Origin of the sequence: Yersinia rohdei ATCC 43380, assembly GCF_000173775.1 — a bacterium.
Lineage (GTDB): Bacteria > Pseudomonadota > Gammaproteobacteria > Enterobacterales > Enterobacteriaceae > Yersinia > Yersinia rohdei.
On record NZ_ACCD01000006.1, the window covers coordinates 57,672 to 153,239 of the forward strand.

Below are 95,568 nucleotides of genomic sequence, written 5' to 3' on the forward strand. Positions count from 1 at the left end.
CATTAATCCAAAAGTTGACCGGCAATCCGATGGCCAGCCCCGAAGTGCTAGGAATCAGCTCTGGTGCTTCTTTCGGCGTAGTGATAATGATGTTTATCGTGCCCGGCAATGCGTTAGCATGGTTATTACCCGCAGGAAGTTTGGGGGCAGCCATCACTTTATTGCTGATTTTGGTCGTAGCAGGACGCGGAGGTTTTTCTCCCGGCAGGATGTTACTCGCAGGGATTGCCCTGAGCACGGCTTTTACCACGGTCATTACGATGTTATTGGCCAGTGGTGATCCTCGGATGCGCGGTTTACTGGCATGGATTTCAGGTTCGACCTATGCCGTTGATGGCTCACAGGCCCTGAGTACCGGTTTAATTGCTTTAGTATTGATTGCATTAGCGCCGCTGTGCCGCCGCTGGTTAATGATTCTGCCCTTGGGCAGTGTCACGGCCAGAGCATTAGGTATGGCGCTGGCACCTAGCCGGTTAGCTATTTTGCTATTAGCCGCGACAATGACAGCAGCGGCAACATTAACAGTTGGGCCTTTAAGTTTTGTTGGGCTGATGGCTCCACATATGGCCCGTATGTTAGGTTTTCGTCGTGCCCTTCCACAACTGTTTATCGCGGCTATTTTAGGCGGTTTATTGATGGTATTCGCAGATTGGTGCGGCCGAATGTTGTTATTCCCCAATCAGATCCCTGCGGGTTTATTGGCAACCTTCATTGGTGCCCCGTACTTTGTTTATTTATTGCGCAAGCAAGGGCGGTAAATTTTATTGAGAGCAACTCTCCACCCAGCTTGTGTGAGGTGGAGAGTTGGCTACTTATCAAAATTATTTTATTCAAATGTAGTAAGATAAAAATCACAAAAGTGAAAATATAAATCTGCTTATTATAATTATTGATTAATTTAAATTAACCTCTGATGTATAAAAATCATTGCCCCTCAATACTTATATGATAATGTAAAAATAACCAATAAATCCCTGCCAGGATACTATTTAATTGATATTCCTGTTTGATTGTTTGTTGGCTTTTGTTTCTCTATTAATAATTGAATTATTATTACTTATTAAATATCTAACCAATTCGTTAATTAATAATTATATTATAGGTGAAGAATATGACGGACTTAAACTATGAAAATAATGGTATAAAATCACATCGCATTGATATTAAATCAGTAATTGAGATTTCCACCGTCTGTGGTTTATTACTGTTAGCTTTTGAAATATTGTTTAATAGCAATATATTAACAGATTTTCAAACTCTTTTTTCAGATGCTATACAGCCTGCAATACATCACGTAATCCATTATTGCCCAGTTGAAGTTAGCATGCCCAGCATACCTATGGGGCCAAACTGGAATGGCAGTGGGGGAGATAACGTTCAACTTATTGAAGCATCCGAATTACTCCATAAGATTAATAGGCAGTAAATTTATCCTGCATAATATCAGTAAGAATGATTTTATTTTTAACCATCCCCTTATTCCGGAGATGGTTAATATCTTTATATATTACAGCTTTTATTTATATTACAGTTTTGCGAAGCATCGACGAGCAGCATCCACAGTTTTCTGAATATCTTCTTTACTGTGTGCCACTGACATAAAGCCCGCTTCGAAAGCAGAAGGTGCCAGATAAACACCTTCTTCCAACATCAAGTGGAAGAAGTGCTTGAAGCGTTCAACATCACAATTCATCACATCCTGATAGCAGGTTACAGTTTTGGCATCTGTAAAGAAGATGCCAAACATACCGCCGACATGATTAACCACCAGTGGAATATTTTCAGCTTTTGCAGCATGCAGCAGACCATTGGCCAGAGAGTCGGTCAATTCTGTCAGGGTTTCATGGATACCGACTTGAGCGACTTCAGTCAGACAGGCAAAACCCGCCGCCATCGCAATAGGGTTACCAGACAGCGTACCGGCCTGATATACCGGGCCTGTCGGTGCCAGAGCATCCATTACATCGCGACGCCCACCAAAGGCACCAACTGGCATTCCGCCACCGATGATTTTACCCAGGCATGTTAGGTCAGGGATGACATTATAATAATCTTGCGCACCAGCCAGCGCTACGCGAAAACCGGTCATGACCTCATCAATAATCAGCAGTGCGCCAAATTCGTCACACAATGCGCGCAGACCTGGTAGAAACTCTGGCAATGGTGGTACGCAATTCATGTTACCGGCGACGGGTTCGACGATGATACAGGCGACGTCTTGCGGATATTGTTCAAACGCGTCGCGCACCGAGGCCAGGTCGTTATAGGTACAGGTTAGGGTATGTTTAGCAAAATCTGCCGGTACACCTGGCGAATTGGGTTGACCAAGTGTTAGAGCGCCGGAGCCAGCTTTAACCAGTAAACAGTCGGCATGACCATGATAGCAGCCTTCAAACTTGATGATTTTATCACGGCCAGTGAAGCCTCTCGCCAGACGAATGGCACTCATGGTCGCTTCAGTACCGGAGTTGACCATCCTTACCATGTCCATGGTTGGCACTAAATTTGTGACCAACTCCGCCATTTTGACTTCCATCTCTGTCGGAGCACCAAAGCTCAGACCGCGTTCAACCGCTTCTATCACCGCCTGACGGATAGCCGGATGATTATGGCCCAAGACCATTGGCCCCCAAGAGCCGACATAATCAATATAGGCCTTACCATCCACATCAAACAAATAAGCGCCATCAGCACGTTCAATAAATAGTGGGATGCCACCGACACCAGTGAATGCACGCACCGGAGAGTTAACTCCACCTGGGATCAACTGTTTTGCCTGGGCATACAGACTTGCGGATTTACTCATAAACGGGCTCCTGAATTGGGCTTGGCGACATTAGTGTTGATAACATCGGCCTTGGCAACAAACGATATTGCAGGGTAATAAACAATGTCGCTTGGTAATAAAGAATGCTGCTTATTCTAGAGAACTGGCTGTGGTTATCAAATGATTGGATAGATTTAACTGTTATCTTGCGCAGCGCGCCGCAAATCAAGGCTATCGTCACTCACGAAAGCGCGGTGTTTATGAGCGGGACAGCAGGCCTACATCACCAGCTTTAAGCCATTTGGATCCCTTCACTGATGGGTGCCCCGGCAGTTCACTCGGTGACGACTCTTTCGGAGCATTTCTCTTTCTAATCAACTTTGTCAGCAGTCTGTATTTTATCGACTTTTATGCAGGCATATTATAGCGGTGTAGTCTAAAATCAGACCATTAGGATATTTGTATTACTTATTCTTTAACTAATAAGCATATAAACCATGACTGACTCAACACAAGATATACCTACCGAAGGCGTTTCTGAAATTAAGCGCGGGCGTTTTATCCATGCATTGGTTAACCGTGATACCACTCCCTTAGTTATTCTTATCATGGCTGCGGTCGTTGGGGCGGTGACGGGGCTGCTAGGGGTTGCATTTGATCGTGGTGTCGATTGGATTACACAGCAAAGGTTAGAAAACTTGGCCAAAGTTGCAGACTCTGCGGTGTTGGTCTGGCTACTGGCTTTTACTATGTCGGCGTTATTGGCAATGGTCGGGTACTTTTTGGTTCGCCGTTTTGCTCCTGAAGCCGGAGGTTCAGGGATACCTGAGATAGAAGGTGCGATGGAGGAGATGCGGCCGGTTCGCTGGTGGCGGGTTATTCCAGTTAAGTTTATTGGCGGCCTGGGTACACTTGGGGCTGGCATGGTGTTGGGGCGCGAAGGGCCAATGGTGCAAATGGGGGGCAATACTGGGCGGATGATAGTCGATATATTCCGCCTACGTAGCCCAGAAGCACGCCATTCATTATTGGCAACCGGGGCCGCTGCGGGGTTATCTGCGGCGTTTAATGCTCCACTTGCTGGGATTTTGTTTGTCATCGAAGAGATGCGCTCGCAGTTTCGTTACAGCCTGGTATCCATCAAAGCGGTATTTTTGGGGGTTATTACCTCAACTATTGTTTACCGTTATTTTAATGGTGAGCGTGCGATTATTGATTTGGGTAAGCTCGGTGATGCTCCGCTAAATACTTTATGGCTCTATTTATTGCTGGGTATTATTTTTGGTGCTATTGGGGTGATATTCAATGCGCTGATATTTCGTACACAAGACATATTTATGCGCATTCACGGCGGTGACTGGCGCAAGCTGGTTTTGATTGGCGGCCTGCTGGGGGGGATGTGTGGCTTATTAGCATTGATTCATGGCGAAGCCGTGGGTGGCGGTTTTTCATTAATTCCTATTGCGGCAGCCGGTAATTACAGTATTGGCATGTTGCTGTTTATTTTTATTGCCAGAGTCATTACCACTTTACTGTGTTTTGGTTCTGGTGCTCCGGGCGGGATATTTGCCCCAATGTTGGCTTTGGGTACCATTTTGGGAACCGCTTTCGGCCTATCTTGTGCTCACTTTTTCCCTGAATACAGTATTGACGCTGGGACTTTTGCAATTGCGGGAATGGGGGCGTTATTTGCCGCCTCGGTACGTGCACCTTTGACGGGGATCGTATTGGTGCTGGAAATGACTGATAATTATCAACTCATTTTACCAATGATTGTGACTTGTTTAGGTGCAACCTTGATAGCGCAATTTATGGGAGGCCAGCCCTTATATGCCGCTATTTTAGCTCGTACTTTGGAAAAACAAGAACATGCAGCCGCAGAGGCCGCAGCGCAACAAGTTGTGGTTGAAAGTCCCCCTCAAACAGGTAAATAATATATAACATTAGCCCGCAATACTTGAATGAATTACTCAGGTATTGGATAATTGAAGCATAGACTGGGCGTCTTAAAGTTTATTGAGTACAGATCAGGCTGCCATTGTAGTAACCTGCAACTCGAACACCGGTTGGGAGTGATGAGTATGAGCGATGAAACAGTACTGCCCCTGCAATTTACTGAGGCAGCGGCAAAAAAAGTTAAACTGCTGATTTCTGATGAGGAAAATCCAAATCTGAAGCTGCGGGTTTACATTACCGGTGGCGGATGCAGCGGGTTTCAGTATGGCTTTACTTTTGATGATCAGATCAACGATGGTGATATGACCATTGAAAAGCAAGGTGTTGAACTGGTTGTTGATCCCATGAGTCTGCAATATCTGGTTGGCGGAGCTGTGGACTACACCGAAGGGTTGGAAGGTTCGCGCTTTATCGTGACTAACCCGAATGCGAAAAGTACCTGTGGGTGTGGTTCTTCTTTCAGTATTTGATCTGACCATAAACAGGCCACAAAAAAACCGCAACCCTTTGGGACGCGGTTTTTTGTTATTACGGGCTATAACTCTTCCACACTATCAGCGGTATTTATAAGGTGTTTAAAAAACGCCACTGTTTGTGCTGGTGTTTTAATGCTCTATTTCAAATGTGGGTAGTTTTAAACGCCAGCGGATAGCGGCCAGCCGGATACCTAAGGTTATTACCATCCCCAGCATCATTGCTTGCTGCAACGGCATCCCAAAAGTATAGAACGCGGTAGCATGGACAATGCCGCCAATGATACAGGCCGTCGCATAAATTTCAGTACGCAGGATCATGGGGATCTCGCGGGCTAAAACATCGCGGATAATCCCACCGCCAACACCGGTTATAACCCCCATACAAATAGCGACCAGTGGGCTTGCTCCGGCCGCGAAGGCTTTATTTACCCCGATCCCCACAAACACAGCCAGGCCAATGGCATCCAGCACGGGTAAGATCCATTTAGGTGTTCGCCGTGGCTGTCGTACCAGCAAGATAGTTGCCAGGCAGGTCACCATCGCCACCACCAAGTCAGTAGGATCTTTTACCCAAAATACGGGGCCATTAGCTAAGGCCATATCGCGTATTGTGCCCCCTCCGACAGCGGTCACCACCCCCAAAACCAGTACACCAAAGGGGTCCATACGCAGCTTCCCCGCTAGCAATACACCAGAAATAGCAAATACCGCAGTACCTAAAATATCCAGCCAATAAACCAGCATTAATGTGACTCCGTCACTGGAGAAGGGAAACTGGCCATTTGTTGGCACAGCTGTTTTGCGGCGAGCAGAATACGGGGGCCAGCACGATTAAACCAGTCCTCATTAAGTGTAATCACCGGTGCTGTAAGCTGAGGCCGCCAAAAGGCATTGATATTATCTGCCTGAGCTTCATCACCACTGACGACAATTACCTGAGGTTGGCGAACCATCACTTGTTCACGGCTGACTTGTGGCCAGGGAACCCGGCTACTCGCAAAAATATTTTCACCACCACACAAGGAGATTATTTCACTCTGTAACGTATGCCCGGAACTGGTAAACAGGGGTTGAGTACCAAATTGCAGAAAGACCCGTAATGGCTGAGTGCGGGCATGGCGACTGCGTAATTCAGCGACCTGCTGACGCAATTGCTCGGCAGCCTGATGTGCTTGTTCAGGGTGTGGGCTGTATTGGGCCAGTTTATCCAGATCACCTGCAATCTGATCAATATTCACCGGATCAGAATAAAAGATCGGAATACCAAAGGATGCCAGTTGATCCAGTGGGCGTTGTGGATTTCCCCCGCGCCAGGCAAGGATCAAATCAGGTTTTAATGCCAAAATACGTTCTACATTCACCCCTTGCCAGGAGGCCACATGTTCAAGTTTTTTAGCTTCTTCCGGATAGTCTGAGTAAGCACTTACTGCAATCAACTTATCGCCCAATCCCGCTGCATAGGCCAGTTCTGTCGTACTGGGTGATAAGCTAATAATCCGTTCTGCCGCCAGAGCTTGAGGTATAAATGAGCCACATATAATCAGGCCAAGCAACAATATCATTATTGCCTGAAACCGGAAAATTGCTGCTCGCGGCAAGAGGATAAGGCTGAGCCGCACCATTAGCCGTGTTTCGCCAACTTGGTTAACATGGCTTCAATCATCAGTGTTGATTGTTTTGCCGCGACCACCAGGAATTCCTCAAAGCTCAGGTGAGACTCTTGATCTGCAACATCTGAAATAGCACGCACGACCACGAAAGGTGTTTTGAATAGATGGCAAACATGCCCGATAGCGGCCGCTTCCATTTCAACTGCCGCAACTGCCGGGAAGGTTTCACGGATCCGGGCCAAAGGAGCGGCACCATTAATAAAAGCATCTCCGCTGCAAATCAGGCCGCGCACTGCATTTAAATTCAATGCTTTGATGCAGCTTTCAGCCAGTTCAATCAGTTTGGTATCAGCAATAAAAGCCGCCGGACAACCCGCCATTTGCCCTGGTTGATAGCCAAAAGCGGTAACATCAGCATCGTGATAGCGAACTTCATCTGAAACCACGATATCGCCGACTTTCAGGTTAGAGGCCAAGCCGCCCGCAGAACCGGTGTTGATAACAAAATCAGGTTGGCAATGTTCTAGCAACAGGGTGGTTCCCACAGCGGCAGAGACTTTACCGATGCCAGATTTTAGCAAGGCCACATCCACTCCATTGAGCTGGCCGGTGTAAATTTCACATCCCGCGCGTGTGAAGGTTTGGCGATTTGCAATTTTGTCACGCAACAATGTTACTTCTTCTTCCATTGCACCAATAATGCCTACTTTCATGTGGATACCTGCTGAGTTTAAAGAGTGGATTAATCTGTCATTATCGGCGCACAGTTTATCAGGTAAGTGAGATACTCGGGTAGTTCACCAACGATAATGCGCAATGTGCCGCAGTTCGCACGTAATCAATTGCATCTTTTACTGAGAGTGGGTATCACTATTTATCCCTTTAGTATTGGCAGTTGCACCGACGACTTTGGGGATACTCTTAAATACTCAGGGGGTAATATGTCCGGGATCGACTTTAAGCAGAAAATCAGTGTTCAGCGGCCATTTGGCAAACCCAGTTCAGCTGAAGATGAGTATGATATTACTCGGGTATTTGAAAGTGATCGCGGCCGAATTGTTAACTCGGCAGCTATTCGGCGTTTACAGCAAAAAACACAAGTATTTCCATTAGAGCGAAATGCTGCGGTTCGCAGCCGGCTCACTCATTCGCTGGAAGTTCAACAGGTTGGCCGCCATATCGCAAAAGAGGTTTTGAATAGATTTAAGCAGGATAAAAAAATCACAGCCTATGGGCTGGATAAACTGCTGGATCCTTTTGAAAGTATTGTGGAAATGGCCTGTCTGATGCATGACATAGGTAACCCGCCTTTTGGTCATTTTGGCGAATCAGCAATCAATAACTGGTTTACCAAGCAATTGGATCCCAATGGAGGAGGCTCAGAACCGCGCGGCGGGGATCTTTGCCAGGTCAAGGTGCTAAGGTTGCGGGAAGGGGAAAACGAGCTCAATATTTTGCGCAGTAAAATCCGCCAAGACCTGAGCCAGTTTGAGGGAAATGCGCAAGCTATTCGCCTGGTTTATACTTTATTAAAGTTGAATCTGACCTACGCGCAGGTAGCGTGCATTCTGAAATATACCAAACCGGCTTATTGGTCAGGGGATATTCCGCCGTCTCGTCACTATTTGATGAAAAAGCCAGGTTTTTACCTTGCTGAAGAAGACTATGTTAAAGAGCTACGCCGTGAGCTCAATATAGGGGAATTTAATCGTTTCCCTCTGACATATATTATGGAAGCTGCGGATGATATTTCATATTGTCTGGCAGATTTAGAAGATGCAGTTGAAAAAAATATCTTCAGTGTTGAACAACTTTATGACCACATGATGCAAGAGTGGGGTGATGTTGCACATGGTGATTTATTTGATAAAGTTGTTGGTGGTGCATTTCGTCAATTAGGTCGGGGGCAAGGCCGACGTAGTTCAGAGGATCAGTTCTTCATGTATTTGCGGGTGAATACCGTGGGTAAATTGGTTCCTCATGCTGCGCAACGTTTTATTGAAAACCTGCCAGCAGTATTTTCTGGTTCATTTAATCAATCATTATTAGAAGATTCCAGCCCGGCATGTAAATTATTGCAAATTTTTAAAAATGTAGCAGTAAAACACGTTTTTAATTATCCGGAAGTAGAACAGCTTGAATTACAAGGATATAGAGTTATTAGTGGGTTACTTGATATTTATAGCCCGCTATTAGTGATGCCACAAACTGCCTTTACACAATTGGTCGCGGAAGACAGTCATCGCCAGTACCCAATTGAGACTCGGTTGTTCCATAAATTATCGACTAAACATCGTTTGGCTTATGTCGAGTCCAGTGAGCGGTTACGCAATTTATCGCCAGAACAACATGAGATATATGAATATTATTATCGCGCTCGCTTAATTCAGGATTATATCAGTGGTATGACAGACCTTTATGCTTACGATGAATATCGGCGTTTAATGGCTGCGGAATAGTATACAAGAAAAATAATTTGTCCGTTTAATTAACTATAGATTTGTAAAGACGGACAATATTTTTTACTTTTCCTTTTATTGGTTATCTGAACTTCATCCCCCATATTTAATCTTACTAAGCAAGACGACTATATCCTTATGACTTGAATTTGCAGTGGTGTTTGCTGTTCATACTCACCCGAATCACTAAGATGAGTTAGATAATCGGGGTTTATATGCAATGCCAGCGGCAATACCAATTACTTTGGGGTAGGTCTGTTATATACCATTCATTGATTCATTATTATTAGTATAGCGAGAGCCAAAATACATGAAAAAAACAACTTTAGTATTAAGTGCATTGGCATTGAGCATCGGTTTAGCCATGGGGCCGGTTTCTTCTGCCATTGCGGCAGAGACAGCCTCTTCCAGCAGCCAGCAGCTCCCTAGCCTGGCGCCAATGCTAGAGAAAGTGATGCCTTCGGTTGTGAGTATCAATGTGGAGGGGAGCACCCAAGTAAGTAATGCCGGTGCTCGCGGTGTACCACCACAGTTCCAGCAGTTCTTTGGTGATGATTCGCCATTCTGCCAGGATGGTTCTCCATTCCAGGGGTCACCAATGTGCCAAGGTGGGCCAAATAGCGGCGGTGGAGCACCAAGTAAACAAGATTTTCGCGCGCTGGGTTCAGGGGTCATTATTGATGCCGCTAAAGGTTATGTCGTGACCAATAACCATGTGGTGGATAATGCAGACAAAATCAGTGTCAAACTGAGTGATGGTCGTAGCTATGATGCGAAAGTCATTGGTAAAGACCCACGTACTGATATCGCGCTGTTGCAGTTGAAAGACGCAAAAAATCTGACTGCAATTAAAATTGCCGATTCCGATCAACTGCGCGTTGGGGATTATACCGTCGCTATCGGTAACCCATATGGCTTGGGTGAAACCGTGACATCCGGCATCGTCTCTGCCTTGGGCCGTAGCGGCTTAAATGTGGAAAATTACGAAAACTTTATCCAGACTGACGCGGCAATTAACCGTGGTAACTCTGGTGGTGCTTTGATCAACCTCAATGGTGAATTGATCGGCATTAACACGGCTATTCTGGCACCAGATGGCGGCAACATCGGGATAGGCTTTGCCATCCCAAGTAACATGGTGAAAAACCTGACATCACAAATGGTCGAGTTTGGCCAGGTTAAACGCGGTGAACTGGGCATCATGGGCACAGAGCTGAACTCTGAGCTGGCAAAAGCCATGAACGTAGATGCACAAAAAGGGGCCTTTATCAGTCAGGTACTGCCAAAATCTGCTGCGGCTAAGGCGGGGATCAAGGCGGGTGATGTGATTGTCAGCATGAATGGCAAAGCGATTAACAGTTTTGCAGGGTTCCGCGCTGAGATTGGTACTCTGCCAGTGGGCAGCAAAATGACCTTGGGTCTGCTGCGTGATGGCAAACCGGTCAATGTAGAAGTGACATTAGAGCAGAGCAACCAGACTCAAGTTGATTCCGGTAATCTTTATACGGGTATCGAAGGCGCTGAATTGAGCAACTCTGACGCCAATGGTAAGAAAGGCGTAAAAGTTGATAACGTGAAACCGGGTACTGCGGCTGCACGTATCGGCCTGAAAAAAGGCGATATTATCATGGGGATTAACCAACAACCCGTTCAGAACTTGGGTGAGTTGCGTAAAATCCTCGATAGCAAACCATCAGTATTGGCGTTGAACATTCAGCGTGGTGATACTTCACTTTACTTACTGATGCAGTAACCGGTATTGAAATAGCGGCTGCTATTTATCCAGTACTTAGCTAAATACAGTCACAAAGGGCACAGTTGATTTTCGCTGTGCCCTTTTTATTTTCACTTTTCCCGCTAAATAGCGCAGAAATCAGGCGGCATCTAAATAGCTTCTGGCGGCATAGCGAACATTTTCCATCTCATCTAACAGCTCGAGCCACTCTGGTTGTAATTCTTGTAAATCTATTTGTTGACGTAATTGCTGTTCAATTGTCATGCACAGCTGTTTTAATCGGGGCACGCCGCTACATGCACAACTGCCATGAAATTTATGAATCAGATTCAGAATATCTTCGTCAGCGGTACCGGCCAAAATAGCCTGCACCCGGGTTGTGACTTGTGGCATAAACTCCAGCAACATCGTTAACAGGTCTTTGGCGAGTGTCTCTTTATTGGCCGCTTGTCTAACCGCCAGTGGCCAATCTATTGCCCCTTCATATTCAGATTGCGTAATGGTTTTTATGTCGGCTTCTTTTTTAGCTTGCGGGGCGCAATCAGGTTGATAGCGCGAAAGTGCCTGTATTAGCCGGGCCTCATCGATAGGTTTTGCCAAGTAATCTGCCATACCTAATTTTAATAATTGTTCTTGCTGCCCCCTGACGGCGTGAGCCGTGACGGCAATAATAGGAGTATCTTGATGATGCGACATCTGATGAATAACTTCACTGGCACGGATACCGTCGATTTCCGGCATTTGGATATCCATTAAAATGATTTCCAATGTATTTTCACGGGCATAGGCAATGGCTTTAGCCCCGCTGTCGCACAACACGGTTTCTTCGACCAATTCTTCAAGCAGAGTGCCAATTAATTTCAGGTTAGCCGGGTTATCATCAACGGCCATCACTTTGAAAGGTAATTTAGGGAGTTTTCGTGGCGGCTCTGCTGCCGGTAACACGCAATTCGCTTCTTCATAAGACAGCAAAGGAATCAATCGGTTAGACGATATTGGTTTAATCATGCAGGCTTTGGCACCAATTTGTTTCAGTTGCTCTGCTTCTATCTGCGATTGACTCGGTAGAGCCAGAATCACCCGCTCTGAAATTTTCATTGCAGTGAGCAGTTTATCCTGATGAACCGCCATATTATTGCGGTATGGGATAGGTACGCCAACCAGCAGAAAATCATAATGTTGCTTTGGCAACTGAGCTAACGTAAGGCTGTGTGTTACTTGTAACGGCGTGCAACTAAGGATATCTAATGTTGCTCTTGCCGCTGTGGCATTGCGCTCAATATATGCCAGCGATTTCCCTTCCAGATGTGACATATCCGGGCGACGGGAGAGAATGGCTTCGTTGAGTTCCAGTGTCAGATGGAACTTGAAGGTTGAGCCGCGATTCACCTGGCTGTAGAAGCTGATATCGCCCCCCATTTCTTTGACCAATCTTTCGGTAATCACCAGCCCAAGCCCGGTTCCGCCGTGACGACGCGAGATGCTGGCATCAGCTTGGCGAAACGCCTGGAACAATTGCGTCTGCTGGGATTCAGAGATCCCAATGCCGGTATCATGAATCTCCACTACCAAAGTGACTTGCTCGGCGGTTTTGGCTTGCACCGCGACTAAAATATCAATATTGCCTTGTTCGGTGAATTTAATCGCATTTCCCAGCAAGTTCGTGATTATTTGCTGCAAACGCATGGCATCCCCAATCACTTGCTCCGGCACATCTTGATTCACATGCAGTGTCAGTTCCAAACCTTTTTCATGGGCAGTATGCGCCAGCAAAATCACCACCTCATCCAGTGCACCTCGCAGTGGGAAAGGAATATGCTCAAGAATCAGTTTTTCGGCTTCGAGTTTGGAAAAATCCAGTACGTCATTAATAATACACAATAAATTATTGGCGGAGCGCTGGATGGTTTGCAGATAATCAGTTTGGGGGGGGGTCAGTGACGTTTTCAGCGTTTGGCGGGTAAAGCCAATCACTCCATTTAGTGGGGTGCGCAGCTCATGAGACATATTAGCCAAAAACTCAGATTTAATTCGTGCGGCTTCCTGTGCCCGTTTTTTTGCTAACCCCAACTCGACGTTTTGGATCTCCATCTGTTCCAGCGTTTCGCGCAAATCTGATGTGGCCTGGTCGATATTTTGCTGCATTTCTTCATGGTAGGCCGCCAATGACATTGCCATTGAATTGATGCCGTTTTTCAGGATGTTTAATTCACCGAGCATATGCCCTTCAACACGGCTATCTAATTGCCCACGGCGAATGCGGTCAACAGCATTTACCATGTTACGGATAGGGCCGGTGACATCACGCATCAGGCGATAAGCAAACAAAATAGCCACACACATGCAAAACAGCAGCAGCAGGGTCGAAATAAAGATTTCTTTATATTGTTGCAAGCGGACTGATTGTAAATCCAAATCCATGGCGATGTAGCCCAAGGGCCGGTTGGTAATGTCCGAATCGGAGACTCTGTCACCGGACAGATTGGATTCTGAAATAATCGGCATTCGTAGAATCAGGGAATCGCCGCGATAGGACAGCATCAGGGAATTGGGAATCGGTTCGCCCTTGGGTAACCTTAATTGTGAGGAATTGTAATTATAGTTAGAAGTGACAAAAAGCTTATTATCTGTGTCGAAAACCGAAATAGACCGAACAATATTCGAGTGTCTGCGATGAAGAAGATTAATCAACTGGCGCACAGTATCACGGTTACGAAAGGTCATTCCGTACTCACTGGCAACGGCCAGCGGTTCTATAATATTGCTGCCCGCATTAACTAATTGTTTTTGCAGTTCATTATAGCGGTTTACCATAAAGGAAGTACTGAGTAACAGCCCTAGAAGCAGCGTGGGGGCCAAGATTAAAATCATCATGCGCGCGCGAAGACTGTATTTGGTCATGGTATTCCAATGTGGGAGAATTAGCAGCTTACGAAACCGATGCTTGAATAATCAATATGGCACAATTCTACTCTCCAAACCGGCGTGTGACGACCAAACAAACCATTACTGTGACCGTAAACTCCCTTGACCCTTTTGGACAAGGGGTTGCGCGCCACCAAGGTAAAGCTATCTTTATCCCTGGTGCTTTGCCGGGAGAACAAGTTGAAATCGAGCTGGTAGAGCAAAAGCGCCAGTATAGCCGCGGGAAACTTAAACATTTGCTGAACCGATGCGGCGAAAGGGTGAAACCTCCTTGCCCTCACTTTGGAATTTGTGGAGGCTGTCAGCAGCAACATGCCAGTAGCCAGCTACAACAAGGTAGCAAAGCCGATTCACTCCAGCGGTTAATGGTGCGCGAAACCGGGGGCTGCCCGACGTTAGCGCCGGTCATTTGTGGGCCAGAATATGGTTACCGGCGGCGGGCGAGGTTGGGGTTGTTTTATCAGCCGAAGCAGCATCGACTGCAAATGGGTTTTCATCAAACCGAATCCCACGACTTAGTCAGCATCACCCGTTGCCCGGTTCTACGGCCTGAGTTGGAGCGCCTGTTACAGCCGCTTTATCAGTGTTTATCAACCCTGCAAGCCGTTCGTCGTTTAGGGCATGTAGAGCTGGTATTGGCCGATAATGGGCCGTTGCTGGTTTTGCGTCACCTTGATACCCTTAAAGAGGTAGATCGTGCGGCACTGATTGAGTTTGCAACACGAGAGCAAGTTGCGGTCTATTTGGCTGGCGACAGTGACAATTTAGAAAAACTCTTTGGCGAGGAACCCTATTACCAAATTGAGGGTCTACGCTTAGCGTTTCATCCGCGAGATTTTATTCAAGTCAATGATGCCGTTAACCAGCAAATGGTGGCTCAGGCTATTGAGTGGCTGGATGTACAGCCCGATGAGCGGGTACTGGATTTGTTCTGCGGCATGGGCAATTTTACCTTGCCGCTGGCAAAGTTAGCGCGGGAAGTGGTTGGCGTGGAAGGAGTTGCGGCGCTGGTAGCGAATGGGCAGTATAATGCCCGTAGCAATACATTGCCCAATGTGTCATTTTTCCATGAAAACTTGGAATCCGATATCAGCTGCCAACCTTGGGCGGCGCAAGGATTCGATAAAGTATTATTAGACCCCGCGCGCGCTGGCGCAAGCGGGGTTATGTCACATATAGTCAAGCTGGCGCCAAAGCGGGTGGTGTATGTTTCATGTAATCCCACCACGCTGGCACGAGATAGTCAGGTGTTATTAGCCGCCGGTTACCGTCTTGCTCAGGTGCGAATGTTGGATATGTTCCCCCACACCGGGCATCTTGAATCTATGGCGCTGTTCATGCAGGAGCCAGGGGTCGCAAAGTAGGGAGAAGTTATGGTTGCGGTACGAAGTGCACATTTGAATCCGGCGGGCGAGTTTGCTCTCGACGATTGGATAGCCAGTTTGGGGCTTGCCAATCCTCAGTCATGTGAGCGATTAGCTGAAACCTGGCAATACTGTGAGCAACAGACGCAAAACCATCCCGATGCCTCTTTGTTGCTGTGGCGCGGCCTTGAAATGGTTGAAATTCTTTCCACTCTGAGCATGGATAATGACAGTATGCGCGCGGCGCTGCTGTTCCCGCTGGTGGATGCCAATGTGGTAGATGAAGCCACATTGACCGAAGAATTCGGCAAAAGCATCACTTATCTGGTGCACGGCGTGCGCGATATGGATGCTATCCGCCAGTTGAAAGCCACTACCAATGATTCAATGAGCTCCGAGCAGGTGGATAATGTCCGCCGGATGCTCCTGGCAATGGTGGAAGATTTCCGCTGTGTGGTCATCAAACTGGCAGAGCGCATTGCCCATCTGCGGGAAGTCAAAGACGCCCCGGAAGATGAACGTGTGCTGGCGGCCAAAGAGTGTTCCAATATTTATGCGCCATTGGCCAACCGACTGGGTATCGGCCAGATTAAGTGGGAACTGGAAGACTTCTGTTTCCGTTATCTGCATCCTGATGAATATAAACAAATCGCCAAGTTGCTCCATGAGCGGCGCATCGATCGCGAACAGTTTATCGACGATTTTGTTGCAACATTACGCCAGGCGATGGCGGATGAGGGTATCAAAGCCGACATTTATGGCCGCCCCAAGCATATCTACAGCATCTGGCGCAAAATGCAGAAAAAGTCGCTGGCTTTTGATGAGCTGTTTGATGTGCGCGCGGTGCGGGTGGTCGTGGAGCGCTTACAAGATTGTTATGCCGCGTTGGGGATTGTTCATACGCATTTCCGTCATTTGCCTGATGAATTTGATGACTATGTGGCTAACCCTAAACCCAATGGTTATCAGTCGATTCATACCGTCGTGCTGGGGCCGCGTGGCAAAACGCTGGAAATTCAAATTCGTACCCGCCAGATGCATGAAGATGCTGAACTGGGGGTTGCTGCACACTGGAAATATAAAGAAGGTGCGGTGGTCGCGGGTCGCTCTGGCTATGAAGGCCGGATTGCCTGGTTGCGTAAACTGATTGCCTGGCAGGAAGAAATGGCGGATTCCGGCGAAATGCTGGATGAAGTGCGCAGTCAGGTATTTGACGACCGGGTGTATGTCTTTACCCCGAAAGGCGATGTCATTGATTTACCTGCGGGTTCTACCCCGTTGGACTTCGCTTATCATATTCACAGTGATGTGGGTCACCGCTGCATTGGGGCCAAAATCAGTGGCCGGATAGTGCCCTTTACCTATCAGCTGCAAATGGGTGACCAGATTGAAATTATCACTCAGAAACAGCCTAATCCGAGCCGTGACTGGCTAAATCCTAACCTCGGTTATGTTACCACCAGCCGTGGGCGCTCCAAGATTCATAACTGGTTCAAAAAACAAGACCGAGACAAGAATATTCTTGCTGGTCGGCAGATGCTGGACGATGAACTGGAGCACATGGATATCAGCCTGAAAGAGGCCGAAAAGCTGCTGGTGCCGCGCTATAACATGAATTCTATGGATGAAGTGTTGGCGGCTATTGGTAGTGGTGATATCCGGCTGAATCAGATGGTGAACTTCCTGCAAGGGAAACTCAACAAGCCCACGGCGGAAGAGGCTGATTTAGAAGCATTACGTCATCTGAATAACAAAACTCAGCAAGCACAGCGCAATACCAGTAAAGACAGCGGGCGCATTGTGGTCGAAGGTGTTGGCAATCTAATGCACCATATTGCTCGTTGCTGTCAGCCGATTCCAGGTGATGAAATTATTGGCTTTATCACCCAAGGTCGGGGCATATCTATTCACCGCGCTGATTGTGAACAACTGGCAGAATTACAGTCTCATGCACCTGAGCGGATTGTTGATGCGGTCTGGGGCGAAAGCTACTCCAGCGGTTATTCTCTGGTGGTGCGAGTGACGGCCAATGACCGCAGTGGTTTATTGCGTGATATCACCACCATTTTGGCCAACGAAAAAGTCAATGTGCTGGGAGTTGCTAGCCGCAGTGATACCAAAAAGATGTTAGCAACCATAGACATGGATATTGAAATCTATAACTTACAGGTATTGGGTCGGGTATTAGCCAAGCTGAATCAGCTGCCGGATGTGATAGATGCCCGCCGGCTACACGGCAATTAATTTGTTAGCTGGGCAGCGACTGCGCTTTGCCATTTTAGTCTTGGGCTGTGCTCGCTACGCCTTGAGCCTCGAAAAATAAAAAGTGAATAATAACCATGACTCAAACAGTAAATAACTCTGACTCGACGGCGATAGCTTTACAACGTTTGCTGGAGATTATGCGCACTTTGCGTGACCCGGAGCGGGGCTGTCCGTGGGATCGTAAGCAGACTTTCGAGACTATCGCACCTTATACTTTGGAAGAAACTTACGAAGTGCTTGACGCGATTCAGCGGAAGGATTTCGACGATCTTCGTGATGAATTGGGCGATTTACTGTTTCAAGTGGTGTTTTATGCCCAAATGGGTCAGGAACAAGGGCTGTTTGCATTTGATGATGTTTGCCATGCCATCAGCGACAAACTGGTGCGCCGCCATCCACATGTGTTCCCTGATGCACCACAACACGTCGCAGAAGCGAAGATAGGCAGTGAAGCCGCACTGGCTGGTTGGGAGTCACGTAAAGCTGAAGAAAGGGCGGATAAGGCTTTGTATTCGGCATTGGACGATATTCCCGATGCACTGCCTGCCTTGATGAAAGCCCATAAAATTCAAAAGCGCTGCGCGTCAGTCGGTTTTGATTGGGACACCTTGGGGCCGGTGCTGGATAAAGTCTACGAAGAAATTGATGAAGTCATGTTCGAAGCACGGCAAGCTGTGGTGGATGAAGAGAAACTGGGCGAGGAAATTGGCGATTTGCTGTTTGCCACAGTGAACTTATCCCGTCATCTGGGCCATAAAGCTGAAAATGCCTTACAGGCTGCTAATCGTAAGTTTGAACGTCGTTTTCGTCAGGTAGAACAAATAGTTACAGCGTCAGGTAACACAATGGACAATGCAACTCTCGATGAGATGGAAGCCGCCTGGCAGCAAGTTAAAAAGCAAGAAACTGAAATGTAAGATGTTTTAATTCATTTGGCGGATGGTTGTTGAATTTGAATTACGTTAATATATTGAATTATAACGGATAGTAAGACGGTGTTCCGCGCGGTAAATGCCGTGAAAACGGCCACTGGCGCGGAGAACATTTGTAGCGAAACCAAGGTTCGGGTATACTACTTTCCCGTCCTGGTACTTCCATCGTCTTTAAACCTAAACTCTCAGGTTCAGCATGACAACTAATTATATTTTTGTGACCGGCGGGGTTGTATCCTCTCTGGGTAAAGGCATTGCCGCAGCCTCCTTGGCGGCTATTCTTGAAGCCCGTGGCCTCAATGTTACCATCATGAAACTGGACCCGTACATCAACGTGGATCCGGGCACCATGAGCCCGACACAACACGGGGAAGTTTTCGTCACCGAAGATGGTGCTGAAACCGATCTGGATTTAGGGCATTACGAGCGCTTCATTCGCACCAAAATGACCCGTCGTAACAACTTCACCACTGGCCGTATCTATTCTGAAGTTCTGCGAAAAGAGCGCCGTGGCGACTACCTGGGCGCAACTATTCAGGTTATTCCTCATATCACCAATGCAATCAAAGAACGCATTATCGAAGGCGGCGAAGGCCACGATGTCGTCTTGGTTGAAATTGGCGGCACAGTTGGTGACATCGAATCCTTGCCATTCCTGGAAGCTATTCGTCAGATGGCGGTAGATGTTGGCCGCGAGCACACGCTTTACATGCACCTGACCTTGGTTCCTTATTTGGCTGCTGCTGGTGAAGTGAAAACTAAGCCAACGCAACATTCGGTCAAAGAGCTGCTTTCTATCGGTATTCAGCCAGATGTGCTGATTTGCCGTTCTGATCGCGCAGTTCCTGCTAATGAACGTGCCAAAATCGCTTTGTTCTGTAATGTGCCGGAAAAAGCGGTTATCTCCCTAAAAGATGTTGATTCCATTTATAAAATCCCTGGGCTATTGAAATCACAGGGCCTTGACGATTATATTTGTAAACGATTCAGCTTAACTTGTCCTGAAGCAAATCTTGCTGAGTGGGAACAGGTATTATACGAAGAATCGAATCCGGGTGGCGAAGTGACCATCGGGATGATCGGCAAATACGTAGAATTGCCGGATGCCTATAAATCTGTGATTGAAGCATTGAAACACGGCGGGCTGAAAAATCGCCTGACAGTGAACATCAAGCTTATTGATTCGCAGGATGTCGAAACACGCGGCGAAGAGATGCTGAAAGGATTGGATGCTATCCTTATCCCTGGTGGTTTCGGTTATCGTGGTGTGGAAGGCAAGGTTCTGGCGGCGCGTTATGCTCGTGAACACAATATTCCTTATTTGGGCATTTGCCTGGGTATGCAGGTTGCGTTGATGGAGTTTGCCCGCAATGTTGCGGGGATGGAAAACGCGAACTCCACAGAATTTGTGCCAGACTGTAAGTATCCGGTGGTTGCATTAATCACCGAATGGCGTGATGAAGACGGCAACGTGGAAGTCCGTTCAGAAGAAAGTGATTTGGGCGGCACCATGCGAGTGGGTGGGCAGCCATGTCATTTGACTGAAGGCAGCCTGGTACGCCAACTGTATGGCGAACCGACCATTGTTGAGCGCCATCGTCATCGCTATGAAGTAAACAATATGTTGTTGAAGCAGATTGAAGCTGCCGGTTTACGTGTAGCAGGGCTTTCTGCCGATAACAAACTGGTGGAAATTATCGAGTTACCAAACCACCCTTGGTTTGTGGCTTGCCAATTCCATCCTGAATTTACTTCGACGCCACGTGATGGTCACCCGTTGTTCGCCGGCTTTGTGAAGGCGGCCGGGGATTATCAGAAGCGCCAAGAGAAATAAAAAATTTGGTAGAAGGGGCGGCAGAGATGTCGCCCCCTCTGTCTGGAGTTTTAGTTTAACTTGTACTGAGGAAAATCTAATGTCCAAAATCGTTAAAGTCATCGGTCGCGAAATCATCGACTCCCGTGGTAACCCAACTGTAGAAGCCGAAGTTCATCTGGAAGGCGGTTTTGTTGGTTTGGCTGCGGCACCATCAGGTGCTTCTACTGGTTCCCGTGAAGCACTGGAACTGCGCGACGGTGACAAATCCCGTTTCCTGGGCAAAGGCGTTCTGAAAGCCGTTGCAGCAGTAAATGGCCCAATTGCTCAGGCAGTTTTGGGTAAAGATGCTAAAGACCAAGCCAACATCGATAAAATCATGATCGATCTGGACGGTACTGAGAACAAATCCCAGTTTGGTGCTAACGCCATCCTGGCCGTTTCTCTGGCAGCAGCGAAAGCAGCAGCAGCGTCTAAAGGCATGCCTTTGTACGAGCATATTGCTGAACTGAATGGCACCCCAGGCAAATTCTCTATGCCATTGCCTATGATGAACATCATCAACGGTGGTGAGCACGCAGATAACAACGTTGATATTCAAGAGTTTATGATTCAGCCAGTAGGCGCTAAAACTCTGAAAGAAGCTGTTCGCATCGGTTCTGAAGTGTTCCATCACCTGGCTAAAGTTCTGAAAGCCAAAGGTATGAGCACTGCTGTTGGTGACGAAGGTGGCTACGCGCCAAACCTGGGTTCTAACGCCGAAGCACTGGCTGTTATCGCTGAAGCGGTAAAAGCAGCAGGTTACGAGCTGGGTAAAGACGTTACTCTGGCTATGGACTGTGCGGCATCTGAATTCTACAAAGACGGTAAATATGTTCTGGCTGGCGAAGGCAACAAAGCCTTCACTTCTGAAGAGTTCACTCACTTCCTGGAAGACCTGACCAAACAATACCCAATCGTTTCTATCGAAGACGGTCTGGACGAATCTGACTGGGCTGGCTTCAAATACCAGACCGAAGTGCTGGGTGACAAAATCCAGTTGGTGGGCGATGACCTGTTCGTAACCAACACCAAGATCCTGAAAGAAGGTATCGAGAAAGGCGTTGCTAACTCAATCTTGATTAAATTCAACCAGATCGGTTCTTTGACCGAAACTCTGGCTGCTATCAAGATGGCGAAAGATGCCGGTTACACTGCGGTTATCTCTCACCGTTCAGGCGAAACCGAAGATGCGACCATTGCTGACTTGGCAGTAGGTACTGCAGCTGGCCAAATCAAAACCGGTTCTATGAGCCGCTCTGATCGTGTTGCTAAATACAACCAACTGATCCGTATTGAAGAAGCGCTGGGCGACCGCGCACCATTCAACGGTCTGAAAGAAGTTAAAGGCCAGTAATTCCGGCTAAACATTAATTTGTTTTAGGCAGAATTATTAAGGGAGAATATCAATGATATTCTCCCTTTTTTATTATTTAGTTAGATACCTTCAAGGAAAATATTCTATATTTTCCTAAGATTTATATAAATTCAATTTTACTCATAACCTTATGATTTTCTTGAAAGTTAGTTATCATATCAATGGTTTTTATTCTCTATAAAATAGAAATATCTTATTTAAGTAATAGGAATGTCTTATATTATTTGAATTGTGAAAATAATGATGATTATAAAGATTATTTGAAATTGATTATGGTTATTTTTAGATATAATTTCCTTGAAGAAATAGCAATTATCTTCGGTTATTACATCATTGATATATAATTTATATAAATAAAATTGGATCATAAAATGCAATCAACAAATAATGATAAAGAGATTCTGAAAGAGAAAGGACATAGTGACGATATTAAAGAATTGAAAGGATATGGCTTTGGCGATAAAGATCTAGCTTATATAGAAAAACATAATATTGATATGAATGATATTCTGTCTGAGGCCCGTGGTGGAGTGAAGAATGTAGTCGAATATCATATGCAAGAATTAGCTTTTAAATATGATGATATAAACCTGTATCCTGGCGAATATATCAGAAGGTTACAGGGCGGAAATGAATATGCATATGGCCAATTATATAATTTATTTGCTAAGCAATCGCCAAAATATATTAAGGCATTGTCCCATAGTTTTGGTGATGATGGGGAGGTGTCATTCAAAAAATTAAGTATTAATATTATACTGACAGATGCCGGTGCTTCTGATGAGTTATTATACTCAGTTCGTAACGGTGATATTAATTCCTCTCATGCTTATGTTGGATTGATTAATAATAACTCTAGCGAAATAATAGACTATTTTTCTAAGTTGGTAAAACAGGATGTTAATAACGAGCATTTTTTAGATTTTATACTATCGGGTGATAGTTCAGTGGATTGTAAATCGATAAATATTTATGAGTATGATGAGAAATTAAGCGGGTTATTTCTTGGCGAAACCTCACCTTCGTCAGAGATAAACTATATTCATACTGAAATTACTCCCTTAAGTGAAGGGATACTTTCATTTCAAGAACGTAGTCAATTTTACTCCAATACTCCGCAATTTAAGTTCACTCATATGGATTTGGTTTCGCCAAACAATCTGGCCGGTGTCTAAAGGTTTAAAATAAATTAATCTGATTCTGTTAACACTCATTTATTTCATATTCCCCGTAAAACTAATCATATTTTATGGGGATACATCTTGGTCTTGTCTCTATGTCATCATGATCACTGTAAAGAATAAATATAATTTGCGATGGATTTGCAGCTGATCGGTAAAATAACCATATAAATAGTATGTGAAAACTTCATCTATCTCCCTAAAGTAAAAGGCTTATATGAATAATTTATATAATAAAGAGAATGAAAGAAAATTGTCACTTGATGAGATTATAAAACAGTCCAGTGATAGGTTTAATGATATTGTAAGTAAAAAAGCGGAACACTTTTCTGGTCTTTTAGATATTGGTGGGCCAAGTGACTATTATACCATGCGTTATTTTCTAGAGAACTATCATGAATACATATATCCATTGTTCTATGCTTATGACGGTGATGGTGCACATCCACGTTATAACTTATTTAGATTAATGGTGCTGAAAGATAGCAATGCTTCTAATGAGTTATTGCGCCTAACTGCACAAGATGAAACTTTCTATGAATATGTTTATTTTGCTATTACTAATGATGTTGAGCAAAATGAAATAATATCATTAATTAATCAGGTGAGATTAGGCGAGGTTGATGAGAATGGCTTTTATCAGAGCATAATTCAACAGAAGAGGGATTCTAAAGAAATGCATGATTTTGCTGAAAGAGATATCGGGGTACGTACTTTTACAACAGTGATACCCACTAAGCTCGATTCTGGTAAATCAATGAGTTCTTCTTTGGTAGAAAATGAGAAAATGGTGCGGATAAATGAAATAAAACAGGAATATAGCATTAGTAATAAGTTGGCAAGAGTAATATGTAATAATAAAGTCACCTCTAAAATAGCTATTAATATCTTGAAGGATATGGAGGTTAATGGTGTGGATATTAATGTTATAAAAAGAATAATTAGAGGCAATGTAGATGATTCTTTGAGTCATTTATCTAAGGATATTACTGATTTCAACAATGCACAATATCACCATAAAATGAGATTATCCAATAAAGCATTACCATTAGAAGCCAGTTTTAAACATCAACTAATTTCAGAGAAAATGCCCTTGCTGCAACAAGAACCCAGTATTAATAAGAGCATGTCTCTGTTAACTGAGCAGATAGCTGGCATGACTGATAAGGGAATGCCAAATATCCAACATGAAATGTCATGGGGACATAATCAGATAACTGCGCCTCTGGCTATATTCTATTCTCAGCTAGGATAGCCAGGTATCAGTAGATTAAGCTGTTGTTATTTCTTACTTACCCAAGCGGGATTTATCTGAATCTCGCCGGTAAAACTCTTCTGACCCACATCTACGGCATTGCCACAGTGCAGATAATTTCTCACCCGTTATTATTAATGAGTACCTGAATGATTTAATAATAATGGATAAAGGAAGATAACCGATGAAATTGAAATACTTACTGTTACCAGCAATATTGTTTTCGGGCAACTTACTGGCAGCAGATATCATCGTAACCATGAATGAGGCTCTCCCAGCCGGCAATGGTAAGGCGCTTGGCACTGTCACTGTGACAGAAACCCCTTATGGCTTACTGTTCAGCCCCAATCTGACCGGGTTAGCGGCGGGTATTCATGGCTTCCATCTGCATGAAAATCCAAGCTGTGCAGCAGGGCAGAAAGAAGGGAAAGCGGTTCCTGCATTGGCGGCGGGGGGGCATTTTGATCCGAACAAAACCGGCATGCATCTTGGGCCCTATAGTGATAAAGGCCATCTGGGCGACTTACCGGGGCTAGTGGTTAATGCCGACGGCACGGCAACCTATCAGGTATTGGCCCCGCGACTGAGATCATTATCAGAACTTAAGCAGCATGCGCTAATGATTCATGCCGGTGGTGATAACTATGCTGACCACCCAATGCCACTGGGCGGCGGCGGTGCTCGCATGGCCTGTGGTGTCATTGAGTAACGGCCTGATACAAACAAACTGGCAGCGAATGGGCCGCCAGTTTGGTCACAGCGAGGGAATCTGCGATAATTGCTCATTGGTTTGAATGACGATAGAGATGCTGATGCAGTACCCGATTAATGAAATGTTCCAAACCTTGCAAGGCGAGGGTTACTTCACCGGTGTTCCGGCGATATTTGTACGTTTGCAAGGTTGCCCGGTAGGATGCAGCTGGTGCGATACCAAACATACCTGGGAAAAAGCAGCGAATCGGGAAGTCGACCTGCAGCGCATTCTGGTGAAAACGGCGGAAAGTGATGCTTGGGGAAATGCCAGCGAACAACAGGTATTGGATATCTTTATTCAGCAGGGATATACCGCCCGCCACGTGGTCATCACTGGCGGTGAACCCGCTATCTATGATTTACGTCCTTTAACGTCGCACTTAGAGCAAGCCGGTTACAGCTGCCAAATTGAAACCAGCGGCACTCATGCAGTGCAATGTTCGCCCACCACTTGGGTAACAGTTTCACCAAAAGTGAATATGCGCGGTGGCATGAAAGTATTGCCGCAGGCATTGCAGCGAGCAGATGAAATTAAGCATCCAGTGGGGCGTTTAAGGGATATAGAAGCTCTGGAGTTGCTGCTGCAAACACTCGATGATGATAAAAAGAGGATAATTGCTCTACAGCCCATCAGCCAAAAAGAAGACGCGACCAAACTCTGTATTGAGACCTGTATTGCCAAGAACTGGCGGTTATCGATGCAAACCCACAAATATTTAAATATCGCCTAAACCCTTCATCCTTGGCGCTGCTACAGTGTTAGCGGCGCTGACTTACCCGAATCACTTACTGGTGTAAGCTCATCGGGATAAGTCCACTTGCCGCCTTGCTGCAGCGCCAATGGCGCTGGGGTCATCTGAGTTCTTACCCGCGATAAACACAGCCCGCTGAGCAGGTTTCTTTCACCATCACCGCACTAAGTTCCGGTAATTGTGGTTTAAGCTGTTGCCAAATCCAACTGGCCAGTACTTCACTGGTTGGATTTTCCAAGCCGGGAATATCATTCAGATAATGGTGATCCAAACGTTCCCAAATGGGCTTAAATGCGGCCTTGAGATCAGCAAAATCCATCACCCAACCGGAGTGAGCATCAACTTCACCGGTGACTTCGATACGAATCATAAATGAATGGCCGTGCAAACGACCGCATTTGTGACCTTCTGGAACATGGGGTAGCCGGTGAGCGGCTTCAAACTGAAAATCTTTAAATAGGGTGGTGCTCATAATTCTGACCTTATTGACTCAAAAAACCGCCGAATAGTACCGGAAAGCACTGATGCTGGCTATCAATGTGCGGTAGAGAAAGCATTATTCAGTCTAATGCACTGTTGCTTGTTTCGCGTAGCTTATTGATTTATATGCAGACAAACTCAGTTTTTGCCGTAAGAGCAGATAAGGATATTTTACCTGTAAGTTGAACACTTTAGTTCATATCTATTACCTGAAAAACCGCTTAGTCGTTTTGGTTATTTATTATTTCTATCGCTTCTTTAATTGTTATTATCGAGATGGTTAACCTTACAAACTCAGTATCTTTGGCGTAAATCATTCGAGCCTTCAGATTAATAGCACTAAAAGCTATACCCAAAGTCATTGGCGTTACAGAGAGGTAGGCTGCGAACTCATCCCGATGAGCTTACACAGGTAAGTGAATCAGGTGAGTGACAGCCGCTAACTCCCTGTAGTGCCAGGTACGAAGGGTGGCGAAAGCATAAGGGAATTCGTACTGCAATGACGACTCAGGCTCCTCCAACTTCTTTACTCCCGCTATCGCCGGAGCAGTTAGCCCGCTTACAGGCCGCGGTGGGTGAGTTTTCCCCAACCCAAATGGCATGGTTATCTGGCTACTTCTGGGGCATGGTTAACCAGCAACCCGGTGTGGCGCTGGCTCCTGCTGTGGCGGCCCCTGCGACCCTAACCATTACCCTGATTTCTGCCTCGCAAACCGGCAATGCACGGCGGTTGGCTGAGCAGTTACGTGATGACCTGCTGGCCGCTAAGCTGAATGTTAATTTGGTCAATGCCGGTGATTATAAGTTTAAGCAGATAGCACAAGAGCGCTTGCTGGTTATCGTCGCATCGACTCAAGGGGAAGGAGAGCCAGCGGAAGAAGCGGTCGCGCTGCATAAATTCCTATTATCTAAAAAAGCGCCCAAATTACCCGAGACAGCTTTTGCGGTATTCGGCTTAGGGGATACCTCCTACGAGCATTTCTGCCAGGCGGGCAAAGATTTTGATAACAAGTTGGCGGAGCTGGGTGCCGAGCGGTTATTGAACCGTGTTGATGCTGATGTGGAATATCAAGCATCGGCGCAGCAGTGGCGGCAACAAGTGGTGGCGGCCTTGCAGGCCCGCGTGCCAAGCCAATCAACTGCGGCGGCGGCGGTTACGCAAAGCGGTATTGTTGATGAAATCAGTTCCAGCCCTTACAGCAAGGCCTCGCCACTGACGGCGCAATTATCTGTCCAGCAAAAAGTGACCGGCCGTAATTCTGAAAAAGATGTACGCCATATTGAAATTGATTTAGGCGACTCTGGGTTGCGCTACCAACCGGGCGATGCGCTGGGGGTGTGGTTTGATAATGACCCGGCACAGGTCGAAGAGTTACTGGCGCTGTTGTGGCTCAAAGGTAACGAGCCAGTCAGTATTGATGGGAAAAATATTTCATTGTCACAAGCTCTGCTTAGCGAACTTGAGCTGACACAAAATACCACCCTAATTGTGGATAAATATGCCGCACTCTCTCGTGATGAAAAACTGATTGCGCTACTGGCGGATAAACCGGCACTGCAACATTATGCGAAAAACACACCGATTGTGGATATGGTGCGCCAGGCGCCATCTGACCTCAATGCCGACCAACTCGTCGCGCTATTGCGGCCATTGACACCTCGCCTGTATTCCATCGCCTCATCACAAGCTGAAACTGAAAATGAAGTGCATATCACCCTGGGTGTGGTGCGCTATGACATTGAAGGCCGGGCACGAACTGGCGGTGCTTCGGGTTATCTGGCGGACCGATTGGCGCTAGAAGGTGATATCCGCATCTTTATTGAACATAACGATAACTTCCGTTTACCGGCTAACCCAGAAACGCCAGTGATAATGATTGGCCCCGGCACCGGTATTGCACCTTTCCGTGCTTTTATGCAACAGCGCGAAGCCGATGGAGCCACGGGTAAAAACTGGCTCGTGTTTGGTAACCCACATTTCACGGAAGATTTTCTCTATCAGGTTGAATGGCAACGTTATGTCAAAGACGGTTTGCTGACCCGCATTGATCTGGCTTGGTCGCGCGATCAAGCCCATAAAATATATGTACAAGATAAACTGCGCGAACAAAGCGCAGAACTGTGGAACTGGATTCAGGACGGTGCCCACATTTACGTCTGTGGCGATGCTAACCGCATGGCTAAAGACGTTGAGCAGGTTTTACTGGATGTAGTGGCCCTGCACGGCGCAATGGATGCTGAGCAGGCTGATGAATATTTAAGTGAGCTGCGCCTGGCGCGCCGTTATCAGCGGGATGTGTACTGATGAATGAAAAACACCCAGGGCCACTGGTCGTGACGGGAAAACTGTCCGACGGCGAGCGCATGAAATCGCAAAGCAATTTCTTGCGTGGCACCATTACCGAAGACTTAACTGACGGGCTGACCGGCGGTTTTAATGGCGATAACTTCTTGCTGATTCGCTTCCACGGCATGTATCAGCAAGATGACCGTGATATTCGTGCCGAGCGCGCTGAGCAGAAGCTGGAACCCCGCCATGCCATGATGCTGCGTTGCCGTTTACCCGGTGGAATAATTACGCCGCAACAGTGGCTGGGTATTGATAAGTTTGCGGCGGATAACACCTTATATGGCAGCATTCGTATTACTAACCGTCAGACTTTTCAGTTCCACGGTATTCTGAAAGGCAATGTAAAACCGGCTCACCAGCTGTTGAGTCAATTAGGTTTGGATGCATTGGCCACGGCAAACGATGTTAACCGCAATGTGCTGTGCACCTCGAACCCGGTGGAGTCGGAATTACATCAAGAAGCCTATGAATGGGCGAAGAAAATTTCTGAGCATTTGCTGCCACGCACCCGCGCTTATGCTGAAATCTGGCTGGATGCAGAGAAAGTGGCAACCACGGACGAAGAGCCGATTCTGGGGGCGACATATTTACCGCGCAAATTTAAAACCACAGTGGTTATTCCTCCGCAGAATGATGTGGATCTGCATGCCAATGACCTTAACTTTGTTGCCGTCGCTGAGAAAGGCAAATTAGTTGGCTTTAACGTGCTGGTGGGCGGCGGATTATCCATTGCTCATGGTGATAAAAATACTTACCCACGTAAAGCCAGTGAATTCGGTTATATCCCACTGCAACATACGCTCGCGATTGCAGAAGCGGTGGTGACGACCCAGCGAGACTGGGGCAACCGCACTGATCGTAAGAATGCGAAAACCAAATATACGCTGGAGCGCGTTGGTGTTGATGTCTTTAAAGCCGAAGTTGAAAAGCGCGCCGGGGTGAGCTTCAGTGCTATCAAACCTTATCAATTTACCGGGCGTGGTGATCGTATTGGCTGGGTGAAGGGCATTGATAAAAAATGGCATCTGACCTTATTTATCGAAAATGGCCGATTGTTAGATTATCCGGGCCGCAGCTTGAAAACGGGTGTGGCAGAAATTGCCAAGATTCATCAGGGCGATTTCCGTTTGACGGCGAATCAGAATCTTATTGTGGCGGCGGTGGCAGAAAAAGACAAAGCCCGTATTGAACAGCTTGCCCGTGAACATGGCCTGATGGATGACAGTGTCAGCCCGCAGCGGGAAAATTCAATGGCCTGCGTTTCATTCCCAACCTGCCCACTGGCGATGGCTGAAGCGGAGCGTTTTTTACCGGAATTTGTGACCCGGATTGAAGAAATTTTGCAACAGCATGGCATGGCAAATGAGCATATTGTCATGCGGGTGACCGGCTGCCCTAATGGTTGTGGCCGCGCTTTGCTGGCTGAAGTTGGGTTGGTGGGGAAAGCGGTGGGGCGTTATAACCTGCATTTGGGGGGCAATCGCGAGGGAACACGGATACCGCGGATGTATCGTGAAAACATCACCGAAGAAGAAATTCTGAATATTACCAATCAGTTAGTCGGGCGCTGGGCGAAAGAACGCCAACCTGACGAAGGTTTCGGTGACTTTGTTATTCGTGTCGGGGTGATTGCTCCGGTGATTGATTCTGCCCGCGATTTTTATGATGTTCAGGAGGCGGTGTGAGCCAATTTAATGTGAGCGAGCTTAATGCCCTGCCGAAGGCGGAGCAGGCGGCAGCCTTGGCACTGGTTAACGGCCAACTGGAGCATTTAACGGCGCAAGAGCGGGTGAGCTGGGCGCTGGAAAACTTACCCGGTGAGTTCGTGCTGTCTTCCAGTTTTGGCATTCAGGCGGCGGTTTGTTTGCATTTAGTCACCCGCCAGCAGCCCGATATTCCAGTGATCTTGACGGATACCGGCTATCTATTTCCTGAAACTTATCAGTTCATTGACGAATTAACCGAGAAGCTTAAGCTCAATTTACAGGTGTTTCGTGCGGTACAAAGCCCCGCCTGGCAAGAGGCCCGCTACGGCAAACTGTGGGAGCAGGGCGTGGAGGGGATTGAGCGCTATAACGCACTCAATAAAGTTGAGCCGATGAACCGGGCATTGGAGACATTAGGGGCGCAAACTTGGTTTGCTGGCCTGCGTCGCGAGCAATCTGGCAGCCGTGCAAAATTACCTGTTTTGGCGATTCAGCGCGGTGTTTTCAAACTATTGCCCATTATTGATTGGGATAATCGCCAGATTTATCAGTATCTAACACAAAATGGCCTGAGTTATCACCCATTGTGGGAACAAGGTTATCTCTCAGTCGGGGATACCCACACCACCCAAAAATGGGAACCGGGCATGAGTGAAGAAGAAACGCGCTTCTTTGGCCTGAAACGTGAGTGCGGCCTGCATGAAGGCTGAGTTGGGCGAAGCAACAGCCGGGGTGTGGATAGCGCCCTAAGGTTGATGACAAACTCTGGATTATGGTCTGGAGTTTGTCTGCATTTTGGGCGTGCGGGTGAGGTAACATACTGATTTTACTGACACCCGGCTTATACCTCATAACATGGCTGCCGCTATTGTTTTCTTGGGGCCTTTTTTGCGCCAGCTAGCTCTTCAATTACCGGCAACAATATTTTTACACTATCGCGGCTACGTTTACTGATACGGCCAGGTAAGTGTTTATCCAGATAATTTAAGTTATCCAGTTGGCTTTGGTGGCGGGTTGTCCCCTGCGGAAAATACTGGCTGATAGCCCGTTGTTGGCAGCCATCTTTTTTACCCAAGGTATAGTTGCTGGCCTCTACGGATAACACCGGTATTCCAGCCGCATCGAAAACATTTTTCTCATCCCTACACGGAGAAGTCGGCTGATTTTTTACTGTGGCGGCAGTAATGCCATAGTGGCGCGCCAGTGTCAGTGCTTTATCTTTCGCCGCAATGGCCGCAGGTTGGTTACTGGCATTAAAATAGAGACGATCGCCGCTAATCAAACTCTCCAGATTGATAACTAACAAGGTGTTGGCTTTCTCGGTGTCACTCATGCGTTGCAGATAGTTTTCGCTGCCTTGGGCACCAATTTCCTCGGCACTGAGTGCGACAAAACGCACATCATAGCGCAGCGGCACATTTTTGAGACGCTCGGCCAGCTCCAGCATGACACCCACTCCGGCGGCATTATCATCGACACCTTGCAATGTCAGGCCACCCAGATTTTTATCCAAATCTGTATCACTTTGCGGCGTGTAAGTATCAAAGTGCGCCATGATAATTATCTGTTTCTCGGCATCAGGTTTATCAGCCGATACATTACGAGCAGCAATGACCGAAGTGGCACTGACATTTCGCCAGCTTTGTTTACCATTTTTACTGGTATAGAGATAACGGGTATTAAAACCACGCAAGTTGCTTTGATAACCCATCTGCTGAAAACGATGGTCAATATATTCTGCTGCCAGTAGTTCCGCCGGGCTACCCGCCATGCGGCCAGGAAAGTAGGTGCTAAGATGGCGAATCTGCTGTTCGGCAATGTGACCGATAGCAGGTGATATCGCAGCCTGTAGTGGCAGGGCTGTGCCGAAACTCAGGGTAAATAGTGTCCACTTTAGGCAACTGCGGGAAAACATACCGAAATATCCTTGTTAAAGTCGGTGGTATGGATAACGTTGTTATACCTTATCTATTTAAAATTTCAGGTTTTTGCGTTATCTCTTTCCCAACTCATCGAATTATCTCAACGCTTTGGGTTCATTCAGTTGCCGTCTACCGGTAACTCGAAATCTATTGGGTATAGTATGAAAGTGTCTTATCCAATAGACAATCCGTATGGCTCTTAAACTCCCACTATTTATCGAAAAGTAGGGCTGTGGCCATTCACTGACCCGAGCTATTAGCCGAGCTATCACTCCTATATATCATTATGGAACTTGTAATTACTTTTAGTCATTTCATAAGGTCATAACCCCCCCCTATAGTCACCCTACGCTTTATCATGAAATCGAAGGGTGTTGTGGACTATCTACCTCTATTTGCTGACTTGAAACGACGCCCAGTACTGATTGTTGGCGGCGGTGAAGTTGCTGCGCGAAAAATTGATTTGCTCCACCGTGCTGGCGCGCAGGTGCGGGTAGTGGCACAAACGCTTTCCGCTGAGCTTGAACAGCAACAACAAGATGGCCGCATTAACTGGCTTGCAAAGGTTTTTTTACCCGAGCAACTGGATGAGGTGTTTCTGGTGATTGCGGCCACTAACGATACTGAACTGAATGCGGCGGTTTTTGCTGCTGCAGACCAGCGGCACATTTTAGCTAACGTGGTTGATGACCAACCGCGCTGCTCGTTTATCTTCCCGTCAATTGTGGATCGCTCCCCGCTGGTGGTCGCCATTTCTTCTGCCGGCCAGGCGCCGGTATTGGCGCGGATACTGCGGGAGAAACTGGAAGCCTTGCTGCCCAGCAGTCTGGGCGACATGGCCGCCGTCGCCGGGCGCTGGCGTGGGCGAGTTAAGCAGCAGATTTCCTCCATGGGGGCGCGCCGACGTTTTTGGGAAAATGCCTTCAGCGGCCGTTTTGCCAGTTTGATCAGCCGTGGCCAGTTAACTCAAGCAGAAGACGAACTGCAACTGACACTGGCGGGGCAGGCCAGCACGCAAGGAGAGGTGGCTTTAGTCGGAGCAGGCCCTGGGGATCCCGGTTTGCTGACGTTACGCGGCCTGCAAGTTATTCAACAAGCTGATGTGGTGCTATATGACCATTTAGTCAGCCCGGAAGTGCTGGATTTGGTTCGGCGTGATGCAGAGCGAATTTGTGTCGGCAAGCGGGCAGGGGCGCACTCGGTGGCACAGGAAGAAACCAATCAATTATTGGTTACCTTGGCGCAAAGTGGCAAGCGGGTGGTACGACTAAAAGGAGGCGATCCCTTTATCTTTGGCCGTGGTGGCGAAGAGTTACAAGCCGTGGCGTGCGCGGGCATACCTTTTCAGGTGGTGCCGGGAGTGACGGCGGCGAGCGGGGCGACAGCCTATGCTGGCATCCCTTTAACTCACCGGGATCATGCGCAAAGTGTGACATTTATTACCGGGCATTGCCGTTCTGATGGCGATGATTTGGATTGGCAGGCACTAGCCCGTGGTCGCCAAACATTAGCTATCTATATGGGAACCGTGAAAGCGGCTGAAATCAGCCGACAATTACTCGCCCACGGCCGGGCCAGTACTACGCCCGTTGCGGTGATTGGTCGGGGTACTCGTGCTGATCAGCAGGTTTTGACCGGCACATTGGCACAGCTGGAATCACTGGCACATCAGGCTCCCACTCCAGCGCTGCTGGTTATCGGTGAAGTGGTGGATTTACATCACCAAATTGCCTGGTTTGGGCAACAACCACAGACTGAACAGGCGCTTAGCCCGTCAGTCGTGAATTTGGCATAAAGGATCTGTTATGGACGAAAAACGACTCACTCATTTGCGGCAATTGGAGGCGGAAAGTATCCATATCATCCGTGAAGTCGCCGCTGAATTCGGTAACCCGGTGATGCTCTACTCCATCGGCAAAGACTCTTCTGTGATGCTGCATCTGGCGCGCAAAGCTTTCTTCCCCGGTAATTTGCCTTTCCCACTGCTGCATGTAGATACCGGTTGGAAATTCCGTGAAATGTATGAATTCCGCGATAGCACAGCGAAAGCGGTTGGTTGCGAATTGCTGGTGCATCGTAACCCTGAAGGGGTGGCGATGGGGATTAACCCCTTTGTTCACGGCAGCGCCAAACATACCGATATCATGAAAACCGAAGGCCTTAAACAAGCGCTGAACAAATATGGATTTGATGCGGCCTTTGGTGGCGCGCGGCGTGATGAAGAAAAATCCCGTGCCAAAGAACGTATTTATTCATTCCGCGACCGTTTCCATCGCTGGGATCCCAAAAATCAGCGCCCGGAGCTGTGGCACAACTATAACGGCCAGATTAACAAAGGCGAAAGCATTCGCGTCTTCCCGCTGTCCAACTGGACTGAGCTGGATATTTGGCAATATATCTTCTTGGAAAACATCGATATTGTGCCGCTGTATCTGGCGAAACCGCGCCCGGTAGTAGAGCGCGATGGCATGTTGTTGATGGTGGATGATGACCGCATCGATCTGCAACCGGGCGAAGTGATTACTCAGAAAATGGTGCGTTTTAGAACGTTAGGTTGCTGGCCACTGACGGGGGCGGTGGAGTCCGAGGCTGAAACCTTGCCCGCCATTATCGAAGAGATGCTTATCTCGACGACCAGCGAACGCCAGGGTCGCATGATCGACCGTGACCAATCCGGCTCTATGGAGCTTAAAAAGCGTCAGGGATATTTCTGAGGAGCGCCCGATGAGCACACAATTTCAAGACCAACTGGCAGTAGAAAATCTACCAGTGGAAGAAAAACAGCCCGCGTTAGAGAGCAAGTCAATGATTTTACAAAACACCTCTATTGCCCAGCAGATTGCTAACGAAGGCGGGGTGGAAGCATACCTCCATGCGCAGCAGCATAAAACGATGCTGCGGTTTTTGACCTGTGGCAGTGTCGATGACGGTAAAAGCACCTTAATTGGCCGTTTGTTGCATGATACCCGCCAAATCTACGAAGATCAGCTAACAACCCTGCACACTGACAGCAAACGTATTGGTACGCAGGGTGAAAAACTGGATTTGGCATTGCTGGTGGATGGCTTACAGGCTGAACGCGAGCAGGGCATTACCATTGACGTGGCTTATCGATATTTCTCGACTGAGCAGCGGAAATTTATCATTGCTGATACACCGGGGCACGAACAATACACCCGCAATATGGCCACCGGGGCATCTACCTGTGACCTGGCAATTTTGTTGATTGATGCGCGCAAAGGCGTGCTGGATCAAACTCGTCGCCACAGTTTTATCGCCACATTATTAGGGATTCGCCATTTAGTGGTGGCGGTGAACAAAATGGATTTGGTGGATTATCAGGAAAGTGTTTTTGAGCAATTCAAAGCCGATTATCTGAGTTTTGCCGAGCAGTTACCCACAGACCTGAATATTAAATTTGTCCCACTGTCGGCGTTGGATGGCGACAATGTGGCTTCTCCGAGTGAGAAAATGGCTTGGTACTCTGGGCCAACGCTGCTTGAAGTGCTGGAAAGTGTCGATGTGGTCAATGCCAGTCGCCAGCAGCCGCTGCGCTTCCCGGTGCAATATGTTAACCGGCCGAATCTGGATTTCCGTGGCTATGCGGGCACCTTGTCGGCGGGAGTTGTGCGGGTCGGACAAAAAATAAAAGTGTTGCCCTCGGGGGTGGAATCAACAGTGGCGCGCATCGTCACCTTTGATGGTGATTTGACTCAAGCCATCCCCGGTGAAGCTATTACGCTGGTACTGACCGATGAAGTGGATATCAGCCGTGGCGACCTGTTAGTGGATGCCAGTGACCCCCTTACTGCGGCGCAGAATGCACTGGTCGATGTGGTGTGGATGGCCGAACAGCCGTTGGTCGTCGGGCAAAGTTATGACATAAAAGTTGCCGGGAAAAAGACCCGTGCGCGGGTGGAAAACATCCAATATCAGGTCGATATTAATTCACTCACTCAACGAGTGGTTGAAAGCCTGCCACTTAACGGCATTGGTTTGGTTGAATTAGCCTTTGATGAGCCACTGGTGCTGGATAGCTATCAGCGCAACCGAGAAACCGGCGGCATGATCTTGATTGATAGATTGAGTAACGTCACTGTGGGCGCGGGTTTGATCCGTGAAACCCTCGAGTCGGTTTATCAGGAAAACACCGAATTCAGCAGCTTTGAATTGGAATTCAATGCGCTGGTTCGTCGCCACTTCCCGCACTGGGGCGCGCGCGACCTGCTTGGAGGGAAATAGCGTGCCTGCCGATGAAAATATTGTTTGGCATCCACATGCCGTGACCCGCCAAGATCGCGAGCAACAACATGGGCATCAGGGCGTGGTGCTGTGGTTTACCGGCTTGTCTGGCTCCGGTAAATCCACTTTGGCAGGGGCGCTGGAACAAGCGCTATTTGCCCGTGGTGTCAGCACTTACTTACTTGATGGCGACAATGTGCGTCATGGTTTATGCCGTGATTTGGGCTTTTCGGATGCTGACCGTCGTGAAAATATTCGTCGGGTTGGGGAAGTTGCCAAACTGATGGTGGATGCCGGTCTGGTGGTGCTGACGGCCTTTATTTCGCCGCATCGCGCTGAGCGCCAAATGGTGCGAGATATGCTGGCATCGGGCCAGTTTATTGAAGTCTTTGTGGATACGCCGTTGGCGATTTGTGAAGCCCGTGATCCTAAAGGATTATATAAAAAAGCCCGCGCCGGTGAGCTGAAAAATTTCACGGGTATCGACTCGGCGTATGAATCTCCGGAGCATCCCGATACCTATCTGCGAGGTGAACAATTAGTAACAAATTTGATTGAACAATTGTTAGACGTGCTGCGTGGTAAGGATATTATCAAATCCTAAACTTATCCCTTTCGCACTTGAGGCTACAGGGTTGTTAGCGGCACTCATCTACCCGAATCACTTACTTGTGTAAGCTCCTCGGGAATGATTGGTTTGCTGCTATCTGTAACCTCAATGACGTCGGGTTGAGATGTACTTATGACTACAGGCAAAACGTCTTCAGAACGTGCCGGTAAACTGTACCTACAGGATTTTTATGCAGAATATCACCCAGATGACTATTGATGAGCAGCAGGAAGGGGAGGAACCCTCATACTCCTTTCTCGGCGGCATCTCCGGCTTTGTTTTTTATTGGCTAGCCTTCGCGATCCCATTCTTTATCTATGGCCCCAATACGGTCTTCTTCTTACTCTATACTTGGCCATTCTTTCTGGCTTTGATGCCCGTTTCAGTGCTGATTGGCATCATATTAAGCATGTTATCGCGCGGTAATTTGTTAGTCACAGTCGGAGGCGCAGGGATTGCGGTGGTGTGTTTATTTTGGATGTTGTTTTCGTTTCTCACCGGTTGGTGAAGATTGAATCAGCGAGCTGTGTGGGACTAACCCAATACAGCCCGCTCTGGTCGAACACGTCAGCTTTGTGCTGAAAGCACCTTGCTAAGGAATGCTTGCGTACGTGGATTGCTGGGCGCGGTAAAAATGTCTTCCGGTCGTCCCTCCTCCTGAATAACCCCTTGGTCAATAAATAATACCCGGTCGGCGACATCACGGGCAAAGCCCATCTCATGGGTAACTACCACCATGGTCATGCCTTCCAGTGCCAAGGCTTTCATCACTGCCAGCACTTCTCCCACCAGTTCTGGATCGAGTGCCGAGGTCGGCTCGTCAAACAGCATGATTTTCGGCTCCATTGCCAAGGCTCTGGCAATCGCGACGCGCTGCTGTTGCCCGCCGGACAAGCTGCTAGGATAGGCATCAATCTTATCCAACAACCCGACTTTACGTAGCAATAATTCAGCTCGTTCAATAGCTTGCACGCGCGGCAGCTTCTTGACATCCATCGGGGCCATAATCAGGTTTTCCAGCACCGTCATATGGGGGAAAAGATTAAAACGTTGGAAGACCATGCCGACACTTTCGCGCATGCGGTTGAGATCCGTTTTGGGGTTATGGATCTCAAAGCCATTAACGGTTATCTCGCCACCAGACAAGGTTTCCAGCGCATTAATACAGCGTAGAAATGTACTTTTCCCCGAACCTGATGGGCCAATGATACAAACCACTTCTTTTGGCTGAATATCACAGGAAATTCCGCGCAACACATGGGTTTCGCCAAATTGTTTTTGCAGATTATGTACGTGAATCACTTTTACCGAACCTCTTTTCCATATGCCGCACTAACAGCGAAAGTAAGAACGTAATAACCCAATAAATCAGAGAAATGATCAAGTAGGGTTCCCAATAGGTGGCATAGGCGCCGGACACGGTACGTGCGGCATAGGCCAAATCTGCCAGCCCGATGGCGGATGCCAGCGATGAATCTTTAACGATGGCGATGGCATTGTTACCTAATGGCGGCAACATGCGGCGGAAAGCTTGCGGCAGGATAACCTTACGCATGGTTTTGCCATAACTCATTCCCAGCGAGCGGGAAGCTTCCATCTGGCCGCGATCAATTGACTGAATACCGGCGCGGAAAATCTCGGAAACATAAGCCCCGGCATTTAGGGTGATTGCGACCACACAAGATAGAAAGGCACCATAATCTGAGCGCAGCATTCGGGCAAAATCAGAAGATATAATGCCATTGGTGACCAGAATGCCATCCCGTGGATTGATAAATAGCGGCACCAGAGCAAAGTGCACCACCATAATTTGCACAAAGAGCGGAGTCCCGCGAATGGCACTGATATAGATGCGCACCGGCCATTGAACACAGTAATACAATACGGGCTTCCAGATACCATGCGGTGCCTGCGCCAACCGCCCCAGCCCCAGAGTTAAACCCCAAGTCGTTCCCAGAATCACACAAACAATGGTGCATTTTATCGTCATCAAGGCGCCATCCATAAACAATGGGGCGTACTCCTGGATGATTTCCCAACGAAATCCTGACATAAGACAATCCAAATACCCGTGGTACTTGGCCTTACCGAGCTATGGGCTGTTGTCACAAACCCGAATCACAAACCCGAATCACAAACCCGAATCACTTACCTGAGTAAGTTCATCGGGATTGACTCGTGGGCAGACCGGCGGTAACGCCAATGACCTTGGGGATAAAAAAGGTGTATTAAAAAGATTTATTTTGCGGGCTGTGTTGCTGCAGGCAATGTTGGCACCTGTGCATCAAACCATTTTTCATAGATTTTGGCATAAGTGCCATCAGCAACAATTTTCTGCAAACCACTGTTGATTTTATTGCGCAATTCTTCATTGCCTTTCGCCACCGCAATACCGAAATATTGGCGCTCAAACTTGTCATCGGAAACCAGTTCAAAGGCTTTTTCTGGATGTGTTTTCAAATAGAACTTGGCAACACCAACATCACCTACTGCCGCAGCGATACCATCTTCATATAATTCTTGCAGCATCAGCGGTGTGTTATCAAAGCGTTTGATTGCAGTACTGTTTTTACCCAACACATTAGACACCACGATATCGCCGGTGCTGGAATTCACAACACCCACATTCAAGTCTTTCAATGCTGCAATGGAATCAACTTTAGAGCCTTTAGCCACTACGATGGTTTGCTCGGCCGGAAAGTAAGGATCAGAGAAATCAACCATTTGCTGGCGTTTATCGGTGATTGTAATACCAGAAATAATGATATCGCGGTCACCTGAACCTAAAGTGGCAAAAATGCCTTCCCATGGTGTATTCACCAGTTTTATCTGAAAACCTTCGGCTTTGCCGATAGCTTTGATGATATCGATATCAAAACCTTCGAGTTGTTTTTGGCTATTTTCATACTCGAATGGCCGATAGGTAGCACCAGAACCAACAACATAAGTGGGTTCTGCGGCAATAGCGCTGCTTGCAGACAACACTGCTGCCAGGCAAGTCCCAACCAGCATTAAACGTTTAAACATGTGAATCTCCCGGTTAAAAAAGCAAAGTGAATAAAAGCACAATTTTTTATTTATGCAGTTTAAGTGCATAAAAGTAAAGTTTTATATACATAAACTCAACCGTGGCAGTGGGTTATTTATTTTCGACGATATTAAATATGCATATTTATTTTGTTTGTTGGCATAAGCTAACGGAAAATTCAATTTTTATGGTGTTTATCTCTGCATGATGATTAATAGACCATTGCAGTGTGAAAGTGCGGTGAAAAGCAGCATTTAATGACATTTTGTAGATTTGCATGGTATTTTTGCCGAAATTCGTCCTTAATCTGAGTCTTATGGCCTATTTCCGTCATAAAGTGGAGTCCAACGAAAAGTTGTGGGATGATTAGGCAGTTTTTCAGGGGGCGGGAATGGGAAAACTTACGCTACTATTGCTGGTTTTACTTGGTTGGCTACAGTATTCATTGTGGCTGGGTAAGAATGGTGTTCATGATTTTGTTCGGGTTAAGGATGACGTGGCGCTTCAAGAGGTCAATAACGGCAAACTTAAAGCCCGAAACGATCAGCTATTTGCTGAAATTGATGATTTAAACGGTGGTCAAGAGGCTATCGAAGAACGCGCACGTAACGAACTGGGTATGATTAAACCCGGCGAAAGTTTCTATCGTCTGGTTCCTGACCAATCCAGACGCAATGCGGGTATCCCTTCGACGCAAAATAACGCACAACAATAAATAATGAGTAATTTCGTCGTTTCCCTTCCTGAAGTCGTCGCTATATTGCCGGCGGCAGGTATTGGCAGCCGTATGCAGGCTGATTGCCCTAAGCAGTATTTAATGGCCGGGGGCAAGACAATCATTGAACATGCTATTCTTTCTTTGCTTGGTCACCCGCGGATTCAGCGGGTTGTCGTCGTGATACATCCGCAGGATAAACTCTTTTCCAGGTTACCTATCGCTCAAGATCCGCGCATCAGTATTGTTGCGGGTGGTGAGCAGCGAGCTGATTCTGTGATGGCGGGTTTGCAATATGCCGGGCAGGCCGAATGGGCACTGGTTCATGATGCGGCTCGCCCTTGTTTACATCCTGATGACCTCGATAAGCTATTAGCGATTATCGAACACAGCAAAGTTGGGGGCATTTTAGCCGCGCCGGTTCGCGATACCATGAAGCGGAGTGAGGCAGGAATTCAAGCCATCGCTCATACTGTGGATCGTCAAGCTCTGTGGCATGCTTTTACACCGCAGCTTTTTCCTCTTGAGTTATTAAAAACGTGCTTATCCCGCGCCCAGCAAGGCGGAGCTGTAGTTACCGATGAAGCTTCAGCACTAGAATATTGCGGCTATCATCCGATACTGGTTTCAGGCCGTTCGGATAATATCAAGGTGACGCGCCCTGAGGATCTGGCGCTGGCAGAGTTTTATTTAACTCAAAGACAAAACCCAAAATAATTGGAGTGCAATTAATGCGAATCGGCCACGGTTTTGATGTTCATAAATTTGGCGGCGAAGGCCCGCTGATTATTGGCGGTGTGCGCATCCCATACGAAAAGGGCTTGTTAGCGCACTCTGATGGTGATGTCGCATTACATGCTGCCACCGATGCATTACTGGGCGCAGCTGCTTTAGGTGATATCGGAAAATTATTCCCTGACACTGACCCCACATTTAAAGGCGCAGACAGCCGCGGTTTACTGCGCGAGGCTTATCGTCGTATTTTGGCCAAAGGTTATCAGTTGGGGAATCTGGACATTACCATTATTGCTCAAGCACCTAAAATGGCCCCGCATATCCCGCAAATGCGGGTTAATCTGGCAGAAGATTTACAATGTCATATGGACGATATCAATGTAAAAGCCACGACTACAGAGCAGTTAGGTTTTACCGGTCGCGGTGAAGGTATTGCCTGTGAAGCTGTAGCTCTGTTGGTTAAGGCATAAATAATGGATATGGAAAATCTGGTCTGGCTGCATGGCAAACCCAAGGCGAGTGGCATTTTAAAGGCCAATCCAGAAGATTTTGTGGTGATTGAAGACCTGGGGTTTGAGCCGGATGGTGAAGGCGAACATTTATTAGTTCGTATCCGCAAAAATGGCTGCAATACCCAGTTTGTTGCTGATTATTTGGCGCGCTTTGCCAAGATTCATCCGCGTCTGGTGAGTTATGCGGGTTTGAAAGATCGCCACGCCGTGACTGAGCAGTGGTTCTGTTTGCATTTGCCGGGTAAAGAAGCGCCAGACTTATCCACTTTCGAGCTGGAAGGCTGTGAAGTCCTGGAATCAGTGCGCCAGAAAAGAAAATTGCGCATTGGCTCGCTAAAAGGCAATAATTTTACCTTGGTATTACGCCATATCACTGATAATCAAGATGTAGAGCAACGATTGCAACAGATAGCCGCTCTGGGCGTACCTAACTATTTTGGTAGTCAGCGGTTTGGCCGTGGTGGCAATAATTTGGTGCAGGCGCGGTTGTGGGCCAATAACGAAATTCGAGTTAAAGAACGCAGTAAACGCAGTTTTTACTTGTCGGCCAGTCGCAGTGCCATGTTTAATCTCATTAGCAGCCGCCGTTTGGCGCAGCAACAGGCCACTACGGTACTGGCTGGCGATGCATTACAGTTATCGGGGCGCGGCAGTTGGTTTGTGGCCGAAACTGATGAGTTGGCCCTATTACAGCAGCGTGTTGATGCCGGTGAGCTGAATGTCACCGCTCCCTTACCCGGCGATGGCGAGCTGGGGACGCAAGCTGAAGCATTGGCTTTCGAACAGGCATGTCTGGCAGACCAAACTGAGTTACTGGCGCTGATTAAACGCGAACGTGTTGAAGGCGCTCGTCGAGCTATCTTGCTGAAACCACAGAATATGCAGTGGAACTGGTGGGATGAGGTCACCTTGGAGCTTAGCTTCTGGCTACCCGCTGGTAGTTTTGCCACCAGTGTCGTGCGCGAAATCATCAATCAGGATAATGCTGATGCTGCGGATATTGCTGAGTAACGACGACGGCATTACTGCGCCGGGCATACAGATACTTGCCACCGCATTGCGCGAATTTGCCCAAGTACAAATTGTGGCACCGGATCGTAATCGTAGTGGCTCCTCTAATGCATTGACGCTAGATAGTGCGTTGCGCATCACAACGTTATCTAATGGTGATATTGCAGTGCAGCAAGGTACTCCGACCGATTGTGTCTATCTGGGGGTCAATGCCCTGATGCGCCCCCGACCGGACATCGTAGTTTCTGGCATCAATGCTGGCCCGAATCTTGGGGATGATGTTATCTATTCAGGTACTGTGGCTGCGGCAATGGAAGGACGGCATCTGGGGTTTCCTGCATTGGCCGTTTCACTCAATGGTCATCAGCACTATGCTACGGCAGCAGCAGTCACTTGCCGGATATTGCGTGCGCTCCAGCATCAACCATTGCGTACCGGAAAAATACTGAATATTAATGTACCTGATTTACCCTTATCTGAAATTAAAGGGATTCGAGTCACACGTTGTGGTAGCCGCCATCCGGCAGAGCAGGTATTTTGTCAGCAAGACCCACGCGGGCAAGATCTCTATTGGATTGGCCCGCCGGGAGATAAATTTGATGTGGCGGAGGACACGGATTTTGCAGCAGTTGAGCAAGGTTATGTTTCCATCACACCATTGCAGGTTGATTTAACGGCCTACGCAGCGCAAGGTGTGGTTGAAAATTGGTTAGCCAATATTAAGACCGAGGTTGACGGGGAATGGTAAATAAACGCATGCAAACATTGTTGATGCTGTTACGTCAGCAAGGCATTGCAGACGAACGCTTGTTACAAGCTGTCGAAGCGGTGCCGCGCGAGCGTTTTGTTGATGAGGCGCTAGCCCATAAAGCCTATGAGAATACAGCCTTGCCTATAGGTTCTGGGCAGACTATTTCTCAGCCTTATATGGTGGCGCGAATGACCGAATTATTGCAGTTAACACCGACCTCGCGAGTATTAGAGATAGGTACCGGCTCTGGTTATCAGACGGCGATTTTGGCGCATTTAGTCGAGCATGTCTGTTCAGTTGAACGAATCAAAGGGTTACAGTGGCAGGCAAAACGTCGCCTGAAACAGCTAGATCTGCATAATGTCTCTACCCGTCATGGTGATGGCTGGTTAGGTTGGGCATCACGCGGGCCATTTGATGCGATAATTGTGACCGCGGCACCGCCAGAAATACCCAATGCATTGCTTGAGCAATTAGATGAGGGCGGGATATTAGTCCTGCCCGTGGGCGAGCAGTCTCAAACACTGAAATGTATCCAGCGGCGCAATAATGAATTCCAGATTGAGACGGTAGAAGCCGTGCGCTTTGTTCCTTTGGTCAAAGGGGAACTGGCTTAACTATTGGTGTTATTTCGACCTTAATCTGTCGCTAAATCCAAAGCGCCATTTTTTGCGCTAAAGATTGAACCAAAATCAGTAACATAAATTTTATGGTATGGCAGGCGTGGTATTGATAGCATGCGCGCTTGTGCATCTTATTTCTTCAGTTCGGGTTGGTATGTGCTGCGGAATTTTTTAATACTCGAAAAATACGTGTCGTCGTCCTCGGCCTGGCTTTTTTACTGTCAGCCAGCTGACCACTTTAACGACGAATCACTCTTACGACTGTGTAAAATACTTAGAGTGTAAAAGGTATTTTGGATATATCGCTTATTATTGCTGTCATGGGGGAAGCATGAGCACGGGAAGCCCAATAATTACATTACGCCGAGTTGCGGCATGTACGGTTATGAGTCTGTGGTTGGTTGGTTGTAGCAACGATAATTCAACATCGGCACCGATCAGCAGTGTTGGTGGTGACCGTTCAGGTACCATGTTAAGTGGCTCGGACACCAATAGTTCGGGTGAGCGTATAGTTTATAACCGTACTTACAACAATATCCCCAAAGGAAGTTACAGCGGTAATACTTATACCGTTAAGCGTGGCGACACGCTGTTTTATATTGCCTGGATAACGGGGAACGACTTCCGTGATCTGGCGGCAAAAAATAATATTGCTGAACCTTATAGCCTAAATGTGGGACAATCTATTCAGCTTGGTAATGGTTCTGGTGGTGGAATGTTAGCCACAACAGATGCTAGATCAAGTGGAGTTGCAAAACCGCCTGCAAATATTCAGAACACAACTACAATGGTTGATTCCCAATCAACTAGCGCGTATTCTGAAAGTTCGGGTAAACAGAATGTTGGTAAAATGTTACCAGCATCAGGAGCAGTTGTCGCTACAACCGCACCTGTTACTGCGCCAAGCAGTACCATCAGTGAACCTGCCAGTAATGGTGGGCAAGTCAGTAGTTGGAAATGGCCAACTGATGGTAAAACGATCGATAGCTTCTCTGCGTCCGAAGGGGGCAATAAAGGGATTGATATCGCCGGTTCTCGTGGGCAACCGATTTTCGCTACAGCAAATGGGCGAGTTGTGTATGCTGGGAATGCACTGCGTGGTTACGGTAATCTAATCATCATCAAACACAATGATGATTACCTGAGCGCCTACGCTCATAACGATACAATGCTGGTCCGGGAACAAGAAGAAGTGAAGGCGGGACAAAAAATAGCAACCATGGGTAGCACCGGAACCAGTTCAGTAAGATTACACTTTGAAATTCGTTACAAGGGGAAATCCGTAAACCCGCTGCGTTACCTTCCGCAGCGATAAATTGAGCAGAATACGCTGTATTCTGCTCGTCGGATTAACGGGTAGGAGCAGCATATGAGCCAAAATACGCTGAAAGTTAACGAGTTACAGGAAGATGCTGAGTTTGACGAAAACAGTACGGAAACTGAAATTTTCGACGAAAAAGCATTAGTCGAAGATGAACCTACCGAAAGTGAGTTAGCAGAAGATGAGCTGTTGGCGCAAGGTGTTACCCAGCGAGTGCTGGATGCGACGCAGCTTTATCTTGGTGAGATTGGTTATTCACCGCTGTTAACTGCAGAAGAAGAGGTTTATTTTGCCCGGCGTGCATTGCGCGGAGATGTGCCTTCACGTCGGCGTATGATCGAAAGTAACCTACGATTGGTGGTGAAGATCGCCCGTAGATACAGCAATCGCGGCTTAGCGCTGTTGGATCTGATTGAAGAGGGTAATCTTGGTTTGATCCGTGCAGTAGAAAAATTTGATCCTGAACGAGGTTTTCGTTTCTCCACTTATGCTACTTGGTGGATACGCCAGACGATTGAACGGGCAATAATGAACCAAACCCGTACCATCCGTTTGCCTATCCATATTGTAAAAGAATTAAACGTTTATTTACGCACAGCGCGAGAACTTTCTCATAAATTGGATCATGAACCTAGTGCTGAAGAGATTGCCGAGCAACTCGACAAACCGGTTGATGATGTGAGCCGTATGCTACGCCTCAATGAACGTATCACTTCTGTTGATACACCTTTAGGCGGCGATTCAGAGAAAGCTTTGTTAGATATTCTATCTGACGAAAATGAAAATGGCCCGGAAGACACAACGCAAGATGACGATATGAAGCAAAGTATCGTTAAATGGCTGTTTGAATTGAATGCTAAACAGCGCGAAGTTCTGGCCCGCCGTTTTGGTCTGTTAGGATATGAAGCAGCAACGCTGGAAGATGTTGGCCGGGAGATTGGTTTGACACGTGAGCGTGTCCGCCAGATTCAGGTTGAAGGTTTACGTCGTTTGCGGGAGATCCTGCAAGGGCAAGGCCTGAGCATTGAAGCATTGTTCCGCGAATAAAATCAGCGAATAAAATACAAAAACGGTGAATATAAGTTCACCGTTTTTTTATGCCTGTCATTTACCTTATTGGCAAATAACAGGCTATTTTTGTGCCGATAGGGGCTGTTATACCATTTTTTTCAGACGATAAATCCACTCTAGCGCCTGGCGTGGAGATAGCGAATCGGGATCAATGGCTTCTAATGCTTCAACTGCAGGCGAAATTTCTTCATTTAGCAGGGTCAGCTGCGAGCCATCAATTTTACTGGCGGCGGCATTATTAGACAGTGACTCCAGTTCTTTCAGTTTTTGCCGTGCTCGTTTAATCACATCACGCGGCACTCCTGCCAGTGCTGCCACTGCCAAGCCATAACTTTTACTTGCTGCGCCATCTTGCACGCTGTGCATAAAGGCGATGGTTTCACCGTGTTCTAGTGCATCCAGATGCACATTCACCACTCCTTCCATTTTTTCCGGCAAGGTTGTCAGTTCGAAGTAATGGGTGGCAAACAGTGTCATAGCCTTAATGCGGCTGGCCAGATTTTCGGCGCATGCCCAGGCCAGTGATAAACCATCATAGGTGGAGGTACCGCGGCCAATCTCATCCATTAGCACCAAACTTTGCTCGGTTGCATTGTGGAGAATATTAGCGGTTTCTGTCATTTCCACCATAAAGGTAGAACGACCAGAAGCCAGGTCATCAGCCGCGCCAACACGGGTAAATATACGATCGACCGGGCCAATAGTTGCCTGGTCCGCCGGGACGTAGCTCCCCATATGTGCCAGTAAGACGATCAAGGCCGTTTGGCGCATATAGGTGCTTTTACCGCCCATATTTGGGCCAGTAATGATCAACATTCGCCGCTGAGGTGATAATGTTAATGGATTAGAAATAAAGGGTTCACTGAGGACTTGCTCGACAACCGGATGACGGCCACCGAGGATTTTAATCCCCGGTTTATCACTCAGAACCGGGCAGTTGTAGTTGAGTGTTTCTGCTCTTTCGGCCAGATTTGCCAAAACATCCAGCTCTGCCAATGCATTGGCACTGGTCTGTAAATCAGATAAATGTGGCAATAACAGGTCGAAAATTTCTTCGTATAGCCCTTTTTCAATCGCCAGCGCTTTGCCTTTGGAGGTCAGAACCTTGTCTTCATACTCTTTTAGTTCAGGAATAATATAGCGTTCGGCATTCTTTAGGGTCTGTCTGCGAACATAATGAATAGGTACCAAATGGCTCTGACCACGACTAACCTGAATGAAATAGCCGTGAACACCATTAAAACCAACTTTTAGTGTATCCAGACCCAGCTTTTCACGTTCGCGGATTTCCAACCGATCCAGATAATCAGTCGCACCATCGGCCAGTGCCCGCCATTCGTCTAACTCAGCATTATATCCTGGCGCTATAACGCCACCATCGCGCACTAACACTGGCGGAGCTTCAACGATTGCCCGCTCTAGCAGGTTTTGTAATTCATCAAACTGGCCAACTTGTGAAAGTAAGTTTTGCACATGCGGTACATTCACGGGTTGCAATAAACGATGAATTTCCGGTAACTGCTGAAAAGCATGCCGCATGCGGGCCAAGTCTCTTGGACGGGCGGTACGCAGGGCTAAACGCGCTAAAATACGTTCTAAATCACCGACTTGACGTAATGGCGCTTGCAGTTCGGCAGTAATATCTTGCAGGCCGCCAATGGCCTGCTGACGAGCAGTTAATACGTTAATGTCGCGGATGGGCATATGCAGCCAGCGTTTGAGCATGCGGCTGCCCATGGCTGTCACACTGCAATCAAGAATGGCGGCCAGGGTGTTTTCAGTCCCCCCAGACAAATTCTGGGTCAGTTCAAGATTTCGGCGCGTTGCGGCATCCATAATGATGCCATCTTGCTGGCGTTCCATGGTCAAACCACGGATATGGGGCAGGGAAGTGCGCTGGGTATCTTTAACATATTGCAGCAAGCAACCCGCAGCACGTAATGCTTGATGGGCTTGTTCAACACCGAAACCGATTAAATCGCGGGTGCCGAATTGCAAATTAAGCTGCTGCTTGGCGGTTTCCAGCTCAAATTCCCATAATGGACGGCGACGCAGGCCATGGCGCTGTTCAAGCAACGACATGGATTCAAAATTTTCTGGGTAAAGCAGTTCTGCGGGATTGGTTCGCTGTAACTCGGCGGCCATGGTTTCAAGGTCTGCGGGTTCTGCTACCCGAAAACGACCTGAGCTGATATCTAAGGTTGCATAACCAAATCCGCGCGCATCCTGCCAGATAGCTGCCAGTAGATTGTCCTGCCGCTCTTGTAGCAAGGCCTCGTCACTGACGGTACCAGGGGTGACAATGCGCACGACTTTGCGCTCAACCGGCCCTTTGCTAGTGGCGGGATCGCCAATTTGTTCACAGATTGCTGCGGATTCACCCAATTGAACCAATTTTGCCAGATAGTTTTCTATCGAATGATAGGGAACTCCCGCCATAGGAATAGGTTCACCCGCTGAAGCCCCGCGTTTGGTCAATGAGATATCCAGTAACTGTGAGGCCCGCTTGGCATCACTGTAGAACAGCTCGTAAAAATCGCCCATCCGGTAAAACAGGAGTATGTCAGGGTGTTGGGCCTTGAGCCGTAGATACTGCTGCATCATCGGTGTGTGGGAATCGAGCTTATCTGTATTATTCATGCGGTTATTATCTATAATCCATTGAATTTAAAGTTGATTGTGATTTTTATTGTTGTCGTTAGGTATCACATGATTTAGGGGTAATAGGGAAATCTGGCGACCAACACCATGTCCTTTTTCCTGCCGATATACTAGCCCAGCAGCCAGAAAACTGACACAGGTAAAAACTTTAAGCTGTCAGCAAACAAGACAAAATTAGCTCTTCAAGTAAGGAGGGAATCTTGGGTGCAGTTTTTCTGATTAAGCTTGCTTGAAGGCAGGGATCGCGGGGAATAAGCTGTGAGCGGTTTGGCGCAAGTGATTGGCCTGGGTGTCAATATTGGTTTGCTGAGCGATTCCATGAAGATGCAGTCCGGAGCCAGTACGATGAGTTTTATCATTCATCATGGCAATAAATGTCACCTTTTTCAAAAGATTGTCATTTTTCCGGACAAAGCATCGTAAACTAACTAATTAGCTATTGAGTGAAAATCACTCAATGACAAGTGATGATATTTATTTTTCTGATTATTGAGCAATAAACCAGCGTAGTGAATTCAACACTTTTGTCTCAGACATTTTGGCTCTGTCTTCATCGACCAGCTTCATTAATACTAATCTTGCTGTATAAATATCCAACTGTGCTTTATCAGCAAGTTCTCTGGTTTTTGGCCAATGGATAACCGGCGGCGGAGATTCAGCAAACTGTTCTTTTAGTGCATTACAATGATCTTCCAATATACTCATGACTTCTTCTTTACGTAGAACATTAGATTTCATTTGTCATTTCCTCATAAATTTTATTCTTTAAGAATGTCTTATATTTTTGTTCTTATATTCTTAACTTCTTGTTTGTATTTCTCACGTATTAATTGGAATTTTCCTACAATAAAAAGGACAATTCATACGCATTAACAGATCCCTTCTTATATATTTGTTTTTGTTTTTACATCTCTCACTTCCACTATAAATACATTAACTGCTAATAATTGGATTTTAGTCACAACTGAAAGCTGAATAAATGCTTTTAAAACCAATGAAAAAATAAGAATTCTTATCTTTATGGCTTTTACAACCATATGATTTGCATGTGTTTTATTAATTTACTTTAGCGGTTTTTAGGCGTTTTTATATAGAGAAAAACCTCATTTTATTGAAAAAATTCAATTACTTAGAGAAACTAATAATGCTTGTGTTAAGGTTTTTATGCTTTGAACTTGAGAATCACACAGATTTAATGCCGAGTATAATTTGGCTTATCGTATAAGCAAACATTAATTTTGAAAAACTAACTTTTAGCGATCTAATCTATCGATTTGATCATATTTGTAGTGCTATGTGTCGAAGGTGTGATGTTTATCGATCAAAATTATCGAGATTATTGTTTTGTTTTAGTCAATTAAGTTAAACGCTCTGAATTTTGATTAATTGAATTAAATAACTATGAATAAATAATCTATCTTTGTATTATCTGCTCCGAACTAAACAGAGCTCTATCGTTATTTAAATTATTTCTTAAAATGTGGTTGCTGCTAAAAACTTCCATGTTGACTGTATGGCTCTATGTAGTTCGCGGTTTTATTCTTCGTGTTTGTACGATAATAAACTGCCTGGACTTTTATTTTTAAACTACTTCGATGCGATATTTACCTTGATTTTATTAAGGTAAATCAGCGGGCAAAATTTTAATTGTGTTTATAAAGGAATCTTGTAATGAAACTGAATAAAACTATCTTGGCTGCAGGTCTGGTATTAGGTTTTGCTTCTATGGCTAACGCAGCTGATCAAGGCCAAGGTACTGTAACTTTCAATGGTTCTATCATTGATGCACCATGCTCAATCGCAGCAGGTTCTGATTCACAAACTGTTGAAATGGGTCAAATCTCTAACGTTGCATTGCAGAATGGTGGCAAATCATCTTCCCATGATTTCAACATCAAACTGGAAAACTGCGATATCACTACTCTGAAAACTGTAACCACCACTTTTGGCGGTGCAGAATCAGCTGCAGTAGCTGGCCTGCTGGGCATCACTGGCGTAGCTGAAGGCGCTGGCATTGCAATCGTTGATGGTACTGGTTCTGTTATTACTTTGGGTCAGGCAAATGCTGAACAGACTCTGGTTAACGGTAACAACACCCTGTCTTTCTCTGCATACCTGCAGGGCAGCACTGTAGCTGACGCAATCAAACCAGGTAGCTTCTCTAGCGTTGCAGATTTCACGCTGGCTTACCAATAAGTATCCCTTTTCTAATTCGACATGCGGATTTTTCCGCATGTCTTTTCTTCTCGAGAAAGAGATGTATTGGATGAGCTAGGTGATTTATGTCCAGGTCATTTTTATTAATAGTGCCTCCTTCCTTACTGATGGCGTCATTACTGAGCTTGCCAGCAATGGCCTCACCCATGAAGTCAGATTGGGGCCGCGTGAGTATGGAAGGAAGTATTAGCGATACTGCTTGTGCAATAAATCCAGGCAGTTTGGAACAAACGATCGATATGGCGATTTTACCCATAAGTCAGTTGGTTCAAAACGGTGTAGGGAAAGAGCATCCATTCGAGATCCATTTACTCGATTGTACGATTGCCCATGCTGATTCGAGTAAATCTAACCTGCAGCATTTTACCGTGTCTTTTGATGGTGCTGCAGACGGTAATAATTATGCGGTTTTTGGTGAGGCAGAAGGAATTGCAATGCAAATCATTGATGATAAAGGCAATGCTTCATCTCCTGGGGTGCCATCGCCAGAGATAAATATTATCCCTGTAGATATGAAACTCAATTATGCCCTGCGTTTAGTTGGCAATGGCAAGATGTTGCGTGCTGGAACTTACCATTCTAGTGTTCGTTTCACATTGGATTATTATTAATTTCAATGAGTAAGGTCACATATCCCATGCTATCTGCTCGTCTTACCCCCTTTGGTATTGTCCGCCGTGATGTATTGCGCTTTATGATTGCAATTGCGTTAAGTAGCAGTGCGTATAGCGCATTAGCCAGTGATGATATTGAGTTCAATACTGATGTGCTGGATACCAAGGATCGTGCCAATTTCGATTTGAGCCAATTTTCCCAACGCGGTTTTATTTTGCCTGGGAACTATAATTTATTGGTTTATATGAATAAGCAGGATCTCAACGAGCATCCTGTGGTGTTCTACGCCTCCGAAACAGATCCTAAAAAAAGTGAGGCTTGTTTAACACCCAAGATAGTTGAGTTGATGGCGTTGAAAGAAGATAGTTTTAAAAAGCTGACTTGGTCGCGTGATGGGGAATGTTTGGATATCAGTAGCTTGCCGGGATTAACCGTGCAAGGTGACTTGGCGTCATCCTCGCTAAACATGAGTGTGCCGCAAGCTTGGCTGGAATACAGCGAACCTGATTGGGATCCACCTTCGCGTTGGGAAGACGGTATTCCTGGTGTTCTTTTCGACTACAACATGTTGGGTCAGTTAAATCGCCAAGAGTCGAATAATACCAGTAATAACAGTTTGAGTGGGAATGGTACTGCCGGAGCTAACTTGGGTGCCTGGCGGTTGCGCGCAGACTGGCAGACCCGTATTGATCAAGTATCCGGTTCACCGACTGAACGCCAATGGGATTGGAGCCGTTATTACGCCTACCGTGCGATACCGACTTTGGGTGCCAAGCTGACGTTGGGTGAAGATTTTTTGAACTCGGCCATCTTTGATAGCTTCCGTTTTAGCGGAGCAAGTCTGGCGACTGATGACAATATGTTGCCGCCAAATTTACGGGGTTACGCACCGGAGATTACCGGGGTTGCTCGGACTAACGCCAGGGTTGTTGTCAGCCAACAAGGCCGGGTATTGAGTGAAACTTTGGTCGCAGCCGGGCCTTTTCGCATTCAGAACCTGAATAGTTTTGTCTCCGGAACACTGGATGTTCGCGTCGAAGAACTTGACGGACAAGTGCAGCAATTCCAAGTGAATACCGCCAGTATTCCTTACCTGACTCGCCCCGGAATGGTGCGCTATAGGATTGCTGCAGGTAAGCCTTCTGATATTGGCCATCGGTCAGAAGGGCCGGTATTTGGTACTGGGGAATTTTCCTGGGGGATCAATAGCGGTTGGTCAGTGTTTGGTGGTGGGATCAGTGGTGAGAATGAATATCAAGCGGCATCCATAGGGATTGGTCGTGACTTGATGGAGTTTGGTGCGGTGTCGGTCGATATGACCCAATCTTGGGCCAATTTACCGGATAAAGGCACATTGAGTGGTGGCTCTTACCGAGTTAACTATTCGAAAAATTTCCAAGAAACAGGCAGTCAGGTGACCTTTGCCGGTTATCGCTTCTCTGAACGTAACTTTATGAGCATGAGTGAATATCTCGATGCTCGTTATCGTGGCGAGAATGTGGGCGGCAATAAAGAGATGTATACCATCAGCTTCAACCAGCAATTTAGTGATTTGGGGTTGAGCGCATATTTGAACTATAGCCACCAGACTTACTGGGATAGTTCGGCGAATGACCGCTATAACCTGTCATTAGCGCGTTATTTCGATATAGGTAAATTTAAGAACGTCAGTGTGACCCTGTCTGCTTATCGTAACCGTTACAACGAGAGCAATGATGATGGGATGTACTTGTCCTTATCCATGCCGTTTGGTGACCGGGCAACAATAAGTTATAGCGCCGCAGTCAATGGCCGAGAAAATAGCCAGCGTGTGGGGTATGCCAACAGAATCGATGAGCATAACAACTACCAAATCAATACCGGTGTAGCACGTAGTGGTGCATTGGTAAGTGGTAACTATACCCACATGGGCAATAGCGCAGATATTAACGCCAATGCCAGTTATCAAGAAGGGCAATACTCTTCAGTAGGTGTTGGTATTCAGGGTGGTGCAACTGTCACTGCTGAAGGTGGGGCTCTGCATCGAGTAAATACACTCGGTGGCACCAGATTATTGCTCGATACCCAAGGAGTAGCCGGTGTGCCGGTTCAGGGGTATGGTTCGACCGTGCGAACTAACCAATTTGGTAAAGCGGTAGTCGGTGATGTGAACAGTTATTACCGTAACCGGGCCAGTATTGATATTGATAATCTGGCAGACAATGTCGAAGCCAGAGGGACAGTCGCACAAGTAACCTTGACCGAAGGGGCTATCGGTTATCGCCGCTTTAATGTGATTTCTGGCGAGAAAGCGATGGCAATGATTCGTATGGCAGATGGGTCATCACCTCCATTCGGTGCCACTGTATTAAATGAGAATAAGCAAGAAACCGGTATTGTTAACGACGATGGTTCTACTTATCTCAGTGGTATCAAGGCTGGTGAGACGATGTCTGTGAGCTGGAATGGGCAGGCGCAATGTAGCGTCATATTGCCGAAGATACTTTCAGCGACAGTGTTGGCAAATTTACTGTTGCCTTGTCAGCCGATAGCGACAGGGGATAAGCCCCCGGTATCACAGCAAAAAAGTTTGGTAATGGAATCTGCGGATACGCCTCCGTTGAGTTAATAGAAAACGCGCGGCACGAGCAGGTTCTAACACGATAAATTCGAAGGAAAAAGTAATGAAATTGAATCACAAATTGCGCGTTACCACGATTCTGGTGACAGCATTGATGGCGCATCAAGCAACGGCTGCCATTGCCCTGGACAGAACCCGAGCCATTCTTAATGGTGGCGATAAATCACTCAGTTTGAACATCAGCAACCAGAATAAGCAATTGCCTTATCTGGCGCAGGGATGGATTGAAGATGAGCAGGGTAACAAAATCAATACGCCATTGACGGTGGTTCCACCGGTTCAGCGTGTCGAACCCGGTGCCCTAAGCCAGTTAAAAATACAAACATTGCCCGCAGTGAGCCAATTGGCACAAGACCGCGAAACTTTGTTCTATTTTAACTTGCGCGAGATCCCGCCTCGGTCGGATAAGCCCAACACATTGCAGATTGCACTGCAAACTCGCATCAAGCTGTTTTACCGTCCAGCCAGTATCGTGCCGCAAAAGAGCGACATGTCGACACCTTGGCAGGAAAAATTACAGCTGACTCGTCAGGGTGATCGCTATCAGGTCAATAACCCGACGCCGTATTACATCACATTGGTGGATGCCAGTGAGAGTAAAACCGGTAAAACCGCGGCGGGCTTCAAGCCACTGATGATTGCACCAAAAGCGCAAGGCATGTTGGATGTCAGTGCTGGCGCATTAGGTAGCAAACCAGTACTGACCTACGTCAATGATTTTGGCGGCCGACCAAAACTGGTATTTGGTTGTTCGGGGAGTACCTGTTCTGTGGTTGAAAGCATCAAATAAAGGTGTATTTCGGTACACCGCGCGCAAAGAAGAAGGCTGCTGGATATCAGGCTGAATAATGATAAGGAATGTGGGATGACTGTTATTGGTAGGGGAATAGTTACCCAACTGACCCCAATGGCTATGATGACCATGATTGGGATGACGGCCATTGTTGGCGTGGCGACATTGTTTAGCAGCCCTGCATTGGCACTAAATAAGGCGTCGACAGTCACGGTCTCGGTCAATATTTTTGCCGCGCCACCTTGTGTCATTAACAGCAATAACACCATCAACGTTGACTTTGGTGATGACCTCCTGACTTCGCGCATTGACGGTGTTCAGTATATGAAGCCGGTATCCTATACATTGGACTGCACCGCAGCCGCATCTAATGCCCTGAAAATGAGTATCACAGGTAATGGCGCGGTGTTTGATACCAATGTATTGAGAACGACAAATACAGACCTTGGGGTCCAATTGATGCGCAATGGGCAACCATTAACGCTTAATAGCGCATTTAATTTTACTTACCCATCGGCACCCGTATTACAGGCCGTGCTGGTAAAGAAAACAAATGCCACGCTGAGTACCGGATATTTTTCCGGCACAGCAACCTTGGTTGTGGAGTATCAGTAATGAAAAAAGCCTCATTGGTTTATATGAATAAATTGTTTCATATCAATAAATTAATAGTGCACTTTTCTGTTACGGTAGCTGTGGCACTCAGTAGCACGCAGGTATATGCGGACAATATGCACTTCTCTGGCACCTTAATTAACCCGCCACCCTGTGTAATCAATGGGGGCAGCACAATTGATGTGGCTTTCGGGGAAAATCTGGGTGTGAACAAGATTGATGGCATTAATTATACTCAGACAGTGCCTTATAGCGTGACTTGTGATTCCGTTTCTGGTGGTTTGGAATTAGGTCTGACGATTGTTAGCGCGTCTGTTACCGCTTTTGATTCCTCCGCGATACCAACCAATATTCAGAATATGGGAATTCGCTTGCTGAAAGATGGTATCCCTTTTGCACTTAATACCCGTGTTGCTTATGACCAAAATAATCCGCCAGTTCTTAAGGCGGTACCGGTTAAAGCTGTGGGAGCAACATTAAGTGAAGGGGCCTTTGAAGCGACCGCTACATTATTAGTGGATTATCAATAGGATCAAATAATGGCTAATTTAAATCTGCTGATGTACCGCGGACGAATTATTTTAAGTGTGTTACTTCTGAATGCTTTTGGCAGCATGCCGACATTGGCAGCTGACAATATGCGTTTTCATGGCGCATTAGTGGCTGAACCATGCACGATACGTCCTGGTGATGAAGCTATTAATTTGAATTTTGGTACTGTTGTCGATAAATACTTGTATTCGAATCAACGCACCTTAGGAAAACAGTTTCAAATACATCTGATTGATTGTGATATCAGCTTAGGAACAACTGCCAATATTATGTTTACGGGCAATGATAACACTAATTTACCGGGGTTATTAGCGGTCGATGGCAGTGATGTCGGTATTGGTATTGGACTTGAAACACCCGCAGGAAAAGCGTTACTACTGAATCAGTCCAGCGACGATATTGCGCTTGATACGGGCAACAATGTTATTACATTGAAAGCATATGTCCGGGGTGAACCAGAGGCTATATCCCAACGCACAATTAAACGCGGTGAGTTTAATGCAGTGGCAACTTTCAACCTGCAATATTATTAATATGCGAACAGAGAAAAGGAAACTTAAAACAATGGAACAGCCTGCTCGTTGTTTAAGTAACAGATATTTCTGGCTAATAGCGTGCGTGCTGTTTTTATTGCCACTTTATAGTCAAGCCAGTGCCTGGGTTTCGACACAAACGCGCGTAGGACTACAATACCAAGGGACATTTTCTTGGCCGAGCGAGGAACTTGAGGGGATACTTTGTACATCCACATCGTGTTCTGTCGCTATTTGTCATTACGATAATATTCAGTCCGCAATATGTGGTAACCCGTCGAATGCGTTGACGCGGGTATTAGTTTCTCAAGGGGCTACTGCGCAGGATATGAGAGCCGCTTTTATTGCCAAAAATGGTGTATCAGGAAGTTGGGCCACCAACACCACTAACCCTTTGACTGCTGCCGGCAGTTGCTTTGGTGTGATGTATTGGCAAGGGTCTAATGACAGTAACTTTACGGGAAGGATTATCCCTGGCTCCTATTGTGGTGCAGTTCCACCGACCCCAGAAACCTGTGAGATTACCGGTGATGTCTCTATTAGTTATGGTTCTATCAATCAGCAATCTGTTGATGGCGCAGTAAAAAGTGAGCCGCTTATTATCAGCTGCACAGCTGCAACTGCATTAAAATTGACACTGGTCGGCGGTAAAAGTATTGACCTTGGGCAAGGTGGTAATCTTACCTCGACATTAAAAGTATCAGGGCAGGACTTATCTAATGGTGTATCAATAACAGGTGGTGTGGGGAATAAATCTTTCATGATTGAGTCAACACTGCATGCGCCTTCATTACCTGATGCTGGCAGTTTTTCCGGCAGCGGAGTTGTGATTATGTCATATCTTTAACGACAGATTTATATGCACTTATTTTATGAGTGCATGATAATTATGAATATAGAATAGCAATTAATTCCGCTATTTTTATATTCATGGTGTGAGATGCTTTACTGTTATTTAAATATGGCAGGGGGCTCCCATGGCATTTATTTAAATAATAAATAAATGTTATTTTTTGTTGTGATTTGTTTTGTTAGTGTAGTATAAACTATCTGCGTTTATTTAATTGAGTGTCAGGGTTAATCTGATATTTAAAGACGCATACTTCAATGGGCTATTAAATAATAGACTACAAATTTTTTTATTTTTCTTTTAAGGATCTATTTATGAAAAAAATGAACATGGCTGAAGCAAATACAATCGTTGGCGGTACTGGTGTAACTTGTAAAGATACTTATGAGTGGCTGTCAGGTAGTACTACTTTGACTTGCCAGGCTGTTACTACTTGTACTGACAAGCACGGTACAGTAACTAGCCGTACTGCTACAGCTAGCAACATTGCTAACTGCAAATAAGATATAAATTAAGTATTCGTTAATTTTTATCGATATTTAATAGTATCCCAGGCAAGTGCGGGAGGGATTTCTGTACTTGCCTGACTTATTTATTCAAATGTGTCATCGATGCTTAAATTCAAGAATTTTCGCATTAATTGAATGTTAGAAATATTATTTCGTGGGCATAAATGTTATTTGATTCTGTTTATGTCTTACCTGAACTCTGATTGTGAATAGAACTGAATCTATGTCTACTGAAAAAAATATGTTTAGGAGTAAGGGATTTTTTATAGGCTATACACTGTTGGTTATCCTTATTTCTTCATTGATAACAACGGCCTATTTCCACTATTTCGTTCTTAATCAGGATGAACAGGAAACCCTATTCGCTGTCAGCAACAGTGAAGTTGAAAACAGCCCAATCAAAGACGATAAAACTATTATTGAGATCTTCTCTTATGGCTGCCATTACTGCGCCATCAATGAAGAGAATGTGACCCAATTAGAAAACCGCATGCCAGAAGGGACGCGTTTTGTTCGCCTGCATATCAGCAGTGATAAAACCACCGGCTTGGGGCGTTTTGCACCTATTTTCGCGACTTTATCCGTCATGGGTATTGAACCGCAGCATCGCCAAAGTGCCTACAAAGCGGTGCTTGAAGACAACATCGACCTGAGTGATAACAGCCAACTCGAAACCTGGCTAAAAACCAATGGCATTGATGTTGCCCAATATCAGCAAGTAAGCCAGTCAGCTGAAGTTAAAGAATTGATCGCGTATATGACGGCAGTCACCGCGCATTACAAAATTGACGCCACACCGACCTTTATTGTCGGCAAAAAATGGATAGCGCTACAAGACCGTAAATTCCCCGCGTTCTCAGATAATCTTTTGTCATTACTCGAGCATGATAAGGCGCTGGAGAAATAATGAGACTGTTAGCCGTATGGGGCTATTTTGCCTGGCGAAGCCAGCTGGATAAGCTGGCTTTTAGTGGGCGGATATTTGCCCGTGGGCAGGCCAAACTGGCTATCTGGCTATTACGGCATAGTGATTATCGCATTCTACTGATGCTCGGTGCTTTGCGCCGGGCTTTCGGTTTGGTAACTCGGCGGCAGAAAAATCTGGCACAGGTGGCAGCAGCTAACAGCCGGTGTTTGTTGGGAGATGATACCAGCGTGTCGGCATCGCATTTTATCCGCACCGCGCAGCGCCGTCAGGTGTTAGAGCTGGCCGCAACTTATGGGCAAAATCGGCAGGTTTTAGCCCAATTGGCGGCCTGTACCCAGCAGTTGGATAGCCAGGTTAAAGCACTGCACCAGGCGGGGTCGCCAGTGATTCTGGCACCGCTTCATATGGTGTCTGATGTGCTGGCAGGTATGGTCGGTGCCGCGGCTTATCCAGGCCAAGCGACGGTGGTGGTCTCCGCCAGTGCAGAGGCTTATGCAGAGCAGGCCAGACAAATGGGCGGAGTGAATATTTCCTATTGTTCTATCCATGCTGATAGCCGCGCTATTGCCGGCAACCTGATGGACGCCATTATGGAAGCGGCAGAGCATAAGCGGAATATTATGATTTTTCCGGATATTACGCCGGATTACACCGTCAATAATCAGAGTGCAGAAACGGCAAAAATGCCCTGCCAATTATTCAATCGTCCGGCCAATTTACATAGCGGAATTATCCGCCTTGCACGAGCGCTATCAGCTCAGGTGATTTTTTATTATTTGTATTATGACCAAGGAATAAAAATTCATATTTATCCTGCACTGAGTGCGCGCGAAGTAAAAAGTAAATTACCTGAGTTGATTGAAACGTCAATGACACAGCATCCGCAAGATTGGCTGTTATGGCACTCGCATTCGTTATTTTTTATCAATGAATAATGTCACTTACGAAGAATAGTAGAAAATGGAAAAGATAATCCCAACGCTGGTTTTTCAAAGCGAAACCCATGAATGTGGTTTGGCCTGTATTGCGATGCTGGCACAGACGCAAGGCATCAATGCACCGCTGGAAAGCTTGCGTGAGCGTTATCCTGCCTCCGGGCATGGCACATCACTGGCCACGCTTTGTACTATTTTATCTGAGTTGGCTATACCGGCGTATCCGGTGGTATTTGAGCATCAAGAGCTGTCGGCCTTACCGCTGCCGGCCATTTTGCATTATGGTGCCAACCATTATGTGCTGCTGGCCTATCGCAAGGGCAACTATGTTTGTGTAATGAATCCGGCTATCGGGCAGCAATTATTGCCAATGGATGCATTAAAAGCTGAAATCAGTGGCTATGCACTGGTGCTGGATCCCGAAACCCCTGCGGATCCGCAAGCGGTGAAGAATATTGAGCACAGCAAACGGCTCAGTGCGCTCGACTGCATGAGTTTGAAAGAGACGGCGGGGATCCGTGGTATCTACTGGCTGATGACACTGGCATTTTTAGTCTCTCTGACCCTGTTTATCATGCCGACGATGGTGAGCAGCGCTATTAATGATGTATTTTCCTCCACCAGTAATGATAAAGATTTCCCTTATTTTTATTTTCTTCTGGCCTTTGTGGTGTCTACGTCGCTGGCTTTTGTGGTGCGATATATCACCGAGCGTTATATCAAACACTTCGTGGTGCTTAACAGTGTGGCCGGTTTTTCTCGGTTACTCAGTCACTCACTTAACTTTTTTGATAAGCGAGCCCCGGGGGATATTTATAGCCGGTTTTCTAACTGGCAAATGGCGGCAACTCAAAAAATTGAGTTAGATAATGGCCTGCGCACTGACTGGATAATTGGCGCTATTGCATTGGCGGTGATGTGCTATATGAGCCCGATACTGGCGATGGTGTCTGCTATTGGCGTGTTATTCATGGGGCTTATTAGTATTTGGGCTATTTACCGTGACCGCTATTACACCCAGCAGTTGCAGGTGAAAGGTGCAGAGCAAAGTGATTTTATCCTGGAGAGTATTCAGGGTTTTGCCACCATTAAATCTGCGGGTTTATCCAGCCAACGCCAAGGGGTATTTGCCGCTCTGGCGCTGTCATTGTTCAGCACGTTACAAAAGAAGAAAATCTACGATCAGGTTAAAAATAGCCTCTATCAGCTGATTGGTCGTCTGGAAATGGTGTTCTTTATGCTGCTGGCTTTGCCACTCTTAAAGCAAGGGACACTGAGCTTAGGCGAGTTTTTTGCCTACAGTTTTGTGCGCGAAATTTTCACTTCCTATATCACCAAAATTTTCTATTCCATTTTGCAGAAGAACCAATTGCACGTCATTGATATCCGTGCGCGAGACCTGTTTCCTGCTGGCCAGCCCACCCCCGCAGAACAGAGTTCGACAGTGCCAAAAGCGCCGCCAAAATTTGCAGATAAGCTGATTTATCAACATATTCGCTTTGCTTACGATGCCAAACAACCGGTATTGCGCGACCTGTCATTGTCACTGACTCGTGGGCAAAGTGTGGCCATTGTGGGTGAATCCGGTGCCGGGAAAAGTACTTTGCTCAAAGTGATGGCCGGCTTGATGCCGCCACAGCAAGGGCAAGTGATAGTGGATGGCGAGCCGGTTGATTTCCAACAAGCTCATTCGCTGTTTTTCCTGCAAAGCCAGGAAGACATTCTGTTTAATGCCTCGGTATTACATAACATCACCTTGTTTGATAGGCATATGGATATCCAAAAACGCCAGCGTATAGAAGACTCACTACGAGGGCTGGAATTAACGGATGTCATTAATAAATTACCTGGTGGTGTCAGTGCATTGGTGCGCGAAAGCCATGCCGCACTCTCTTTGGGACAACGTCAGCGGCTGTTACTGGCTCGCGCCATGTACAGCAATTGCCCGGTGTTGGTGTTGGATGAGCCCACCGCCAATCTGGATGAAGACACCGCCCTACAAGTGATGCAGACCTTATTGGATCATTGCCGCAAATATCAGAAAACCCTTATCACCGTGACTCACAGTGAAACCGTGTTGCCGATGTTTGACCAAGTGTTCCGCTTGAGTGACGGGCAAGTGGTGAGCCGGGCACAACCTGCGGTATCAAGCCGCCTTATGACTGCGGCGGTTAGCTGATGGGTATCAATCTGGCACACAGAAAGCAGCGTTTGGCTGTAATCCTGCTTATTACTTTGCTGATTATTATTGGCGGGAGTATTGCGTTGTGGCTATCGAGCAGCCAGCAGGATGCACCACTGTTAACTGAAACTATAAATCGCGGTGATATCGAACGAAATGTCATGGCTACCGGCAGTTTAAAACCGTCATTGCAGGTCAATGTGGGGGCGCAGGTTAACGGGCAGCTGACCAAGCTTTATGTCAAACAAGGCGACCGTGTCACCCGTGGTCAATTACTGGCTGAAATTGACCCGACCTTGCAACAAAACGAATTACGTAAATCAGAAGCTGAATTGCAAAGCTCGCAAGCACAAAAGCAGGCGGCTCAAGCTTTGTTACGTCAATATCAGCTCGAACTTCGCCGGCAACAGACCTTGGCAAAGGATGGCTCTGGTGTGAAAAGCACACTGGAACAAGCGCAGGCGCAATACGATAGCCAATTAGCGCAATTGAATGTGAATGAAGCGCAAATTGTGCAAAGCCGCATGGCGCTGGAAACCGCAAAAGCCAATCTGGGCTTTACTCGGATAATGGCCCCCATTGACGGCGAAGTGCTGGGGATCGTGACCAAAGAGGGGCAAACCATTGTTTCCTCACAGACCGTGCCGACCATTCTGGTGTTGGCGAATGTCGATACCATGACGGTGCACACCCGGATTTCAGAAACTGACATCCTCAAAGTGAGGGTTGGGCAGCCGCTGTGGTTCTACGTGGTCGCTGACCCACAGCGCCGCTATGAGAGCCAGATGGATGCTATTCAGGAAGCCTCTGCTGAGAGCTTACGTGAAGAAAGTTCTGGTGCAGCGAACAGCCAGCAACCTTCCGCGGTTTATTACAATGGCATTTTTAGCATTGCTAACCATGAGCGGCTATTGCGCACCTCAATGACGGCGCAGGTTTTCATTATTACCGCACAAGCAAAAAATGTCCTGCGGGTGCCACTGTCGGCGTTGGGTGAGCAACAGCGAACTGCACCGCCCGCCGCCTCACAGGCCGCGACTTCACCGCCCGCAATTTCACTACAACCGGGCACGCGCTATCGGGTGCAGGTGAGCAAAAATAACCAACTTGCAGAGCGCTGGGTCACTGTTGGCTTGCGAGATGGCCAATATGCCGAAGTGAAATCTGGGCTACAGCAGGGTGAGCAGGTCGTGCTGATGGGTAAGCCGTCGGGAGCAAATAATGGGCATTAATTCTGTTCATTCTGGCGGCGAACCCTTGATTAAACTCCAGGGGATTTATCGCCATTTCTCTTCTGGGGCCGAGCCAGTTGCGGTGCTCAAAAACATTTCACTGTCAATTCGCAGTGGCGAAATGGTGGCCATTATTGGTGCTTCTGGCTCCGGTAAATCGACACTAATGAATATTATTGGCTGCCTGGACAAACCGACTCAGGGCGAGATGTCGATTCATAACATCCCGACGCGGCAGGCCAGCAGTGAGCAATTGGCGCAATTACGCAGCCAGTACATTGGGTTTATTTTTCAGCGCTACCACCTGATGCCGTATTTAACGGCCAGCGAAAATGTGGTTATTCCGGCACTTTATACCGCCATGAGCACGGCTGAACGTCAGGAACGCGCCAGTTATTTGTTGCGCCGTTTAGGGTTGGGCCAGCATTTGCAGCATAAACCGGCGCAGCTCTCTGGTGGACAACAGCAGCGGGTGAGTATTGCCCGGGCGCTGATGAATGGCGCGGGTATTATTCTGGCGGATGAGCCCACCGGCGCACTCGACAGTGCCAGCGGGCAAGAGCTGATGGGGATTTTACATGGCCTGCATCAGTCCGGGCACACCATTATTATCGTGACTCACGACCGCAATATCGCCAATCAAGCACAGCGCATTATTGAGATAAGTGACGGTGAAATTATTGCCGATCGCAATAATGAGGCCACGGGTGCTGCCATTGCTCCGGCGGCACTGCCCGAACCGGTGGCAACCGGCCGCCCGCATTGGTGGCTGAGTGTCAGAGAGGCGGTCAAAATGGCCTGGCGCTCACTGCTCGGGCACCGAATTCGTGCTTTTTTATCCATGCTCGGCATCATTATTGGCATCTCATCTGTGGTGTCCTCAATGGCGGTTGGGGAAGGCGCCAGGCAGCAAATTTTAAATGAAATCAGCCAATTGGGAACCAGTAATCTGGATGTTCGCCCAGGATTGGGGTGGGATAAGCCGCGCCCTGATTTTGAGCGCGCGCTCTCGCAACAGGATGTTGAGCTGCTCAGCCAGCAGCCTTATGTCGACAGTTTATCGCCAGTGGTAAGCAAAATGGTCGCTGCGGTTCGGGGTGACAAACAAGTGATGGTATCGCTTTCTGGTGTCAGCAATGGTTTCTTTCAGGTGAAAGGCATGAGTTTTACCGCCGGAGAGGGCTTTACCCCGCGCCATGTTAATGCCCGCGAACCGGTGATAATCCTGCAACCGGAGCTCAGTGACACCCTATTTGCGGGCGGACAAAACCCGATTGGTGAAATTGTGCAGTTGGACGGTATTCCGCTGCGCGTCATTGGCGTTGCCAAACGCGGTGGCTCGTCATTCGGCGGATTATTAGCCGCGTGGATGCCTTATACCTCACTGACCGAACGTATTTCCGGGGATATTCCATTGGAGTCAATTGCCGTGCGGGTGGCTGAAGGCTATCAACTCAATGCGGTGCAGCAGGATGTCGAAAATCTACTAACACAGGCCCACGGCCAGCGGGACTTTTTCATTCTTAGCAATGACCAAATGAGCAAAGCGATTCAGAAAACCTCTGACTCAATGACATTGCTCATCACCTCCATTGCTGCAATTTCGCTGTTGGTCGGCGGGGTGGGAGTGATGAATATCATGCTGGTATCAGTGACCGAGCGCACCCATGAAATTGGTATTCGTTTATCCGTGGGCGCGCGTCCGAGCGACATCATGATCCAATTCCTGATTGAGGCCGTGGTTATCTGCACTCTTGGTGGCCTGATTGGCATTGTGGGATCGGCACTGGCGGGGGTGGTTTTCTCGTGGGTTACTCAAACCTTCACCATGATCTTCACTTGGCCGCCATTGATTCTGGCCTGTAGTTTCTCGGCACTTATTGGGCTGGGTTTTGGTTTTTTCCCGGCCCGCAATGCTGCTCGTTTGCATCCTACCGAGGCATTGGCACGAGAATGAATAGATTAATGAAAACGCCAATTATCATACTGTTAGCTGCGAGCTTATTGCTCAGCGGTTGCGGTTCACTGCTGAAAAGTGAGTATCAGCAGCCCATGCTGTCAGTCCCTGACGAATGGCGCGTGAAAGACAGTGGCGGTGGTTACCTGCGCCACAGTGTGCACTGGTGGGAAAATTTCGATGACCCGCAACTGTCACAAAGTATCAACCGCATGTTGCTCAGTAATAATGATCTGGCGGCAGCCGGGCTGAAATTACAGCAGGCGCGCTTGACGGCGGGGCTGACGAACACCAATTTGCACCCGGATGTCTCACTGACCGGCAGCGGCAGCAATACGCGCTCGTTGAATGAAAATACCCAACCGCGAGAAAGCTATAGCACCTCATTGGGATTGAGTTATGAGCTGGATTTGTGGGGCAAGCTGGCCCGCACCCGTGAGCAATCCGCCTGGCTGGTCAATGCGACCGAACAAGATCGTCAAGAAACCGCGCTGTCATTGATTGGCACCACCGCCGACCTTTACTGGCAGCTTGCGAAATTAAATCAGCAAATTGATTACCAACAGACAGCATTGGCTATCTCGCAAGACACTCTCAAGCTTGTGAGCTCGCGGCGGGCGGCAGGAGATGCCAGTGAAATCGAGTTGCTACAGGCGCAACAGACATTATTGGATCGCCAAAATCAATCTCACCATCTTGAACAGCAGCGGGAAGCCGCGCGCAGTGCAATGGCATTGTTATTTAACCGCGCCCCTGATTACCGTCAAGCAGAGCCTAAGTCACTGGATTTACAGCAACAAGTGCCAATCGCGACTCTCTTACCATTGCAAGTGATTGCACAGCGGCCTGATGTGCAGGCGGCGGAATGGCGTTTGCGTGCCGCATTGGCCGGTTCAGATGTCGCCAAACTGAATTTCTATCCGACACTTTCGTTGGGGGCCACTTTGGATGCCGGCAGCGCCGTGTTCTCACAATGGTTTAGCAACCCGAGCCGGACATTAAGCATCAACAGCGCACTGCCATTCTTACAGTGGAATACCGTGCAGCTCACCATCGAGCAGTCAAAGTTGGCGGTGCAACTGGCGGCTGTTGATTTTCGCAGCAAAGTCTACAGCGCGCTTAAAGATGTCGATGACGCGATGACGGCGCGGCTGAGTTATCAGCAGCAAAAACAAAATCAATGGCAGAACCTACAACTCAGTCAACGTCGGTTGAGTTTGACCAACAGCCAATATCAGGCGGGTGCGGTGTCATTTCAGACTTTACTGGATGCGCAGGATGCTCTGCTGACCAGTGAAACTAATTTGCTCGAACTTCAATATAACTACCTGAATTCCACCATGAAATTGTGGTTGGCATTAGGTGGTGGTGTTGAAAACAGCAGGGACAGTAAAGGAATTAAATCATGATGAAGACAGTTGAACAGCGCCGGGTGGTTGTCACCGGTTATGGCAGTGTGACCCCGATGGGCATGACGGCGCAGCAGAGTTGGGCGGCGATTATGGATTATCAATTGGGTTACCGCTATTACGATAAATCCGAGCAAGGCATTAAATCGCGATTTTTTGGCCTGCTGGATGCTGAACCTAATCTGAAAGCGGTTCCTGCCGCGATCCGTCGCCGTCTGCCGCGTTATGCCAGACTGGCACTGGCCGCCGCACGCGAGGCGATGACGATGGCGTTTGCTGAAAAGTCCCCGGCGGATTACTACGATTTGCTCGATTGCGGCACCATTATTGGCAGCGGCTGGGCGGGTCAGGATGAAACGCATGATAACTATGAAGGGTATCTGGCAACAGGACTGGGCACGCCTTTCGGTTGTTTCTTGTCAATGCCGAATGCCGGCACCGCGGCGTGCAGCTTGTATTGGGGATTGCGCGGCTATCAGAATTCACCCATTGCCGCCTGCGCCACTGGCACCATTGCCATTGGCGATGCCTTTGAAATCATTCGCAGCGGGCGGGCCGCTATGATGCTGGCCGGGGCGGGGGAATCACTGCGCAGTAATGCGGCGGTGTGGAACATTGATATTTTGGGTGCATTGGCACGCGAGCAAGAGGAACCGAGCAAAGCCAGCTGCCCATTTAGTCTGGATCGCAATGGTTTTGTGCTGTCCGAGGGCGCAGCGGTGCTGTGTCTGGAAGAGCGGGAAGGGGCGATAGCCCGCGGTGCTCACATCCTCGGCGAGATAAAAGGCTACGGCAATTACTCGGATGCTTTTGATTTCACGGCACCGGCAGAAGACAAAGTGGCGCGAGTGAAAACTATCCAGCATGCCTTACAGCAAGCCGGTTTAACCGCCGCCCAGATTGATTACGTCAACTTGCACGGCACCTCGACACAACTGAATGACCTGAATGAAACCGAGTCCATTAAACAGGCATTTGGTGCTGCGGCTTACACCACGCCACTGTCCAGCACAAAATCTTATTCGGGTCATTTGATTGCCGCCGCAGGTAGCTTTGAATCCATTATCTGCCTGCAAGCCCTGCAACATCAGATGATGCCAGCAACCTGTAATTTGAAAAATGCTGATCCGCAATGTGACCTTGATTACATCAGCGAAGGGCATCGGGCCGGTGTATTACGCAACACCCTGAACCTGAGCTTTGGTTTTGGTGGGGCGAATGCCGCCCTGGTTATTGGGCTGGATTGAGCATGATTTCTAACCCGAACCTTAACTACAACTACAGCCTCAGTGATGCTGAACGTTGGGCTGAATTTTCCGGTGATTACAACCCGATCCATTTTGATTTGCAACACGCGCAGCATTTGGGGTTGCCGCAACTGACTGTCCACGGCATGCGCGCCATGCTGGATATTAAACATCAGCTCAGCACCGCGTTATTAACGGCATTGCCCGAGGCAGATTTTCTGCGTTTTAACGCGCGTTTGCGCCAGCCAGTGCTGTGCCATACGCCATATCAGTTACAACTTAGCCAGACTCAGGGCCAGGTGAGTGGCAATTTGCAAGACAGCAGCAATAACGAAAGTTGCTTCAATGGCAAACTGCGCAGTGCGCCCGCGCTGGTACAAACTGATATTGAGCACTGGGCCATATTGCCCGCAGATGACGTGCATCAGCTTAGCCAGCAATTTCCTGGTGACACATCGCAACCGGCAGAGTGTTGGGGGTTTTTCGATGCACTGCTGTTTAAATTGCTGATTGCCGCACCACAAACACTGGCCACTGCCAAACAGGTATTACCGGGGATTCAGGCCGAAACGTTGATTGACGTTTTCCAGCAGGTGCCGGTTATCCAGACTCATCATGATGTGCATTTCAGCACTGATTTGCTGCGCATCAATAACCCATATTTATTTGTCCGCAGTGCATTGCACTATGCCATCGAGCCGACACTGATTGTCGGCAACCCGGACGATGGCTGGGTATTGCGCTCGGCTATTTCAGCCCGATCAGCCATCGGGCCATTGATTACCACAGCGGTAACGTTGAAAACGTGGCCATTAGCCGCGCATTAAAGAAGGATAGAATCATGGAAAAGTATCAACAAATTTATGACACCTTATGTGAAATGTTGTGTGACGCCAAAGACTTAGAAATGTCGGCGTTGTCACCTGACATGCCATTGCATCAGCTAAAACTCGACAGTCTGGATTATGTGGAACTGATGGTGTTGGCCAAACGCGAATTCGGTGCCACCTTGAATGCCGAAATGTTTATGGACAGTCCAGACATGACTTTAGGTGAGCTTTGCCAGAAGTTAGCCGAGCAGAAGAAATAAGATTATGAGCAGGAAATGGGTGTTAATTACCGGTGGCAGCCGTGGCATTGGCCGCGCCTTGGTCGAAGAACTGGCCAAAGAATGGAATGTTGTTTTTACCTGGCGTAATGGTGAACAACAAAGCCGCGATGTTATCGAAAACTGTGCAGGGCAGCCCGGTTGGGTGATGGGCTATCGCTGTGACGGCAGCAATGAAGCTGATGTCGATGTGCTAGCGCCGCAATTGCTGGAAAAATATGGCCCGCCGGGGGCCGTTATCCATAATGCTGGCATCAGTGGTGATGGCTTACATATTCAGCAGGATGGTGATAACTGGCGTAATGTTCTGGATACCAACCTGAATGCGGTGTTCTACTGGAATAAGCACCTATTACCGCCAATGATGATGCAAGGTGAAGGCGCGTTGTTGCTGATGTCTTCGGTTACCGCGATTAAAGGTAATGTCGGGCAGAGCGCTTATGGTGCCAGTAAAGCGGCGATGATGGGTCTTGGCCGCTCATTGTCGCTGGAAATGGGGCGCTTTGGTATTCGGGTTAATTGCTTGCTACCGGGCATTATCGACAGTGATATGACGCGGGCGATGCCAACGGATGCCCTTAAAGGATTACGTAAGCAAATACCTTTACGGCGTTTGGGTGATGCACAAGAAGTCGCCCGCGTGAGTGCCTTTATGATAGGCAATGACAGCCGCTATATGACCGGTCAGGCTTTGGTTTTGGATGGCGGCTTGACGGCTTGACTTGGAACTACAGGGGGTTAGCTACTCTGATTCACCCGAATCACTTAACTTGAGTAAGTTCATCGGGATGAGTGGGTTTGCAACCGGCCTGTAGTGCCAATAATTTCAGGGTAAAAATAGTGGTTAATTAATTGCCGCTTATTCAGAAATATTCCATTTATGTGCCAATGTGGATTTTGTCTCACCACTGAGCCATTGGTTTATTTCATTGAGTAGCGGCTGATTATCTTTCGCCATCATATATACTTTGTAGCTACCGGTGCCGGGTAAGATTTCGGGTGTCGCAACGCAAAATACGCCCGGCTCTTCGCTCTGGTAATAATCCCCTTCGATTAAGTCTGTGAACATAATATCGGCGCTTTGGTCTCGGACTCCCTGCAAATTGGCAACATTATCATTGGTGCGGATAATTTGTGCTTGCTTGATATTGGCATCGACAAAAGATTGATTGGTGCCACCGGGGTTCACAATAACTTTCACAGTTTCTTTATCTATCGCCTCCAACGTGGGAAATTTCTTTGATTGCTGGCAATTGGCTAAGGCAATTTTACCGTTTTTGACCACCGGGCTGGATAAGGCGAATTGTGCTGCCCGACCGGGTGTTGCTGTAACACCGCCCATGGCAATATCAAATTTGTCTGCGGCTAAGTCTGTAGAAAGTGTTGGCCAACTGCTTGGTACAAAATTGACTTTAAGCTTCAGGCTTTCTCCTAGGGATTTTGCCATATCAATATCGTAGCCAACCAGTTGCCCCTGCTTATCGTGAAATGCCAAAGGAGCATAATCACCGGGAACACCAATACGTAGCTCCCCGCTTTGTTTAATTTCCTGCCAGTTTTTTGCCAATGCGGATTGGCTACTGATTAATGCTACGAGCATTATTCCCAGAGATAGCTTCTTCATTTTCACTCCTGTTATTGTTATAAAATTCAAAATGAGAATAACGTGATGTCTTATTTTTAATCAATGATTTTATTGGGGAATATGGTGGGGGGATTTTAGAAAGGATAAAAATGGTTCCCCGTGTTACCACGAGAAACCAGATAAAATATTTTGTTTAGAAATTAACTCGGATACCGATATTAGCCATGATTGGCGACTCAATATGTGTGCCATTACGATAATTTGCTTCAGCATAAAGAGTGGTTTGTCTGGTCAGATTCACGTCCACACCCAGACCATATTTTGCTGTATTACCAGAGAAATCATTATTAAAGTCGTTTACCTGGTTTATGGTCACAGTATTTGAGGTAATGAACTCTCTTTCAATCGCAACTTTAGCGTATGGGCGAATTATCGCACCATTTTTTAAGTCGAATTTTGTCCCAAGATGAGTCCCTAATTCGCCTTTTATTGAGTGGTTATTGCCGGTTTTCGCCTTCATTCCATTGTTAAGTGTAATATCTTTATCTTGTGCGGTGAAATAACTGGTACGGGCATAAGGCTCGACAAACCAACTATCAGATAACCGGTAGTGATAGCCAGCTTCAAGGGAACCTCCGACCGCATTTTGATCGTAATCGCTTTGTACAGAACCCCCATTGGTCATATTGGCATTCAGTGAATTCTTAAAATGGTTAGCTTTAACAACAGCATCAATATAATAGCCACTGTTATCGAAATAGCTGCCGTAAGCACCTAAACTATAACTATCAATACTGCTGTTTCCACCACGAGCATGTTTCACCCGGTTATTGCTATACGCGGTAAAGCCCCCTAAAACTAACTGCCCTGAAGACAAACCAAATACTTTATCGGCACCAATTTCAAAACCATCTTGTTGTAAACGATATGCGGCATCATGGGCGGCACTGACGCGGGTGTTATTGGTCAAATAACGGCCCCAAATACTGGCGTTATCACCTTTACTGTTATTTAAATCACCTTTGCGTAACCGTAGATTCTGCAATTCACCATCAAAAATAAACTGGCTGGCTGAAGCCATACTTAATACAGCATCAGTTGATGGAGTTGTTTTAATTGCAGTTTCTGGCTCTGGGTCTACTGTTGCGGGGTTTTCCGGTTCTGTTGGCCCAGGTTCAACCTCTGTATTTAATACTGCGCCTAAATACCACAGGTTTCCCCCCGCTCGAGCCAAATTATTCCCCTTATTTAGGCCATAAACATAGGTGCCGCCATCGACTTCAGAGATATTGGCACCACTGAATGAGGCCAGGGTGAATTGTGCATTGCCACCGAGATCGTGAATAAGATTTAAGGTTGTTTCACCGGGAGCAGTAATTTCAACACCAGAATCATTCACCATTACTTTATGCGATCCGCTGGCATTGGCGATGGTGATAAAGTTGCCTCGACCTTCCGCAACCGAGGTATTGAACAGGAAAGAACCTGAACCGGAAAGTGTGCCGATATTTAATGAAGTATAGTTGCTGCCGGTTCCTGATTGGAATGCAACTTCGCCACCATTTATGGTTAAATTATCAACAGTGGCGAAAGCATTATTGGCTGCATTATATCGCACCATTAAATGACTATTTTCACCATTAAGAACGATATTTTCAGCATAAGCACCATTAGTTTCAGCGGTATCAAGATACACTGTGGCGGCATTATTTATCTGTGTCAGTCCGGTTAATTTCCCTCCTGCACGCACCCAAGAATAAGCGCGATCAAATAAGGTGGTATCCCGTGACTCACCCCCAGCATAAATATTTTGGTAAGAGGTGTCTTTAAATATTGCGTTGCTGGAAAACCCGGTATTATCGATGCGTTGATAGGCTTTATCATAAAATGTCGCATTAACACTGTGACCATTGGATGCGACTATTTGCTTACTGGAGTCAACAAATTCCGAGTCGTATGAAGTGGCTTTAGTATCCCAGTTCTTCGACTCATTCTTCATGCCCCATAACATTTCATAAGAGGTATCTTGATAGCGGCTATTGGTGATGTAGGGGTTGAATTGAATACTATTATCTTCAGCAGTTTCAGTGTAAATATTCCCTCCCATAGCGAATTGGGTAGAAACCACCACTGCTGAATTACCTTTAGCAACTGTTTGGTCAGCGGATGTCATGACCCACATCAAACTGTTGTTTAACGTGGTTTTCTCTGCTCTGCCCTCATAGGTCGGGCCACCTTGATAATGGGTGCCACTGATGGTAAAACGGCTGTTATTGACCTCAGTATAGCGAATAGTGCCTAAGGCTACCGCCGCGCCAAAATAGTCATGAGGTTGGTATAGTTCATAGCCTTCGCCATTAAAAATAAAATGATTATCTACTGTTCCGGCAGTGACACCGTCGCCCAATGAAATACTGTGAAATTCGCCCGCCCCAGATTTAGATTGTTCGCAAATATCGGAAACGGTATAGCCTACACAGGGGGCCGCATTTGCGCTCATCGAGGCTGTGGTACAAATAATAGAGGAAATAGCAATGCTGAGGTAGGTTCTTGTTATATGAGTATTCATTAGGATAAAATCCCTGATTAATTTTTAATAAGTTTATTAGCGACTGGGAACGTTCCATTAAAACGTTATAATTTAGGTTTTATAATCTATGGATATAACTAATTGAAGGTGTTTGAGATATTTACGCACCAAAAAAACTATTATTTAATTTTAATGAATATTTATATCTCGAAACATTGTGGCTAATATAGCAAACTTATTTTTGGTGTTGTATGGGAATGCATTCCTACATCTGTAGGAAGAGTCCTAAGATCGATTGGTAATGATCTGAGCCAATTAAAGGGGATTTTGGGTTAAGGTGATGACACCTGAATAGCAGTTTATTCCTATGTCATCTTATAAGGCTGAGGCCATTTTCACTGTATTTAGTGGTGTCCCACCGGTAAGCGAGGTCAGGATTCATTTGCCATCTTTTTTAGCCATTGAATAAAAGCATTAATTTTCGGCCATTGCCTATCTGATAGGGTTGAGACGTAATAGCGCTGCTCACATTTTACTTCCAAACCGGGGAAGGGCATTATTAGCTCTTGATTTTCCAGTCTTTTTGTCACTAATTTTTTACGCCCCATAGCGACACCAACATGATTAATGGCGGCGATAATGGCCAAATCTGAGCGGTCAAAGCCCATGCTGCGCTGAGTGGGAGAGAGGTCAAAACCGGCTTGTTGACTCCAACTATCCCACTCACTGCTATCGGAATCATAGCTCCAGGCTTGTCGGTCATGAAGCAAAGTACATTGCTGCAAATTGATAAGATTACCATTAAGTTGATGTTTTTCTGCATATTCTGGGCTGCATACTGGCACCATGGATTCATCCATTAAGTGTTGATATGACAGTTTCTCTGGCGTTTTATCATCAAAATAAATAGCCAAATCAATGCCGCCGCCCTGGAAATTAACATTTTCATTGCCTGTTAGAATATTCAAACTGATCGCGGGGTAATGGTGGGCAAAATCGGCCAACTTGGGCACCAACCAGCACTGAGCGATAGACGGGCGAGAATAAACAGTCAGTGTGCCAGACAGTTCTTGATTCTTTATTTCCAAGATTTCCTGATTGAGATACTCCAATGAGGACTTCAATACCCAAAATACCCGCTCTCCCTCACTGGTGAGTTCCACTTTGCGGTGAAAACGCTGGAATAGCTTGAAACCTAACTCCTCCTCCAGGCTATTAATCCGGTGGCTGACGGCACTGGGACTAATAGATAACTCCTCGGCTGCCAGTGCAAATGAGCTATGTCGCGCGGCAATTTCAAAGGTATAGAGTTTAGATAGCTGATAGCCATTCAGTAGTTTATTACGGGTGATATAGCTTTTTTCTGGATACATGGCGGCGTCTCAATCACTGTTTCTGGTGCAAATAGTATACCGCAATGACTGACTTGCTAAGCCATTAGGAACATCTAGTTTGATGCAAGCTAGGATTAGTTGCAAAACTTTGACCAATATTGCGCTTTTGATTCAATCTAGCTCATCTGAATGGCGTTTTTTATCATTTGTCAGTGCCGACCAATTCTTATTCAATGGGCGCATAATTTATTATTAGAAGAGGTCGGCTATGGACTCACAAATATGGGTAGTGGGGACGTTATTAACGAGCATCATTATTATTATCTTCACTATTGTAAAACTGAAAATACATCCCTTTCTAGCGCTGCTATTAGCCAGTTTTTATGTCGGGCTATTAATGGGCATGAACCCACTGGAGATGGTGAGCTCCATTGAAGGCGGGATTGGTGGCACGCTAGGTTTTTTAGCCGCAGTGATTGGTTTGGGGACTATCCTCGGCAAAATGATGGAAATTTCCGGTGCCGCAGAGCGCATCGGCATCACTTTACAGCGCTGCCGCTGGTTATCGCCAGATGTCACTATGGTGTTGGTCGGCTTAATCTGCGGTATCACCTTATTTGTTGAGGTGGGTGTTGTCTTATTGATTCCCTTAGCTTTTTCAATTGCCAAGAAAACCAATACCTCATTACTGAAGTTGGCCATTCCGCTGTGTACTGCTTTGATGGCGGTGCATTGTGTGGTGCCACCGCACCCGGCTGCCATGTATGTTACCAATGCTTTAGGGGCTGATATTGGCACCGTGATTGTTTACGGGCTGGTAGTCGGATTAGCTGCATCACTAATTGGCGGCCCACTCTTTTTGCGCCTTGTGGGCAAACGTCTGCCATTTAAAACTGTGCCAAAAGCTTTCTCTGAAATTAATGTGCGCAATGAAGACGAGCTGCCCTCTTTAGCGGCCACTTTATTTACTGTTCTATTGCCGATTATTTTGATGCTGGCAAAAACTGCCGCAGAACTGAATATGGAGAAAGGCACCACGCTCTATTTAACATTGGAGTTTATCGGTAATCCCATCACCGCCATGTTTATTGCCGCGTTTGTTGCCTATTACACTTTAGGTATTCGGCAGAATATGGGGATGAGTACGTTGCTGGCGAAAACGGAAGACAGTTTCTCTTCTATTGCCAATATTCTATTGATTATTGGTGCCGGTGGGGCATTTAACGGCATATTAAAAGCCAGTGGGCTGGCGGATTCGCTGGCGATAATTTTATCTAATTTGGATATGCACCCGATTCTACTGGCTTGGCTGGTGGCGCTAATTCTACATGCTGCCGTCGGCTCGGCGACCGTCGCCATGATGGGGGCAACCGCCATTGTTTCACCCATATTGCCCATGTATCCCAATGTCAGTCCGGAAATAATCACTCTGGCTATTGGCTCCGGCGCAATTGGTTTCACTATTGTCACCGACTCATTATTTTGGTTGGTAAAACAATATTGCGGCGCAACCTTGAGTGAGACATTTAAATATTATACCACCGCGACCTTTATTGCCTCGGTGATAGCTTTAGGTACTACTTTCCTACTTTCTTACATCATTTGATCGAAAAGAGACATTCTATGAAAAGCACTGAGATTGATAAATTAATTACCGACTTTCCTTTGGTTAAAAAGCTTATCAATTTAGAGGAGGTAACCTGGTTTAATCCGCAGGCGACAACAGTTGAAAAAGGGCTGCCTTATGTCGGGTTAGCACAGCGGGATGTGACAGATGCTGAAGCCCGGTTGCGACGCTTTGCCCCTTATCTCTGCCAGGCGTTTCCTGAAACACAACCCACAAATGGCATTATTGAATCGAAGATTTTGGCGATCCCCGCTATGCAACAAGCCCTGCAACAACGTTATGGGGTGGAGATAACCGGCCGCCTGTTATTAAAGCAAGACAGCCATTTGCCGATTTCTGGTTCAATTAAAGCCCGTGGTGGCATTTATGAAGTGTTAACACATGCTGAAAAACTGGCAATGCAAGCCGGTTTATTGGCTGAAACCGACAACTACAGCAAGTTGTTTTCAGATGATTTCCGTCAGTTTTTCAGTCAGTACCGCATTGCAGTCGGCTCCACCGGCAATTTGGGAATGTCGATTGGCATTATGAGCGCCAAGTTGGGGTTCAGTGTCAGTGTGCATATGTCGGCCGATGCCCGTGAATGGAAAAAACGTAAACTGCGCGAGCATGGCGTTAATGTGGTGGAGTATGAGCAGGACTATGGCGTGGCCGTAGCGCAGGGGCGCAAACAGGCGGAATCTGATCCAAATTGCTTCTTTATTGACGATGAAAATTCGCCCACCTTGTTTTTGGGTTACTCCGTCGCGGGCGGTCGGCTGAAGACTCAGTTTGCCGAGCAACAGATTGTGGTTGATGAAAACCACCCATTATTTGTTTATCTTCCTTGTGGGGTGGGGGGCGGCCCCGGTGGAGTGGCTTTCGGCTTGAAACTGGCATTTGGTGACCATGTTCATTGTATTTTTGCCGAGCCGACCCATTCGCCTTGTATGTTATTGGGGGTGCACACCGGCCTGCATGATGGTATTTCTGTGCAGGATATTGGCATAGATAATATTACCGCCGCAGATGGTTTGGCTGTAGGACGGGCGTCGGGATTTGTGGGTCGCGCGATGGAGCATTTGCTGGACGGTTTTTATACCTTAAGTGATGCAGAAATGTATGACTTACTTGGGTTGCTAAACCGGCATGAGGGCATTCGTCTGGAACCTTCTGCCTTGGCGGGGATGCCCGGCCCGGCGCGGGTGAGTAGCAGTACAGATTATTTGCAAGATAATCACTTTAGTGCTGAGAAAATGCGCAATGCGACCCATCTGGTCTGGGCGACGGGTGGTGGTATGGTGCCCGCTGAAGAGATGGCGCGCTATCTCGCGACGGCGAAAATCTGACTTTTTTATTATCCGCGAGCAAGATGCTGCGGATATGACCGCCAAGCCACGGCTTTAGTCGTGGCTTTTTACCTTTCCATTGCTGCACGTTTAGTGCGCAAATTCGCACTTTTTTTGTGCAACTCTGTGTTGGTATTCAAGTGCTGCCCTAATTCCCTCTCCTTGTTATCTTCGGTCAACGCGCCCGCCTGTTTGAACAGAATTAAAAATACTTATTTATTTACAATGAGTTATTTGTTTTTGTTCTGCTTTAGGTTGCCACTTATTACCAAGTGGCATAGTTCATGCTTATGTCATTACATTCAAGTGACTTGAATATATTTCAAACTACTTTAAATGGGGCGGCAATCATGAAACGACATAAACACGCGATACCTTTGTGCTGGGCAATGCTGTGTGCTGCCAGCGTATTCTCTGCCGCTGCTCATAGCGCAGATTTGCTGGACAGAATCAAAGCCGATAAGACGATAACCATTGCCTCGGAAGCGCGTTATGCGCCATTTGAGTCGGTAGAGAATGGCAAGATTGTGGGTTATGACGTTGATTTAATGCATCATATTTTGCAAAAAAATCTTCCGGGGGTTGAGGTTAAGCAACTTGATTTACCTTTCCAGGGCATTTTGCCCGGCCTTGATGCCAAGAAATTCGATTTTGTCGTCACTGCGGTGACGGTAAATAAACAGCGCATGGATCATTTTGCTTTTACGGTTCCGATTGCTGAATCCACCGTAGCATTGCTAAAACGCGATAATGATAAATCTATCAACACGTTAGATGATTTAAGTGGCAAGGTGGTGGGATCGCAAGCCGGTTCTGGTCAGCTTCAGGTGCTGCAAGATTTCAATGAAAAACTGAAAGCCAGTGGCAAGCCGGGCCTGAAAGAAATCAAACAATATGTCTCCTTCGATGAAGCCTACGCCGATTTGGCCAACAAGCGCCTAGACGGTGTTGCCCAGTCGCTGGCCAACCTTGGCCCGCTAATCAAAACCCGACCGGGTATTTTTACCACCCTGAAACCCATGTTAGGGCCAACCACCTATTTTGGCTGGGTTGGGCGCAAAGATGATGATAGCGCCACCTTGGTGAAACTGTTCAGTGACGGCATCAGTGAAGCTAACCGCGACGGCACCATGCAAGCATTGCAGCAGAAATGGTTCGGTTTCGTGATGGATGTTCCAGCCGACCAAATGCCAGCACCCAGTTTGTAAGAGGATTAAATATGGCGGATTTTTTCCAACTGCTGTCGGGCTGGTTGCCGATGCTGATAGACGGCGCGGTGACCACCGCTTCACTGTCTATCCTGGCCATTGTTGCCGGTTTCTTTATCGGTGTAGTGATTTACCTGATGGAAAGCGGTCACTCAGGATTTGGGAGAGGATTCGCCCGTGTTTATATCAGTTTATTTCGCGGGACGCCGGTGTTGGCACAGGTTTTATTGTGTTTTTACCTGCCGGGAGAGTTGGGGTTATCTCTGCCCGGTTATCTGGCGGCGGTGATGGCGCTGACCTTCAATACGGCCGCCTACCAATCGCAAATCTTGCGCAGTGGTTTTAAGGCTATTGCGCCGGGGCAGTTAGAAGCTGCGGCCATGTGTGGCCTAAGCTCGCGCCAGACACTGTGGCATATCCAAATCCCACAAGTGTTGCGCTTAACCATGCCATCACTGATTTCAGAGTTAATTGATGTCATCAAAGCGTCGGCGGTGGTGTCGGTGATTGCTATTACCGATTTGATGCGGGTCGGGCAGCAATTGGCTTCTGCAACCTATCGCCCGCTAGAAGTGTATGTGGCTATTGCATTGTCTTATTTAGTGCTTACCAGCTTGCTGGCATTGCTCGGCAGCTATGTTGAGCGGCGCTGGCACCAGGAGAGCCGATGAACGATTTCTTCCTTTATCTGCCGGATTTTGCCCGAGCTTTGGGTGTCACGCTGGTTATCAGTATGAGCGCCGCGGTGATGGGGGCCATCGCTGGGTTTATTTTGCAAGCCGTGTGTTGCCATAACCGGTGGTTATTCTGGCCGTGGCGCACTTATGTTTGGCTTATCCGCGGCACACCTTATTTGGCACAACTGGCGGTGTTCTATTTTGGCTTGCCCGCCATTGGCCTGACACTGAGTGCCATTGAAGCCACGGTGTTATCACTGGCGATTTATAGCTCTGCTTACTTTGGTGAAATCTTCCGCACAGCATGGAAAAGCATTGGCCACGGGCAACTTGAAGCCGCGCAAGTACATGATATTTCAGCTTGGTACAGCTTTTGGTACATCCAAACACCGCAAGCCTGGCGTTTTAGCCTGCCACTGTTGGGTAACCAGTTCATTTTAACCATTAAAGAAAGTGCGGTGGCGTCGATTATTACAGTACCTGAGCTGACCATGACAACCGGGCAGATAGTGGCCAATACCTATACCTATATTGTGCCTTATACCTTGTTAATTCTCAGTTATTGGCTGCTGGCGCAAGGTATTAGTGTTGGTGTGCGCTTACTCAGTCGTCAGGCCGTAGAGGGATAATATGATGAGAACTGAACCTATTATTGAATTACGTAATCTGGGCAAGTCATTTGCTGCCAATCGGGTGCTTACCGGGATTAATTTGACGGTGGATGCCGGCGAAATAATCACCTTGATCGGCCCGTCCGGTTCAGGGAAAACCACCGCATTGCGCTGCATGAATTTTCTTGAGGCTTATGACGAAGGTGACGTTCTGATTAAAGGGCAATTGTTGGGTTATAGCGGCCCTGGGCGTGAGCTGAAGCACCGCGACAGTGCGGCATTAATTGCCGAGGTGCGCCGCCCACTGGCAATGGTCTTCCAGCAATTTAACCTGTGGCCGCATATGACGGTGCTGGAAAATGTCTGCGCGCCGTTGATGCTGGGTAAGAAACTGCCGCGCGAGGTGGCCCGCCAAAAAGCGGCGGCAGCCTTAGCTCAAGTAGGAATGTCGGAGAAAGCCGATGCCCGCCCGTCGCGGTTATCCGGTGGGCAACAGCAGCGAGTCGGCATTGCCAGAGCTCTGGCGCTGGAGCCAGAGTTGCTGCTACTCGATGAGCCGACATCTGCCCTTGATCCTGAGCGCGTTGAAGAAGTTCTGGATGTGATTAAAGCGCTGGCGAATGACGGAATGACGATGGTGATGGTGACTCACGAAATGTCATTTGCCGCCAAAATTTCCTCCCGCGTGGTGTTTATGGCGGAGGGCACGATTATCGAAACTGGCGCACCCGCAACCTTATTCCGCCAGCCGAGCACTGACCGCCTTAAGTCATTTCTTGCGCCGTGGTTTAAACGCCCACTGCAACTGGATGAATTGGAGACCGGGCATGCTTAATGGTGTTGGAGTGCAACTAGCCGGTTTTATCAGCCAACAGCGGTTGATGGATAATTTGGCACAATTAGCCTGTTTTGGCGCGTTGGAAAATGGCGGCGTTAATCGTCAGGCCCTTTCCAATGAGGAGTTAGATGCCAGAGCTTGGCTGATTGACTGGGCCTATAACTTAGGCTGCGAAGTGATGACCGATGGCTGCGCAAATCTCTTTATCCGCCGAGCCGGTCGTGAGGATTTACCGCCGGTGGTGACCGGCAGCCATATTGATACTCAGCCCTGCGGCGGCAATCTTGATGGTTGCTATGGTGTGATTGCTGGCATGGAATGCTTGAGTGCCTTAGCTCAGGCGGGGATTAGCACCTTGCGCCCAATCGAAGTGGCGGTGTGGATGAATGAAGAAGGGAGCCGTTTTTCGCCCGGTGCGATGGGCTCCAGCGCCTTTGTTCAACCGTCGCGCTTGGACGGTTACCTGAATAATCAAGATGCTCAGGGGGTGACCCTGGCACAGGCATTAGCGCGCTGCCATCAGCGCTTTCCCCTGTTACCGCGCCGCGCCACCTTGCCCATGGCGGCATTTGTTGAACTGCATATTGAACAAGGGCCGGTGTTGGAGCAAGCCAATCAACCTTTGGCGGTGGTGCAAGGCATTCAAGGGGTGCGCTGGTATCAAGTGACCTGTTTGGGGCAGTCGGCCCACGCCGGAACGACTCCGATGGCGGATCGCCTTGATGCGATGTCACTGGCACGCCAGAAGGTGCAACAGCTGGAGCAGCTAGCCGCCATACTGCCCGCCGATCAATTGCGGTTGACTTTTGGTCGCTGGGAAGTCGAGCCCAATGCCATTAATACCATTGCCGGTCGCGTGACATTTACACTCGATTTTCGCCATGTCGACCCAGCGGTATTAGCTCAGTTTGATGAATGGATGCAGCAGATTTCCGCGAGCAATGTGTTAGTCGAATGCGTTTTCAGCCACCAACCAGTGGCATTTAATCCCGAATTACTGGCACAACAATATGCTTGTGCGCAGGCATTACAGATAGACACCGCGACCCTGACCTCCGGTGCTTTTCATGATGCGATGCATCTCGCCAGTCATTGCCCTACCAGTATGTTTTTTGTTCCCAGCCATAACGGCATCAGCCATAACCCGGCTGAATATACAGACCCTCAGTATCTGTACCTTGGCGCGAAGGCTTTAGCCTGTTGCCTAACAGAACTGGCAAATCACCCATAGGAGTTACCCATGAGCACCCACACTTATCCTGCTTGCTGTGAAAAAGACAATGGTAGCGCGCTGGGCACCAATGCCACGTTATCTTCCCCCATTTCTGTTGACGGCACGCCGGTTATTGGCGAAGTCTATACCGTTCCGGCGCGCTGTGGTCGGGCGGTGAAATTGAGCAAAGGGCAGGTTATCCGCATTACCAACACTCCCGGCAGTCAGGTATGTGATACCTGGTTATTTAATAGTGCTGATTTGAGTGAATTCTCATCAATGGAACATACTCGCGCATTTATTAATAAAATCACTCCTCAGCCGGGAGATGCATTGGTCAGTAACCAGCGCCGGCCGATCGGGACATTGCTGTCAGATACATCGCCGGGTGTGCACGATACCTTGATTGCGGCCTGTGATCTTTATCGCTATAGCAATATGGGGATCACTGAATACCATGACAGTTGCGCCGATAATATGCGTCTCGCGCTGAATGCTATTGGGCTGAGAGCAAAGGAAGTTCCGCAACCATTGAATTTATGGATGAATACGCCAGTAAACCCGGATTACACGATTTCGTGGTTGCCGACAGTGAGCCAAGCTGGCGATTATGTCGAGATCCGCGCCGAACTGGATTGTATCGTCGTGATGTCTGCTTGCCCGCAAGACATTGTCCCTATCAATGGCTGTAACCCGCAGGATGTGCATTTTAGTGTCGCAGAGTAATCATCTCGCGGGCCGATGATAAGCAGTATCAGTAACGTTGCCCGGCATGGATAAGCCGGGCGTTTGAGTTTCTTTGAGCAGCAGATATCAACTTATGAAAAAAAACGGCGATAACGGCGGTGTTGTTTTATCTGATTTAGGGATGCGTTTACGACATGCTCGCTTAGCGCAGGAGATAACATTAAAGCAGCTGGCTCTGAAGGTTGGGTGCTCAGAGAGTTTATTATCCAAGTTGGAAAATGAAGTGGCCTCGCCATCATTGGCGATGTTGCACCGGCTAGCCAGTGCACTGGAAACCAATATTTCAGATTTAATGGCAGAAAGCTGGGTGGCAGACTCGCCGGTGCTCAAGCCGGAGCAACGTATTCGCAAGCGCTTTGTTCACCGAAGTAAGCAAGGCGGAATTGCACTGGAAAACCTGACTCATCACCATAAAGGCGGATTGTTACAGGGGAATATTCATATTATTGAGCCGGGCGTGGCCAGTGATGGGCTGATAGAGCATCAGGGGGAAGAGCTGGGTTATGTGCTTGAAGGGGAAATCGAGCTGTATTTAGGCGCGGAAACTTACACCCTCGGAGTGGGTGATTCATTTTATTTTCCCAGTAATGTCCCGCATGGTTACAAAAATATCAGTCAGTTAGCGGCGAAAGTGTTGTGGGTGAATACGCCGGTGACATTCTGATTTTATGCCGAGGGCGATGTTGGGTTGCTATCTGGCTGATATAAAATCTGTCAGCAGATCATTTCCTTCTGGCTGTTTTTATATTTATGACATTTTATTTAAAGTTCATTGTTTCACCCTATTTATTGATGCTGGCATTAAGGGGAATCTAATGCTGCGGTTTTAAACAGTGCTATGTTAAGGGGGAGGAGTGAAAGTCGGCGGCCTAGGGTTTCCTGTTTATAATAATAAAATTAAAAATAAATCTCAGGAAGAAAAGGAGATATTCAAACGTATACCTTATCTTTCGATAAAACATGGGGGGAGTATTAGAAATGATAACTGCAAATTTAATTTCCGTGAAGATGATGGAAACCAAATAGTTTGCCGTCACTTGGCTGCACAATATGCTCTTGATGTACTTAATAATATGGTTCGTGGTAAAGTGAAAATGAGTTATTTCGCTACCCCTAAGAGCATACAGAACCATGTCACTAGTGAGGTTGAATTATATTACAAGGAAATTATTGAAAAATCACAGACAGTATATCTGATAGATAATAATGATTTTGGTCGTATGTTGGTCGATATTTTTCAAACTATGGAAAGCCATGGTGAAACTCACTTGGCATTATTTTTAGCGAATTATTATCATGCTATGGCAGTGCGTCTGAGTATTAAACGTGATAATAGATTGTATTATGTTATAAATTTTTATGATCCTAATGTCACAAACCATACAATACGTTGTAAAGTCTATGATTTATCATTGCTTGAAACTCACACATTAAAAAATTACTTAGAGGAAAAAGATTACTTTGAGTATTATCAGAATGATTGTGTCAATATAACAACAGCATCCATCTGTGAAGATCCTAATATCCTTTCCGTTCGGCAGCGAAACAGTGATAGAGAATTGACCCTAATTAACAACCAATTACCATTGGTTCCCTCTGGTCGCTTACTCATGTTGTTGGTAATAAATAATTTCCCGTTGGAGATAATTAAATTAGTTAATAAGATAATAGAGGAATCTCTGTTATCTCCAAATGAAATTTATGACATTTTCAATGTCAACAAATTAGATGAAATGCCTATACTTTACTACGCCTTACAACAGGGGGAATATTTAATAGTGCTTGCTTTAGGACGGTTAATTGAATGTCTACCTGAGGGGCTGCGTAAGGAAGTGCTGGACGCCAAAGATGACCGTGGCATTCCAGGTCTGCATATGGCAATGCTGGGAGGGCATGTTAGCAGCATAAAAGCATATGGCAAGTTACTCGAGTTGATACCAGAGAACCAACGTGCTGAGTTATTGGATATAAAAAATCCAACGGAGGATCACATTTTTTTTCAGGCCATAAAGAGGGGCGATAAGGAGGCGGCAATCGCATTTTTAGGATTGTTAGACTACTTATTACTGTTAGAAGAGGAAGAATTTATTGCCGCCACAGATAAGAACGGAAACTCGCTGTTAACACTTTGTTTAAAAACAGGTGGGAATATCGCCAGGGATACATTTAACGCCGTATTAGACAGTGTAAAAAATAACAGTGAAAATACCGCTGGTCAGGATTAACCAGCGGCGTTTTGTTATTACAGTGAGTTAACCTTTATTACCTCGCGCGGCAATAATCGCCTCGGCCACATTGCGTGGTGCTTCTGCGTAGTGTTTGAATTCCATCGTGTAAGTTGCACGGCCTTGCGACATGGAGCGCAACACGGTGGAGTAGCCGAACATTTCAGAGAGCGGCACTTCTGCTCGGATAACCTTCCCGCCGCCAATCATCTCCTCCATGCCTTGCACCAGACCCCGGCGAGAGGAAAGGTCGCCCATTAGGTTGCCGGCATACTCTTCGGGGGTTTCCACCTCAACACGCATTATTGGCTCCAGAATCACCGGTGATGCACGTTTGGCCGCTTCCTTGAAGCCAAAAATGGCCGCCATTTTAAATGCCATTTCTGATGAATCCACTTCGTGATAGGAACCAAAAGTCAGGGTCACTTTCACATCCACCACCGGATAACCGGCCAAAACCCCGGTATTGCTGGCTTCAAACACGCCTTTTTCTACTGCGCCGATAAATTCACGCGGAACCACGCCACCTTTAGTTGCATCGACAAAAGCTATACCGCTGCCGGGCTCCTGGGGTTCCAGGGTAAAGACCACATGGCCATATTGCCCTTTGCCACCGGACTGACGGACAAACTTCCCTTCAATATCAGTAACTTTTTTGAGCACGGTTTCACGGTAAGTGACCTGTGGCTTACCAATATTGGCCTCTACGCCAAATTCGCGTTTCATGCGGTCGACGATGATTTCCAGATGCAACTCACCCATGCCGGAGATAATGGTCTGGCCGGATTCATCATCGGTGTGGATGCGGAAGGACGGATCTTCCGATGCCAGCCGCTGAAGTGCCAGCCCCATTTTCTCCTGATCGGCTTTGGTCTTTGGCTCAATGGCTTGCGAAATAACCGGTTCAGGGAATTCCATGCGCACCAAGGTAATAATTGCATTCGGGTCACACAGGGTTTCCCCGGTGGTGACATCTTTCAAACCCACACAAGCGGCGATATCGCCGGCTCGGATTTCATCCACTTCAATCCGGTTATTGGCATGCATCTGGACGATACGGCCAATGCGCTCTTTCTTGCCGCGAATAGGGTTATAAACACTGTCGCCTTTGCTCAATACGCCGGAATAGACGCGCACGAAAGTCAGTTGGCCGACATAGGGGTCGGTCATTAATTTGAATGCCAATGCCGAGAATTTTTCATGATCATCAGCCCGGCGGCTCACTTCATTGCCGTCTTCATCGGTGCCGCTAACTGGCGGAATATCCACAGGCGATGGCATCAGCTCCACCACCGCATCCAGCATGCGTTGCACCCCTTTGTTCTTGAAGGCGCTGCCGCACAACATCGGCTGAATTTCACCGGCAATGGTTCGGATGCGCAGCCCTTGGGTGATTTCATCCACCTGAAGGTCACCGGTTTCGAGATATTCGGTCATCAGAGCTTCAGATGCTTCTGCCGCCTCGGCAACCATTTTCTCGCGCCACTCATTAGCCAGAGCTAATAGGTTTTCTGGAATAGGTTCATAGCTGAATCTCATGCCCTGAGAAGCTTCATCCCAGATAATGGCGCGCATCAGGCGCAAATCTACCACGCCGGTGAAGTGCTCTTCACTGCCAATTGGGATAACAATTGGTACCGGATTGGCCTTCAGGCGGTCAATCATCATCTGCCGCACGCGGAAGAAATCAGCGCCAGGGCGATCCATTTTATTGACGAATGCCAGCCGTGGAACACGGTATTTATTGGCCTGACGCCAAACGGTTTCTGATTGCGGCTGAACGCCACCCACCGCGTCATACACCATCACCGCGCCGTCGAGCACTCGCATGGAACGTTCCACCTCTATGGTGAAATCCACGTGCCCGGGGGTATCGATAATATTGATGCGGTGCTCCGGTAAGGTGTTTTCCATTCCTTTCCAGAAGCAGGTCACGGCAGCCGATGTAATGGTAATGCCACGTTCCTGCTCCTGTGCCATCCAGTCAGTAGTCGCGCCGCCATCATGCACTTCACCCAGCTTATGACTGACGCCGGTGTAGAACAAAATCCGCTCGGTAGTCGTAGTTTTACCGGCGTCGATGTGGGCGGAGATACCAATGTTTCGATAGCGCTCGATAGGAGTTTTACGTGCCATATTACGTCCTTAAAGATGATGGCAATTTCGGGGCGGGCGGTTTGATGCTCTGCCGGGAAGTTGTTGGTTTATGTTTTGTATCAGGGTTTACTTTATATGTTCGCGATCAGTATAACCCTATTGTTCGAATATACACGTACAATTTAATTATTTGTTCTGAAAGTGTACAATGGCGGCGGCGGGCAAGAAGGGCGGGGATTTTCCCCTTACACTGGAATTATTAGTAGGGTCGTCTTCGAGTATAGGCTATATTGCTGCCCGCGAAGGGCCGCTGGATGTGACCAAATCAGAGCTTCTGGTGCGGTATTTGTCACTTATCAATAGGAAAACCATGATTGCAAATCACCCTGAGCGGGAGCAGATCCGTTTAGAAAATGTGCTGACGGCGTTAGGTAATCCACTGCGGCTGGCGGTGGTGCGTAAGTTGGCGGCAGGGGGCGAACATGCCTGTGGTACGTTAGTTCAGGGGCTATCTAAATCAACCCTGACCCATCATTGGCGAGTGTTACGAGAAAGCGGCGTTATTTGGCAACGGCCTTGCGGGCGTGAGAGTTTATTATCACTGCGGCGTGAGGATCTTGATGCCCGTTTCCCCGGCTTGTTGGATGTGTTGCTGAGTGCAGTAGAAAATGATGTCACCACGGATAAAGCGACGGCAAAACATCTGACAACCTAGCAGGCATGATGTCAGAGTCACCCTCAATATAATTTAGCTGGCGGACGTGGTCAGCGGTCTAAGCCCCGGAAAGTTAACCGGGGCCTAATATTGAGATTAACCGCAGCGGTTACATTTTGTTGCCTGAATTTGTTGGAAGAAATCATTACCTTTATCATCAACCAAAATAAAGGCCGGGAAATCTTCTACTTCAATCTTCCAGATAGCTTCCATCCCCAATTCAGGATATTCCACACATTCCAGACTCTTAATACTGTTTTGCGCCAACACCGCAGCAGGGCCGCCGATGCTGCCCAAATAGAAGCCGCCGTGTTTGTGGCAAGCATCCGTCACTTGCTGGCTACGATTACCTTTCGCCAACATAATCATACTGCCGCCGTGAGATTGCAGCAGATCCACATAGGAATCCATGCGCCCTGCGGTGGTTGGCCCAAGGGAGCCAGAGGCATAACCTTCCGGGGTTTTCGCTGGGCCAGCATAATAGATTGGGTGGTCTTTAATGTATTGCGGCAATCCTTCGCCATTATCCAGCCGCTCTTTTAATTTGGCATGGGCAATGTCGCGGCCAACAATAATAGTGCCACTCAATGACAGGCGGGTGGATACCGGATACTGCGACAGCTCTTTTAAAATCTCTGGCATTGGGCGGTTAAGATTGATTTTAACCACTTTGCCCTCAGTGCTTTGGCGCAAATGCTCAGGAATATATTTGCCTGGGTTTTGCTCCAGTTGTTCCAGCCAGATGCCCTTGCGGTTAATTTTACCTTTGATATTGCGGTCGGCAGAGCAGGAAACGCCCATTCCGACGGGGCAGGATGCGCCGTGGCGTGGTAGGCGGACAACTCGCACATCATGAGCAAAATATTTGCCGCCAAATTGCGCGCCCAGCCCCAAATCTTGCGCGGCTTCCAGCAGTTCTTGTTCAAGTTGGATATCGCGGAAAGCTTGCCCGTGCTCATTCCCTTCAGTTGGCAGGCCATCATAATACTTGGTTGAGGCTAATTTTACCGTCTTCAGAGTGCTTTCAGCAGAGGTGCCGCCGATAACAAAGGCGATATGGTATGGCGGGCAAGCTGCAGTACCCAAGGTGCGCATTTTCTCAACCAGATAGTCTTTCAACTTGCCCGGAGACAGCAGCGCTTTGGTTTCCTGGTACAGATAAGTTTTATTCGCCGAACCGCCGCCTTTGGTGACAAACAGGAATTTGTAATCCTCACCTTCGGTGCTGTACAGGTCTATTTGTGCTGGCAGGTTAGTGCCGGTATTCACTTCTTTATACATATCCAGCGCCGCATTTTGCGAGTAGCGCAGGTTATCTTCAATAAAGGTGTTATACACGCCGCGTGACAGAGCTTCGGCATCATTGCCGCCAGTCCAAACGCGCTGGCCTTTTTTACCCACAATAATTGCGGTGCCGGTATCCTGACAGGTTGGCAAAATTCCTTTGGCAGAAATTTCGGAATTGCGCAGGAATTGCAGGGCAACATATTTATCATTTTCGCTTGCTTCGGGATCAGACAAAATAGCGGCGACTTGCTTTTGGTGAGCGGGGCGTAGCAAAAATGAGGCGTCGTGGAAAGCATGTTGGGCGAGGAGAGTCAGGGCTTCTGGCTCGACTTTCAGCATGTCGTGGCCTTCAAACTGTGTCACCGAGACATGATTATTACTGACAAGGTAATACTCAGTATCGTCTTCCTTAAGGGGGAAGGGATCCTGATAGTGGAACGGTTTGTTTGACATATTTTTCTCACATTCAACATCAGTTAGCGAAAGAGTTCGATAACAGAAACAATTATTAGCAAATAAAGAGTTAGTAAAACCAAGCCTATCTATTTTTAAACGCGATCTTACTATAGAAGGTGATAGTGAAGCGACGGCCCCACCTCCTTTATAAAAGGTGGGTCGCATTTTCCACACTTAGTGATGGCTATGGCGAGATCATGGTGGGAAACTGTATAACCCTGCCCTTAAAGCAATAGCGCCGTTAGCTACGATAGCGAGCAATCTCTGTTACCTGTTGCTCACCCTTATTTGAGGAATAAGTTTGCAACGCCGCAGCCAGACCTGTTTTAGCCGCTATATTTGTCATTACATATTTATTGCACCTGGCTGATGAGGTGGCAAACTCATGTTGATAATCAAAATTCATCCACGATAATTATTTTTTTCATATTAATTCTCTTATGTTTTTCTGTTATTGATTATTTTATTAATCCCCCAGGTAGATAAAATAATGGCGATAATAATAACAGCCACTATGCTGTCTAAGGGGTTTTTATTCTATTATCAAAAGACTGTAGAGGTAATACGAATACAGAAAGCAATAATAATACTAAGGATGCGTGGAGTAGTTGTAGTCGCCTTGTTGTATTCTGAATGAGGTGAATCGGAATTAAGTGACCAATAATCACGAGAAACAAAAAGGGATATGACAGTTCCCAAGACACTGAGCACAACGCAGATGATACCTAAAAGACGTGCATCTAACTTTGTCGTTGTCACACCACTGTTCTTGATTAAAGAGTTAAATAACATGACGATTACCCCAGCACTTAACTCTAGTAAATTGGTTTTATTATTATTTTTATCTACAAATTGGGGCTATAACAATTATCGCTGGGCCATAAGCCACTGAAGCTATCCCCTGCATGGCGGGCTTAAGATAACGAAGTGAGATAATAATCCCCCAACTGAGCAATGGCGCAATATTAGCCAGAAATAGTAACGCCATATTTTATTTTGCTTTATTAATAACAGTGCGCCCACTGTTGGACATGCTGATAATAAGAAGTATTCTTGTAGAAGAGATAAAACAAGTAAATATAATTACCGCTGGGTTTATTGCTGTCCGTCATAAATGAGGCCCTAGCGCTGTATAATTTAATTAATAACGAGAATGGTTATCCGTCACAAATTTATTAACAAATAGTGAGGAATAGCCTGATTTTCGTTGCTTTATTGATGCCAAACAAATCCCGTGCTACCCAAAAGAGGTAGGTTAGCGATGGCGGGACGGTTTATTTATTATCCTAATTATAAAATGTGCAGTAACGAGGCCACAGGCCCTCACTAAGTACCCTTCCTCCCGCTGAATGACTCAATTTTTTGAATAAATCGGATTTCATCCATTACGGATGTTCTCCATTTTCTGGAATGCAACCAAGTGGGAATCTTATGAAAGAGACCAACGAATCCCGATTGTTAACTGCAGAAGTGACTCGCCGAAAGCTGGTTCAGACAACTTTGGTCGGCGGCCTTGCAGTGGCAACCGGCGCATTTTCACTGCCGTTCTCTCGTGCAGCTCAGGCTGTCCAATCAGCAATCAACCCAGCCAACGATGGCAAAGTTATTTGGAGCGCGTGCACCGTTAACTGCGGTAGCCGCTGCCCATTGCGGATGCATGTGGTTGATGGCGAAATTAAGTATGTCGAAACTGACAACACTGGTGATGATGATTTTGATGGTTTGCATCAGGTGCGCGCCTGTTTGCGTGGCCGCTCAATGCGCCGCCGGGTCTATAACCCTGACCGTTTAAAATATCCAATGAAACGGGTTGGCGCGCGCGGCGAAGGCAAGTTCAAACGTATCTCGTGGGAAGAGGCTTTTGACACTATCGCCGCCAGCATGCAACACATCATCAAAGAATATGGTAACGAAGCTATTTATCTGAACTATGGCACGGGCACCTTGGGCGGCACCATGACCCGCTCTTGGCCACCGGGTTCCACATTATTGGCCAGATTGATGAATTGCTGCGGCGGTTACCTTAATCATTATGGTGATTACAGCACCGCGCAGATTGCGGCGGGCTTGAATTACACCTATGGCGGCTGGGCCGACGGCAATAGTCCTTCAGATATTGAAAACAGTAAATTGGTGGTGCTGTTTGGTAATAACCCCGGCGAAACCCGAATGAGTGGCGGCGGTGTAACTTATTATCTAGAACAGGCGCGGGAGAAATCCAATGCCAAGATGATTGTAATTGACCCCCGTTATACAGACACGGCCGCAGGTCGTGAAGATGAATGGATCCCACTGCGCCCAGGAACAGATGCCGCACTGGCCTCGGCGCTGGCTTATGTGATGATCACTGAGAATCTGGTGGATCAGCCCTTCCTCGATAAATATTGTGTCGGATATGACGAGAAAACGCTGCCAGAGGGTGCGCCGAAAAATGGCCATTATAAAGCCTATATTTTAGGCGAGGGCGCAGATAAAACCGCCAAGACACCTCAATGGGCAGAAGCTATTACCGGTATTCCAGCGGCAAAAATCATTAAGTTGGGCCGTGAGATTGGCTCGGTAAAACCGGCTTATATTGCCCAAGGTTGGGGGCCGCAGCGCCACGCCAATGGTGAAAATACCAGCCGTGCCATCGCCATGCTGGCAATTCTGACCGGCAACGTGGGTATCAATGGCGGTAACTCAGGTGCCCGCGAAGGCTCTTACGGATTGCCGTTTGTGCGGATGCCGACCTTGGAAAACCCGGTTAAAACCAGTATTTCAATGTTTATGTGGACGGATGCCATTGAGCGCGGCCCAGAAATGACGGCCACCCGTGATGGGGTGCGTGGTAAAGATAAGCTGGATGTACCAATCAAATTTATTTGGAACTACGCCAGTAACTGCCTGATAAATCAGCATGCTGAAATCAACCGCACCCATGACATTCTGCAAGATGACAAGAAATGCGAAATGATTGTGGTCATTGATAACCACATGACGTCATCGGCCAAATACGCCGATATTGTCTTGCCAGACTGCACCGCCTCTGAGCAGATGGATTTCTGTCTGGATGCTTCCAGCGGCAACATGGCCTATGTGATTTTTGCCGATCAAGTGATTAAACCTCGTTTTGAATGCAAAAATATCTATGAAATGACCACCGAGCTGGCAAAACGCATGGGAGTCGAGCAGCAATTCACCGAAGGACGAACTCAGGAAGGCTGGTTGCGCCATCTTTATCAGCAATCACAGCAGGCCATTCCGGAATTGCCTTCATTCGAGGAATTCCGCGAACAAGGTATCTTTAAAAAACGCGATCCGGCGGGGCACCATGTTGCTTATAAAGACTTCCGTGCTGATCCCGTGGCGAATCCATTAAGCACCCCATCAGGTAAAATTGAGATTTATTCTGCTGAGCTGGCGAACATTGCGGCCACGTGGGAGTTACAACCGGACGATGTTATTGATCCGCTGCCAGTTTATGCCGCTGGCTTTGAGAGTTTTGATGACCCTCTTAACCAGAAATACCCGCTGCAACTGACAGGATTCCATTACAAAGCCAGGACTCACTCCACTTACGGCAACGTCGATGTATTGAAGGCCTCTTGCCGTCAGGAAATGTGGATTAACCCGATAGATGCCGGGCAACGCGGGATTAAAAATGGCGATATGGTGCGGATATTCAATGGCCGTGGCGAGGTTCAGATTAACGCTAAAGTCACTCCGCGCATGATGCCGGGAGTGGTCGCACTGGGTGAAGGCGCGTGGTACAGCCCGGATGAGAAACGTATCGACCGGGCGGGCAGCATTAACGTATTGACCACTCAGCGCCCCTCTCCGTTGGCGAAAGGGAATCCATCCCATACCAACCTCGTTCAAGTAACCAAGGCATAAGGAGCTAAATGATGACGCAATATGGTTTTTACATCGACTCCAGCCGTTGCACGGGTTGCAAAACTTGCGAACTGGCTTGCAAGGATTTCAAAAACTTATCAACGGATGTCAGCTTCCGGCGTATCTACGAATATGCTGGTGGGGATTGGCAGCAGGATAATGGTGCATGGCACCAGAATGTGTTTGCTTACTATCTGTCTATCGCCTGCAACCACTGTAGCGACCCGGCTTGTACCAAAGTGTGCCCGACAGGTGCAATGCATAAACGAGACGACGGTTTTGTCGTGGTGAACGAGGATATTTGTATTGGTTGCCGCTACTGCCATATGGCTTGCCCATACGGAGCGCCGCAATATGATGCCGAAAAAGGGCATATGACCAAGTGTGATGGCTGTTATGAGCGCGTCGCTGCGGGCAAAAAACCAATTTGTGTCGAGTCCTGCCCACTGCGGGCGCTGGATCTGGCCCCTATTGATGAACTGCGTGCAAAATATGGCGACTTAGCTGAGATTGCGCCATTACCCGCGGCGCACTTCACACTACCTAATATTGTCTTGAAACCTAACGCCAACAGCCGCCCGGTCAGAGATACCACCGGTCATCTGGCAAATCCGGAGGAGGTATAACATGGGCATGGGATGGCATGAATGGCCACTAATGGTCTTTACAGTGCTGGGGCAGACTGTGGTCGGGGGCTTTATTGTCCTGGGGTTGGCACTGATATTTGGCGGTTTGAACCCAGGGCAGCAACAGCGGATTCACCGCAGTATGTTTGCCTTATGGGTATTGATGGCGCTGGCTTTTATCGCCTCGACCTTGCATTTAGGTTCGCCACTCAGGGCATTCAACTCATTAAATCGGGTTGGAGAGTCCGCTCTGAGTAACGAGATAGCCGCCGGTTCGCTGTTCTTTGCCGTGGCAGGTTTTTACTGGTTATTAGCGGTATTGGGCAAAATGCCTGCGATACTGGGTAAAATCTGGCTGGTAGTGGCAATGGTCTTGGGCGCGACATTTGTCTATGCCATGTGTGTGGTTTACTCCATTAATACCGTACCAACCTGGGATAATCTTTACACCCCACTGGGCTTCACCTTAACGGTCTTTATCGGCGGGCCAATGCTGGGTTATCTGCTGCTACAATTGGCTGATATTAATATGGATAATGCCAATGGCCGCATGATGCTGCAACTGCCGATGATCAGTGTCTTGGCGCTGATAATCAGTATTGCCAGTGTCATTATGCAGGCCGCCAGTCTGGCGACTATCTATAGCTCAGTACAGCAAGCCTCAGCACTGATCCCCGATTACGGCACGCTAATGGTATGGCGACTGGTTCTACTCGTCTTAGGCCTTGGCTGCTGGATTTGCCCATTAATTCGGGGGCGCAAACCAATGACGCTGGTGATGATCTTTGCCATGTTATTGATTATTGTCGGTGAGTTGATTGGTCGCGGGGTGTTTTATGGGTTGCATATGACGGTCGGGATGGCTGTCGGCGGATAAGTGCTCAGTAG

83 protein-coding genes (1 of these 83 cut by a window edge) are annotated in these 95,568 nt (G+C 47.3%); 66 read left to right on the plus strand and 17 right to left on the minus strand.

Going from position 1 to position 95,568, the window contains the following annotated elements; translation table 11 throughout:
- Together fhuB and YROHD0001_RS11495 are read left to right on the plus strand one after the other, a co-directional pair.
- Window positions 1–758: the 3' portion of a Fe(3+)-hydroxamate ABC transporter permease FhuB gene (gene fhuB, locus YROHD0001_RS11500; RefSeq protein ID WP_032816524.1), read on the plus strand. Its footprint begins 1,240 nt before the window's first position; 758 of the gene's 1,998 nt are visible here — the last part of the coding sequence; its start codon lies off the left edge, out of view; it ends in the stop codon at window positions 756–758.
- Window positions 759–1,111: 353 nt separating this feature from the next.
- Window positions 1,112–1,426: an E492 group microcin gene (locus tag YROHD0001_RS11495; RefSeq protein ID WP_144404263.1), complete on the plus strand. Its 315-nt coding sequence runs from the start codon at window positions 1,112–1,114 to the stop codon at window positions 1,424–1,426.
- Window positions 1,427–1,525: 99 nt separating this feature from the next.
- Here YROHD0001_RS11495 and hemL read toward each other — a convergent pair whose 3' ends face one another.
- Entirely contained in the window at window positions 1,526–2,806 is a 1,281-nt protein-coding gene (hemL, locus tag YROHD0001_RS11490) for a glutamate-1-semialdehyde 2,1-aminomutase (protein WP_004714135.1), read from the minus strand.
- A 104-nt stretch (window positions 2,807–2,910) separates the two neighbouring features.
- Here hemL and YROHD0001_RS20430 point away from each other — a divergent pair, with 104 nt between their 5' ends.
- From YROHD0001_RS20430 to erpA, 3 genes are all read left to right on the plus strand, one after another.
- On the plus strand, window positions 2,911–3,063 hold the full coding sequence (locus YROHD0001_RS20430; RefSeq protein ID WP_004714136.1) for a hypothetical protein: 153 nt from the start codon (window positions 2,911–2,913) through the stop codon (window positions 3,061–3,063).
- Between the two features lie 201 nt (window positions 3,064–3,264).
- Complete coding sequence (clcA, locus tag YROHD0001_RS11485; RefSeq protein WP_004714137.1) at window positions 3,265–4,701, plus strand: H(+)/Cl(-) exchange transporter ClcA; 1,437 nt, start codon at window positions 3,265–3,267, stop codon at window positions 4,699–4,701.
- A 147-nt stretch (window positions 4,702–4,848) separates the two neighbouring features.
- Window positions 4,849–5,193, plus strand: a complete 345-nt coding sequence (erpA, locus tag YROHD0001_RS11480; protein WP_004706254.1) for an iron-sulfur cluster insertion protein ErpA — start codon at window positions 4,849–4,851, stop codon at window positions 5,191–5,193.
- Window positions 5,194–5,328: 135 nt separating this feature from the next.
- Here the strand turns inward: erpA and YROHD0001_RS0117645 are convergent, their stop codons facing one another.
- Genes YROHD0001_RS0117645 through mtnN form a run of 3 tightly spaced genes read right to left on the minus strand, consistent with a single transcriptional unit; the run spans window position 5,329 to window position 7,522 of the window.
- Window positions 5,329–5,943 carry a TRIC cation channel family protein gene (locus YROHD0001_RS0117645; protein WP_019211026.1) on the minus strand — a complete coding sequence of 205 codons (615 nt, stop codon included), beginning with the start codon at window positions 5,941–5,943 and terminating at the stop codon, window positions 5,329–5,331.
- Complete coding sequence (gene btuF / locus YROHD0001_RS11475; RefSeq protein ID WP_072187671.1) at window positions 5,943–6,761, minus strand: vitamin B12 ABC transporter substrate-binding protein BtuF; 819 nt, start codon at window positions 6,759–6,761, stop codon at window positions 5,943–5,945. The genes YROHD0001_RS0117645 and btuF overlap by 1 nt, the downstream gene beginning before the upstream one ends.
- Before the next feature lie 59 nt (window positions 6,762–6,820).
- Window positions 6,821–7,522 carry a 5'-methylthioadenosine/S-adenosylhomocysteine nucleosidase gene (mtnN, locus tag YROHD0001_RS0117650; protein WP_032816525.1) on the minus strand — a complete coding sequence of 234 codons (702 nt, stop codon included), beginning with the start codon at window positions 7,520–7,522 and terminating at the stop codon, window positions 6,821–6,823.
- A 228-nt stretch (window positions 7,523–7,750) separates the two neighbouring features.
- Between mtnN and dgt the strand changes: the two genes are divergently transcribed.
- The gene (gene dgt / locus YROHD0001_RS11470; protein ID WP_032816572.1) at window positions 7,751–9,268 is read left to right on the plus strand and encodes a dGTPase; all 1,518 of its coding nucleotides are present in this window, start codon (window positions 7,751–7,753) and stop codon (window positions 9,266–9,268) included.
- Between the two features lie 310 nt (window positions 9,269–9,578).
- Window positions 9,579–11,021: a serine endoprotease DegP gene (degP, locus tag YROHD0001_RS11465; protein ID WP_004714140.1), complete on the plus strand. Its 1,443-nt coding sequence runs from the start codon at window positions 9,579–9,581 to the stop codon at window positions 11,019–11,021.
- Window positions 11,022–11,141: 120 nt separating this feature from the next.
- Here degP and barA read toward each other — a convergent pair whose 3' ends face one another.
- Window positions 11,142–13,904: a two-component sensor histidine kinase BarA gene (gene barA, locus YROHD0001_RS11460; RefSeq protein WP_032816526.1), complete on the minus strand. Its 2,763-nt coding sequence runs from the start codon at window positions 13,902–13,904 to the stop codon at window positions 11,142–11,144.
- A gap of 56 nt (window positions 13,905–13,960) precedes the next feature.
- On the opposite strand from barA, the gene rlmD reads away from it, so the two are divergent.
- The 9 genes from rlmD to queE all read left to right on the plus strand — a co-directional run bounded on the left by rlmD (window position 13,961) and on the right by queE (window position 25,639).
- Window positions 13,961–15,292: a 23S rRNA (uracil(1939)-C(5))-methyltransferase RlmD gene (gene rlmD, locus YROHD0001_RS11455; protein WP_032816527.1), complete on the plus strand. Its 1,332-nt coding sequence runs from the start codon at window positions 13,961–13,963 to the stop codon at window positions 15,290–15,292.
- 9 nt (window positions 15,293–15,301) lie between these two features.
- Entirely contained in the window at window positions 15,302–17,536 is a 2,235-nt protein-coding gene (gene relA / locus YROHD0001_RS11450; protein WP_032816528.1) for a GTP diphosphokinase, read from the plus strand.
- A 95-nt stretch (window positions 17,537–17,631) separates the two neighbouring features.
- On the plus strand, window positions 17,632–18,474 hold the full coding sequence (gene mazG, locus YROHD0001_RS11445; protein ID WP_004714144.1) for a nucleoside triphosphate pyrophosphohydrolase: 843 nt from the start codon (window positions 17,632–17,634) through the stop codon (window positions 18,472–18,474).
- A 211-nt stretch (window positions 18,475–18,685) separates the two neighbouring features.
- Entirely contained in the window at window positions 18,686–20,323 is a 1,638-nt protein-coding gene (gene pyrG, locus YROHD0001_RS11440) for a glutamine hydrolyzing CTP synthase (protein WP_004714145.1), read from the plus strand.
- A gap of 79 nt (window positions 20,324–20,402) precedes the next feature.
- Entirely contained in the window at window positions 20,403–21,698 is a 1,296-nt protein-coding gene (gene eno, locus YROHD0001_RS11435) for a phosphopyruvate hydratase (protein WP_004714146.1), read from the plus strand.
- Window positions 21,699–22,090: 392 nt separating this feature from the next.
- The gene (locus tag YROHD0001_RS11425) at window positions 22,091–22,894 is read left to right on the plus strand and encodes a hypothetical protein (protein WP_004714148.1); all 804 of its coding nucleotides are present in this window, start codon (window positions 22,091–22,093) and stop codon (window positions 22,892–22,894) included.
- 223 nt (window positions 22,895–23,117) lie between these two features.
- The gene (locus tag YROHD0001_RS11420; RefSeq protein WP_004714149.1) at window positions 23,118–24,155 is read left to right on the plus strand and encodes a hypothetical protein; all 1,038 of its coding nucleotides are present in this window, start codon (window positions 23,118–23,120) and stop codon (window positions 24,153–24,155) included.
- Between the two features lie 184 nt (window positions 24,156–24,339).
- Complete coding sequence (sodC, locus tag YROHD0001_RS11415) at window positions 24,340–24,864, plus strand: superoxide dismutase family protein (RefSeq protein WP_004714151.1); 525 nt, start codon at window positions 24,340–24,342, stop codon at window positions 24,862–24,864.
- A gap of 103 nt (window positions 24,865–24,967) precedes the next feature.
- A complete protein-coding gene (gene queE, locus YROHD0001_RS11410; protein WP_032816530.1) occupies window positions 24,968–25,639 on the plus strand; it encodes a 7-carboxy-7-deazaguanine synthase QueE in 672 nt (223 codons plus the stop codon).
- Between the two features lie 133 nt (window positions 25,640–25,772).
- On the opposite strand, the gene queD is transcribed toward queE, so the two are convergent.
- Complete coding sequence (gene queD / locus YROHD0001_RS11405) at window positions 25,773–26,132, minus strand: 6-carboxytetrahydropterin synthase QueD (protein ID WP_004706268.1); 360 nt, start codon at window positions 26,130–26,132, stop codon at window positions 25,773–25,775.
- 507 nt (window positions 26,133–26,639) lie between these two features.
- Between queD and cysJ the strand changes: the two genes are divergently transcribed.
- The 3 genes from cysJ to YROHD0001_RS11395 are packed head-to-tail and all read left to right on the plus strand — an operon-like array spanning window position 26,640 to window position 30,906.
- Window positions 26,640–28,445 (plus strand): NADPH-dependent assimilatory sulfite reductase flavoprotein subunit, encoded by a 1,806-nt coding sequence (gene cysJ / locus YROHD0001_RS11400; RefSeq protein WP_004714154.1) that lies wholly within the window; start codon window positions 26,640–26,642, stop codon window positions 28,443–28,445.
- Window positions 28,445–30,175, plus strand: a complete 1,731-nt coding sequence (gene cysI, locus YROHD0001_RS0117655; RefSeq protein WP_032816532.1) for an assimilatory sulfite reductase (NADPH) hemoprotein subunit — start codon at window positions 28,445–28,447, stop codon at window positions 30,173–30,175. Before cysJ ends, cysI begins: the two co-directional genes overlap by 1 nt.
- Entirely contained in the window at window positions 30,172–30,906 is a 735-nt protein-coding gene (locus tag YROHD0001_RS11395) for a phosphoadenylyl-sulfate reductase (RefSeq protein WP_032816533.1), read from the plus strand. The genes cysI and YROHD0001_RS11395 overlap by 4 nt, the downstream gene beginning before the upstream one ends.
- Window positions 30,907–31,061: 155 nt before the next feature.
- On the opposite strand, the gene YROHD0001_RS11390 is transcribed toward YROHD0001_RS11395, so the two are convergent.
- Window positions 31,062–32,111 (minus strand): aminopeptidase, encoded by a 1,050-nt coding sequence (locus tag YROHD0001_RS11390; RefSeq protein ID WP_004714156.1) that lies wholly within the window; start codon window positions 32,109–32,111, stop codon window positions 31,062–31,064.
- 383 nt (window positions 32,112–32,494) lie between these two features.
- Between YROHD0001_RS11390 and cysG the strand changes: the two genes are divergently transcribed.
- The 5 genes from cysG (at window position 32,495) to YROHD0001_RS11365 (ending at window position 37,478) form a co-directional block, all read left to right on the plus strand.
- Window positions 32,495–33,913, plus strand: coding sequence for a siroheme synthase CysG (gene cysG / locus YROHD0001_RS11385; protein WP_032816573.1), 1,419 nt, complete (start codon window positions 32,495–32,497; stop codon window positions 33,911–33,913).
- Between the two features lie 10 nt (window positions 33,914–33,923).
- Window positions 33,924–34,832, plus strand: a complete 909-nt coding sequence (gene cysD / locus YROHD0001_RS11380; RefSeq protein WP_004714158.1) for a sulfate adenylyltransferase subunit CysD — start codon at window positions 33,924–33,926, stop codon at window positions 34,830–34,832.
- Window positions 34,833–34,842: 10 nt separating this feature from the next.
- Window positions 34,843–36,360 carry a sulfate adenylyltransferase subunit CysN gene (gene cysN / locus YROHD0001_RS11375; RefSeq protein ID WP_004714159.1) on the plus strand — a complete coding sequence of 506 codons (1,518 nt, stop codon included), beginning with the start codon at window positions 34,843–34,845 and terminating at the stop codon, window positions 36,358–36,360.
- Window positions 36,299–36,964 carry an adenylyl-sulfate kinase gene (gene cysC / locus YROHD0001_RS11370; RefSeq protein WP_042542334.1) on the plus strand — a complete coding sequence of 222 codons (666 nt, stop codon included), beginning with the start codon at window positions 36,299–36,301 and terminating at the stop codon, window positions 36,962–36,964. Before cysN ends, cysC begins: the two co-directional genes overlap by 62 nt.
- 196 nt (window positions 36,965–37,160) lie before the next feature.
- Window positions 37,161–37,478 (plus strand): DUF3561 family protein, encoded by a 318-nt coding sequence (locus YROHD0001_RS11365; RefSeq protein WP_004714161.1) that lies wholly within the window; start codon window positions 37,161–37,163, stop codon window positions 37,476–37,478.
- 59 nt (window positions 37,479–37,537) lie between these two features.
- On the opposite strand, the gene YROHD0001_RS11360 is transcribed toward YROHD0001_RS11365, so the two are convergent.
- The 3 genes from YROHD0001_RS11360 to YROHD0001_RS11350 all read right to left on the minus strand — a co-directional run bounded on the left by YROHD0001_RS11360 (window position 37,538) and on the right by YROHD0001_RS11350 (window position 39,997).
- Complete coding sequence (locus YROHD0001_RS11360) at window positions 37,538–38,272, minus strand: amino acid ABC transporter ATP-binding protein (RefSeq protein WP_032816534.1); 735 nt, start codon at window positions 38,270–38,272, stop codon at window positions 37,538–37,540.
- A complete protein-coding gene (locus tag YROHD0001_RS11355) occupies window positions 38,256–39,023 on the minus strand; it encodes an amino acid ABC transporter permease (protein ID WP_032816535.1) in 768 nt (255 codons plus the stop codon). Before YROHD0001_RS11355 ends, YROHD0001_RS11360 begins: the two co-directional genes overlap by 17 nt.
- Window positions 39,024–39,208: 185 nt before the next feature.
- A complete protein-coding gene (locus tag YROHD0001_RS11350; RefSeq protein WP_004714164.1) occupies window positions 39,209–39,997 on the minus strand; it encodes a basic amino acid ABC transporter substrate-binding protein in 789 nt (262 codons plus the stop codon).
- A gap of 392 nt (window positions 39,998–40,389) precedes the next feature.
- Between YROHD0001_RS11350 and ftsB the strand changes: the two genes are divergently transcribed.
- The 8 genes from ftsB to rpoS all read left to right on the plus strand — a co-directional run bounded on the left by ftsB (window position 40,390) and on the right by rpoS (window position 46,713).
- Complete coding sequence (ftsB, locus tag YROHD0001_RS11345) at window positions 40,390–40,713, plus strand: cell division protein FtsB (protein ID WP_004714166.1); 324 nt, start codon at window positions 40,390–40,392, stop codon at window positions 40,711–40,713.
- Window positions 40,714–40,716: 3 nt separating this feature from the next.
- Entirely contained in the window at window positions 40,717–41,430 is a 714-nt protein-coding gene (gene ispD, locus YROHD0001_RS11340; RefSeq protein WP_032816537.1) for a 2-C-methyl-D-erythritol 4-phosphate cytidylyltransferase, read from the plus strand.
- Window positions 41,431–41,444: 14 nt separating this feature from the next.
- On the plus strand, window positions 41,445–41,918 hold the full coding sequence (gene ispF, locus YROHD0001_RS11335; protein WP_032816539.1) for a 2-C-methyl-D-erythritol 2,4-cyclodiphosphate synthase: 474 nt from the start codon (window positions 41,445–41,447) through the stop codon (window positions 41,916–41,918).
- 3 nt (window positions 41,919–41,921) lie between these two features.
- Window positions 41,922–42,971: a tRNA pseudouridine(13) synthase TruD gene (gene truD / locus YROHD0001_RS11330; RefSeq protein ID WP_004714169.1), complete on the plus strand. Its 1,050-nt coding sequence runs from the start codon at window positions 41,922–41,924 to the stop codon at window positions 42,969–42,971.
- Entirely contained in the window at window positions 42,949–43,719 is a 771-nt protein-coding gene (surE, locus tag YROHD0001_RS11325) for a 5'/3'-nucleotidase SurE (protein ID WP_032816540.1), read from the plus strand. The genes truD and surE overlap by 23 nt, the downstream gene beginning before the upstream one ends.
- Complete coding sequence (locus tag YROHD0001_RS11320; protein ID WP_032816542.1) at window positions 43,713–44,339, plus strand: protein-L-isoaspartate(D-aspartate) O-methyltransferase; 627 nt, start codon at window positions 43,713–43,715, stop codon at window positions 44,337–44,339. Before surE ends, YROHD0001_RS11320 begins: the two co-directional genes overlap by 7 nt.
- Before the next feature lie 355 nt (window positions 44,340–44,694).
- Complete coding sequence (nlpD, locus tag YROHD0001_RS11315) at window positions 44,695–45,660, plus strand: murein hydrolase activator NlpD (RefSeq protein WP_032816576.1); 966 nt, start codon at window positions 44,695–44,697, stop codon at window positions 45,658–45,660.
- Between the two features lie 54 nt (window positions 45,661–45,714).
- The gene (gene rpoS, locus YROHD0001_RS11310) at window positions 45,715–46,713 is read left to right on the plus strand and encodes an RNA polymerase sigma factor RpoS (protein WP_004714173.1); all 999 of its coding nucleotides are present in this window, start codon (window positions 45,715–45,717) and stop codon (window positions 46,711–46,713) included.
- A gap of 108 nt (window positions 46,714–46,821) precedes the next feature.
- Here the strand turns inward: rpoS and mutS are convergent, their stop codons facing one another.
- Complete coding sequence (gene mutS, locus YROHD0001_RS11305; RefSeq protein WP_032816543.1) at window positions 46,822–49,377, minus strand: DNA mismatch repair protein MutS; 2,556 nt, start codon at window positions 49,375–49,377, stop codon at window positions 46,822–46,824.
- Window positions 49,378–49,656: 279 nt separating this feature from the next.
- Between mutS and YROHD0001_RS20435 the strand changes: the two genes are divergently transcribed.
- Complete coding sequence (locus tag YROHD0001_RS20435) at window positions 49,657–49,821, plus strand: hypothetical protein (RefSeq protein ID WP_156171989.1); 165 nt, start codon at window positions 49,657–49,659, stop codon at window positions 49,819–49,821.
- A 63-nt stretch (window positions 49,822–49,884) separates the two neighbouring features.
- On the opposite strand, the gene YROHD0001_RS11300 is transcribed toward YROHD0001_RS20435, so the two are convergent.
- On the minus strand, window positions 49,885–50,136 hold the full coding sequence (locus YROHD0001_RS11300; RefSeq protein WP_004714176.1) for a hypothetical protein: 252 nt from the start codon (window positions 50,134–50,136) through the stop codon (window positions 49,885–49,887).
- 933 nt (window positions 50,137–51,069) lie between these two features.
- Between YROHD0001_RS11300 and YROHD0001_RS11295 the strand changes: the two genes are divergently transcribed.
- The 19 genes from YROHD0001_RS11295 (at window position 51,070) to YROHD0001_RS11235 (ending at window position 70,421) form a co-directional block, all read left to right on the plus strand.
- Window positions 51,070–51,594, plus strand: coding sequence for a fimbrial protein (locus YROHD0001_RS11295; protein ID WP_004714177.1), 525 nt, complete (start codon window positions 51,070–51,072; stop codon window positions 51,592–51,594).
- A 128-nt stretch (window positions 51,595–51,722) separates the two neighbouring features.
- Window positions 51,723–52,226: a fimbrial protein gene (locus YROHD0001_RS11290; protein WP_004714178.1), complete on the plus strand. Its 504-nt coding sequence runs from the start codon at window positions 51,723–51,725 to the stop codon at window positions 52,224–52,226.
- 26 nt (window positions 52,227–52,252) lie between these two features.
- Entirely contained in the window at window positions 52,253–54,838 is a 2,586-nt protein-coding gene (locus tag YROHD0001_RS11285; RefSeq protein WP_004714179.1) for an outer membrane usher protein, read from the plus strand.
- Window positions 54,839–54,893: 55 nt separating this feature from the next.
- Window positions 54,894–55,640, plus strand: coding sequence for a fimbria/pilus periplasmic chaperone (locus YROHD0001_RS11280; protein ID WP_004714180.1), 747 nt, complete (start codon window positions 54,894–54,896; stop codon window positions 55,638–55,640).
- A gap of 75 nt (window positions 55,641–55,715) precedes the next feature.
- Window positions 55,716–56,258, plus strand: coding sequence for a fimbrial protein (locus tag YROHD0001_RS11275; RefSeq protein ID WP_004714181.1), 543 nt, complete (start codon window positions 55,716–55,718; stop codon window positions 56,256–56,258).
- The gene (locus tag YROHD0001_RS0117665) at window positions 56,258–56,788 is read left to right on the plus strand and encodes a fimbrial protein (protein ID WP_391591468.1); all 531 of its coding nucleotides are present in this window, start codon (window positions 56,258–56,260) and stop codon (window positions 56,786–56,788) included. The genes YROHD0001_RS11275 and YROHD0001_RS0117665 overlap by 1 nt, the downstream gene beginning before the upstream one ends.
- 9 nt (window positions 56,789–56,797) lie before the next feature.
- Window positions 56,798–57,343 (plus strand): fimbrial protein, encoded by a 546-nt coding sequence (locus YROHD0001_RS11270; protein WP_004714182.1) that lies wholly within the window; start codon window positions 56,798–56,800, stop codon window positions 57,341–57,343.
- A gap of 31 nt (window positions 57,344–57,374) precedes the next feature.
- On the plus strand, window positions 57,375–58,190 hold the full coding sequence (locus YROHD0001_RS0117670) for an MrpH family fimbial adhesin (protein WP_032816547.1): 816 nt from the start codon (window positions 57,375–57,377) through the stop codon (window positions 58,188–58,190).
- A 317-nt stretch (window positions 58,191–58,507) separates the two neighbouring features.
- The gene (locus YROHD0001_RS0117675) at window positions 58,508–58,696 is read left to right on the plus strand and encodes a DUF4762 family protein (protein WP_032816549.1); all 189 of its coding nucleotides are present in this window, start codon (window positions 58,508–58,510) and stop codon (window positions 58,694–58,696) included.
- A 286-nt stretch (window positions 58,697–58,982) separates the two neighbouring features.
- Window positions 58,983–59,609 carry a DsbA family protein gene (locus tag YROHD0001_RS0117680; RefSeq protein ID WP_032816580.1) on the plus strand — a complete coding sequence of 209 codons (627 nt, stop codon included), beginning with the start codon at window positions 58,983–58,985 and terminating at the stop codon, window positions 59,607–59,609.
- Complete coding sequence (locus YROHD0001_RS11265) at window positions 59,609–60,565, plus strand: lysophospholipid acyltransferase family protein (protein WP_004714184.1); 957 nt, start codon at window positions 59,609–59,611, stop codon at window positions 60,563–60,565. Before YROHD0001_RS0117680 ends, YROHD0001_RS11265 begins: the two co-directional genes overlap by 1 nt.
- A 25-nt stretch (window positions 60,566–60,590) precedes the next feature.
- Complete coding sequence (locus tag YROHD0001_RS11260) at window positions 60,591–62,744, plus strand: peptidase domain-containing ABC transporter (protein ID WP_004714185.1); 2,154 nt, start codon at window positions 60,591–60,593, stop codon at window positions 62,742–62,744.
- Window positions 62,744–63,979: an efflux RND transporter periplasmic adaptor subunit gene (locus tag YROHD0001_RS0117685; protein WP_032816550.1), complete on the plus strand. Its 1,236-nt coding sequence runs from the start codon at window positions 62,744–62,746 to the stop codon at window positions 63,977–63,979. The genes YROHD0001_RS11260 and YROHD0001_RS0117685 overlap by 1 nt, the downstream gene beginning before the upstream one ends.
- Window positions 63,969–65,936 (plus strand): MacB family efflux pump subunit, encoded by a 1,968-nt coding sequence (locus YROHD0001_RS11255; RefSeq protein ID WP_032816552.1) that lies wholly within the window; start codon window positions 63,969–63,971, stop codon window positions 65,934–65,936. Before YROHD0001_RS0117685 ends, YROHD0001_RS11255 begins: the two co-directional genes overlap by 11 nt.
- An 8-nt stretch (window positions 65,937–65,944) precedes the next feature.
- Complete coding sequence (locus YROHD0001_RS11250) at window positions 65,945–67,345, plus strand: efflux transporter outer membrane subunit (RefSeq protein ID WP_004714187.1); 1,401 nt, start codon at window positions 65,945–65,947, stop codon at window positions 67,343–67,345.
- Entirely contained in the window at window positions 67,342–68,592 is a 1,251-nt protein-coding gene (locus YROHD0001_RS0117690) for a beta-ketoacyl-[acyl-carrier-protein] synthase family protein (protein ID WP_032816554.1), read from the plus strand. Before YROHD0001_RS11250 ends, YROHD0001_RS0117690 begins: the two co-directional genes overlap by 4 nt.
- Before the next feature lie 2 nt (window positions 68,593–68,594).
- Entirely contained in the window at window positions 68,595–69,419 is an 825-nt protein-coding gene (locus tag YROHD0001_RS11245) for a MaoC/PaaZ C-terminal domain-containing protein (protein ID WP_004714188.1), read from the plus strand.
- A 14-nt stretch (window positions 69,420–69,433) separates the two neighbouring features.
- Complete coding sequence (locus YROHD0001_RS11240; RefSeq protein ID WP_004714189.1) at window positions 69,434–69,682, plus strand: acyl carrier protein; 249 nt, start codon at window positions 69,434–69,436, stop codon at window positions 69,680–69,682.
- 4 nt (window positions 69,683–69,686) lie between these two features.
- Window positions 69,687–70,421 (plus strand): SDR family NAD(P)-dependent oxidoreductase, encoded by a 735-nt coding sequence (locus YROHD0001_RS11235; protein WP_032816556.1) that lies wholly within the window; start codon window positions 69,687–69,689, stop codon window positions 70,419–70,421.
- Window positions 70,422–70,559: 138 nt separating this feature from the next.
- Here the strand turns inward: YROHD0001_RS11235 and YROHD0001_RS11230 are convergent, their stop codons facing one another.
- The 3 genes from YROHD0001_RS11230 to dsdC form a co-directional block, all read right to left on the minus strand.
- Window positions 70,560–71,324, minus strand: coding sequence for a transporter substrate-binding domain-containing protein (locus YROHD0001_RS11230; RefSeq protein WP_032816557.1), 765 nt, complete (start codon window positions 71,322–71,324; stop codon window positions 70,560–70,562).
- Between the two features lie 154 nt (window positions 71,325–71,478).
- Complete coding sequence (locus YROHD0001_RS11225; RefSeq protein WP_004714192.1) at window positions 71,479–73,854, minus strand: autotransporter outer membrane beta-barrel domain-containing protein; 2,376 nt, start codon at window positions 73,852–73,854, stop codon at window positions 71,479–71,481.
- Window positions 73,855–74,246: 392 nt separating this feature from the next.
- Entirely contained in the window at window positions 74,247–75,188 is a 942-nt protein-coding gene (gene dsdC, locus YROHD0001_RS11220) for a DNA-binding transcriptional regulator DsdC (RefSeq protein WP_004714193.1), read from the minus strand.
- 229 nt (window positions 75,189–75,417) lie between these two features.
- Between dsdC and dsdX the strand changes: the two genes are divergently transcribed.
- The 10 genes from dsdX (at window position 75,418) to YROHD0001_RS11170 (ending at window position 85,623) form a co-directional block, all read left to right on the plus strand.
- Window positions 75,418–76,755: a D-serine transporter DsdX gene (gene dsdX / locus YROHD0001_RS11215; RefSeq protein ID WP_004714194.1), complete on the plus strand. Its 1,338-nt coding sequence runs from the start codon at window positions 75,418–75,420 to the stop codon at window positions 76,753–76,755.
- A gap of 17 nt (window positions 76,756–76,772) precedes the next feature.
- Window positions 76,773–78,104: a D-serine ammonia-lyase gene (dsdA, locus tag YROHD0001_RS11210; RefSeq protein WP_004714195.1), complete on the plus strand. Its 1,332-nt coding sequence runs from the start codon at window positions 76,773–76,775 to the stop codon at window positions 78,102–78,104.
- 350 nt (window positions 78,105–78,454) lie between these two features.
- Window positions 78,455–79,312 carry a transporter substrate-binding domain-containing protein gene (locus YROHD0001_RS11205; RefSeq protein WP_032816581.1) on the plus strand — a complete coding sequence of 286 codons (858 nt, stop codon included), beginning with the start codon at window positions 78,455–78,457 and terminating at the stop codon, window positions 79,310–79,312.
- Window positions 79,313–79,323: 11 nt separating this feature from the next.
- On the plus strand, window positions 79,324–79,983 hold the full coding sequence (locus YROHD0001_RS11200; protein ID WP_004714197.1) for an amino acid ABC transporter permease: 660 nt from the start codon (window positions 79,324–79,326) through the stop codon (window positions 79,981–79,983).
- A complete protein-coding gene (locus YROHD0001_RS11195) occupies window positions 79,980–80,618 on the plus strand; it encodes an amino acid ABC transporter permease (protein WP_032816559.1) in 639 nt (212 codons plus the stop codon). The genes YROHD0001_RS11200 and YROHD0001_RS11195 overlap by 4 nt, the downstream gene beginning before the upstream one ends.
- Window position 80,619: 1 nt before the next feature.
- Window positions 80,620–81,435, plus strand: a complete 816-nt coding sequence (locus YROHD0001_RS11190; RefSeq protein ID WP_004714199.1) for an amino acid ABC transporter ATP-binding protein — start codon at window positions 80,620–80,622, stop codon at window positions 81,433–81,435.
- Window positions 81,428–82,669: a M20 family metallo-hydrolase gene (locus tag YROHD0001_RS11185; protein WP_032816560.1), complete on the plus strand. Its 1,242-nt coding sequence runs from the start codon at window positions 81,428–81,430 to the stop codon at window positions 82,667–82,669. The genes YROHD0001_RS11190 and YROHD0001_RS11185 overlap by 8 nt, the downstream gene beginning before the upstream one ends.
- 9 nt (window positions 82,670–82,678) lie before the next feature.
- On the plus strand, window positions 82,679–83,377 hold the full coding sequence (locus YROHD0001_RS11180) for a DUF1989 domain-containing protein (protein WP_004714201.1): 699 nt from the start codon (window positions 82,679–82,681) through the stop codon (window positions 83,375–83,377).
- Between the two features lie 94 nt (window positions 83,378–83,471).
- Complete coding sequence (locus YROHD0001_RS11175; RefSeq protein WP_004714202.1) at window positions 83,472–84,062, plus strand: cupin domain-containing protein; 591 nt, start codon at window positions 83,472–83,474, stop codon at window positions 84,060–84,062.
- Window positions 84,063–84,252: 190 nt separating this feature from the next.
- Window positions 84,253–85,623 carry a ShET2/EspL2 family type III secretion system effector toxin gene (locus tag YROHD0001_RS11170; RefSeq protein ID WP_004714204.1) on the plus strand — a complete coding sequence of 457 codons (1,371 nt, stop codon included), beginning with the start codon at window positions 84,253–84,255 and terminating at the stop codon, window positions 85,621–85,623.
- A gap of 27 nt (window positions 85,624–85,650) precedes the next feature.
- Here YROHD0001_RS11170 and fusA read toward each other — a convergent pair whose 3' ends face one another.
- A complete protein-coding gene (gene fusA / locus YROHD0001_RS11165) occupies window positions 85,651–87,759 on the minus strand; it encodes an elongation factor G (protein WP_004714205.1) in 2,109 nt (702 codons plus the stop codon).
- 331 nt (window positions 87,760–88,090) lie between these two features.
- Here fusA and YROHD0001_RS0117695 point away from each other — a divergent pair, with 331 nt between their 5' ends.
- Window positions 88,091–88,435: an ArsR/SmtB family transcription factor gene (locus tag YROHD0001_RS0117695; protein ID WP_032816582.1), complete on the plus strand. Its 345-nt coding sequence runs from the start codon at window positions 88,091–88,093 to the stop codon at window positions 88,433–88,435.
- A gap of 96 nt (window positions 88,436–88,531) precedes the next feature.
- Here YROHD0001_RS0117695 and fumA read toward each other — a convergent pair whose 3' ends face one another.
- A complete protein-coding gene (gene fumA / locus YROHD0001_RS11160) occupies window positions 88,532–90,175 on the minus strand; it encodes a class I fumarate hydratase FumA (RefSeq protein WP_032816562.1) in 1,644 nt (547 codons plus the stop codon).
- A gap of 1,434 nt (window positions 90,176–91,609) precedes the next feature.
- Between fumA and dmsA the strand changes: the two genes are divergently transcribed.
- The 3 genes from dmsA to YROHD0001_RS11145 are packed head-to-tail and all read left to right on the plus strand — an operon-like array spanning window position 91,610 to window position 95,557.
- The gene (dmsA, locus tag YROHD0001_RS11155; protein WP_004714210.1) at window positions 91,610–94,054 is read left to right on the plus strand and encodes a dimethylsulfoxide reductase subunit A; all 2,445 of its coding nucleotides are present in this window, start codon (window positions 91,610–91,612) and stop codon (window positions 94,052–94,054) included.
- 8 nt (window positions 94,055–94,062) lie between these two features.
- The gene (locus tag YROHD0001_RS11150; RefSeq protein WP_004714211.1) at window positions 94,063–94,680 is read left to right on the plus strand and encodes a DMSO/selenate family reductase complex B subunit; all 618 of its coding nucleotides are present in this window, start codon (window positions 94,063–94,065) and stop codon (window positions 94,678–94,680) included.
- 1 nt (window position 94,681) lies between these two features.
- A complete protein-coding gene (locus YROHD0001_RS11145; RefSeq protein ID WP_004714212.1) occupies window positions 94,682–95,557 on the plus strand; it encodes a dimethyl sulfoxide reductase anchor subunit family protein in 876 nt (291 codons plus the stop codon).
- Window positions 95,558–95,568: the final 11 nt, after the last annotated feature.

Coding starts and splice junctions, on each gene's coding strand:
- queE (WP_032816530.1), top strand. CDS start 24,968: ATGCAGTACCCGATTAATGAAATGTTCCAAACCTTGCAAGGCGAGGGT.
- cysJ (WP_004714154.1), top strand. CDS start 26,640: ATGACGACTCAGGCTCCTCCAACTTCTTTACTCCCGCTATCGCCGGAG.
- cysC (WP_042542334.1), top strand. CDS start 36,299: ATGCGCTGGTTCGTCGCCACTTCCCGCACTGGGGCGCGCGCGACCTGC.
- YROHD0001_RS11350 (WP_004714164.1), bottom strand. CDS start 39,997: ATGTTTAAACGTTTAATGCTGGTTGGGACTTGCCTGGCAGCAGTGTTG.
- cysN (WP_004714159.1), top strand. CDS start 34,843: ATGAGCACACAATTTCAAGACCAACTGGCAGTAGAAAATCTACCAGTG.
- dsdX (WP_004714194.1), top strand. CDS start 75,418: ATGGACTCACAAATATGGGTAGTGGGGACGTTATTAACGAGCATCATT.
- YROHD0001_RS11320 (WP_032816542.1), top strand. CDS start 43,713: ATGGTAAATAAACGCATGCAAACATTGTTGATGCTGTTACGTCAGCAA.
- YROHD0001_RS11290 (WP_004714178.1), top strand. CDS start 51,723: ATGGCGTCATTACTGAGCTTGCCAGCAATGGCCTCACCCATGAAGTCA.
- YROHD0001_RS0117675 (WP_032816549.1), top strand. CDS start 58,508: ATGAAAAAAATGAACATGGCTGAAGCAAATACAATCGTTGGCGGTACT.
- YROHD0001_RS11425 (WP_004714148.1), top strand. CDS start 22,091: ATGCAATCAACAAATAATGATAAAGAGATTCTGAAAGAGAAAGGACAT.
- eno (WP_004714146.1), top strand. CDS start 20,403: ATGTCCAAAATCGTTAAAGTCATCGGTCGCGAAATCATCGACTCCCGT.
- YROHD0001_RS11390 (WP_004714156.1), bottom strand. CDS start 32,111: ATGTTTTCCCGCAGTTGCCTAAAGTGGACACTATTTACCCTGAGTTTC.
- YROHD0001_RS11255 (WP_032816552.1), top strand. CDS start 63,969: ATGGGCATTAATTCTGTTCATTCTGGCGGCGAACCCTTGATTAAACTC.
- YROHD0001_RS11205 (WP_032816581.1), top strand. CDS start 78,455: ATGAAACGACATAAACACGCGATACCTTTGTGCTGGGCAATGCTGTGT.
- YROHD0001_RS11355 (WP_032816535.1), bottom strand. CDS start 39,023: ATGTCAGGATTTCGTTGGGAAATCATCCAGGAGTACGCCCCATTGTTT.
- YROHD0001_RS11280 (WP_004714180.1), top strand. CDS start 54,894: ATGAAATTGAATCACAAATTGCGCGTTACCACGATTCTGGTGACAGCA.
- YROHD0001_RS0117645 (WP_019211026.1), bottom strand. CDS start 5,943: ATGCTGGTTTATTGGCTGGATATTTTAGGTACTGCGGTATTTGCTATT.
- YROHD0001_RS11265 (WP_004714184.1), top strand. CDS start 59,609: ATGAGACTGTTAGCCGTATGGGGCTATTTTGCCTGGCGAAGCCAGCTG.
- rpoS (WP_004714173.1), top strand. CDS start 45,715: ATGAGCCAAAATACGCTGAAAGTTAACGAGTTACAGGAAGATGCTGAG.
- YROHD0001_RS11275 (WP_004714181.1), top strand. CDS start 55,716: ATGACTGTTATTGGTAGGGGAATAGTTACCCAACTGACCCCAATGGCT.
- YROHD0001_RS11365 (WP_004714161.1), top strand. CDS start 37,161: ATGCAGAATATCACCCAGATGACTATTGATGAGCAGCAGGAAGGGGAG.
- YROHD0001_RS11175 (WP_004714202.1), top strand. CDS start 83,472: ATGAAAAAAAACGGCGATAACGGCGGTGTTGTTTTATCTGATTTAGGG.
- ispF (WP_032816539.1), top strand. CDS start 41,445: ATGCGAATCGGCCACGGTTTTGATGTTCATAAATTTGGCGGCGAAGGC.
- YROHD0001_RS11270 (WP_004714182.1), top strand. CDS start 56,798: ATGGCTAATTTAAATCTGCTGATGTACCGCGGACGAATTATTTTAAGT.
- YROHD0001_RS11260 (WP_004714185.1), top strand. CDS start 60,591: ATGGAAAAGATAATCCCAACGCTGGTTTTTCAAAGCGAAACCCATGAA.
- YROHD0001_RS0117695 (WP_032816582.1), top strand. CDS start 88,091: ATGATTGCAAATCACCCTGAGCGGGAGCAGATCCGTTTAGAAAATGTG.
- YROHD0001_RS11495 (WP_144404263.1), top strand. CDS start 1,112: ATGACGGACTTAAACTATGAAAATAATGGTATAAAATCACATCGCATT.
- YROHD0001_RS11245 (WP_004714188.1), top strand. CDS start 68,595: ATGATTTCTAACCCGAACCTTAACTACAACTACAGCCTCAGTGATGCT.
- truD (WP_004714169.1), top strand. CDS start 41,922: ATGGATATGGAAAATCTGGTCTGGCTGCATGGCAAACCCAAGGCGAGT.
- fumA (WP_032816562.1), bottom strand. CDS start 90,175: ATGTCAAACAAACCGTTCCACTATCAGGATCCCTTCCCCCTTAAGGAA.
- YROHD0001_RS11300 (WP_004714176.1), bottom strand. CDS start 50,136: ATGAAATCTAATGTTCTACGTAAAGAAGAAGTCATGAGTATATTGGAA.
- YROHD0001_RS11250 (WP_004714187.1), top strand. CDS start 65,945: ATGAAAACGCCAATTATCATACTGTTAGCTGCGAGCTTATTGCTCAGC.
- dgt (WP_032816572.1), top strand. CDS start 7,751: ATGTCCGGGATCGACTTTAAGCAGAAAATCAGTGTTCAGCGGCCATTT.
- queD (WP_004706268.1), bottom strand. CDS start 26,132: ATGAGCACCACCCTATTTAAAGATTTTCAGTTTGAAGCCGCTCACCGG.
- ftsB (WP_004714166.1), top strand. CDS start 40,390: ATGGGAAAACTTACGCTACTATTGCTGGTTTTACTTGGTTGGCTACAG.
- btuF (WP_072187671.1), bottom strand. CDS start 6,761: ATGATATTGTTGCTTGGCCTGATTATATGTGGCTCATTTATACCTCAA.
- YROHD0001_RS11150 (WP_004714211.1), top strand. CDS start 94,063: ATGATGACGCAATATGGTTTTTACATCGACTCCAGCCGTTGCACGGGT.
- YROHD0001_RS11145 (WP_004714212.1), top strand. CDS start 94,682: ATGGGCATGGGATGGCATGAATGGCCACTAATGGTCTTTACAGTGCTG.
- YROHD0001_RS11225 (WP_004714192.1), bottom strand. CDS start 73,854: ATGAATACTCATATAACAAGAACCTACCTCAGCATTGCTATTTCCTCT.
- mtnN (WP_032816525.1), bottom strand. CDS start 7,522: ATGAAAGTAGGCATTATTGGTGCAATGGAAGAAGAAGTAACATTGTTG.
- YROHD0001_RS0117665 (WP_391591468.1), top strand. CDS start 56,258: ATGAAAAAAGCCTCATTGGTTTATATGAATAAATTGTTTCATATCAAT.
- mazG (WP_004714144.1), top strand. CDS start 17,632: ATGACTCAAACAGTAAATAACTCTGACTCGACGGCGATAGCTTTACAA.
- YROHD0001_RS11295 (WP_004714177.1), top strand. CDS start 51,070: ATGAAACTGAATAAAACTATCTTGGCTGCAGGTCTGGTATTAGGTTTT.
- barA (WP_032816526.1), bottom strand. CDS start 13,904: ATGACCAAATACAGTCTTCGCGCGCGCATGATGATTTTAATCTTGGCC.
- YROHD0001_RS11190 (WP_004714199.1), top strand. CDS start 80,620: ATGATGAGAACTGAACCTATTATTGAATTACGTAATCTGGGCAAGTCA.
- YROHD0001_RS11240 (WP_004714189.1), top strand. CDS start 69,434: ATGGAAAAGTATCAACAAATTTATGACACCTTATGTGAAATGTTGTGT.
- YROHD0001_RS11230 (WP_032816557.1), bottom strand. CDS start 71,324: ATGAAGAAGCTATCTCTGGGAATAATGCTCGTAGCATTAATCAGTAGC.
- mutS (WP_032816543.1), bottom strand. CDS start 49,377: ATGAATAATACAGATAAGCTCGATTCCCACACACCGATGATGCAGCAG.
- pyrG (WP_004714145.1), top strand. CDS start 18,686: ATGACAACTAATTATATTTTTGTGACCGGCGGGGTTGTATCCTCTCTG.
- YROHD0001_RS11285 (WP_004714179.1), top strand. CDS start 52,253: ATGCTATCTGCTCGTCTTACCCCCTTTGGTATTGTCCGCCGTGATGTA.
- YROHD0001_RS11195 (WP_032816559.1), top strand. CDS start 79,980: ATGAACGATTTCTTCCTTTATCTGCCGGATTTTGCCCGAGCTTTGGGT.
- YROHD0001_RS0117690 (WP_032816554.1), top strand. CDS start 67,342: ATGATGAAGACAGTTGAACAGCGCCGGGTGGTTGTCACCGGTTATGGC.
- YROHD0001_RS11235 (WP_032816556.1), top strand. CDS start 69,687: ATGAGCAGGAAATGGGTGTTAATTACCGGTGGCAGCCGTGGCATTGGC.
- hemL (WP_004714135.1), bottom strand. CDS start 2,806: ATGAGTAAATCCGCAAGTCTGTATGCCCAGGCAAAACAGTTGATCCCA.
- YROHD0001_RS11185 (WP_032816560.1), top strand. CDS start 81,428: ATGCTTAATGGTGTTGGAGTGCAACTAGCCGGTTTTATCAGCCAACAG.
- dsdC (WP_004714193.1), bottom strand. CDS start 75,188: ATGTATCCAGAAAAAAGCTATATCACCCGTAATAAACTACTGAATGGC.
- YROHD0001_RS11200 (WP_004714197.1), top strand. CDS start 79,324: ATGGCGGATTTTTTCCAACTGCTGTCGGGCTGGTTGCCGATGCTGATA.
- erpA (WP_004706254.1), top strand. CDS start 4,849: ATGAGCGATGAAACAGTACTGCCCCTGCAATTTACTGAGGCAGCGGCA.
- clcA (WP_004714137.1), top strand. CDS start 3,265: ATGACTGACTCAACACAAGATATACCTACCGAAGGCGTTTCTGAAATT.
- YROHD0001_RS0117685 (WP_032816550.1), top strand. CDS start 62,744: ATGGGTATCAATCTGGCACACAGAAAGCAGCGTTTGGCTGTAATCCTG.
- YROHD0001_RS11420 (WP_004714149.1), top strand. CDS start 23,118: ATGAATAATTTATATAATAAAGAGAATGAAAGAAAATTGTCACTTGAT.
- YROHD0001_RS11180 (WP_004714201.1), top strand. CDS start 82,679: ATGAGCACCCACACTTATCCTGCTTGCTGTGAAAAAGACAATGGTAGC.
- cysD (WP_004714158.1), top strand. CDS start 33,924: ATGGACGAAAAACGACTCACTCATTTGCGGCAATTGGAGGCGGAAAGT.
- degP (WP_004714140.1), top strand. CDS start 9,579: ATGAAAAAAACAACTTTAGTATTAAGTGCATTGGCATTGAGCATCGGT.
- ispD (WP_032816537.1), top strand. CDS start 40,717: ATGAGTAATTTCGTCGTTTCCCTTCCTGAAGTCGTCGCTATATTGCCG.
- sodC (WP_004714151.1), top strand. CDS start 24,340: ATGAAATTGAAATACTTACTGTTACCAGCAATATTGTTTTCGGGCAAC.
- fusA (WP_004714205.1), bottom strand. CDS start 87,759: ATGGCACGTAAAACTCCTATCGAGCGCTATCGAAACATTGGTATCTCC.
- dmsA (WP_004714210.1), top strand. CDS start 91,610: ATGAAAGAGACCAACGAATCCCGATTGTTAACTGCAGAAGTGACTCGC.
- relA (WP_032816528.1), top strand. CDS start 15,302: ATGGTTGCGGTACGAAGTGCACATTTGAATCCGGCGGGCGAGTTTGCT.
- dsdA (WP_004714195.1), top strand. CDS start 76,773: ATGAAAAGCACTGAGATTGATAAATTAATTACCGACTTTCCTTTGGTT.
- YROHD0001_RS0117670 (WP_032816547.1), top strand. CDS start 57,375: ATGGAACAGCCTGCTCGTTGTTTAAGTAACAGATATTTCTGGCTAATA.
- cysI (WP_032816532.1), top strand. CDS start 28,445: ATGAATGAAAAACACCCAGGGCCACTGGTCGTGACGGGAAAACTGTCC.
- YROHD0001_RS20430 (WP_004714136.1), top strand. CDS start 2,911: ATGCTGCTTATTCTAGAGAACTGGCTGTGGTTATCAAATGATTGGATA.
- rlmD (WP_032816527.1), top strand. CDS start 13,961: ATGGCACAATTCTACTCTCCAAACCGGCGTGTGACGACCAAACAAACC.
- surE (WP_032816540.1), top strand. CDS start 42,949: ATGCTGCGGATATTGCTGAGTAACGACGACGGCATTACTGCGCCGGGC.